Here is a 110865-nt window from a genome sequence, read left to right as displayed (position 1 = left end):
TAGACCAGCAGGCGTTCGAGCATCTGGCCCGCTACCCGGAGGTCGTCGACATTACGACCAATGCCGAGCGCGTCGAAAAATTATGGGAAGCCTGCGCGCTGCCGGACTATCGGCGCATCACGCCCGCCCAGCACGCCGATCTGATCTCGACGATCTACGCGGATCTCGTTCGCCGGGGTACGGTGAACGAGGACTTCATGGCCGAACAGGTCAGGCGTGCCGATCACACCGACGGTGAGATCGACACACTTTCGGCGCGAATCGCGCAGATCAGAACCTGGACCTATGTGTCGAACCGGCCGGGATGGCTGGCCGATCCGACACACTGGCAAGAAAAGACGCGGGAAATTGAAGATCGATTATCCGACGCACTACATGAACGGTTGACGAAACGCTTTGTTGATCGCAGGACATCTGTGCTCATGAAGCGCCTGAGAGAGAATGCTATGCTGGAAGCTGAAATCAGTGTGAATGGTGATGTCTTCGTCGAAGGACACCACGTAGGACAACTAACCGGTTTCCGGTTTACGCTGGCGACCGGCGGCGACGGCCCGGATGCCAAGGCCGTGCAGGGCGCTGCCCAGAAGGCGCTGGCGCTCGAGTTCGAGGCGCGGGCCGCACGTCTGCACGCCTCGGGCAACAACGACCTGGCGCTTTCGTCGGATGGTCTCGTGCGCTGGCTCGGCGATCCCGTCGCCCGTCTGGCAGCGAGCGACCATGTCATGCGTCCGCGCGTCATTCTGCTTGCTGACGATCAGCTGCAGGCGAACGCCCGCGAGCATGTCGTGGCCCGCATCGAGCGTTTCGTGAACCATCACATCGGTACGGTGCTGAAGCCGCTCGACGATATCTCGCGCGCTGAAGACCTCGAAGGCCTCGCCAAGGGCCTTGCCTTCCAGCTCGTCGAGAACCTCGGCGTGCTCTTCCGCCGCGATGTCGCCGACGACGTGAAGTCGCTGGACCAGGACGGTCGCGCGTCGATCCGCAAATACGGCGTTCGCTTCGGCGCCTACCACATCTTCCTTCCGGCGCTCTTGAAGCCGGCTCCGGCCGAGCTGATCACGCTGCTCTGGGCGCTGAAGAACGACGGCCTCGACAAGCCCGGCTATGGCGACCTCATCCCGATGCTCGCGGCCGGCCGTACGTCGGTCGTCACCGATCCGTCCTTCGAGCGCACCTTCTACAAGCTTGCCGGCTTCCGCTTCCTCGGAAAGCGCGCCGTGCGCATCGACATCCTCGAGCGCCTGGCCGATCTCATCCGGCCGCTGCTGCAGTGGAAGCCCGGCGCACAGCCGCGTCCTGAAGGCGCCTATGACGGCCGTCGTTTCACCGCCACCACCTCGATGCTTTCGATCCTCGGCGCAACGCCTGATGATATGGAAGAGATCCTGAAGGGCCTTGGCTATCGGGCCGACAGCGTCAAGGCCGAGGAGGCTGCGGCCTTCCTCGCCAGCCAGGACGGTGCGCCCGCCTCTGCTGCCGCCGCCTCCGAGCCGGTTGCCGCTGTCGATGACGCGGACGCTGCTGACAGCGCGACGGATGCCGAGACCGCAGCCGTTGAGGCACCTGCCGCCGAGGCCGAGAACGCTGAGGGCGAAGTCGCCACCAGCGAGGTGCAACCAGCCGAAGCTCAAGTCGCCGAGACCGGAGAACCGGTTGAAGCCAAGCCCGTGCTGCTGTGGCGTCCCGGCACTCGCCAGGATAACCAGCGCCAGGGCGGCGGTCGCCACCAGGGCGACCAGCGTCGCGGCGGCCAGCGCCATGGCCAAGGCCAAGGGCAGAGCGAGGGACGTGAGGGCGGACGTAAGGGCGGCCAGCCGGTGCGCGGCAAGCGCCATGACGGCGGCAAGTCGGAAGGCGGTCCGCGCCAGGACCGTGGTGATCGTCATGATCGTCACGACCGCGGCGGCAAGCCCGGCCAGGGCAAGTTCGAGGCGCGCCCGCCGCGTCGCGAGAAGCCGGTGGATCCGGATTCGCCCTTCGCCAAGCTCGCGGCGCTCAAGGAGCAGATGAAGAAGTAAGGCAGGTCATGGAAAAACAGCCCACGTCCAACCCGGCATCGCGCCAGCGTCTCGACAAGTGGCTGTTTTTCACGCGGCTGATCAAATCGCGCTCGCTTGCGCAAAAAGCGATCGAGGACGGCCGCGTGGCCGTCAACGAGCAGCGCGTGACGCAGTCGTCGTTTCAGGTCAAGACGGGGGATCTGCTTGAGCTCGTCCTCGACCGCCGCAGCGTGACCGTGCGCGTGCTTGCTCCAGGGGAACGACGTGGCCCCTACGAGGAAGCGCGGCTTCTTTATGATGATCTCACGCCGGAATTGCCTAAGGAGAAACTCTCGGCATTTGATCTCGCCACACGCGACCGTGGGGCGGGACGCCCGACCAAGAAAGAGCGGCGGGATACCGATCGGCTAAAACCCGATTTCGATCCGCGCGAGGATTAGAAAACTCTGCCTTTGCCGCGGCGTTTCGCGCATTGAATATTCTTGCAAAGGGTCCATAAAGCCTTTACCTGACAGACCCACGTTGGGTGCATCGGTCTTGCTTCGGCAGCTATGCGCGCCGGACATTCCTAGCATGCGCGGACGATGAGCATCACCATTGATTGCCGTCTGCCATCAAACGTGAGCATTGGCTGGAGTACCTCATGACGTATGTCGTGACCGACAATTGCATTCGCTGCAAGTATATGGACTGTGTCGAAGTCTGCCCCGTGGACTGCTTCTATGAGGGCGAGAATTTCCTCGTCATCCATCCCGACGAGTGCATCGATTGCGGCGTTTGCGAGCCGGAATGTCCTGCCGAGGCGATCAAGCCGGACACCGAGCCGGGCCTTGATATGTGGTTGAAAGTGAACGCTGATTTTGCCACGAAGTGGCCGAACGTCACGGTCAAGCGCGACCCGATGCCGGAAGCCAAGGAGATGGACGGCGTCGAAGGCAAGTACGAGAAGTTCTTCTCCGCCGAGCCGGGACAGGGCGACTGAGACGAACGATCTCTATCGTTCGTCGAGGCTGACGCAGCGAGCGCGACCCAGCGCGCCAAACCTGGGGAAAAACCCGCACTGCGCTCGCAGGTGCGAGAATGGTGGCTTGATGGCTGCCATGCAGCAAATTATTGATTTCGGCACTTTTTTGTGATAGGTTCCTTCTACTGATCCACAGAGGGTGTTTTTGCGCGCCCGAAAACCATCACGAAAGCAAACGATCTCCAAAAGGCGGTTTCTCCCTATTACGCAACATGGCTTTGCTCTGTTGCGACCGCATTTCATGAGGCTGTTTGCGTTCCGTGGACGGACCAGGATGTACCCACCCGGCGGTATCCCCGTCTATCCCGGGCCTCACTGACCCGGCCCCGGCCAGAATGGCCGGCGCGAAACAGGGAGTTTTTGAAACGAATGACGACCCAGCAGAAAAAATCTTCGACACGCCAGGGCTTCAAGACCGGTGAATCGATCGTCTATCCGGCCCACGGCGTTGGCCAGATCGTGGCGATCGAAGAGCAGGAAGTCGCGGGCATGAAGCTTGAGCTTTTTGTCATCGATTTCGAGAAGGACAAGATGCGGTTGAAGGTGCCGGTGGCCAAGGCTGTCAGCATCGGCATGCGCAAGCTGTCCGAAACCGATTTCGTCGATCGTGCGTTGAAGGTTGTGCAGGGCAAGGCTCGCGTGAAGCGCACCATGTGGTCGCGCCGCGCCCAGGAATACGATGCCAAGATCAACTCCGGCGACCTGATTTCCATCGCGGAAGTCGTTCGCGATCTCTATCGCGCCGAAAACCAGCCGGAACAGTCCTATTCCGAACGCCAGCTCTATGAGGCTGCCCTCGACCGCATGGCGCGCGAAATCGCTGCCGTGAACAAAATGTCGGAGACCGAAGCTGTGCGCCTCGTCGAGGCCAACCTCAGCAAGGGCCCGAAGCGCGGCAAGGCGATCGACGAAGACGACGCCCAGGACGAAGCAGCATAAGCTTCCAACCCGCAGTGAGACTGCAAAAAAGCCCGGCCATCGCGCCGGGCTTTTTCTTTGATCTGATGGAACTTTTGCCCGCCACGCGCATTTACATTAGCCGGCAGGAACGCGCCGCTTTCGCGCCGGGCGATCTTGGTTCTGTGATCCGTCACCGTTCAGGTTCGTGATTTTGAAGTTAGGGCGCCGCGTCGTTTCTTCAAGTTCGGCGCCGGGCTCTTGAGCGGGGAAGGAAAAGATCATGCGGTTTTCCGCGCCCATCCCGCTCTGACTTAAAAGAACCGATCACGATGATTTGGATCGATCCGATCCAAATCATCGTGATCTAGACGCCCCTGCTGCCGGACGCGCCATCTGTCCGGCCTTTTGGACTTCACACGCAATGGCGCCCGGGCGCCAGTCACGGAGTGATCGATGAAGACTCTCACTGCAGACCGGCGGATGATCAAGATCGCAATGGAGGCGCCTTATCTCGAGCGCGACGAGGAGCACGCGCTGGCACAGGCCTGGCGGAACGACCATGATCAGGAAGCCCGCAACAAGATCGCCATGTCGCATATGCGGCTCGTGATCTCGATGGCAGCGAAGTTCCGCAACTTCGGCCTGCCCATGGGCGACTTGGTGCAGGAAGGCCATATCGGCCTCCTGGAAGCGGCGGCCCGCTTCGAACCCAGCCGTGAGGTCAGGTTTTCGACCTATGCGACCTGGTGGATCCGGGCATCGATGCAGGACTATGTCCTGCGCAATTGGTCAATCGTCCGGGGCGGCACGAGTTCGGCTCAGAAGGCGCTGTTCTTCAATCTGCGGCGGTTGCGTGCACGTCTGGCGCAAGGCGACAGGCAACTTACATCGCAGGCTATGCATGAGGAAATTGCCGCGGCGCTCGGCGTCAGCATCGCCGATGTGCAGACCATGGATGCGCGGCTTTCCGGCAGCGACACTTCCTTGCAGGCCCCCGTTGGCGGCGCCGATTCCGATGGCGGCGAGCGGCTGGATTTCCTGGCCAGCGATGCGCCGCTTCCGGACGAACAGGTCAGCGACATGATCGACGGCGAGCGGGCCCGTGTGTGGCTCCGCGATGCGCTGGGTGCCTTGACCGAAAGGGAGATGCGGATCATCCGTGCACGACGACTGTCGGAGGACGGTGCGACGCTGGAAGAGCTCGGCCTCGATCTCGGCATTTCCAAGGAACGGGTGCGACAGATCGAAACTCGGGCGCTCGAAAAGCTCAGAGTGGCGCTCGCGACCAAAGCGCCGGCCCTGACTGCGGGCATTCACTAAAGCTTGTCGCGCAAAAGTGCGCAGCGGTTTTGTGATAACGACCTGCGAAATGTCGAGCGCTTAAAGCGCAAGGAGTGAATCTGAAAGATCGCGACGCGCTTTAGAGCAATTCCAGGAAAAGTGCGAAACGGTTTTCCGTCCGGAATTGCGCAATTTCAAACAGTTGGAGCAATTCGCTGTTTTAATGAAACAGTGAAATGCTTTAGCCGTGCATGTTTTCTTTGGCCGTAGCCGGTCAAAGGACAAAACCATGCAGCACTTCAAAGTGCCTTTGCGTGTCTGACAGGACGCGCGGCGCTGTAGGCCTCAGGGGTATAGTCGTACGGGCTTGGACCTCAATCCGAGGCACTGCCCTGTGTTCGAACATCGAGGTCTGGCGCAGCAGCGAAGGCCGGAGCCTTCAGCAGCATATGCGCCTTGGTGCCGTGCTTACTCGGAAACGATCTTGACCTTGTCGCCCGGCTTCACTGTCGAGGTGACCTGCATCGCATTGATCACCCGGAACAGGTCCAGCTTGCGATCCGTCCCCATCATGCGGGCGGAAAGCGTTGCGATCGTCTCGCCGGGCCTTACCGTTACGACGCGGATGCGCAGAGGCTTCAGCGATTGGGCCTCGCCCTGCGTCATGCGGCGGAACGAGCTGCGCAGCTGGTTCGCTGTCGGCTCGAGCGCGTTCGAACCCTTGGGAACGGCGGTCAGGAAGCGGTAGATGCGGGTGTCGATGCGGATGACCGTGACATCGAAATCCCAGCGATCGGCCGAGGCACGCGCGGTCGCGGCTTCCAGACCGTTGATGTTGATCGGCCTGATCGTGTCGGGCTGCAGGCCGGTGACCCAGCCGCTGGCGATATAGTCGGTCAGGCTGCGACCGCCCGTATCCGCCACGCCGTCGAAGCGCACAGCGATGTCACCGGGTCCGGTCGCAAGGACCGCTTCTGCCTTGTTGTCGATCTGGAAGCCGGTCGGCACGTCGAAACGGATTCCGAGCTGGCCGTGCAGGAAGGTCTGGCCGCGGACATAGCCTTCCTGGGGGCTGTCGCCGTAGAGCAGGCCGTCGATACCGGCGAGGTAATAGTCCCGGCCGCGATCGCCGCTGGTGCCTTCCGGCCCGAAGGCGCGGGCATGCCTGCGCGCAAGGTCCACACGCTGCGGTGCATTCGGGTGGCTCGACAGGAAGTCGAGGCTCTGGTCGGATTCCGGATCGACGGCGGTGAAGCGGCTATAGGCTGCCATCGAGTCCAGGAAGCGTGCGGCGGCGTAAGGATCGTAGCCGGCTTCGCCGAGCATGCGCACACCGATGACGTCGGCCTGGAGCTCCTGGTTGCGCGAGAAGGCCGCAAGCCGCAGTTTGCCGCGGGCGAGCGCCTGCTTGCCGGCGAGATCGGACGACAGCACCTCGGAGACCACGCGGCTGGCGATGACTTCCGCTTCCTCGCGTTGCTGACGTTCGATGCCGTGGTTGGCGGTGACGTGCGCCATCTCGTGCGAGAGCACGGCGGCGACTTCGGAGGCATCATTGGCAAGGGCCAGCAGGCCGCGGGTGACATAGAGATAGCCGCCCGGCAGCGCAAAGGCGTTGATCGCCGGCGAATTGAGGATGGTGATGCGGTAGGACTGTTGCGGGTTCTCCGAGACGGCGGTCAACGCTCCGGCGATGCGGGCGACCAGCCGTTCGGTCTTCGCGTCCTTGTATTCGCCGCCGTAGCTTGCGACGATGCGCGGATGTTCGCGTGCGCCCATCTTCGCGCGCGGATCGTTCTTCTGGACCTCGTCGACAATCTGCGGATTGGACGAGGGCGAAACTGTCGGCTCGTAGGATTGCTCGATCACCGACTGGCATGCGGAGAGAAGCGTGGTCGCGAGCAGCGCAACCACAACGCGTGCACGCAGCCGTCCGCGCTTCGGCGGGAACCGGTCGTGTGTGACTGTATGCCTCTCCATGCCTCAGCCCGTTTCCCGTCTGCCGCTCCACCCGCATGCAGCGGGGCGATGGAACGACAGCGTTGAAAGTCCTACTTTTTCAGTCCGGCAGCGTTGCTCCGCCGCGACTGTTCAGCCCTGGTCTTGCTGTATCTGATTTCAGCGCCACCTGCCTAGTTTGTCTCGGTAGAAATAGTTGCCCCGTGGTATCACGGCAACGGATGCGCGAATATTCGCGCGCCCGGCCAGATATTTCGCGCGTCGCACGGCGCCGCGGTCAAATTGTGGCAATCGCTGAGGGCGAGGAGAAACCGGCCCCACCTTCACGCGTTGCCAAGAAAGCGGTCGATTGCCGCATTGTCGCGCCGCTCCAGGAAGCGGTCGAGTGTATCGTGTGCAATGATACGCCCCTGGTCGAGAAAAAGCACGCTATCGGCCAGCGCCTTCACGTCTTCGGGATGGTGCGTGATCATGAGGATCGTGTTGTTTTCTTCCGCGTGCAGCTCGCCAAGAAGCGTGCGCATGCCGGTGCGCATGCCGGGATCGAGGGCAGCAAAAGGTTCATCCAGCAACAGGAGGGGGCGGTGCCGCACAAGTGCGCGGGCAAGCGCGACCCGCTGGCGTTCGCCGCCGGAAAGCGTAGGCGGCAGCCTTCGTCCGAAGCCTTCAAGTCCAACGCGGCGAAGCGCGTCCTCGATCCTCTTCCGATCTTCGTCCGTCAGGCGAAGTGCCGGGTCGATACCGAGGCCGACATTGGTAGCGACATCGAGATGGGCGAAGAGATTGTTGTCCTGGAAGATCATCGAGACCGGGCGCTCCGAAGGTGCCTGGTTGGCAGCGTTCTGGCCGAGGACACGGATCTCGCCGTGGTCGGCATCTTCAAAGCCTGCGATGAGGTGAAAGAGCGTCGACTTGCCGGAACCGGAGGCGCCGGCAACGGCGACGATGCCACCGGCAGCAATTGTGCAATCGAAGCGCAGCGTGGTCGTTTCGAAACGAACCTCGACATTGCGCAGTTCTATGGCAGCGTTGGGTTCGGTCATGCTTTGCGTCCTTCCCGCCGGCGGACGTCTTCCGCCGTGCCGAGGATGGTGAAGATCAGGCAGAGAAGCCCGAGGAAGAGGGCAAGGCCGGCCGCATCGGCGGTGCGGTAGCTGCCCATGCGGCTATAGAGCAGCCAGGGAAGCGTCACCATGTCCTGCGAGCCGAACAGGGCGACGGCGCCGAGATCGCCGAGCGATAGTGCCATGGCGAAGGAGAGCGCCATCAGCAGCGGCCTTCGGAGCGCGGGAAGGTCGATCCATCGCAGGCGATGAAAACCGCGGATGCCGAGGCTCGCGGTCAGCCGCTCGGAACGCGCCGCGTGCGTCGCCATGGCCGGCGCCAGGATACGGTGGACGAAAGGAAGCGCCATCAGGGCGTTGATCGCCACGACGATGACAGGCGCAAAGCGCGCGACATCGCCGAACGGACGAAGGAGCAGGAACCAGCCGGCGCCGAGCACGACAGGCGGCACCAGCAGGATCAGCGAGGTACTCGCGCCGATCGCACCGGCAAGGCCATGTGCCGGCGCGCCCGCATGGCGTGGCGCGGTGACCGTCGCCGCGGCGCGGATCATCACGGCCGCCATGGCGACGGAGGCGAGTGCCGAGGCGAGCGCGATCGCCGCACTCGTCATCAGTGCCCGGTGCACGCTCGGATCGCGCGCGAGCTTCAGAAGATCGGCCTGCAGGCCGGAGACGACCACCGCAATCAACGGGGCGATGAGGAAGAGCAATGCCAGGATGATCCAGGCGCCATCGTTGAACAGCGCCGCTGTCGTTGTGCCATCGAAGCGTCGAACGGTTCGGCCGCCGGTCATGCCCTCTTCCGGATCCGTTGCCAGACGTCTGAGGATGAGAAGCAGGACGCCGGTCATGGCGATCTGCAGGCCGGACAGCGCGATGGCGCGTGGCGGATCGAAATCGAAGCGCAGCGCCTGATAGATCGCGACCTCGATGGTGCTGGCAGCGGGCCCGCCGCCAAGCGTCAGCACGAGCGTGAAGCTGGTGGCGCAGAGCATGAAGACGAGGCCGGCCGCGCCCGGCAACAGGCCGCGCAGGACGGGCCATTCGATGAAGCGGAAGAGCGCTCGGGAGGGCATGCCGAGATTGGCAGCGCTGCGCCAGTATTCGGCGGGAATGCGCTCGAGGCCGGCCAGGAACAGGCGCGCCGCAAGCGGCATGTTGAAGAAGACATGGGCAAGCAGGATGCCGAACAGGCCATAGATGCTGATCGGTTGCTCGAGGCCGAGCCAGCGCAGGCCGGAATTGAGGAAGCCCTGGCGTCCCCAGATCTCGATCAGCCCGAGTGCGCCGACGAGAACGGGCAGGCCGAGCGGCAGCGCCATCAGCCGCAACAGCCAGATCCGGCCGAAGAAACGCGGCCGCCGCGCCAGCGCCCGCGCCACCGGTATCGCGAAGAGCACGGACAGCAGAGTGGAAAGGCTTGCCTGCAGCAGCGTGAAGCGGGTGACGCGCCAGATATAGGCGTCGAACAGAGTGCCTTCGTCCGTGCCGCCGGTTTGGGCGAGCAAGGCGGCGATCGCCAGGCCGACGAAGAGCAGGAAGGCGCCGAGGCAAATCGCCCCGGCGACAACAGTCATGCGGTTTTCGCGAAGTGCGAACAATCCGGCCTCAGTTCTTGCTCATGGCAGCAAGCCACTCGTCGATCCAGGCCTTGCGGTTCTTCGCGACCTCTTCCGATGGCAGCAGGAAGGTCTTCTCCGGGTTGACCAGCTTGTTGAAGGCGTCCGGCAGCGGCTCCTTGGTTGCTGCGACCGGCATCATCCAGTTGGTTGTCGGAATGATCGATTGGAATTCCGGACCGGTCATGAACGCGAGGAACTGCTTTGCCAGTTCCGGCTCCTTGGCACTCTTGGTCATGCCGGCGACTTCGATCTGGATGTAGTGACCTTCCGAGAAGGTGGCCGCCTGGTAGCGCTCGGTGTTCTCAGCGACCATGTGGTAGGCGGGCGAGGTGGTGTAGGAGAGCACCATCGGCGCTTCGCCCTTGGTGAAGAGGCCATAGGCTTCCGACCAGCCGGGGGTGACGGTCAGAACACGGTCCTTGAGCTTCGCCCAGGCAGCACCCGCCTCGTCGCCATAGACCGCCTTGACCCAAAGCAGCAATCCGAGGCCCGGCGTCGAGGTGCGCGGGTCCTCGATGACGATCTTCTGCGACGCGTCGCCTTCGACCAGTTCCTTGAGGCTCTTCGGCGGTGTCTTCAGCGTCTCGGTGTCGTAGACGACGGCGAAATGGCCGTAGTCATAGGGCAGGAAGGTGTCGTCGGAGAAGTTGCCGGGCACCTTCAGGTCCTTCGCTTCGATGCCATGCGGTGCGAAGAAGCCCGTTGCCTTTGCTTCCGCCACGAGGTTGGTGTCGAGACCGAGCACGATGTCGGCCTTCGAGGCAGCACCCTCGAGCTTTAGGCGCGTCAAGAGTTCGACGCCATCGGCAACACCGACATAGTTGACCTTGCATTCGCAGGTCTTTTCGAAGGCTTCCGCCACCTTGGCGCCCGGCCCCCATTCGGTGATGAAGCTTTCATAGGTGTAGACGGTCAGCGTCTTGTCGGCAGCGGCGGCATAACCGGTGAAAACAAGGCTTGCGCTTGCGGCCAGCGCTAGCCGGCTAAGTATTTTGAGCTGTGATGAATTGGACATGCGAAGCACCTCTCCCAAAGTTCGTTGTTGCACGGGAAAAGGGCGTATCGGTGCGATCGCGTCTAATCCCTCCGCCGGTATGAGCCGGATCAGGTTCCGCGGGTTGGCGTTTTGACGCCTCTCAGCCTCCGGCCGCCATGCGGTCGGGAGGCACCCCGTTAGAGCGGCAAGAGATTTACCGCTGCGGCGGCTCCATGGCAAGCGGTGTTTGGAATGGGCGACGCATGGGGCGAGCCCATTTTCTGTCGGGCGTTTTCGCCAACCGGCAACTGCGCTATGACACCATCACGCTTGGCCGCAAGGAGGAAATCCCATGCCAGATATGCTAGTTCGACTTTATGCCCTTCCGGCAGAGCCCCAGTCGCGGCTTGGTTCAGGCATCAGCATCCGTCGCGCCATGGCGCCGGAACGCCGTCTGGTGGTCTCCTGGATCGAAAAGACGTTTGGCGCCGGCTGGGCAGGCGAAGCGGAAGCTGCCTTCTCCTCGACCCCGACACGCATGCACGTCGCGGTGCGCGACGAAAAGATCGTCGGCTTTGCCTGCCACGACGTGACAGCGCTCGGCTTCTTCGGCCCAACCGGCGTCGATGAAGGTATGCGTGGGCAGGGCATCGGCGAGGCGCTGCTGCTTGCAAGCCTGACGGCGATGCGCGAGGCGGGCTACGGCTATGCGGTCATCGGTGGCGTCGGCCCGGCGAAGTTCTACGAGCGCGTGGCCGGCGCGATCGAAATTCCCGATTCAACACCCGGGATCTATGCCGGCATGCTATTCCCGGAACCGGTGCCGGAAGGACACTGACGGCTTCGGCAAATTGCTGCGATCGCAGCGGTTTGCGGTTTTCTTCGTTTTCCTTCCGCGATCCTTTGCGCTATGGGCATTGCCATGGCTCGATCGACCTTCACCATATTGCTTGGCGGCGCCCTCTCGGTGACCAGCCGGCTGACAGAGCAGCTCAGCGGCAGCCGCTTCGTTGCCGCTGACGGCGGCATGCGCCATGCCCGCTTGCTCGGCGTCGTGCCGGATGTCTGGGTCGGCGATTTCGATTCGACCGAAGACGCCCTGCTGTCCGAGTTCGCCTCCGTTCCACGCGAGCCCTACCCGGCGGCAAAGGCTGCGACGGATGGCGAGATCGCGGTCGAGGCTGCGTTGTCCCGCGGCGCTGATCGGCTGATCTTTGCCGGCGCGCTTGGCGGCAGCCGCAGCGACCATGCCTTCCTGCACCTGCTGCAGGCCGCAGCGCTTGCCGAGCGCGGGCTTTCGGTGCTGATGACCTCGGGCGAGGAAGAAGCCTACCCGCTGCTGGCAGGCACGCTCGATCTCGACCTGCCGAAAGGTTGTCTCTTTTCCGTGCTGGGATTGACCGAGCTGACCGGCCTTTCGATCGTCAATGCGCGCTATCCGCTTGACGATTTCACCCTGCCGTTCGGATCGTCCCGAACCGTTTCCAACGTTGCGGAGGGTCCCCTTCGCTTCAGCCTCAAGAGCGGACGCGCCATCGTGCTTGCCCGCCCCTATGATCTTTCCGGAGCCTGAGCCTTGGCGCCCCCAATTCTGAAACTCGACGATATCTTCTTGACCTTCGGCGGCGCGCCGCTGCTTGCCGGTGCCAATCTGCAAGTGGAACCGGGCGATCGCATCTGCCTTGTCGGGCGCAATGGCTCGGGCAAGTCGACCTTGATGAAGATCGCCGCGGGCCTTTCAGAGGCACAGTCGGGCGAGGTGTTCCGCCATCCCTCAGCGACCATCCGCTATCTGCACCAGGCGCCGGATTTCGACGGCTACGACACGGTGCAGGCCTATGCCGAAGCCGGTCTCGGCCCGAGCGACGATCCCTATCGCGTCGCCTACCTGCTGCAGCATCTGGGCCTGACCGGCGAAGAAGACCCGACGCGCCTTTCGGGCGGTGAGGCGCGCCGTGCGGCATTGGCGCGCGTCATGGCGCCGGAACCTGACATCCTGCTGCTTGACGAACCGACCAACCATCTCGACCTGCCGACGATCGAATGGCTGGAAGATGAGCTTACCCGCAGCCGTTCGGCGCTGGTGCTGATCTCGCACGACCGGCGCTTTCTGGAGAAGGTCTCGACGGCGACCGTCTGGCTCGATCGTGGCCAGTCGCGCCGGCTCGATCGCGGCTTTGCCCATTTCGAGGCCTGGCGCGACGAGGTGCTGGAGGCTGAGGAACTGGAGCAGCACAAGCTCGGCAAGGCGATCGAGCGCGAGGAGCATTGGCTGCGTTATGGCGTGACGGCCCGGCGCAAGCGCAACATGCGCCGTCTCGGCGAGCTGCAGAGCATGCGGGCGGTCTATCGTGGCCACAAGGGGCCGCAGGGGACCGTGCAGGCGACGGCAGCCGATGCCAAGGAATCCGGCAAGCTGGTGATCGAGGCGGAGAAGATCAGCAAGGCCTATGGTGACCGCACCATCGTCGCGCCCTTCTCGATCCGCGTGCATCGCGGCGACCGCATCGGTCTCGTCGGCCCGAACGGTGCGGGCAAGACGACGCTCCTCAAGATGCTGACCGGGCAGATCGAGCCGGACACAGGCACCGTCAAGCTCGGCACCAACCTCGAAATGGCGACGCTCGACCAGAAGCGCGAAGACCTCAACCTGGACGATACGCTGGCCCATTACCTGACCGACGGGCGCGGCGACAACCTGCTTGTCAACGGTGAGCAGCGCCACGTTACCGGCTACATGAAGGATTTCCTGTTCCAGCCGGAACAGGCGCGCACGCCGATCCGCGAGCTCTCGGGTGGCGAGCGCGCTCGGCTGATGCTGGCGCGCATCCTTTCGCGGGCGACCAATCTTCTGATCCTCGACGAGCCGACCAACGACCTCGACATCGAGACGCTGGACCTCTTGCAGGAGATCGTCGCCGGCTTTGCCGGAACGGTCATCCTCGTCAGCCACGACCGCGACTTTCTCGATCGTACGGTCACCTCGACGATCGCGCCGGCAAACCCGGAGGAGCCGGATGGCCGCTGGATCGAGTATGCCGGCGGCTATTCCGACATGATGGCGCAGCGCAAGGGCGCGATTGAAGAGAAGCGCAAGGCAGAGAAGGCGGAAAAGGCCAAAGCCGACGCCGCTGCACCCGCCGCCGATGCGCCGAAGGCCGCCAAGGGCAAGCTTTCCTACAAGCAGAAATTCGCGCTCGAAAACCTGCCGAAGGAGATCGCCAAGGCAGAGGCCGATGCCGCCAAGCGCGAAGAAAAGATGGCTGATCCCAAGCTTTTCACAAAAGATCCAAACGCCTTTGCGAAGCTCGCGCAGGAACTGGAGAAGCTTCGTGCGGATCTCGCCCGCATGGAGGAGGAATGGCTGGAGCTCGAAATGCTGCGCGAGGAGCTCGAAGGCTAGCCGCAACCAGGGGCGTGTTGAACGGCGTCAGGGGATATGATAAGAAAAGCTTATTATATCATTTGTGAACGATCCTGATGCCCTTCAAACTTGAATCCGAAACCATCGGAATGCTGCTCACGGATGTCTCGCGCCTTTTGCGCGGGGCTTTCGACCGCAAGGTCAATGCCATGGATCTGGGCATCACGCCCGGCGAAGCGCGCACATTGATCCAGGTGGTGCTGAAAGAGGGTATCAAACAGGCCGAAATCGCCACCCGCATGGGCATCGAGCCGATGACGCTTTCGGCCTATCTCGACCGGCTGGAGGCGATGGGCCTTGTTGCCCGCGTGCCGGATCCGGCGGATCGCCGCGCCAAGAACGTCGTCATCACCGAGAAGGCCGGTCCGCTGCTCACCGAGCTGATGACGGGGCTCAGGGAGATGATGAACGCCTATACTGCCGGGCTCGACAAGGCGACGCGCGAGGTTCTCTGCGCCAATCTGCGCATCCTGCGCGACAACTTGCGTGAGCTTGATCCGTGTCTCGCCGGCAAGGAAACTGGCGAGAAGTCCGAGGACAAGTCCGGAGCCTCGCAATGACGCGTCGCATGAGCGAGCGGCGCACCAGCATCATCGGGGCGTTCCTGGTGGCGCTCGGGCCTGTTTCCATGGCTCTGTATACGCCGGCCATGCCGGAGTTGGTGCGGGCGTTTTCGTCGAGCGACGCGGCGATCAAGATGACGCTGTCGCTCTATTTCGCCGGCTTCGCCTTTGCCCAGCTCGTTTCCGGCACGCTGTCCGACGTCATCGGGCGCCGCCGCGCGACGCTGAACTTCATGGCGATTTATCTCGTCGGCAGCCTGATGGCTGCCTTTGCGCCGTCGGTCGCGGTGCTGCTTGCCGGACGCCTGGTACAGGGCATCGGTGCTTCCGTCGGCATGACGGTGGCGCGCGCGATCGTGCGCGACCAGTTCACCGGCACCGAAGCGGCGCGCATCATGAACATGATCGGCATGATGCTGGCGCTCGGGCCCGCGGTGTCGCCGACCCTCGGCGGCCTGGCGCTCGGCCTTTTCGGCTGGCAGTCGATCTTTTTCCTGATGGTCGGCTTTGCCGCCATGGCCTGCCTCACCGTGCAGTTCTTCATGGCCGAGACCGTGACACCCGACCCGGCCAAGGGCCACCTGAAGCCGATCCTTGCGGCCTATCGGCGATTGGTGAGCGACAGCCGCTTCGTCACCTCGACGCTCGTCATCGGCGGAGCGGTCGGCGCGCTCTACGCCTGGGCGACGATGTTGCCTTTCGTGCTCATCAACGAAGTCGGCCTGACGCCCACCGAGTTCGGCGTCGGCATGCTGATGCAGTCAGGCCTGTTCTTCTCGGGAACGGTGGTTGTGCGGCTCTTGATGCGTCGTTTCACACCGCAGGCGCTGGTACCGGCCGGCCTCGTCTTCATCGGTCTCGCCAGCCTGATCCTTGCTTACAGCATGCATGCACTTGCGCCGAGTTTCCTCTCGGTCATGCTGCCGATTGGCATCTATGCCTTCGGCATCGCCTTCGTCATGCCCTACATGATGACGGCGGCGATGGCGCCCTTTCCCGATATCGCCGGCACGGCATCCGCGATGATGGGCTTCGTCCAGATGGGCTCAGGCCTGCTCGGTGGCGCGATCGCCGCTGCGGTGGGGGTCCCGGTGCTGGCACTCGGCACGATCATTCCGAGCTTCGGCCTCGTCTCTATCCTCAGCTATGTCTGGTATCGCCGGACGGTTCGGCTGAAGCCGCTGGCGGCGGCCGTTGACCGCGAGGATCCGCTGCTGGAGGCGGCGGAGTAGCGGAAACAAAAAAGCCTCCGCGAACGGATCGCGGAGGCTTTGTCTTTCAGCGCTTACCGACTTAGCGGTTGCGCGCAGCCAGCGTGCGCAGGCGCAGCGCGTTGAGCTTGATGAAGCCGGCGGCATCCTTTTGGTCGTAGGCGCCCTGGTCGTCCTCGAAGGTGACGAGTTTGTCGGAATAGAGCGACTTGTCGCTTTCGCGGCCGATGGTCATAACGTTGCCCTTGTAGAGCTTCAGCGTCACTTCGCCCTCGACATGCTCCTGGCTCTTGTCGATCGCTGCCTGCAGCATTTCGCGCTCCGGCGAGAACCAGAAGCCGTAGTAGATCAGCTCGGCGTAACGCGGCATCAGCTCGTCCTTGAGGTGTGCGGCACCCCGGTCGAGCGTGATCGATTCGATCGCGCGGTGCGCGGCGAGCAGGATCGTGCCGCCGGGGGTCTCATAGACGCCGCGCGACTTCATGCCGACGAAGCGGTTCTCGACGAGATCGAGACGGCCGATGCCGTTGTCGCGGCCGTACTCGTTAAGCTTGGCAAGCAGAGAGGCGGGCGACAGGCGCACGCCGTTGATCGAGACGGCGTCACCACGCTCGAAGCCGATCTTGATGACGGTCGCCTGGTCCGGAGCGGCTTCCGGCGAGATCGTGCGCATATGCACGTATTCCGGGGCTTCCTGGGCCGGATCTTCGAGAACCTTGCCCTCGGAGGAGGAGTGCAGCAGGTTGGCGTCGACGGAGAACGGCGCCTCGCCCTTCTTGTCCTTGGCAACCGGGATCTGGTGCTTCTCGGCGAATTCGAGCAGGTCGGTGCGGCTTTTGAACGACCAGTCGCGCCAGGGAGCGATGATCTTGATATCCGGGTTCAGAGCATAGGCCGAAAGCTCGAAGCGAACCTGGTCATTGCCCTTGCCGGTGGCGCCATGGGCGATGGCGTCGGCACCGGTCTTCTTGGCGATGTCGATCAGGTGCTTGGAAATCAGCGGGCGTGCGATCGAGGTGCCGAGCAGGTAGACGCCTTCATAGACGGCATTTGCGCGGAACATCGGGAAGACGAAATCCTTGACGAATTCCTCGCGGACGTCCTCGATGTAGATCTCCTTGATGCCGAGCATTTCGGCCTTCTTGCGCGCCGGCTCGAGCTCTTCGCCTTGGCCGAGGTCAGCGGTGAAGGTGACGACTTCCGCGCCGAGTTCGGTCTGCAGCCACTTCAGGATAATCGAGGTGTCGAGACCGCCCGAATAGGCGAGAACGACCTTTTTCACGTCTTTATGCGATGCCATGGTTTCCGTCCGTCTGGTCTTGGGGAGGGCGGCGATGCCGCGTGCAAATCTGCGGCACTTTAGCCAGAACCTGCGGCGATACAAGCGCTAGAACGCGCCATGGCGCGAATCCGCTGGCAAAAGCGAAGGCGTGGCGTTAGAGGGGGCGATCTTGCCCCGAGGTGACTGACGATGGACTTCATTCCTGGCCTGCCGACCCTCGCCACCTTCGCCGCCGCAACGCTGCTTCTGGCGGCGACGCCCGGCCCGGACATGACGCTTTCGATCAGCCGGGCTCTGGCTCAGGGCAAGAAGGCGGCACTCTTCGTGGTGCTCGGCACCAGCTTCGGCATCGTCGTGCATACGCTTCTCGTCGCCTTCGGCATTTCGGCGCTGATCACCGCTTCGCCCACCGCCTTCACCATCCTCAAGACCGGTGGTGCCGCCTATCTTCTGTGGCTTGCGGTGCAGGCGATCCGCTTTGGTTCGAGCATTTCCGTTCAGAAGGTCGAGGTCACGGAGGGCACCGCGCTTGCCAACATTTCGGCCGGCTTCTGGGTGAACCTGCTCAATCCCAAGGTCATCATCTTCTTCATGACCTTCCTGCCGCAGTTCGTCAGCGCCGACGATCCTTCGGTCACCGGCAAGCTTTTGTTCCTCGGCCTGCTGTTCATCCTGATCGGCATGCCGGTCAATATGCTGGTGGTGTTCACCGCCGATTGGCTGGCCTCCTGGCTGCAGCGCAACAGGGGCGTGATGCGAGCGCTCGATTACAGCTTCGCCGGGGTCTTTTCGGTGTTTGCGGTCAAGATCTTCATGACGACGGCGCGGTAAGCGGACAGTTTCGCCCCTCATCTGCCTGCCGGCATCTTCTCCCCGCTTGCGGGGAGAAGAACACGTGCCGCACTGTTCGGCGGAAACGGTGATTGTTGGGGGTGCTTTCAGGCGAAGTGTGAAGCGGTCATAGGTTGCAACCCACGCCATCTGCCGAAAAAGGACTGAGAGACTGCCACTTGTCTCTTCTCCCCGTGGCAACGGGGAGAAGATGCCGGCAGGCAGATGAGGGGCCGGCTGTGACCGCGAGACAGGCAGACCGGATCAGCCGATCAGCAGGGCGTCGTCGTCGAGCGTCTGGCCGCGGATGCGGCGGAACATGGCGATCAGATCCTCGACCTGCAATTCCTTGCGGCTGTCGCCGGCGACGTCGAGTACGATCTCGCCGCCGTGCAGCATGATGGTGCGGTGGCCGTAATCGAGCGCCTGGCGCATCGAATGGGTGACCATCATCGTCGTCAGCTTGCGCTCCGAGACGATCTTCTGGGTGAGGTTCATCACGAACTCGGCCATGCCCGGGTCGAGCGCTGCGGTGTGCTCATCGAGCAGCAGCACTTCGGAACCCGCGAGCGTCGCCATGACCAGCGAAACCGCCTGGCGCTGGCCGCCGGAGAGCAGATCCATGCGATCGCCCATGCGGTTTTCAAGGCCGAGGTTGAGTTCGGCGATGCGCTCGCGGAAATGCTCGCGGCGCTTGGGGCCGAGCGCGGCAGTCAGGCCGCGCGCCTCGCCGCGCTTGGCGGCGAGTGCCAGGTTCTCCTCGATGGAGAGCGCGCCGCAGCTGCCGGTCAGCGGATCCTGGAAGACACGGGCGACGAGGCCGGCGCGGGCGGCGGTGCCCTTGCGGCTGACATCGGTCTTGCCGATCATCACCTGGCCTTCGCTCGGCAGCACATCGCCGGCGAGCACGCCGAGAAGTGTCGATTTGCCGGCGCCATTGGAGCCGATGACGGTGACGAAGGAGCCTTGTTCGATCGTCAGGCTAACGCCATTCAGCGCCTGCTTCTGCAGCGGCGTACCCTTGCCGAAGACGACCTGGATGTTGTTGACGCTGATCATGCCGCACCTCCACGACGCAGGCGGGGAAGGACGAGGGCGAAGGTGACGAGCGCGGCGGTGACGAAGTTAAGGTCGGAGGCCTGCAGCCCGAGCATGTCGGTCGACAGCGCCAACTGAATGGCGATGCGGTAGAGGATCGAGCCGAGCACGCAGCCGATCAGTGCGATCAGGATGCCGCGCGCGCCGAGCAGCGTCTCGCCGATAATGACGGCGGCAAGGCCGACGACGATGGTTCCGACGCCCGAGGTGACATCGGCGAAACCGTTGGTCTGGGCAAAGAGCGCACCGCCGAAGGCGACGAGCGCATTGGAGATCGCCATGCCCAGGTAGATCTGGCGGTTGGTGTCGACGCCTTGTGCGCGAGCCATGCGGGCATTGGCGCCAGTGGCACGCATCGCAAGACCGGCATCGCTTTCAAGGAAACGCCAGACCACGATGACGGCGATGACGACGAGCACGCCGATGAACAGCGGCCGGACGTAGAAATCACGAAGACCGAGACCGTAGAAGGGCGACAGCATCGTGTCGGCATTGATCAGCGCGACGTTCGGCTTGCCCATGACGCGAAGGTTGACCGAGAACAGCGCGATCATCGTCAGGATCGAGGCGAGCAGGTTGAGGATCTTGAAGCGCACATTGAGCATCGCTGTGACGATGCCGGCGGCAGCCCCCGCGACCATCGCCACGCAGGCGGCAAGCCATGGGTTGACGCCTGCAATGATCAGCACGGCGGTGACGGCGGCGCCCAGCGGAAACGATCCGTCGACGGTCAGGTCGGGGAAATCGAGTACCCGGAATGCAAGAAAGACGCCGACGGCAACAAAGGCGTAGACCAGCCCCAGTTCCACGGCTCCCCAGAAAGCGATTAGACTCAACCCCAGACCCTCTTTTCTACGTGTCGCGCGTGGTTGTCCTTATGGGCGCGACGCTCCCGCCTGGCACATGGGGCCATCTGTGGCCGGGCGCATGTGCGGCTTAGAACTTCGGAGCGGCCCCTCAATCCCAAGGATGCAGGCCCCTCATAGCGAACCGCCCCCGTATGGAACGGAGGCGGGCAAAACGCAACAAACTTGAACCTGAAAAGGCCGAAAGCCTTATTCAACGACGCGCGTTGCGCGCTTTACGACACTTTCCGGAAGGGTGACGCCCATTTTCTCGGCGGCCTTCTTGTTGATCACCAGGTCGGAACCGGCGGCGACCTTCACGGCGATGTCGCCGGGGTTTTCGCCCTTGAGGATGCGCACGACGACTTCGCCGGTCTGCTTGCCGACGTCGTAGTAGTTGAAGCCGAGGGCTGCGAGCGAGCCGCGGGCAACCGAATCCGTGTCGGCGGTGAAGAGCGGCAGCTTGGCTTCTTCAGCGACAGCGACGGCGCCTTCCAGCGCGGAGATGATCGTGTTGTCGGTGGGCACGTAGATCGCATCGGCGCGACCGACGAGGGCGCGGGCCGCACCCTGGACTTCAGCCGACTTGGTGGCGGCGGATTCGACGACGGTCAGGCCGGCCTTTTCGGCTTCGGTCTTGAGAACTGCAAGCAGCGAAACGGAGTTGGCTTCACCGGAATTGTAGAGATAGCCGATCGACTTGGCGTTCGGCAGGATCTCCTTGATCAGCGCCACGTGTTCGGCAACCGGCGACATGTCCGAGAGGCCGGTGACGTTGCCGCCGGGCTTTTCCATGTCCTTGACGAGCTGCGCGCCGAGCGGGTCGGAAACGGCGGTGAAGACGACCGGGATGTCGCGGGTCGAGGAAACGACCGCCTGGGCTGACGGCGTCGAGATCGGCACGATCACGTTCGGTGCCTCGCCGGCGAACTGGCGGGCGATCTGCGCAGCGGTTGCCGGGTTGCCTTGGGCCGACTCGTAGATGAACTTGAGGTTCTCGCCTTCCTTGTAGCCGGCGGCGGCCAGCGCATCCTTCACGCCGTCGCGGGCGGCATCGAGCGCCGGATGCTCGACGATCGCGGTCACGGCGACGGTCACCTCATCGGCACGGGCGGGCAGGGTGAATGCCACCGTGGCGGCAAGGGCGATGAGAAGTGAGCGCATGGGTTGTCCTCCAATTGATTTCCCGCTTTCTTAGGAAACCGGTGACATGAAATCAATCGATAGGAACTGCATCACCCATCAAAGTTCTTCATCGATCCCGCCGAGCCGGGACCGGAAAACCGCCGCGGGGCGGTCCGTCTCAGTCCTCGCCGTGATTGGCGATCATCATCGCCTCGAAGGCGAGGCGGTCGACCTTGCGCATGCGTTCGGAGTCCGACTTCAGCTGACCGCAGGCGGCGAGAATGTCGCGGCCGCGCGGGGTGCGGATCGGTGAGGCGTAGCCGGCCTGGTTGATGAAGTCGGCAAACTTCTCGATGTGCTCCCAGTCGGAACACTGGTAGTTGGTGCCCGGCCAGGGGTTGAAGGGGATGAGGTTGATCTTTGCCGGCACGCCCTTCAAGAGCTTCACCAGTTGCTTGGCGTCTTCGAGGCTGTCGTTGACGTCCTTCAGCATCACATATTCGAAGGTGATGCGGCGGGCGTTGGAAAGCCCCGGATAGGCGCGGCAGGCGTCCATCAGTTCCTTCAACGGGTACTTCTTGTTGATCGGCACCAGCATGTCGCGCAGGTCGTCGCGCACCGCATGCAGCGAGATCGCCAGCATGACGCCGATTTCCTCACCGGTGCGATAGATCTCCGGCACGATACCGGAGGTCGAAAGAGTGATGCGGCGCTTGGAGAGCGACAGGCCCTCGCCATCAGAGGCGATCAGCAGCGCGGTTTTCACCTGCTCGAAATTATAGAGCGGCTCGCCCATGCCCATCATGACGATGTTGGTGATCTTGCGGCCTTCGGCCGGAACGATCGCACCCTGCGGCGTGTCGCGTTCCGGGAAGTCGCCGAGCCGGTCGCGGGCGAGCAGCAGCTGCGCGAGGATTTCCTCGGCGGTCAGGTTGCGCACCAGCTTCTGCGTGCCGGTATGACAGAAGGAACAGGTGAGCGTGCAGCCGACCTGGCTTGAAATGCAGAGCGTGCCGCGGCCTTCCTCGGGAATGTAGACGGTCTCGATCTCGACCGGGCGGCCGGCGCCGCGAGCCGGGAAGCGCAACAGCCACTTGCGGGTGCCGTCGCCGGAGATCTGTTCCTCGACGATTTCGGGCCGGGCAATGGTGAAATGCTGCTTCAGCATCTCGCGCATGTCCTTCGACACGTTCGTCATGTGGTCGAAGTCGGAGACGCCGCGCACATAGAGCCAGTGCCAGAGTTGGCTGACACGCATCTTGACCTGGCGCTCGGGGATGCCCTTCTCGACCAGCGCCTTGGCCATGTCCTCGCGCAGAAGGCCGATCAGCGACGGCTTCTCCGCCTGCGGTGCCGTGCGCACCTGCGGCGCCTTAGCGATCTCCACCCGGTTCAGAATTTCAGTGGCTGCCATGCTCGTGATGTCCTGTCGTACGGGCGTGAGGCCGTCCGGAGAGCGGGTCCGGAGTTGGTCCTGATGCGCGAATTGAAATCGGTCGAGCCATCGAAAGCGGCCAATCAGGGCGCGGAGGCTCTCAAGTTGGGCCGCGCTTTAGCATTGTTTTGGCCAGGAGTCACGAGGCAGACCCTTTGAACGCAAAAGGCCGGCTTCGCAGCCGGCCCAATGTCTGGTTCTTCGCCATGGCTTTCACGCCTGTTGTGCCGCAAGACCGCTGCACACTGCGTGACATGCCTGGACTACTTGCAGGCTTCGATCTGCTTGAGCGCAGCCGAGATGCCCGAGAGCGAATAGGAGTAGGAGGTGGCCGTGCCTTTGCGCGACTTGGCGTTGACCGACATCGCCTTGCCGGTCTTCATCGCGGCGACGAGCGCCGGTTCTTCGGCCGCGTTTTCCACCCAGGCGGAGTTGCCCTTGGTGAACATCACGAAGGTGCGGCCGTCGATGACGACGTTGACCTTGGAGTTTTCCTGAAGGGGGTAGCCCATCATCGCCTGCGGCTCATAGCTGATGTTCTGGCCCGGGCGCTGGGACACGAGGAAGAAGATGTCGCCGTGGTCGACGCCGGCCGGGCTCTTTTCCTTCGGAACCGAGAGGACGTAGCAGACCTTGCCGCCGCCGGCGTTGTAGGAATAGGCGCCCCAGGCGTTGAACTGCTGGATGCGCGTCGGAGACTGAGCGGCAGCCATGCTGGCGGTTGCCAGAACGAGTGCGATTGCGGTTGCGATCTTTCTTACAAACATGAGGTCCTGCCGCTTTTCTTGCTTTTCGATCACCCGAAACAGGTCAGACGGGCGACGCGTAGTCATGATTTGATTTGTTTTGACTTAATTCAGGTTACCAAACCGTCAACGAAGGCTGAAAACCGCTGGTTTAGCCCCGAAATGGGGCGGTTTGCCCCATCTGCCCCAGCGTCTTTCACCCGATGATTCGCGGTGAGCGAACCAAGGGTCGATGCCGGATGCGCGTCGCCTCGGAATGCTGTTCCAGAAGGTTTCCTGCCCCAAGCCATTACATGGCGCCAGCCGCGCCTAACCGTGCGACCAGCGTCATTTGCAAGTCTATGCCACAAAGATTCGGGCAAGAGTTTGACTTTCGGGCAGGAATGGGGCGCCACAACCTGGCGGCCGGCTTTCAACATCAGCCCTCGGGCGTGTCGGCCAGCGTCTCGTCGGCCTTGGTATAGTGCGTTTCCTTGATCTGTCCGCTGATGGCGGCGAAGGCCGCGGTCAGCACCGCCACGTCGTCGGAGAAACCGACCACTGCCAGCACGTCGGGCAGGAAGTCGAGCGGCAGCACGAAATAAGCGAGCGCTGCGAGCAGAATGCCGCGGGTGCGTGTCGGCGTCTTCGGATCGATCGCGCAGTAATAGGCGGCGACGAGATCGCGGCTGAACGGGATCTGCCGGGCAGCGCGCCGAAAGGTCGGCCAGAAGCGTCGCTTCACGCGCTTTTCCCGGCGCTCCTGCTCGGATTCTTCGCCTGGCAAGAGAATTTCACCGATCTTGATGTCGTCCATCGTCCCGCTTCCGGCGCTCTAGCATTTTGATTCCAGAGCATCTTATCCGCTTTCCGCTTGAAAGCGGGATGCTCTGGCGTTTCTCAATATGGGGATCGGCCGTGCTATTTCAAATGATCCGGCATCCGGCCGGCCGCCGCCTTGTCCATGCGCGCCGCCAATTTGAAGTCGAGTTCCGTCAGCCCACCGGCATCATGGGTGGTCAGGGTTACGTCGACGCGATTGTAGACGTTGAACCATTCGGGATGATGGTTGAATTTTTCGGCGACGATCGCGCACTCGGTCATGAAACCGAAGGCTTCGACGAAGTTCTTGAAGCGGAACGCCTTCCAGATCGAGTTGCCGTCTTCGGCTCGCACCCAGCCTTCCATCTTGTGCAGGTTTTCGGCAATCGTTGCCTCGTCGAGCTTTTCCGCAGTCATCGTCTCTCTCCCACACATCGACCTGTTCGAAGGCCGAGCTGCTGCGTATAAATGCGCATCAATCTCCAGTCCTGTCGAAATTGAATAGCATGAAACCGGTCAGAGTTCTTTTCGTTTGTCTCGGCAATATCTGCCGGTCGCCGCTGGCCGAGGGTGTGCTGCGCGCATTGGCCGAGCAAAAGGGATTGGCACCAGCGCTGCAGGTGGATTCGGCCGGAACCGGTGCCTGGCACATCGGCGATCCGCCCGACAACCGCTCGATCCAGGCGGCGCGGCGGCGCGGGATCGACATCTCTGCGCTGCGCGGGCGCCAGGTTCGGCCGGACGATTTCCGGGATTTCGACCTGATCCTCGGCATGGACGAAAACAATGTCCGCACGCTCAAGCGCTTGGCGCCCGCCGATGCGGCCGAGAAGGTGCATCTCTTCCTCGACTATGCGTCCGCCCGCAATCAGGATGTCCCGGACCCCTATTACGAAGGGCCAGAAGCCTTCGAGGCGCTCTACCAGATGCTCGAAGCCGGGTGCTCGTCGTTGCTCGAAAGGTTCGGTGACCGCGCCTCGTGAAGCGGGAAGACCTCTTCCGTGAGGTATGGCCCGCCACCGACCGAGTCGCGCGATGACAGAAGCACGAAGCGCGAGACGGTGAAGAGCGAAGTCATGAAATTACCGCGTCCGGAGAGGTACTCGACCACATCCTCGACGCGGCTTGAGCGCAGCCGGGCGAGCGTCACATGCGGCGTGAATTTTCGCGGATCCGGCCCGAGCCCGAGCCGCTGGCAGATGCGCTCGATCTCGGCCTGAAGGGCGTACATTTCCGGGTGGTTGCTGACGCCGGCCCAGACGGAATGCGGCTTCTTCGAGCCGAAAGCGCCGGTGCCGGTCAGCTGCAGTTGGAATTCAGGACGTTCGATCCGATCGAGCTTGTCGATGATCTCGTCGGCGGTGCGCCAGTCGACGTCACCGATGAAGCGCAAGGTGATGTGGTAGTTCTCCACATCTATCCAGCGAGCTCCGGGAAGTCCTCCGCGCAGCAACGAAAGACTCATTGCTGCATTGCGCGGAATTTCGAGGGCGGTGAATAGTCTCGGCATGGCGAGCTCCCCGAATCTCTTGCAGATGTCTCAGCGAATCACGCATCGAGTCTGCACGCAACTAGTATTTGACACTTACGAATATTAACGTTCCCTTAACTGTGGACGATGTCATCACTCCGTCTTATTCAAGGTTGCCAGAAAGCGTTCGACGATAGGCAGTGCCTTCTCGACCATTACGCCGACGCCGTCGCCATTGGGATGCATGCCGTCTTCCAGCTTGAGCTTCGCCTCGGTCACTACGCCGTCGAGGAAGAACGGGTAGAGTTCCAGCCCATATTTTTCGGCAAGCTCCGGAAAGATCGGGTTGAAGCGGGCGGCATAGTCGGCGCCCATGTTCGGCGGTGCCATCATGCCCGCGAGCAGCACCGGGATGCCGCGGTCCTTGAGACGTGTAATCATCGCCTCGATGTTCTTGCGGGTCTCTTCCGGCGGGATACCACGCAGCGCATCGTTGGCGCCAAGCTCGAGGATCACGCCCTTCGTGCCATCGGGCACGGACCAGTCGATGCGGGCAAGACCGCCGGATGAGGTGTCGCCGGAAACGCCGGCGTTCGCGATCGTCACGTCCAGGCCCTTTTCCTTGAGCGCCTTTTCGAGCCGAGCGGGGAAGGCGTCCTGCGGCGGGAGCTGATAGCCCGCCATCAGGCTGTCGCCGAACCCCACGAGGCTGATCGTCTCGGCGCGTGCTGCCGATGATAACGCAATTGTCATCGTCAGTGCCAAGAAAACCCGTTGAAATCCTTTTAATGCCATGGGCCTGTTCCTAAATCCCGAATGCCGTTTCTGTTCCCCATTTCGTTCATATAGGGTTGTTTCGCTTGGCCAGCACCATCATCGAACTCAAAAACGCGGATCTGACGCTCGGGGAGGCGGCGGCCTCGGTGCACGTGCTGAAGGGCATGAGCCTCACGATCGATGCCGGCGAGTCCGTCGGGATCGTTGGTCCGTCGGGTTCGGGGAAGTCGACGTTGCTGATGGTGCTTGCCGGGCTCGAGCGGCTGGATAGCGGTGAGATCGTCATCGACGGTACGCCGTTGCATCGGCTTGACGAGGACCGGGTGGCGGACTTCCGCGGGCGCAACATCGGCATCGTCTTCCAGTCCTTCCACCTCATCCCCAACATGACCGCGCTCGAAAACGTCGCGGTGCCGCTCGAACTCGCCAATGTGGCCGGCGCCTTCGAGATCGCGCGCAAGGAACTCGTCGCCGTCGGTCTCGGCGAGCGGCTCAGCCACTATCCCGGCCAGCTTTCCGGCGGCGAACAGCAGCGCGTGGCGATCGCTCGCGCCTTGGCGCCTTCGCCGAAACTGCTAATCGCCGACGAGCCGACGGGCAACCTCGACGCCGAAACCGGACGCCAGATCGCCGATCTGCTTTTCGCCGAACAGCGTGACCGCGGCATGACACTCGTTCTCGTGACGCATGATGCGGCTCTTGCCGCACGTTGCGTGCGGCAAGTCCGCGTCCGCTCCGGCGAGATTGTCGCCGGCGGCGAGGCGGGGCCGCTTGCGGTGACGCCGCGCCAGGAGGCGGCCTCGGCATGAGCGGCGCGTCATCGGTTCGGCTGCGGCCGCTGCTTGCCCTTCGCCTGGCACTGCGCGAAATGCGCGGCGGGCTTAGAGGTTTCTACATTTTCCTCGCCTGCATCGCGCTCGGGACCGCGGCGATTGCCGGCGTCAATTCGCTGTCGCAATCGATCACCGCGACGATCGCGACGCAGGGGCAGGAACTGCTCGCCGGCGACATCCGCTTCGAGCTCAACAATCGCGTGGCGACCGCGGACGAGCGCGCCTATCTCGACAGTCTCGGAACCGTCGCGGTTTCCGCCGGCTTGCGGTCGATGGCGCGGTTGCCCGACGGATCCAACCAGGCGCTGGTCGAACTGAAGGCGATCGATGCCGCCTACCCGCTCTACGGCGCGCTGGAAAGCGAGCCGAGCCGTCCGCTGCATGAGCTTTTGGCGCGCGATGGCGAGACCTTTGGCGCCGTCGTGGCGCCGCTGCTGCTCGACCGTCTTGGCGTGCAGGTGGGAGATGAGATCCTTCTCGGCAACGCCAGGATCCGGATCTCCGGCACGATCGTGCGCGAGCCGGACGCCTTGTCCGACGGCTTCGGCTTTGCCCCCCGCCTGATGGTCTCGGCCGAGGCGCTGGCCGTGAGCGGCCTGGTGCAGACAGGAAGCCTTGTCGAGCACAGCTACAAGGTAAAGGTCGCGGGCCCGGCGCAGCTCGCGGCCATTCGCACCGACGCCGAGAAGCGCTTTCCGGCGGCCGGCTGGTCGATCCGCACCAGCGCCAACGCCGCGCCGTCATTGACGGCGAACATCACCCGCTTTTCGCAGTTCCTGACGCTTGTCGGGCTGACGGCGCTGATCGTCGGCGGCGTCGGCGTCGCCAACGCGGTGCGCGCCTATCTCGACCAGAAGCGCAGCGTGATCGCGACCTTCAAATGCCTGGGCGCTCCTGCCTCGCTGGTGGCGATGATCTATCTTGCGCAGATCCTGATGATCGCCTTGATCGGCATCGTGATCGGCCTGTTGCTTGGCATGCTGATCCCCTTCATCGCCGCGCAGTTCCTGGCAGATCTATTGCCGATCTCGACGGAGTTTCATCTCTATCCGGGGGCGCTCGGTCTCGCCGCGCTCTTCGGCGTGCTGACGGCACTGACCTTCGCCATCCTGCCGCTCGGGCGGGCGCGGGCCATTCCGGCAACCGCGCTCTTCCGCCAGCAGGGTTTCGACCCCTCCGGCTTTCCGGCATGGCCCTATTTGCTCGGCGCCGTCGCTTGTCTTGCCGCGCTCGCGGGGCTCGCGATCTGGACGGCCTACGACCGCTATATTTCGCTGGTGTTCCTGGGCGCGATCGCCTTTGCCTTCATTGTCCTGCGCGTCGTCGCGCTCGCGATCGCCTGGCTTGCGCGCCGCAGCCCGCGGGTCAACTCGCCGGCCCTCAGGCTGGCGATCGGCAACATCCATCGCCCCGGCGCACTCACGTCCTCGGTCGTGTTGTCGCTGGGTCTTGGGCTGGCGCTGCTTGTAACGTTGGCTCTGATCGACGGCAATCTGCGCCGCGAGCTTACCGGCAGCATGGCGGAGCGGGCGCCGAACTTCTTCTTTGTCGATATCCAGGGCAACGAGATCGAAGGCTTCCGCTCGGTGCTCAACCGGACGATCCCGAAGGGCAAGGTCATCGAGGTGCCGATGCTGCGTGGCCGGATCATTGCCTTCAACGGTGAGGACGTGAACAGCCGCAACGTGCCGCCCGGCGGCCAATGGGTGCTGCGCGGCGACCGCGGCATCACCTATGCCAAGAACAAGCCGGAGAACGCGACGCTTTCCGCGGGCACGTGGTGGCCGGCCGACTATAGTAGCGAGCCCCTGGTTTCCTTCTCGGCGGAAGAGGCCGGCGAACTCGGCCTGAAGATCGGCGACACCGTGACCGTCAACGTGCTTGGCCGCAACATCACCGCCAAGATCGCCAATTTCCGCAACGTCGAGTGGGAATCGCTTTCGATCAACTTCGTCATGGTGTTTTCGCCGAACACCTTCGCCGGTGCGCCGCATGCGTGGTTGGCAACGGTCATCGATCCGGCAGCGACGCCGGAAGAGGAGGCGGCGGTGCTGAAGGCCGTCACCAACGCCTATCCGACGATCACAAGCGTGCGGGTGAAGGATGCTCTCGACATCGTGAACGGGCTGCTTGGACAGTTGGCAACCGCCATCCGGGCGGCGGCCGCAGTGGCGCTCGTCGCCTCCGTCCTGGTGCTTGCCGGTGCGCTCGCCGCTGGCAACCGGGCGCGCGTCCACGACGCCGTGGTGCTGAAAACGCTGGGTGCGACGCGCGCGACCCTTATCCGGGCGTTCAGCTACGAATATGCCATTCTCGGCCTCGCAACGGCGGTTTTCGCCCTGTTTGCCGGCGGAGTTGCCGCTTGGTTCGTCGTCAGCCGCATCATGAAGTTGCCGTCAGACTTCCTGCCGGATGTCGCGATCCTGACCGTCGTCGGGGCGCTGGTGATGACCGTCGGCATCGGTCTTGCCGGTACCTGGCGTATTCTCGGGCAGAAGGCGGCGCCGGTCCTGCGGGAGCTTTGAGCGGTGAAGTTAACCGTAAATCCCTGTCGTGCATGCCGGAAACGGCCGGATGCGTTCGAATCCAGGGGCTTCGGGTCTTGTACGCAACGGGTTTCGGCATCATATTTATCCACAGGCATGCTGGAGCTCCGCAGCGGCGCCTGGGCGTGGAAGCCAGCCTTCCAAAGCGAGACTGTTCGCCGCCCGACACCGTAACTTCCACCGGAGCTTAAATGAGGAAACAATGGCTGATCTGAGAAACTACCAAACCCGAATGTCGCCCGCCGGCGCTCAGGCGGGTGCCGTGATCGATGAGGGCCTTCGCGCGTACATGCTGAAGGTCTACAACCTGATGGCCCTGGGCCTGGCGATCACCGGCGTGGCAGCTTACGGAACCTATGCGCTTGCCGCCTCCAATCCGGCATTCGCCCAGCTCATCTACGCTTCGCCCCTGAAGTGGGTCGTGATGCTGGCGCCGCTGGCGATGGTCTTCTTCATGAGCTTCCGCATTAATTCGATGAGCGTCTCCGCAGCACAGACGACGTTCTGGATCTATGCCGCCCTGATGGGCCTGTCTCTGTCGTCGATCTTCCTGGTCTTCACCGGCCAGAGCATCGTGCAGACGTTCTTCGTCACGGCCGCTTCGTTCGGCGCTCTGTCGCTCTACGGCTACACGACCAAGAAGGACCTGTCGGGCTTCGGCACGTTCCTGATCATGGGCCTCTTCGGCCTGATCATCGCGTCGCTCGTCAACATCTTCCTTGCTTCGTCGGCCCTCGGCTTCGCGATCTCCGTGATCGGTGTTCTGATCTTCGCTGGCCTCACCGCCTACGACACGCAGAAGATCAAGGAAATGTACTACGAAGCCGATGACAGCACCGTTGCCGGCCGCAAGGCGATCATGGGCGCGCTGACGCTCTACCTCGACTTCATCAACCTGTTCATGTTCCTGCTGCAGTTCATGGGCAACCGGAACAACTAAGCTTGAAACGAATAGCGGAAAAGGCGGCCTCGGCCGCCTTTTTTGTTGCCGGAAATAGTTGATCGCGTCCCGGCCCCCATGGGAGTAAAGGACGACGAAACCTCGAGATGCAGTTTACCGCCATGTCCCTGAGTCTGCGTGACGCCACCTTGGCCGACCTTCCTGCCATCGCAGCGATCTATCGCGAATCCGTACTGAACGGCGTCGCCACCTATGAGATCGAACCTCCTTCCGAAGCGGAGATGCGAAACCGCTTCGAGACGATCATCGGCAACGGCTACCCCTATGTGGTCGCATGCGATGGCAGCGGATCGATCGTCGGCTATGCCTATGCGTCCGCCTTCCGGACGCGCACGGCCTATCGCTTTCTGGTCGAGGATTCGATCTACCTGGCGCCGGAAGCGCGCGGCAAGGGTGCTGGCAAGGCGCTGCTCGTCGAACTCATTCGTCGTTGCACCGAGCTCGGCTTCCGGCAGATGGTTGCGGTGATCGGCGGTGCCCACCCGGCATCGATCGCCGTACACAGTTCGCTCGGCTTCGAGCATCAGGGCACGATGAAAGCGACCGGCTTCAAGCATGGCCGTTGGCTCGACACGGCGATCATGCAGCTCGCGCTTGGCGAGGGCCAGAAGAGCGATCCGCCGGAAGACGTCTATCCAGACACGCTCTATCAGAACTGATCGTCGCCTCGCGGACGCCCGACATGCGCTGATTGCAGTCGGCCGTCCCGGGGCGGGTCAAAGCCCTGCGTCGGAAGAGGTCGCCGCGCATCTCACCGGGACGCCGGTGCGGATCAGGTCTTAAGGCGCGTCGCGATCTTGCAGGTCCGCTCCCAGCGCTTCAAGCTTCTGATATTTCGCATGTCGTTATCGCAAAACCGCTGCGCACCTTTGCGCGGCATGCTTCAGGTTTCCACCAGCTTCAGGACCTTGTCGAACACCTTGAGCACCTGGGCGAGCTCGTGGCCGCGTTTCAGGATCGTGCCGTGAATGTTCAGCACGCTATAGGCGCCCTGTTTCGTCGACAGCTTCGGGTTCTTCTCGATCCGGTAGAGCGGCATTTCTCCCGAACGCTTGAACACCGAGAAGACCGCGCGGTCCTTCAGGTGGTCGATGGCGTAGTCCCGCCATTCGCCTTCGCCGACCATTCGACCGTAGACCCAAAGGATTTGGTCCAACTCGCGGCGATGGAAAGTGATGGGGGGAGGGTTCTTGGCGTTCTTGTATTCGTGAAGATGGACGACCACTTCGGAAGTGATCTCGCGCTGATGGCGCGCCTCGCCTTGCGGCAAATCCGGCTCATCGGTCATCGGCAATCCGGCCTTCTGTTGTGACAGAACGATAACAGTGTGCCTGACGTGAGCCGAAAAGCAAGCCGGAAGCCGTTGGACGAAGAGGGCATTTCTTACCTCTGCCCCATTTCAGTCAAATCGCCGCCCCAATTCACCGCAAAACTCGCGAGCGCTGACGGACAGAGTCGTTGCCACCGTATGTCCGGTCAGGTCGTCATGCTGCGGGAGTTCACCGAACGCAGCCATGGCCGGTTCGGTCCGGTAACTTCGAACCCTCAGCCCCAGCCCCTCGATGCTGCCGGGCCGAACCACCCCCTTGCGCCGCGCCCGCTTACAATTTGCCTTGCGGGCCGGCGAGCACGGCCGTGGCGCCGATGATCGCGCCCGGCGTTTCCTTGTCCTTCATCGATTGCAAGAGAACGGCACAGCCGCTGTTGCCGGGCCGCTCGGTCAGAACCGTTGCGGGAAGGGTGAAGGTTGCCGGCTTTCCGTCCCACATGCCGATCGTCTGAATGTCGCGCACGGCATGCCAGTAGGGGATTTCCTTGCCGCTGTTCTCCCCCTTCTCCATCTTCACCACTTTCGCGCGGTCGAAATAGACGACGACGACGTTCGCCTTGCCGATGCCGCTACCGACGTTGATCTGGATTTCTTCGCCCTCAATCTTCGCCTCGACGGGAACGGCAAGCCCCTTGCCTTCGGCCTTCATCGTCTCCAGCCGCGTCTTGATCGCCTGAAGATTGCCGCCGTTGACATGGTCGCGCCCGTTCAGGATCGCCTGGGGCGTATAGACGCCATTGCGGCCGAGCATGCGCGCATAGGCGTATTGCCGTTCGGTATTTTCCTTGGAGGCCAGGGTGTCCGCCCAACCGAGATAGTTCCAGTAGTCGACATGGTAGGCGAGCGCCACGACGTCACCGCCATCGACAAGGGCCTTCAGTGCCGCATCGGCCGGCGGGCAGGAGGAACAGCCCTGGCTGGTGAACAGTTCCACGACGCCTTTGATCACCTGTCCGTCCTGTGCCCCGGCCGGTGCACCAGCGGCTGCGAACAGCCCGAAAGCCAGTGCAAAAGGGCGAATGAAAGAACGGTCTGCGGATGTCATGGCGTCACTTCGTTGGGGGCCGTCGGCCTACTCCTTATGGGGGAGTTCATTACATACGCCGGCCACGCATCAACGGGAAGTCACGTTGGAGTGAGGTGACGGGTGAGCACGGGCTTGTGTTGGGACGTTTTGGGATTTGACGACCAAAGAAAGAGCCGGGGCGCCTTTCGACGTCCCGGCTCCAATGCTTCGCGATGGTCTGGCGATCAGGCGGCGAGGTCGCGCAGAACCGTCTGCAGGATGCCGCCGTTGTTGACGTAGGTCACTTCGTCCAGCGTATCGATCCGGCAGATCAGCGGAATTTCCTTCACGCTGCCGTCGCCATAGGTGACCTTGGCAACGCGCTTTTCGCGCGGCTGGACATTGGCGAGGTTGTCGATGGTGACGATTTCATCGCCCTTGAGGCCCAGCGATTCCCAGGTCGTGCCCTCTTCGAAGACGAAGGGGATGACGCCCATGCCGACCAGGTTCGAGCGGTGGATACGCTCGAAGGACTGCGCGACGACGGCCTTGACGCCGAGCAGGTTGGTGCCCTTCGCAGCCCAGTCGCGCGACGAACCGTTGCCGTACTCGACGCCGGCGAAGATGACGAGCGGAACGCCCTCTTCCTTGTACTGCATGGCGGCGTCGTAGATCGACATCTCTTCCTTCGACGGATAGTGGATGGTGTAGCCACCTTCCTTGCCGTTCGGGCCGAGCATGTGGTTGCGGATGCGGATGTTGGCAAAGGTGCCGCGCATCATCACCTCATGGTTGCCGCGACGCGTACCGTACTGGTTGAAGTCGGCAACGCCGACGCCATGACCGATGAGGTAGGCACCAGCCGGCGAGGCTGCCTTGATCGAACCGGCCGGCGAGATGTGGTCGGTGGTGATCTTGTCGCCGAACAGGCCGAGGACGCGCGCGCCCTTGATGTCGGAGATGCCGGAGCCGGACTTGCCCATGCCGACGAAGTAGGGCGGGTTCTGCACGTAGGTCGAGCCATCGTCCCAGGCGTAGGTCTGGCCCGGAGGAACCTGAACGGCCTGCCAGTTTTCGTCGCCCTTGAAGACGTCCGCGTACTTGGTCGCGTAGAGTTCGCGGGTGACGTACTTGAAGATGAACTCCTGGATTTCCTTGGAGGTCGGCCAGATGTCCTTGAGGAAGACCGGGTTGCCGTCCTTGTCTTCGCCGAGCGGTTCGTTGGTCAGGTCCTTCTGGACCGTACCGGCGAGTGCATAGGCGACGACGAGCGGCGGCGAGGCGAGGTAGTTTGCCTGGACGTCCGGCGAGATACGGCCTTCGAAGTTGCGGTTGCCGGAGAGAACGCCGGCGGCGATCAGGCCCTTGTCGTTGATCGTCTTCGAGATCGGCGCCGGCAGCGGACCGGAGTTGCCGATGCAGGTGGTGCAGCCGAAGCCGACGAGGTTGAAGCCGAGCGCGTCGAGGTCCTTCTGCAGGCCGGACTTGGCCAGGTACTCACCGACGACCTGCGATCCCGGTGCGAGCGAGGTCTTGACCCAGGGCTTGGACTTCAGGCCCTTGGCAACGGCGTTGCGGGCGAGCAGGCCGGCGGCGATCAGAACCGACGGGTTGGAGGTGTTGGTGCACGACGTGATCGCAGCGATGGCAACGTCGCCATGGCCGAGATCGAAATCGGTGCCTTCTACGGCGTAGCGGTTCGAAAGCTGGCCCGGCTTCTTGTAGTCGCCTTCGAGTGCGGTTGCGAAGCCCGACGCGATGCTTTCGAGCGGGATGCGGCCTTCCGGACGCTTCGGGCCGGCCATGGCAGGTACGACGTCGCCGAGGTCGAGTTCCAGCGTGTCGGTAAAGACAAGCTCCGAGCCGTCACCGTCGCGCCACATGCCCTGGGCCTTGGAATAGGCTTCGACGAGCGAAATGCGCTGCTCTTCGCGGCCGGACATGGTGAGGTAGTTGATGGTTTCGCTGTCGACCGGGAAGAAGCCGCAGGTCGCGCCGTATTCCGGACCCATGTTGCCGATGGTGGCGCGGTCGGCGAGCGTCATGTTGTCGAGGCCCGGGCCGAAGAATTCGACGAACTTCGAAACCACGCCCTTCTTGCGCAGCATCTGAACGACCATGAGCACGAGGTCGGTCGCGGTGACGCCCTCTTTCAGCTTGCCCGTCAGCTTGAAGCCGATGACCTCAGGCAGAAGCATGGAGACCGGCTGGCCGAGCATCGCGGCTTCAGCTTCGATACCGCCAACGCCCCAGCCGAGAACGCCAAGGCCGTTGATCATGGTGGTGTGGCTGTCGGTGCCGACGCAGGTATCCGGGTAGGCGGTGATTTCGCCGTCTTCTTCACGGGTCCACACGGTCTGGCCCAGATATTCCAGATTGACCTGGTGACAGATGCCGGTGCCGGGCGGCACGACGCGGAAGTTCTTGAACGCCTGCTGGCCCCACTTCAGGAAGCGGTAGCGCTCGCCGTTGCGCTGGTATTCCAGCTCGACGTTGCGGGCAAAGGCGTTCGGCGTGCCGAATTCGTCGACGATGACGGAGTGGTCGATGACGAGGTCGACGGGAACGAGCGGGTTGATCTTTTCCGGGTCGCCGCCGAGCGAGACCATGGCGTCGCGCATTGCAGCGAGGTCGACCACGGCGGGAACGCCGGTGAAGTCCTGCATCAGCACGCGGGCCGGGCGGTAGGCGATTTCGTTTTCAGCCGTGCCCTTGTCGTTGAGCCAGGCGGCAACGTTCTCGATGTCCTTCTTGGTGACGGAGCGGCCGTCTTCATTGCGCAGCAGGTTCTCGAGCAGAACCTTCATCGAGTAGGGCAGCTTGGAAACGCCGGCGAGACCGTTCGCCTCCGCCTTCGGCAGGCTGTAATAGACGTAGTCCACACCGTTGACGGTGAGCGTGGAGCGACAATTGAAGCTGTCTAGGGATTTGGACACTGGATAATACCCCGTTCCGTCTGATCGCCAAAAACTGACGTACGAACGCCCGAGCGCAATGAAGCGCGAATTGGGATGCGGGTGCGGCCATTTCCGCTGTCCGTACGTGGAAATTCATTCCATGTTCGGCGCTAGGATGAAATTCACGCCGACCGCTGGCGTGTTGGCCGCCTTATAGATAATTTCTCCAAAACGTGCCAGAGCAACGAAGGTCCAATTGGAACTTTTTTTGCTCTGCGGAAGACACGCGAAGGGAAGTCTAATATTCATGCGCCTGCTGGCTGAAGGTTTGAGTGCGAAGCGCGGCGAGGATCTGATTTTTAACGATATTTCCTTTGCGCTCGATACCGGTGAGGCCCTTGTGGTGACGGGTCCGAACGGCTCGGGAAAGTCGACTTTGCTGCGGGTTCTGGCCGGGTTGCTGAGCCCCGAAAGCGGACATTTGAAACTTGAGAACGCCCCCCCAGAAATAGCTCACCCATCGGAGCTCAGCCACTATCTCGGGCATCGCAACGCGATGAAGCGCGAATTGACCGTCGCAGAAAATCTTTCCTTCTGGCAGCGTTTCATGGGCGATTCGCCCGGCGGCGTCGGAATCGCTCTTACCGAGGCGGTCGAAGCGGTCGGCCTGCCTGATATCGCGCATCTGCCCTTCGGATATCTCTCGGCCGGTCAGCAACGCCGCATGGCGATGGCGAAGCTGCTCGTCGCCCATCGCCCGATCTGGATTCTCGACGAGCCGACCGCGGCACTCGACGCCGGCGCCGATCGGCTGTTTGCCGACCTGGTAAAGGCGCATCTCGGGAAGGGCGGCATCGTGATCGCAGCGACGCATCAACCGCTGGGGCTCGATCAAACGAGGGAATTGCACATGAAGGGCTTCGAGCATTTCGCGGGAGGGCTCTGGCATGATGCGTAAAAGCGCGTCCGTGCTCGCTGCCGGGAGAGTGCCGGCATGATCGCGCTCTTCTTCCGCGATCTGAAGCTGTCGATACGCGCCGGCGGCGGCGCGATGATCGGCGTGCTCTTCTTCATGACCGTGGTCGCGGTCATTCCCTTCGGCGTCGGCCCGGATCTGAACCTGCTTTCGCGCATCGGCCCGGCGATCCTCTGGATCGGCGCGCTGCTCGCCTCGCTACTCGGTCTCGATCGCCTGTTCCAGGCGGAGCGGGACGACGGTTCGCTCGACCTGATGCTGATGCAGGAGACGCCGCTGCTTTTCACCGTCTTCGTCAAATGCGCGGCCCATTGGGCAGCGACCGGCCTGCCGCTGGTGATCGCCTCGCCCTTGCTCGGTCTCTTCATGAACATGAGCGAGATCGCGATCGGCGCCACCATGCTGACGCTTCTGATCGGCACGCCGGCGATCACCTTCATCGGTGCGGTCGGCGCTGCCGTCGCCGTGTCGCTGCCACGCGGCGGGCTGCTGGTGTCGATCCTGGTGCTGCCGCTTGCGATCCCGGTGCTGATCTTCGGCGTCAGCGCCGTCTATGCGGCGATCGAGGACCCGGCGCCGTTCCTGCCGCCCCTGATGATCCTCGCGGCGATCACCCTGTTCTTTGCCGTCATCGGGCCGGTTGCCGCCGCAGCAGCACTTCGGCACGCGTCCGATTGACGCAATAGGAGCGGAACGGCTGAAACAGTTTGCGGTTTTCCGTCGCAGCCGTCGCTAAGTCCTTCAGATCGATCACGTTTATGATTGAAGGCCCCAACTGATCGTGATCGGTCGATTGACGCGGATCAATTGCAGCAGGGGGACTTAAGCGTTAAAGAGCCATCATGAGCGAAAACAGCCTGGCCATCCGCAAATTCAGCGACCTCGCCAACCCGACACGGTTCCTGGCGCTGGCCGACCGTCTGCTGCCGTGGCTTGCCGGCCTGACCGCGCTGTTCTTCGCCGTCGGCCTCTGGCTGTCCTTCGCCACAGAAGGCGACTACCAGCAGGGCGAGACGGTGCGCATCATGTATGTGCATGTTCCGGCCGCCTGGCTGTCGATGATGTGCTATTCGGTGATGGCGCTGGCAGCGCTTGGCACGCTCGTTTGGCGCCATCCGCTGGCAGATGTTTCTTCGCGCGCGGCAGCACCGATCGGCGCCTGTTTCACCTTCCTGGCGCTCGTCACCGGCTCGCTCTGGGGCAAGCCGATGTGGGGCACCTGGTGGGTCTGGGACGCGCGGCTGACCTCGGTCTTTGTGCTGTTCCTCATGTATCTGGGACTGATGGCGCTCAACCGCGCGATCGACGATCCTGCGCGGTCTTCCAAGGTTTCCGCGGTGCTGGTGCTCGTCGGTTTCGTCAATATCCCGATCATCAAGTTCTCGGTCGAATGGTGGAACACGCTGCATCAGCCGGCGAGCGTCATGCGGCTCGATGGGCCGACGATCGATCCGGAGTTCCTGTGGCCGCTGATCGTGATGGCGGTTGCCTTCACGCTACTGTTCTTCACGCTGCACATCGCCGCCATGCGCAACGAAATCCTGCGCCGGCGCGTCATGGCGCTGCGCCGTCTGGCGGCGCGTAGCGCCGGCCGGGGAGGCCGCACGAAATGATGAGCCACGCCGCCTACGTCTTTACCAGCTATGGAATAGCGACGCTGACGGTTCTAGGCCTGATCGCCTGGGTGGTTCTGGATGGGCGCGCGCGTCGGCGTGAGCTTGCCGAACTCGAAGCCTCGGGCATTCGCAGGCGCTCCGCCGAACCGGCATCGGGAGAGACACGATGACCAGCACTCCTGCGCCCGGCAGCGACGAGCGCAAACCGGGGCCGATGCGTTTCGTGCTCGCGGCACTGCCGCTCATCATTTTCGCCGGGCTTGCGGCGATCTTCTGGAGCCAACTCAATTCCGGCAAGGACGTGAGCGAGATCCCGTCCGCACTGATCGGCACGAAGGCGCCGAAACTCGACCTTCCTGCACTCGAAGGGGCGACCCGCGATGGCCAGCCGATGCCGGCGCTGACCGACGTGGCGATCAAAGGCAAGCTGACGCTCGTCAACGTCTGGGCCTCCTGGTGCGTGCCCTGCCGTCAGGAGCATCCCTTCATTCTGGAACTGTCGAAGGACCCGCGGCTCACCGTCGTCGGCATCAATTACAAGGACCAGAACGAAAACGCGCTGCGTTTCCTCGGCGAGCTCGGCAATCCATTTTCCGCCGTCGGCGTCGATCCCCGCGGCAAGGCGGCGATCGATTGGGGTGTCTACGGTATTCCGGAATCCTATCTGGTCGGCGCCGATGGCACGATCCTCTACAAGCGTGTCGGCCCGTTCGACGAGAACAGCGTCAAGAATGGACTGCTGCCGGCCATCGAGAAGGCCGTTGCGGGCTCGTGAGTGGTAGTTTGGAAATGCTGCCAACGGCTTAGTGGTTTCCGGGCGGATCACCTACCTTGCCTCATTCCTGTGCTTGTCACAGGAAACCAGCCGCACCGCGTCGGCGGCGCGTGGGGCTTTCTCTTTCCGGTTACCGGAAGCTAGCGCGGTTAAGTCTTCCGCCGCGCGGACGCGCGGCTGCTGGATCCCTGTGATATCCGAGCAAAAGCTTGATGAGACTGCATTGCCCATATGCGCTGGGCAAGCTGTGCAAGCCGGATTCGACGGGCGCGCCGGAGATGAGCCCGACTAAATCCCAGCCTGCCAGTCCCTGACGGCATCGAGCGGCCAGACCAGCATCAGCACGTTCAAAGTGAGATTGTCGCGGATCAGCCAGCCGGTGAAAAGCTCGAAGACGATGGCGATCGTGACCGTCAGCCAGACGGGCATGCGGGCCGCGAACATAAAGCCCGCGACCATCGCCAGGGTGTCCATGGTCGAATTCAGGATGCTGTCGCCGAAATAGTCGAGCGAGATCGTCGCCGATCGGTAGCGGTTGATCACCATGGGGGTGTTTTCGGCGATTTCCCAGGCGGATTCGATCGCCATCGCCAGGAAGAGCTTTGCCGTCAGCGGCTTGCGGCGCAAAAGCAGGTGGCCGAGGCCGTAGAACAGGAAGCCGTGGATGATGTGGGAAGGTGTGTACCAGTCGGCGATGTGCTGCGAGTTGCCGCTGGATTTGACGACGGGTTCGAAGAGTTTGACGTAGCCGCAGTCGCAGATCCAGATGCGACCCATCAGATGCTGGGTGACGATCTGTATCAGCAGAACCGCGAAACAGGCGGCGAGCCAGAGGAGTGCGTGCCGGCTGCGGCTGTCATTCTCCTCAAGCGCGGTGCTCACTCGGCGTTCTCCTGGTCAAGCGAATGTTTCATGATCAAGGGCATCTGGGCGAGCGTGAAGAGGATGGTGATCGGCATCGTGCCCCAGACCTTGAAGGCGACCCAGAAATCGGTCGAGAACGAACGCCAGACCACTTCGTTGAGCACGGCCAGGAACAGGAAGAACAGGCCCCAGCGCAGCGTGAGCTTGCGCCAGCCGTCCTCGTCGAGCTTGAAGGCGGAGTGAAAGACGTAGCCGAGCAGCGACTTACCGAAGAGAAGACCGCCGAGCAGGATCGCGCCGAACAGCGTGTTGACGATCGTCGGCTTCATCTTGATGAAGGTGTCGTTCTGCAGCCACAGCGTCAGCGCACCGAAGACGAAGACGACGATGCCTGAGATCAGCGGCATCATCGGCAGGGTGCGGGTCAGCATCCAGGAGACGGCGAGCGCGATCGCGGTCGCGGCCATGAACAGGCCGGTGGCGATGAAGATCGGGCCGCCGAGCTCGGCGAGCGCCGGAAAATGCCCGGCCAGCCATTCGCCGCGCGAATTGGCGAAGAAGAAGACCATCAGCGGTCCAAGCTCCAGCACCATCTTGAGCAAGGGGCTGACTTCCTTCTGCGGCTTGGTAGCCTCGATCGACGACATTTCCGGGTCCTGTTTCTGCATGTGCCTGCTGCTCATAACACCAGCTTTGCGGCAAAACCATATCAAGGCAACGGGCTCGCGCAAATGCGCGGGCGCAGAACGGCCTCGTCAGGCGGCAACGCCGGCGATCGCCTCGGCGAAATCCTTGGCCTCGAAAGGCTCCAGATCGTCGATGCCTTCACCGACGCCGATGAAGTAGACCGGCAGCTTGTGCCTGGCGGAGATGGCAACGAGGATGCCGCCGCGCGCCGTGCCGTCGAGCTTGGTCATGATCAGACCGCTGACGCCGGCGATATTGCGGAAGATCTCCACCTGCTGCAGCGCGTTCTGTCCGGTCGTGGCATCGAGCGTTTGGAGCACCGTGTGCGGTGCATCCGGATCGAGCTTGCCGAGCACGCGCACGATCTTCTCAAGTTCGGCCATCAGCTCCGCCTTGTTCTGCAGGCGGCCGGCGGTGTCGATGATCAGCACGTCGGACTTCTTCTCGCGCGCCTGCTGGAACGCTTCATAGGCGAGACCGGCGGCATCGGCGCCGAGCTTGGAGGAAACGATGTCGGACTTGGTGCGCTCCGCCCAGATCTTCAGCTGCTCGATCGCCGCGGCGCGGAAGGTGTCGCCGGCGGCAAGCATGACCTTGAGGCCTGCGCCCGAAAGCTTGGCGGCGAGCTTGCCGATCGTCGTGGTCTTGCCGGTACCGTTGACGCCGACCACCAGAATGACATGCGGCTTGTGGCTGAGGTCGAGCTCCAGCGGCTTGGCGACGGGCGAAAGCACCTTGGTGATCTCGCCGGCCATGATGCGCGAGACGTCCTCGCCGGAGACATCCTTGCCATAGCGCTCGGAGGCGAGCGTATCGGTGATGCGCATCGCGGTTTCGACGCCGAGATCGGCCTGGATCAGCAGATCCTCGAGATCCTGGAGCGTCGCTTCGTCGAGCTTGCGTTTGGTGAAGAGGCTGGCGATCTGGCCGGTCAGTTGCGACGAGGTGCGGGCAAGGCCGCGGCGCAGGCGCTGGTACCAGGTGAGCTTTTCCTTCGGCGCGGCGAGGGGCTCGTCCTTGGGCTTGTTGTCGGTGGTTGCGAAGCCCTTGGGAAGGGCAGGGGCTGCGGCAGCTACATCCGCTTCGTAAGCCTCGATTTGTGAGATGTCGGCCGCTGCTTCTGTGGGGTCGGTCTCCGCGGTCTCGAGGTTTTCACGGAGGGCTGCGGTTGCGGCTTCACCCCCCTCTGCCCTGCCGGGCATCTCCCCCACAGGGGGGGAGATCGCGCTGGGGTCGCCCACGGCGTCAGCCACGGGCGTTTCGGCTGTCGTGATGTCGCGTGGTTCGGCTTCGGCATCGTCCGCAGTTGGCAAGGCTTCTGCGGTGCCCTCGATGGTCTCGGCCTCGTGGGAGGTTACGATGATCTCAATGGAATCCGCTGGGGAATCCGCTGGCTTCTCGTCGGCAACAGCTTCCGCGGTCTCGGTGGTTAGAGACGCATCGTCGATGGCTGCCTCAGCCTCCGTCTGATCTCCCTCCTCTTGGGGGAGATGTCCCGAGGGGACAGAGGGGGGCATCGCAACGCTGTCCTCAAACGGTGTGGCCCCGGCCTCGTCACGCGTCAGCTCTTCGGCATCGTCGGAAGCCGGACCGCCCGCAGTCTCGATCTCGGCTTCGAGCACCGGATCGTCCTCGGAGAGCGGCAGCGTCTCGATATCGACAGGCGGCTCGAAGGCGGCGTCCGGGGTCTCTTCGGCAATTTCAGCCGCGGCGACAGGCGCAGACGGTTCCACCGCCTTGGCACTTGGCTCCGCCTCGGGCGAAGAGACAATCGTCTCCTCGGGCACACCTTCCGGCGGCTTCGTCTCCTCCACCGCGCCCTTGCCGAAGGTGAAGATCCTCTTGATGAAACCCATTGCCATTCAGGAATTCCGCATAAATCAGGCCGCAGCCATCTGTTTTACCTGCATCGTCAGATGCTTGCCATTGTGGCCGGTGATTAAGACCGGGACAAGCGCGCGGGCTTTCAGGCCGGCGGCATCGACGAGCGTGAAGTTTTGTGTGTGGGCGAGCCCGTTGTTCTCGACCAGGATCGTCTGCTCGCTGCCGACCATGCCTTCGAGGTGGCGGGCGTAGAGTGTCGCGCCGACTGCCCGCAAGCGCGCGGCGCGATCCTTGACGAGCGCCCGGTCGAGCTGCGGCATGCGCGCCGCCGGCGTGCCGGGACGCGGGCTATAGGGGAAGACGTGCAGATGGGCGATGCCGCAGTCCTCGGCGAGCTTCGCGGCATTCTCGAACATCTCCTCGGTCTCCGTCGGGAAACCGGCGATCATGTCGGCGCCAAGACTGATCTCGGGCCGCAGCCGCCGGACTTCATCGGCGAAGGCGCGGGCGTCGGCGCTCAAGTGGCGGCGTTTCATGCGCTTCAGGATCAGGTCGTCGCCGTGCTGCAGCGACAGGTGCAGATGCGGCATGAAGCGCGCTTCATCGGCGATCAGGTCGAAGAGGTGTTTGTCGGCCTCGATGCCGTCGATCGAGGAAAGGCGCAGGCGGCGGATCTCCGGCACCTGCTTCAAAAGCGTCTTGGCAAGCAGGCCGAGCGTCGGGGCACCCGGCAGGTCGGCGCCGTAGCTGGTTGCGTCGACGCCGGTAAGCACGATCTCGCAGTAGCCTGTTTCAACGAGCTTGCGCGCCTGGTCGACCACTGCACCCATCGGCACGGAGCGGGAATTGCCGCGGCCATAGGGAATGATGCAGAAGGTGCAGCGATGATCGCAGCCGTTCTGGACCTGGATGAAGGCGCGCACGTGGCCGTCGATGTGCTTGACCATCTGCGGTGCCGTCGCACGCACGCTCATGATATCGTTGACGCGCAGCTTCTCTTCCGCCGAAACGCCGAAATCGGGCAGCGAGCGATAGGATGCGCTTTTCAGCTTCTCCTCGTTGCCGAGCACGGCGTCGACCTCGGCCATTTCGGCAAAGGTCTCTTTTTCCGTCTGCGCGGCGCAGCCGGTGACGATGATGCGCGCATGCGGATTGTCGCGACGGGCACGACGGATTGCCTGGCGCGCCTGGCGCACCGCCTCGCCGGTGACGGCGCAGGTGTTGACGAGGATGGCGTTGTTCAGCCCCGCCTTCTCGGCTTCGGCCCGCATCACTTCGGATTCGTAGGTATTGAGACGGCAGCCGAAGGTTATGACCTCGACGCCGCTCAAAGCGCCCGCGCTCCGCTGCCCGCGCTCTCCGCCTCGTCGCGCTGCCAGGTGCCGGTGGTCGGGTTCAGCGTGCCGGACCATTCCCATTCGGCCGGGCCGGTCATGATCACGTGATCGTCGCGCTCGCGCCATTCGATCGTCAGCGGCCCGCCGGGCACGTTGACGATGACATTGCGGTCGGTGCGTTCGGTACGGGCGGCGCTGACGGCGGCGGCGCAGGCGGCCGAGCCGCAGGCAAGCGTCAGCCCGGCGCCGCGCTCCCAGGTCCGAAGATCCAGTTCGCCGCGCGAAAGGACACGGGCAATCGAGATGTTGGCGCGCTCGGGGAAGATCGGATGGTTTTCGAGCAACGGGCCGAAGCGCTCGAGATCGTAGGACCAGACGTCGTTGTCGACCCAGAAGATCGCGTGCGGATTACCCATCGAGGCGACCGACGGCGAATGCAGCACGGGATTGTCGATCGGGCCGATCTGCAGCTCGATGCGGCGCGTGTCGTGGAATTCCTCGGAAAGCGGGATTTCGTTCCAGGCAAAGCGCGGGGTTCCCATGTCGACGGATATGGTGCCGTCGTCGTGTTCCTTGGCTTCGAGCAGGCCGGCGACCGTATGAAAGAGGAAGGCCTTCTTGCCGGTTTCGGCGGCGAGCGCCTGGACGACGCAGCGCGTGCCGTTGCCACAGGCCTGGGCCATGGAGCCATCGGAATTGACGATGTCGATCCAGGCATCGGTGCCGGTGGCCTTCGGGTCGTGGATCGCCATGATCTGGTCGAAGGCAGTTGCTGCGTCGGCATTGAGCGCGATCGCGGCTGCCGGCGTCACCCGGTCTTTCCGACCGCGCATGTCGACGACGAGGATCTTGTTTCCAAGCCCGTTCATTCTGGCGAATTGCACGTTGTCGGTCATGTGGCGATGGTCCAAACCGGCCCGCGTCAAGCAGGGCACCCTTCATTCGCGCTGTATATGGCGGAAAAGCCCGGAAATTACCAGTGCCGCCTTCATTCCGCGGCCGACGCAACGGCAGGCACGTCGAAGATCTCGCCGGGGCGCAGCGGCCGGAAGCGGGCGCGGGCGATGCCGGCCGCATCAAGCGCCCGTTCCAGCGCCAGCCGCGGCTCGTCGACGCCCTCGTCGGTCAGGCGGAACGTGCCCCAGTGGTGGCCGGCGACATGAGTGGCGGCGCAATCGATCATGCCGCGCACTGCCTCTTCCGGATTCTGGTGCTGGTCCTGCATGAACCAGCGCGGTTCGTAGGAACCGAACGGCAGGTTGGCGAGGCGGAACGACCCATGTTTTTCGCGGGCGGCCCGATAGTTTATGCCGTCATGAAAGCCGGTATCGCCGACATGGTAGATCTTGCCTGCCGGAGTCTCCAGAACGAAGGCGGCCCAGAGCGCCATGCGGCGGTCGCGCGAGCCGCGGGCCGACCAGTGATGGCACGGCTCCGCATGGATCACGATGTCATCACCGCAATCGACCCGGTCGTTCCAGTCGACCACGGTTATCTCGGCATCGGGAACGGCGTGGCGGATGATCGTGTCGTTACCGAGCGGGGTGATGATCCGGGGCGCGTGCTCCTCCTGCAGTGCGGCCAGCGTTTCGACATCGAGATGGTCGTAGTGGTTGTGGGTGACGAGCACGATGTCGATCGGCGGCAGATCGTCGAGCTCGATGCCGGGGGCGTTGTAGCGCTGCGGTCCGGCAAAGGCGAAAGGGCTGGCGCGACGCGCCCAGACGGGGTCGGTGAGAATGTTCACGCCGTGCACCTGGATGAGCAACGTCGCGTGACCGACCATCGTCACGCGCAGGCGTTCGCCTTCGACGCTGAGTTCGGGTTTCACTTGCTCGAACGGACTTGGATTGTGCGCCGGCCAGCGTGCCTTGCCACCAGCGAACTGCCAGCGCAGCAAATCAGCCATGCCCTTGGGCGGCCTGCCGCCGGGATTGAAGAAGCGCGTCCCGTCGAAATGGTCGGAGACGGGGCCTCGATAGTATGGATTGTGCGATTTCTTCATCCCGAGCCTTTCGGCATGTCTTGTGATTGCATGAGATGGTGCGCCGGCGCATCCGATGGAAGATCGGGCTTTAACAAATTCTTGAAAACAGCAACTGGATTGCTATCGTGCTTTCATGCTCGTTCGATTCGACCCGCATGAACGCCTCTACAAGACCCTTCGGCTGGTCCGCTCCGTCCATCTCAATATGCAGCGAGCGTCGGAGCATATGCTCGATGGCGCGGGTATATCCGTGGCGGAGCGCGCGGTTCTCGAACTTTTTTACGAAGTGCAGCTGACTGTGCCGGACGCGGCGCGACGCCTGTCGATGAAACGGCAGTTCGTGCTGCGCATCGTCACCGGGCTGATGGACAAGCAATTGCTGGAACGGCAGCCGAATCCGGAGCACCGACGCGCCTATCTTTGTGTCCCGACCGCCGCCGGACGCGATCTGTTCGAGGAAATCCATCGCCGCGAAGTCGAGATGCTGCACGCCTTGCTCGGCGATATCAATCAGACCGAAGTGGTGGCTACGCTCCGGGTGATGACGCGGGTGGCGACGGCCTTTGAGCAGCTGGCGGGCGAACTGGATGCAGCCGTCGAGGGCGAGGCGCTCTGAGCCAAAAAAGCCGTCATTGCCCTGCCGTCCTTGACTTTTGCCGCGCTTTCCTGTTTATCCGCCGCAATTCCTTCGCAAGCTCAAGTCTTCGAAGCCGCCGACCGGGTCCCGTAAAGGTGTAAAGAGAACCCGGAGGTCAACATCCGACAGCGCGTTGCGCCCTCGGGTGGTTTTTGGCTTTGCGCCTTGTTTTCTGCGCGAAGGAACCCACGTTTCCGGCGAGTTGATCGCCACCGGAAACCAGAAGGAAGTGAGAATGTTCGAGAGCCTCCAGGACCGCCTTGGTTCCATATTGAATGGACTGACCGGCCGCGGCGCATTGTCGGAAGCCGATGTTTCCGCTGCGCTTCGCGAGGTTCGCCGTGCGCTGCTCGAAGCCGACGTCGCGCTCGACGTCGTGCGCTCCTTCACTGAAAAGGTTCGCGAAAAGGCCGTCGGCGCCGAGATCCTGAAGTCGATCAAGCCTGGCCAGATGGTCGTCAAGATCGTCCATGATCAGCTGATCGAGATGCTCGGCTCCGAGGGCGTGACGATCGACCTCAATGCGCCGGCACCGGTCGTCATCATGATGGTCGGTCTGCAGGGCTCGGGTAAGACGACCACCACCGGCAAGATCGCCAGCCGGATGAAGACGCGGGACAAGAAAAAGGTCCTGATGGCTTCGCTGGACACGCGCCGACCGGCTGCCCAGGAGCAGCTGCGTCAGCTCGGTGTGCAGACCGGCGTCGATACGCTGCCTGTTATCACCGGCCAGTCGCCGACCGATATCGCCGCGCGCGCGGTCCAGGCCGCCAAGCTCGGCGGTCATGACGTCGTCATCCTCGATACCGCCGGCCGTACCCATATCGACGAGCCGCTGATGATCGAGATGGCGGAGATCAAGCGGAAGTCCAATCCGCACGAAATCCTGCTCGTCGCCGATGCGCTGACCGGTCAGGACGCCGTCAATCTTGCCCGCAGTTTCGACGAACGCGTCGGCATCACCGGCCTGGTGCTCACCCGTATGGACGGTGACGGCCGTGGCGGTGCAGCGCTGTCGATGCGCGCCGTCACCGGCAAGCCGATCAAGCTCATCGGCGTCGGCGAAAAGATGGGCGAACTCGAAGAGTTCCATCCGCGCCGCGTCGCCGACCGCATCCTGGGCATGGGCGACATTGTCTCGCTGGTCGAAAAGGCGGCCGAGAACATCGACGCCGAAAAAGCGGCCGCCATGGCCGCCAAGATGGCCAAGGGCAAGTTCGACCTGAACGACCTCGCGGACCAGCTTGGCCAGATGCAGAAGATGGGCGGCATGGGCGGTATCATGGGCCTGATGCCCGGCATGTCGGGCATGAAGGACAAGATGGCCGCCGCCGGCCTCGACGATAGCCTGTTCAAGCGCCAGCTCGCCATCATCTCCTCGATGACCAAGGCCGAGCGCGCCAACCCCGACCTGCTCAAGCATTCGCGCAAGAAGCGCATTGCCGCCGGTTCCGGCACCGATGCCGCCGACATCAACAAGCTTCTGAAGATGCACCGCCAGATGGCGGACATGATGAAGATGATGGGCGGCAAGGGCAAAGGCGGCATGATGAAGCAGATGATGGGCGGCCTTGCCAACAAGATGGGGCTTGGTGGCCTCGGTGGCGGCGGCATGCCCGACCTGTCGAAGCTCGACCCGAAGCAGCTCGAAGCGCTGCAGAAGCAGGCGGAAGCAGCCGGCCTCAAGCCGGGCGGCATGCCGGGTCTCGGCGGCGGTGGCCTGCCGGGTCTGGGCGGCGCCAAGCTTCCGGGCCTCGGTGGCGGTTTCCCCGGCCTTCCCGGCCTGCCGAAGAAGAAGTGAGGATCGGTGAGAGATGATTGATCCCGAAATCAAACAGGAATTGGCGGGTTACCGGCAGTCGATCGACAACATCGATGCCGCACTCGTCCACATGTTGGCCGAACGCTTCCGCTGCACTCAGGCAGTCGGCGTTCTCAAGGCCAAGCATGATCTGCCGCCGGCCGACCCGGCGCGCGAAGAATACCAGATCGAACGCCTGCGCCGTCTGGCCAAGGATGCCAATCTGGATCCGGATTTCGCCGAGAAGTTCCTGAACTTCATCATCAAGGAAGTCATCCGGCATCATGAAGCCATCGCCGCCGATCGCTCGCATTCCGCGGGCAACGCCGGCACAAACCATTCCGCTTGAACGAAGCGGTCAAGAAAGCCTGCAAGGAGTAACTGAAATGGCACTGAAAATTCGTCTCGCCCGTGGCGGTTCCAAGAAGCGTCCGTACTACCAGATCGTCGTTGCCGACGCCCGCAGCCCGCGCGACGGCCGCTTCCTCGAGAAGATCGGCTCCTGGAACCCGATGCTCGGCAAGGACGACGAAAAGCGCATCGAGCTCGACGCCGAGCGCATCGCTCACTGGATCGCCCAGGGCGCCCAGCCGACCGACCGCGTTCTGCGCTTCCTCGACCAGGCTGGCCTCGCAAAGCGTCCGGCTCGCAGCAACCCGACCAAGGCCGTTCCGGGCAAGAAGGCTCAGGAGCGCGCTGCTGAAGCCAAGCAGAAGGCTGAAGACGCCGCTGCTGCCGCTGCAGAAGCTGCCGCAGAATAATAGCCGGCAAATGGTTTGAAGCAGGATGCACGGGCTTCCGTCCGCGTCCACTTCCAACCTGTCGTGACTTTAAGGAAACGGGTGGCATTTCCATGCCGCCCGTTTTCCGTTATGTGCACCCTGAACTCCCGAAATGGACGCGGACGATGAGCAAACTCGAAAACCCGGTTCTGATGGCGACGATCGGCGCGGCGCAGGGCTTGCGCGGCGAGGTCAGGGTCAAATCCTTTACCGACGACCCGACGGCGCTCGGCGACTACGGCAATTTGCACAGCGCCGACGGACGCGTATTCGAGGTGCTGGAAATCCGCGAGGCGAAGAACGTCGTCATCGTGCGCTTCCGTGGCGTCAACGATCGCAACGCCGCCGAGGCGCTCAATGGTCTCGATCTGTTCATCGAGCGGGACAACCTGCCGGACGACGATCTCGATGAGGACGAGTTCTTCTATGCCGATCTCGAAGGGCTGGAAGCGATCGACGGCAATGGCACCAGCTATGGCAAGGTTAGCGGCGTTTTCGATTTCGGCGCCGGCGATCTTCTGGAGCTGAAAGGTCCGGGCCGGCGCCCGGTGCTGATCCCCTTCACCGAATGGTCGGTTCTGGAGATCGATCTGGAAGCGGGCAAGCTGCTGGTCGATCCGGTCGCGGCAGGCCTTTCCGAGGACAAGGACCAGGATTCGGGCAATCCGTTTTCCGCCAAGCGCAAGTGAGCGATGCGGCGATGACTTTTCGCGCGACTGTCCTGACGCTCTATCCCGAAATGTTTCCGGGCCATCTCGGCGCGTCCCTTTCGGGTAAGGCGCTGGAGCGCGGCCAATGGTCGATCGAGCCGGTGCAGATCCGCGATTTCGCCGAGGACAAGCACCGCACCGTCGACGACACGCCGGCCGGCGGCGGAGCCGGCATGGTGCTGAAGCCGGACGTGCTCGCCCGCGCGATCGACCATGTCTCTGAGGGCGACGACCGTCCACGCCTGTTGATGAGCCCGCGCGGTCGGCCGCTGACGCAAGAGCGGGTGCGTGAGCTCGCGGCCGGGCCTGGCGTCGTCATCGTCTGCGGACGCTTCGAAGGCGTCGACCAGCGGGTGATCGATGCCCGCGGCCTCGAAGAGGTTTCCATAGGCGACTATATTCTTTCGGGCGGTGAGCCGGCGGCGCTGACACTGCTCGATGCCGTGGTGCGCATCCTGCCGGGTGTCATGGGCAATGAGCTTTCAGGCGTGCATGAGAGCTTCGAAGGCGGCCTGCTCGAACATCCGCACTACACCCGCCCGCAGATCTTCGAGGGCCGCGAGATCCCGGCGGTGCTGACCTCGGGCAATCACGGCGCCATTGCCAAGTGGCGCGAGGCAGAGGCGCGGCGTCTGACGGCCGAGCGCAGGCCCGATCTTCTCGATCAGCCCGTGAAGAAATAATAGGCGGCAAGCAGCAGGCCGACGGCGACCACCAGCGCGCGGATGACGGCTTGGGGTACCCTCCGAGCCGCCCAGACGCCGCTGTAGCCGCCAAGTGCTGCCCCCGGCACCATGATTGCCGCATGCAGCCAGGAGACGACGCCGCCGGCGGCGAAGACGACGATGGCGATTGCCGCAATCACGATCGAGATGAAGTTCTTGAGCGCGTTCAGCCGGTGATAGCCGCCGCCGGTCGCCAGCCCCAACACCGCCAGCATCATGATGCCCATGCCGGCGCCGAAGAAGCCGCCATAGATGGACGTGACGAACTGGGCGCCGATGCCGGCCGGATTGATCGCATGCTCGTCGACGCGCGCCTTGGGCTTCAAGAGCGGCCCGGCGGCGAAGATCGCCGTCGCGGCGAGCAGCAGCCAGGGCACCAGAGCACGAAAGGAGGCGTTGGAAAGCGAGATGAGAAGCAGTGCGCCGGCAAGGCCGCCGAGCGCCGAGATCACGCCGAGCAGGACGGCGTATCGTCTGTCGGCGCGGATCTCCTTGGCATAGGCGAGTGCCGAGGTGATGTAGCCCGGGAACTGGATGATCGACGAGGTCGCGTTGGCGACGATCGGCGACAGGCCGCCAAGCGTCATCGCCCCGAAGGTCAGGAACGTTCCGCCGCCGGCGATGGCATTGACGACGCCGGACAGGAAGCCGGCCGCAAACAGCATGAGCACTTCAAAGATATGCATGGTCTCCCCCGACCCACCACGCTCGGGATAGCCGGTGGCAGGGATGGCCGCAAGCCCGTCCGCTCGGACAATCGAGCATGCATCCATCCGGGTTTTCTGATAGAAAGGCGTTTCTTGCCGCGGATCGGCGAGAAAATATGGCTTCCGGGGATGACAAGGCGGATCGATTGGTGTATGTGCCGGCCCGGTTCGGGTTCTGTGCCCGTCGACCAAAACAAAGAATGGCGAATCCGCTCCTGCCGGTTTCCGGCAAGACCTGAAGGCAAGCCCGACAGGTTCATCGAGAGCGCTCTGGCTGTTTCAGAAGAACTTGAAAGGTTAAACCGATGAACATCATCCAGCAGCTGGAAGCCGAACAGGCCGCCAAGATTGCCGCCAAGCGCACGCTCCCCGAATTCTCCGCCGGCGACACGCTGCGCGTCAACGTCCGCGTTGTCGAAGGCAGCCGTACCCGCGTTCAGGCCTATGAAGGCGTCTGCATCGCTCGTTCGGGCGGCGGCATCAACGAAAGCTTCACCGTTCGCAAGATCTCCTACGGCGAAGGCGTCGAGCGCGTATTCCCGGTTTACTCTCCGCTCGTCGAAAGCGTCGAAGTTGTTCGCCGCGGTAAGGTCCGTCGCGCCAAGCTCTACTACCTGCGCGATCGTCGCGGCAAGTCGGCTCGTATCGTCGAGAACACCGGCACGCGCGCCCGCAAGCTGAACGACGCCGAGCGCCAGGCCGTTGCCGAGGAAAAGGCACGCATCGAAGCTGAAAAGATCGCAGCAGCTCAGGCTCTCGCCGCCGAAAAGGCAGCAGCCGAAGCAGCAGAAGCCAAGGCCGCTGCAGAAGCCGCCGAAGCCAAGGCAGCAGAAGCTGCAGCGGAATAAGATTTCAATCCATTCGGATTGTAAGAAAGGCGGCCTCAGGCCGCCTTTCTTTTTTGGTACTATGCGCTTGTCTTTCCGACGGAATTTGTGACATTTTCCGCTGCCACACTTTTCGGGAGCCCTCCAATGACAATCCGTCGCCACGTGCTTGCGGGCATCGCAGCTGCACTTGCCGTTCCTTTCGCATTTTCTGCACCGGCTGTTGCCAGCGATCTGCCCGATCTCGGCGGCAAGACGGTTGTCGTCGTCACGGAGAACGCCTACCCGCCGCTGCAGTTCGTCGACCCCAAGACCGGCGAGGCCAAAGGCTGGGAATACGACGCCATGAACGAGATCGCCAAGCGGTTGAATTTCAAGGTCGAATACCAGAACACCAGCTGGGACGCGATGATCCAGGCAGTGCATGACGGCCAGTACCAGATCGGCATGACCGGCATCACCATCAAGGACGACCGCAAGGAGAAGGTCGACTTCTCGGACCCCTACATGCGCTCGCAGCAGTTCATGCTGGTGCGCAGCGATGAAAACCGTTTCAACGACGGCAAGAGCTTCGGCGCCTTTGCCGACGGTCTCGTCGGCGCACAGCCGGGCACCTCGCCGTTCTACACCGCCGTCTACGAAATGCTCGACGGCAACGAGCAGAACCCACGCATCAAGCTGTTCGAGACCTTCGGTGCGACTGTCCAGGCGCTGAAGGCCGGCGACGTCGACGTGGTTCTGACCGACAGCGTCGCCGCCAAGGGTTATGTCGATTCCTCCGAAGGCAAGCTCAAGGTCGTCGGCGGTCCGCTCGGCACCGAGGATTTCGGCTTCATCTTCCCGAAGGGCTCGGACCTCGTCGCTCCGGTCAACGCCGCGATCAAGGCGCTGAAGGAAGACGGCACCTTCGATGCCCTCGATAAGAAGTGGTTCCTCGAATACAAAATGGGCGGCTGATCCGAGGCTATGGCCGCTCCGCAATCTCCTGACATGTCCGGCAAGGGCGACTATCCCTGGTGGTTGGTCGCCCTTCTTGTGATCGCGGTGGCGCTTGCCGCCGTGATCGTCAGCAATGACATCTTCTCCGAGGTCTTCACCGTCGTCTTCAAAGGCCTTGGCGTCACCGTCTTCGTAACGCTCATGGGCTTTGTGCTGGCGACGACGCTTGGCCTCGGTATTGCGCTAATGGCGCTGTCCGAGCACTCGTCGCTCCGGCAGATCGCGCGCTTCTACACGGAGATCATTCGCGGTGTGCCGATCCTTGTGCTTCTCTTCTATATCGCCTTCGTCGGGGCGCCGGCGCTTGTCGTTGCCGCCAATTTCATCTGCGCGCCGTTGATCGGCGCCGGCTGGATCGAGCCCTTCGTCGTTCGCGATATATCGCTGATGTGGCGGGCGATCATCGCCTTGATGATCGGCTATTCCGCCTTCATTGCCGAAGTGTTCCGGGCCGGCATCCTCTCGGTCGACAAGGGACAGATCGAGGCGGCCAAGGCGCTCGGGCTCTCGCGTTACCAGCGCTTTCGCCTTGTCGTCTTTCCGCAGGCAATCCGGGTGATCCTGCCGCCTCTTGGTAACGACTTCATCGCCATGGTCAAGGATTCCTCGCTCGTCTCGGTGCTCGGCGTCGCCGACATAACGCAGATGGGCAAGGTCTATGCTTCCGGTTCCTTTCGCTTCTTCGAGACCTATTCGATCGTCGCCTATGTCTATCTGGTGCTGACCATCGGTCTGTCGCTGGGATTGCGGGGGCTGGAGCGGCGGCTGCGGCGCGCGGAGGCCCGCTGAGCGCGATCACGCCAATTGCCGACCTGTCAAAAAATTGATATGAACGCGCTCATGGAATCCAAATTCGGATGTCGCGAACAGAAAATCGTCGTGCTGCAGGATCACAAGCGCCTGCCGGCACGCTTCTTTGCGCGCGTCCACGGGGCGCTTACAAGCCGCCTATCCTGATCTCCTGATCAGTGTTTCCGGCCGCCTTGCCGCCGGCTATCCCTACCTTTTGAAAACTCGATGGATATACCGCCATGAGCGCACCGCGTACCCTCTATGACAAAATCTGGGACGACCACCTGGTCAACGAGCAGGAAGACGGCACCTGTCTTCTCTACATCGACCGTCACCTCGTTCACGAAGTGACGAGCCCGCAGGCCTTCGAAGGCCTGCGTATGGCCGGCCGCCAGGTCCGCGCGCCGGAAAAGACGCTCGCCGTCGTCGACCACAACGTTCCGACTTCGCCTGACCGCCATCTCGGCATCAAGAACGAGGAAAGCCGCATCCAGGTCGAGGCGCTGGCCAAGAACGCGGCCGAGTTCGGCGTCGAATACTACTCCGAGAACGACAAGCGCCAGGGCATCGTGCACATCGTCGGCCCGGAGCAGGGCTTCACCCTGCCGGGCATGACCATCGTCTGCGGTGACAGCCACACTTCGACGCACGGCGCCTTCGGTTCGCTGGCCCATGGCATCGGCACGTCCGAGGTCGAGCACGTGCTCGCCACCCAGACGCTGATCCAGAAGAAGGCGAAGAACATGCTGGTGCGCGTCGACGGCCAGCTGCCGCCCGGCGTCACCGCCAAGGACATCATCCTCGCCATCATCGGCGAGATCGGCACGGCCGGCGGTACCGGCCACGTCATCGAATTTGCCGGCGAGGCGATCCGCTCGCTGTCGATGGAAGGCCGCATGACCATCTGCAACATGACGATCGAAGGCGGCGCCCGCGCCGGCCTGATCGCGCCGGACGAGACGACGTTTGCCTATATCAAGGACAAGCCGCGCGCTCCGAAGGGCAAGGCCTGGGACATGGCGCTCGACTACTGGAAGACGCTGCACACGGACGAGGGCGCCCATTATGATCGCGTCGTCGTGCTCGACGCTGCCAACCTGCCGCCGATCGTTTCCTGGGGTTCCTCTCCGGAAGACGTGATTTCGGTTCAGGGTATCGTTCCCAACCCGGACGAGATCCAGGAAGAGACCAAGCGCGCCTCCAAGTGGCGTGCGCTCGACTATATGGGCCTGAAGCCGGGTACCAAGATCACCGACATCGGTATCGACCGCGTCTTCATCGGCTCCTGCACCAACGGCCGCATCGAGGACCTGCGTGAAGTTGCCAAGGTGGTGGAAGGCCGCAAGGTTGCTTCGACGGTTTCGGCAATGATCGTTCCGGGCTCGGGCCTCGTCAAGGAACAGGCGGAAGCCGAAGGCCTCGACAAGATCTTCAAGGAAGCCGGCTTCGACTGGCGCGAGCCGGGCTGCTCCATGTGTCTGGCGATGAACGACGACCGGCTGAAGCCGGGCGAGCGTTGCGCGTCCACGTCGAACCGCAACTTCGAGGGACGTCAGGGCTTCAAGGGGCGCACGCATCTGGTCTCGCCGGCAATGGCGGCGGCCGCTGCGGTTTCGGGTCACTTCGTCGACATCCGCGAATGGAAATAAGCCGGATTTGAGCTTTTCCGGCGCAAATGGCCGCCCTTCGGGGCGGCCTTTTTTGTTTGTCCGCACGTCAGCGCTCCGCGCGGATCGGCGAATTGCGCTAAGCTGCCTGCTCACAAGTCTACAGCGCCGGGCGTCTTATCAGACGCGCAAAGGTCGCTGTAGCACTTTGAATTGCTGCATGTTTTTGTCCTTAAATCGGCTACGATTAAAGGAAACATGCAGTAGGAACGGTTGGCCGAAGGGCGTTTGGGAGGACGACGGATGAGCGACGATCTGCCTGTACAAAGCTACTGCCTGATGCTGTTGCGCCATGCCAAGTCCGCCTGGCCGGATGGTGTTGCCGACATCAATCGTCCGCTCGGCGAGCGCGGCCGCAAGGCGGCGCCGCTGATGGGAAAGTACATAGCCCGGCATAAGCTCGTGCCGGATCTTGCACTGGTTTCGACCGCCAAGCGCGCGCAAGAGACCTGGCAATTGGTGGCGTCCGCCCTGTCGTCCGAGGTCGCGGTCGAGAATACCCGTGCGATCTACGAGGTGGGCGCCTCGCAGATCCTGAGCGTTCTGCGCGCGACGGATCCGGCTGTCAGGACTTTGCTGATCGTCGGCCATAATCCCGGCATGGAAGATCTGGCGCACGAACTCGTCGGCTCCGGCGATGCGGATCTGCGCATACGCATGGCGGACAAGTTTCCGACGGCCGCCCTTGCGGTGCTCGAGTTCGAAGCTGTGGGCTGGCGTGAGCTTATGCCCGGCGGCGCCAAACTCGCGCGTTTTGTGACCCCGCGCTCGCTCGACTGAGTTGTTTGCAGGCCTGGATCAAAGCACCCGCACGACGGTGCCGCGCCGCATATGAGGCATCAGCCGCGACATGGCGGGCAGGCTGACCGCGACGCAGCCCTGCGTCGGTTCATAACCCGGCCGGATCAGGTGGAAGAAGATCGCCGAACCGGCATTTCGACGGCGTGCGAGGAGGTTCCAGTCCATCACCAGGCAGATGTCGTAGAGCCCGTCTTCGCGCATCATCTCTTCGTGGCTCGGTGAGAAAGGTGCCATGACCGGACGGTTGTATTGGGCGTGACCTGGGGCGTCGCACCAGAGCATGTCCTTGCGCGTCGCTCGCGTCGGCAGTGGTGTCGGCGGCAGAAAGAGACGATCGCGCCTGACATAGCCGCCGATCAGCTTCATGGCGGCACGTGGCGTGGCGCCGTCGCCTTCACGCTTCAGGCTGGTAATGCCGCTTCGTCCGATCGCCGCCTGCTCGACGCGGCCATCGAAACACACCAGGGCCCGCTTTCGATCGCGCGGCGCCGGGCGGACTGTGATGATGGACTTGGCTGGTCTTTTTCCCGACGTTTTCTTGCGCATCATTCTCACGGATTTTTGCTTTGCCCGTGATTTGGGCGGCACCATAAGCACGGTTGCAGGTATAAGGACTTACCGACGCTGGCTCGCTTGCCAACACGGGCATTTGAGCTAGTTTGAAAACGGAAGCAAACAGGAATTGTCCCATGGCGACCCGTACCATTCTTCTTGTCGATGACGACAATGACCTGCGCGAGACATTGGTCGAGCAGCTCTCACTCTATGAAGAGTTCGATCTCATCCAGGAAGCGACCGCCGGCAAGGGCATCCAGACCGCGCGGGCGCAGCAGGTGGACCTCTTGATCATGGATGTCGGCTTGCCCGACATGGATGGCCGCGAGGCGGTGAAGCTTCTGCGCAAGGGCGGCTTCAAGGCGCCGATCATCATGCTGACCGGGCACGACACCGATTCGGATACGATCCTCGGTCTCGAGGCCGGCGCCAACGACTATGTCACGAAGCCGTTCCGCTTCGCCGTGCTGCTTGCCCGTATCCGTGCGCAGTTGCGCCAGCATGAACAGAGCGAGGATGCGACCTTCAGCGTCGGGCCCTATACGTTCAAGCCCAGCCAGAAGCTGCTGACGCTGGAAAACGGCCAGAAGATCCGCCTCACCGAGAAGGAAGCGGCGATCATCCGCTACCTCTACCGCGCCGACCAGAAAGTGGTGACGCGCGACGTGCTGCTCGAAGAGGTCTGGGGCTACAATTCCGGCGTCACGACACACACGCTCGAAACCCACGTCTACCGGCTGCGCCAGAAAATCGAACGGGACCCTTCCAATGCCGAGATTTTGGTGACAGAGAACGGCGGCTACAAGATCGTACCTTAGCCGGGGTGGGGAAGGTGCGAAGCGGTTTGCTGCCCGAATCCTGCTCCATGTCATCTAGACTGATCGTGCGCGATCCGGCTCGCTTGGGGTCGGGCGCGCCGTGATTTCGGGAGGTTAGCCGTTTGGCGCTCAACGACGATATCGTGCTTCTGTCCAACGTCCCGCTGTTTGCCGATATCAGCGAGGACAAGCTGCGGCTGATCGCCTTTGGAGCGGAGCGACGTCGCATCTTCAAGGGGCAGGAACTGTTTCGCGAAGGGGCGCCGGCGGATTGCGCCTTTGCCATTGCGAGCGGCAGCCTGTCCTTGTCGAAAGTCGGCGTCGATGGTTCCGAGGCGACGGTTTCGACGGTCGGCCGCGGGGCGCTGCTGTCGGAACTGGCGCTGATCTCGATGGTCGAACGCAAGTTCACGGCGACCGCCGAGGAAGACAGCGAGGTCATCCGCATCAACCGGCCGCTCTTCCGCCGCATGCTGGAAGAGTACCCGGAAGTGGCAGAGCTCGTCGAAGCCCGCATCCGCGAGAACCTGCAGGCGATGATCCGCCGGGCCGGCGCGCTCGCCGGCCGCTTTGCTTGAAGTAAGTTACGGCTTCCGGCTGCTACCACCGATATTTCAGCGAACCGAGTACCGTGCGGCCCTGGCCGAAATAGCAATAGCCATCGGTGCAGACCTCTTCGCGGCGATCGCCGAGATTGGTGGCGCTGACGGCGAGCGACAGCCCGTTAAGCTCCGGGTTCTTGACGCCGAAGTCGTAGGCGATCGAGGCGTCGAAATAGACGGCACCACCGTTCCTGGCGGTATTGGCATCGGATCTGTAGGAGCTTGATGCCAGGCGCACCCCGCCGCCGAGGCTCAAACCCGCAAGCTGCGTGTCGTCGGGCAGCAGATAGTTCACCCACAGCGATGCGACATGGCGCGGCTTCGTCGACGGCACGTTGCCGATCAGCGACGGGTCGACATTTCCGGTGATTTCGGCGTCGTTGTAGGTGTAGGCGGCGATGAAGCTCAGGCCGTTGTCGAACTCCCGGCGTCCTTCCACCTCGAAACCATTGGTCGTCACTTCGCCTGCCGATTTGTAGTAATAGCCGATGGGAAGCGATGCGTCCGATACGTATTGCGCAGCACCGGTTTCGACGATCCGGTAGTAGGCCGCACTCAGCGAATAGGCCTCGCCTTCCGGCTGGTATTTCACGCCAAGCTCGATCTGCTCGCCGGTCGTCGGATCAAGCACTCTGCCGTCGGCCGAGAGTTCGGTGCGCGGCACGAAGGAGGTGCTGTAGCTCGCATAGGGCGCGATGCCATTGTCGAAGAGATAGAGAAGGCCTGCCTGTCCGGTGAGCTCGCCGTCGTCCTTGCGGTCGACGACGCCGGTGTTCTTGTCGGTGCTCGTCTGGTCGACCCAGTCATAACGAAGGCCGCCGACGGCGCGCCAGTTGCCGAACTCCGCCTGGTCCTGGATGTAGATGCCGGTCTGCCGAAGATCCCGCCCGCTGAAGCTGGTGAGCGCAGGCGTCGGGCCGCTGATCCCAAAGGTGGGGTTGTTGAGGTCGAAGCGATAGGCCGGATCGACGGCGCCGAAGCCGAGGCCGAAGTCGGAGGTGATCCAGGTATAGTCGAGGCCGGTCAGGAGCGTGTGCGAGACTGCGCCGGTGTCGAAGATGGCCTGGAGCTGGTTGTCGATCTGGTAGGCGCGCTGGTCGTCCTTGATGGCGACGGGCGAGCGTTCGAAGACGTCGGGTGCCACCTCGGTCCCGAACTGCAGGTAACGGGCCTTCAGGTCGAGATCGCTGACGCGGCCGTGCTGGCGGAAGGTCAGGCCGTTGTCGAAGTCGTGCTCGAATTTGTAGCCGGCCTGATACTGCCGGACCTTCTGGTAGTCGTAGTCCGGGTCGCTATAGCGCAGCATCCGGCCATCATGTTCGAGCACCCGCGGGCTGGCATCGCTCTCACCCTTCTGCCCGAGTCCATAGACGGTCAGCGACGTGCCCTCGTCGGGCTTCCAGGTAAAGGAGGGCTGCACCAGGTAGCGGTCGTCGGCGACGTCGTAGTTGGTCTCGCCGTTCCTCAGGAGCCCGACGATGCGATAGAGAAAATCGCCATCGGCCGTTGCCGGTCCGCCGACGTCGAAGGCGCCCTGGGTGCGTCCGATCGTGCCATATTGCAGCTCGACCTCGCGGTGCGTCTCCTCCTCAGGCATCTTCGATATGCGATTGACGATGCCGCCGACGCCGGCGGCGCCGTACATGACCGAGACGGGACCCTTGACGATCTCTATTCGTTCGAGGCCGTAGACCTCCGTCGGGAAGGTGCCGTAGTTCATGTAGGGCTGGCGCAGGCCATCGCGGAAGTCGCCGGTCGTCGTCGTCTCGAAGCCGCGGATGTAGATCTGGTCGAAGCGCGGATCGAAGCCGAAGGCGCCGGTGGTGACGCCGGCGGCGTAACGCGTCGCCTGGATCATGTCCTGCACGCCGCGCTCTTCGAGTTCCTTGCGCGTGACCACCGAGACGGAGCGGGGCGTTTCAATCAGCGGCGTATCGGTCTTCAGCGCCGAGACGTTGCGCGTCGGCACGATTGTGTCGTTATCCTCAGCGATCGTCGCGGCTGTCTTGCCGGCCGTCACCTCGATCTTTTCCAGCCGTGTCGTCTTCTGGCTTTCGGCCGACTGCGCGTAGGCCGCAGTCGGCGAAAGGAATACGGCGGCAGTGCTCGCGGCCAGGACAGTGGTCGCGGAGAGCGCGCGGCGCGATGCGCGCGTGAAATGGATTGGCAAGGTCTTTCGCATGTCTGGCCCTCTTGCGGGCGCACGAAAGCCCTCCGGCAAACGCCAGAGCAAAGCGCCCCATATCCGAGCGAGATGAGGAAAAGTGCGTGCGGTTTTCCGCCCGCATCTCGCTCTCATTTCTGAGAATCGATCACGATGATTGTGGGTCGAACGACCCACAATCATCGTGATCTAGTGAAAACGACGGCCGATCTGCCGTCGGAGGCGGTGTCCCCGCCGCCCGAAAAGAGGGATAGTCCGTTTGGAAATGTGCATCAAGAAAAATATGATTATTTTAGTCATGTTTTTATTGATGCAGACATCAAGCGCGCAAGGCGCGTGCCGCCGCTTGGTGAGAAGCGGTTAGATATCGAAATGCGCGATGACGGGCACGTGGTCGGAGGGGCGTTCCCAGCCGCGCGCTTCGCGCAGGATATCGACGTGCTTCAGCGCCGGCGCCAGGTCCGCGGAGGACCAGATGTGGTCGAGCCGGCGGCCGCGGTCGGCCGCTTCCCAGTCCTTCGCCCGGTAGCTCCACCAGGTGTAGAGCTTGGTCGGGGACGGTGTGTGCTGGCGCATCAGGTCGACCCAGCCGCCGCCGTTCATCACCGTCGTCAGGCCTTCGGTTTCGATGGGCGTGTGGCTGACGATCTTCAGGAGCTGCTTGTGCGACCAGACGTCGTCTTCCAGCGGCGCAATGTTGAGGTCGCCGACGAGGATCGAGGAGATGCCAGCCTCGGTTTCCGCATGCAGCAGCTTCATCTCTTCGACGAAATCGAGCTTGTGGCCAAATTTCGGGTTGATGCTGCGGTCCGGCTCGTCGCCGCCTGCCGGGACATAGAAATTGTGCAGGCGGATCTTCTTGCCGCCGGCCTCGAAAACAACCGAGAGGTGGCGGGCATCGCCGACGCCGCAATAGTCGCGGCGGTCGCTGAGCTCATGCAGGGGCAGGCGCGAGATCGTCGCCACGCCGTGATAGCCCTTCTGGCCGTGCATCTCGATATGATTGTAGCCGAGTGCCTTCAGTGGCTTGGACGGGAACTGGTCATTCGGGCACTTGGTTTCCTGCAGGCAGAGGATGTCCGGCTGCCAAGTCTTCAGCAGGTGTTCGACGAGCGGCATGCGCAGGCGAACGGAGTTGATGTTCCAAGTGGCGACGGAAAGGGCCATGCGTCATTCCCTGATCGGCTGGGGCCGGACGCTCGCGAAGGGAAGGCCGGCTCGGGATGGATGTTGACCCGAGCTTTAAGCAGGTCCGGCGCGCCGGGACAAGGAATGCATGAAGAAGGCCGCACTAAACCGCGCGTCTTGTGGGCGCGTATAGGTTCGTAGCGTTTGGATCGCTCAGCCGCCCCGCTTGTTACGGACCTCGTCGTAGGGGATCTGGAAGACCTTGTCGTCCAGCGCCATCCCGGTCTGGACATTGAAGATCATGACCGATGTGTCCTTCTTCTGCGCATCGGTGATCGTCCACTGGCGCAGATCATAGGTCTTCGGGTCGAACATCATGGTGATGGTCGAATCGCCGAAGATCGAGCGGTCGCCAAGCACGATGGTGATGAGGTCGGACTCTTCCTTGACGTCGCGCACCATCTTGCCGGTCAGGTCGATCTTCTCGCTGAGCAGCAGATTGAGCGGTGTCTTCGACAGCGGATAGATGTCCCAGGTCTTGAGCTTCATATTGCCGATGACCACCGACTTGCCGTCGGCAATGACACGCATCGGCGAGGGGGCCTCGTAGTTGAAGCGGATGCGGCCGGGGCGGCGGATGTAGAACTTGCCGCCGGTCTGCTCGCCGCGCGGGCCGAACTGCACGAACTCGCCGGCCATCGTCTTTACCGAGGAGAAGTGATCGGCGATCTTCTGGGCGGCCCTCGGCGCCTGGGCGAAGGCCTCAGCGATGTCGAGACCGGTGCCGCCGATGCCGGCGAATGCCGCAAGCCCGCACACGAAGAGGCGGCGCGAAATTACCGGGTGGTTGCGCTCGCCGTTCTTGGTCTCTGTCATCTCAGTCTCCTTCATTTACGGATCATCTGGAGCGCAAGTGCGGCGCCTTCAAGGCGCTACTTTCGAGCTTTAAGGCTCGCGCTCTCACATGACCGTTACCAGTTCGGCCCCGCAATCCGGTGCGGGATTGCCGTGTTGATCTATCGGCGTAAGTCCGGACGAAAAACGCCCCGAGATCCTGCCGAAATTGCTTTATTCCTCGGTCGGAACCAGTATTTCGCGTTTTCCGGCGTGGTTCGCCGGGCCGATGATGCCTTCCTGCTCCATGCGCTCGATCAGCGAGGCGGCACGATTGTAACCGATCCCGAGGCGCCGTTGAACGTAGGATGTGGATGCCTTGCCGTCACGCAGGACGACGGCGACCGCCTGGTCGTAAGGGTCGTCCGAATCGGCGAGGTTGGAGGTACCGGCAGGGCCGCCGCCTTCGCCATCCTCGTCGTCATCCTCGGTGATCGCGTCGAGATATTGCGGCACGCCCTGGGTCTTGAGATAGGCGACGACCTCTTCGACCTCGGTGTCGGAGACGAAGGGACCGTGGACGCGCTGGATGCGACCGCCACCGGCCATGTAGAGCATGTCGCCCATGCCGAGCAGCTGTTCGGCACCCTGTTCGCCAAGGATCGTACGGCTGTCGATTTTCGAGGTGACCTGGAACGAGATGCGGGTCGGGAAGTTGGCCTTGATCGTGCCGGTGATGACGTCGACCGAGGGGCGCTGCGTTGCCATGATGACATGGATGCCGGCGGCGCGCGCCATCTGGGCGAGACGCTGCACCGCGCCTTCGATGTCCTTGCCGGCGACCATCATCAGGTCGGCCATTTCGTCGATGATGACGACAATGTAGGGCAGCGGCGTGAGATCGAATTCCTCGGTCTCGTACATGGCTTCGCCCGTCTGGCGGTCGAAGCCGGTCTGCACCGTGCGGGTGATCTGCTCGCCCTTGGCAAGCGCCTGCTCGACGCGGCTGTTGAAGCCGTCGATGTTGCGCACGCCGATTTTCGACATCTTCTTGTAGCGCTCTTCCATCTCGCGCACCGTCCACTTCAGCGCGACCACCGCCTTCTTCGGGTCAGTGACGACGGGCGAAAGCAGGTGCGGAATGCCGTCATAGACGGAGAGTTCGAGCATCTTCGGGTCGATCATGATCAGGCGGCACTGATCCGGGCGCAGGCGATAGAGCAGCGACAGGATCATGGTGTTGATCGCGACCGATTTACCCGAACCGGTGGTGCCGGCAACGAGCAGATGCGGCATCTTGGCGAGATCGGCGACCACGGGTTCGCCGCCGATCGTCTTGCCGAGCGCCATGGCAAGGCGCGCCTTGGAGGTCTCGAAGTCACGCGAGCCGATGAGCTCGCGCAGGTAGACGGTCTCGCGCCGCTGGTTCGGCAGTTCGATGCCGATGGCGTTGCGGCCGGGAACGACGGCGACGCGGGCAGCGATCGCGCTCATCGAGCGGGCGATGTCATCGGCAAGGCCGATGACGCGGGACGACTTGATGCCGGGTGCCGGTTCCAGTTCATAGAGGGTTACGACCGGGCCGGGGCGGACGTGGATGATCTCGCCCTTGACGCCGAAGTCCTCAAGCACACCCTCGAGCATGCGGGCATTCTGTTCGAGCGCGTCCGGTGAGAGCGATGCATCGCGGCCGACGTTCTTCGGTTCCGCAAGGAAATGCATCGGAGGCAGCGTGAAGTCGCCATCGTCCTCGACGAAGGAGCGTTGGGCTTCGCGCTCGATCCGCTGACCGGTCTTCGGACGCGGAGCCGGCGTTGCCACGCGCGAGCCCGACTTCAGCAGACCCTGCTTCGGCGGCGCTGCCCGCGGCGCCCAGTCGGCTGCCGGATCGTCGTCTTCGTCGTCGGGCAGGATGCCCGCAGGGCGACGCTCGTCGATGTCGAAGGGCATGTCGTCGTCCTCGTCATCGGCCATGATTGGCGGCGGCGTGACGATGCGGCGTTCGGAGCGATCGAGCGAGGGTTCGATGCGGTCACCGGCGGCCATCGGCTTCGGCCGAACCGGCTCGTTCAGCGTGCCGAACTCGTCGTTGTTGAAATCGTAAGGCTCGTCATACTGGCGCTTGGGCGAACTGCGCGTGCCGCTCATGCCGAAAATGCGGCGCACGCGTGCGTGCATGGTGTAGCGCATATGGGCGAAGGAGCCCATCAGCAGGGTGAAGGGGCCCTCGCTGTCGTCCTCGTCCAGCTCGTCGCGAACGGTGCGCGCCTTGCTCGGCGTCGGCTCGACAACCTCTTCGTCTTCCTCTTCATCGCTGACACCGATGAGGCCGGCGCTGTAGATCAGGCACCAGGCGGCCGGTGCGGCGAAGATGCAGGCGAGTACGGTTGCGAGCGTGCCGGTCGGGAAGGCGCCGGTGAAGAGTGCCGGGAAGCGGAGAATCATATCGCCGAAGACGCCGCCGAGGCCGTTGGGCAGCGGCCAGGTGATTGGGGCGGGGACGCAGCTCAGCGCCGCGCCGGCAAGCACGGAGCCGATGAACCAGACGCCAAGGCGCTTGAAGGTCTTGTCGAAGCGCTTGCCGCTGATCAGCACGAGCGCCCAGGCGACAGCCGGCAGAAGGGCGACGACGCTGGCAAGGCCGAAGAACTGCATGAAGATATCGGCAAAGGCCGCACCCGGATAACCAAGCACGTTGGTCGGTGCTTCCGATGTGGCGTAGGAGAAGCTCGGGTCGGCGACGTTCCATGTCGATAGCGCCGCGACGGCCAGCGCCAATGCGCCGAACAGCGCAAAGCCCGCCAGCGACGCGATCTGTCTCCAAACGAAGGTGGTTAGCACGAACCGGTTGGAACGGCTGTCAAGCGTTGCCGGATTGCTTCTGCTCATGTTGCCTGCTGCCCGTCTCGATCTCTAGGGCGCATTGCGCGCCATGGAATCAACCTAAGCGGAGTACGGTTAATGCGACATTAACCATGCGTAGTTGCCGCTAAAATAGCGGTGGTTGACCTGAAGATCGGCATGAAAAAGGCCCGGACCTTTCGATCCGGGCCAAGGGCGATCCGCGACGGATCGCGACGGGACTATGAGCGGCGCCAGATTCGACGCTGCAATCCGCTTAGATGTGGTAGGCGGCTTCGCCGTGGGACGAGAGGTCGAGGCCTTCGCGCTCGGCTTCGACGGAGACACGCAGGCCGACGATCGCGTCCACGATCTTGAAGATGATGAGCGAACCGATGCCGGACCAGACGACGGTGACGAGTACGCCCTTGAGCTGCGCCAGGACCTGGGTTGCCACGCCGGGATAGCCCGCCGCGAAATCCGCGGTCGAGTAGTCGACGATGCCGGCACCGCCGAGCGCCGGATTGACAAGAATGCCCGTGGCGATCGCGCCGAGGATGCCGCCGACGCCATGAACGCCGAAGACGTCAAGGCTGTCGTCGTAGTTGAACTTGTTCTTCACGACGTCGACGAAGAAGTAGCAGACGGGGGAGACGATGAGACCGAGCACAATCGCGCCCATCGGGCCGGCAAAGCCGGCGGCCGGCGTGATCGCGACGAGACCGGCGACGGCACCGGAGGCCGCACCAAGCATCGAAGCCTTGCTGCGGACGAGCGTTTCGACGACCGCCCAGGAGATGATGGCAGCGGCAGTTGCGAGGAATGTATTGATCATCGCGAGGCCGGCATAGGCGTTGGCTTCAAGGTTGGAGCCGGCGTTGAAGCCGAACCAGCCGACCCAGAGCAGCGATGCGCCGACCATCGTGAGCGTCATCGAATGCGGTGCCATGATTTCCCTCTTATAGCCCGTACGCTTGCCGAGCAGAATGGCGCCGACGAGGCCGGCAATACCGGCATTGATGTGGACCACGGTACCGCCGGCAAAGTCGATAGCGCCGAAGGAGAAAATCAGGCCGGTCGGAGCCGTGTAGGCGCTCGGGCCGCCCCAGAACCAGACCATGTGGGCGATCGGGAAGTAGACGAAGGTGACCCAGAGAATGACGAACAGGACGACGGCCGAAAACCGGATGCGCTCGGCAAAGGCGCCGACGATCAGCGCCGGCGTGATGCAGGCGAAGGTCATCTGGAACACCACGAAGACGTATTCGGGGATGAACACGCCCTTGGAGAAGCTCTCGGCGAGCGTTGTCGTATCAACGCCGGCAAGGAACATCTTCGAAAAGCCGCCGACGAACGGGTTGAGCGATCCGCCGTCAGTGAAGGCCAGCGAGTAGCCGTAGGTGACCCAGATAATCATGACGATCGCGGTGATCATCAGTACCTGCATCAGAACCGACAGCATGTTCTTGGCGCGCACCAGGCCGCCGTAGAAGAGCGCAAGGCCCGGAACGGTCATGAGGAGCACGAGGATGGTGGACAAGAGCATCCAAGTGGTATCGCCCTTGTCGGGAACCGGGACGGCGGCAACAGCCTCCGTTGCAGCCGGGGCTGTTTCCTGTGCGAAGGCGACAACCGGCGCAAGCAAGGCGGCCGTCAGCGCGCCGAGGCGTCCAAGAGAGGTGGAAAGTTTCGTAGATGACATCGAGTAGTGCTCCCTGAACGGCGTGATTTACAACGCTTCTGAATCGGTTTCGCCGGTGCGGATGCGCACGGCATGGTCAATGGCGTAGACGAAGATCTTGCCGTCGCCGATCTGGCCGGTCTTGGCGGCTGCGGCGATCGCTTCCACCGCCATGTCGACGAGCTCCGAGGGAACGGCGATTTCGATCTTCAGTTTCGGCAGGAAGCTGACGGCATATTCGGTGCCGCGGTAGATTTCGGTGTGTCCCTTCTGGCGGCCGTAGCCTTTGACTTCGGTCACGGTCAGGCCCTGGATGCCGACAGCAGTGAGGGCTTCGCGAACCTCATCGAGCTTGAACGGCTTGATAATGGCCATCACAATTTTCATCTGGTTTCATCCTTGTTCGCCTCCGGAGGAGGCCATCTCTCCTTGCTGCGGAGCGCCAGTGCGCCGTGCAACCGGACTATGACATTCAAGGGGCGTGCCAGATTCGGATGCCTGTTCTAAGCCTATGAAAAACAATGGGAAAAACGGACGCCGCAGCGACAATGCTGCGGCGCATCAAAAAATCGTCAATTTATAAGATTAAAAAATAGGCAGATTGAAAAAACTGCCCGTTTTCTATTCAGTTGCCTTTTTCCGGATCAGCCCTTCCTGGGCGACGGAGGCGATCAGCACGCCGGAACGCGTAAAAAGGCTGCCTCTGGTCATCCCGCGGGCACCATGTGCACTCGGACTGTCCTGGGTATAGAGCAGCCAGTCGTCCATCTTGCAGGGGCGGTGGAACCACATGGCGTGATCGAGGCTCGCGACCTGCAGGTTCCGATCGAAGACCGAGGTGCCGTGCGCATAGAGCGAGGTGTCGAGCAGGGTCATGTCGGAGAGATAGGCAAGGATGGCCGCCTGGATGTGGCGCTCGTCCGGGACCGTGCCGACCGCCTTGACCCAGACGTCCTGGATCGGCTTGCCGTCGTTACGGGTGAAATAGTGGTGCAGCGAGGCCGGGCGGATCTCGATCGGTCGCGGCCGCTCCCAGTAGCGCCGGATCGCTTCCGGCGCATGCACGAGGAATTTCTCCTTCAGCTCCTGTTCGCCCGGCAGGGTTTCCGGCATGGGGAGTTTCGGCATTTCGATCTGGTGGTCGAAACCGTCCTCGTCGTACTGGAAAGAGGCGGACATCGAGAAGATCGCCTTGCCGTGCTGGATGGCGACGACGCGCCTTGTGGCGAAGCTCGAACCGTCGCGGATACGGTCGACCTCGTAGATGATCGGCACGGATGGATCGCCCGGCCGCATGAAATAGGCATGCAGCGAATGGACGAAGCGGCCCGCGTCGACGGTGCGCTGGGCCGCCACCAGTGCTTGGCCGATGACCTGGCCGCCGAAGACGCGTTGCCAGCCGACCTGCGGGCTCAAGCCGCGGAACAGGTTTTCCTCCAGCTTCTCGAGATCGAGAATGGCGAGCAGCGCATCCATGGGCGTGGTGGTCTCGGTGGGGCGCGACATTTCGGCTGTCTCCGATGGTAGGAACGTCGATGGCATTGATCTATATAGACATAAAACGATGCTCAAGTGCGACGGAGAAAGCCGATGCTCGATGTCTTGATTGCCGGTGGCGGCTATGTCGGCCTTTCGCTCGCCTTATCCCTGAAAAAGGCGGCGCCGCATCTCAGCGTCATGGTGATCGACGGCGCGCCGGAAGGCGCCTGGAAGAAGGACCAGCGCGCCTCGGCGGTTGCGTCGGCTGCCGAACGCATGCTCGACGTGCTTGGCGTCTGGGATCAGATCGTGCCGGAGGCGGAGCCGATCCGCCGCATGGTGATTACCGATTCGAAGGCGGCCGATCCGGTGCGCCCTGTGTTTCTGACCTTCGATGGCGACGGCGGCGATGGCCGGCCCTTCGCCCATATGGTGCCGAACACGGCAATGGTCGGTGCGCTGCGCGGAGCGTGCGAGGACCTTGGCGTCGTCAATCGTCAGTCGACGATGGTCGAAACCTTTAAAAGCGGGGACCATGCGGTCGCCGTCACGCTCGCCGGCGGCGAACAACTGGAAGCGCGCCTGCTCGTCGCCTGTGACGGCGTACGCTCCAAGCTGCGCGATGCTGCCGGCATCAAGACGGTCGAATTCGACTACGGCCAGTCCGGCATCGTCACGACGGTCGAACACGAACGGCCGCACGAAGGCACGGCGGAGGAGCATTTCCTGCCGGCCGGTCCGTTTGCGACCCTGCCGCTCAAGAACAACCGCTCGTCGCTGGTCTGGACCGAGCGCACCGAGGACGCCGAACGCCTGGTCGCCGGCGACGATTTCCTGTTCGAGGAAGAGTTGGAGCGCCGCTTCGGCCACAAGCTCGGGCACCTGAAGGTGGTCGGCGGACGGCGGGCCTTTCCGCTGGGGCTGACGCTTGCGCGCGATTTTGTCAAACCACGTTTCGCGCTTGCCGGGGACGCGGCCCACGGCATTCATCCGATCTCGGGGCAGGGGCTCAATCTCGGCTTCAAGGACGTGGCAGCGTTGGCGGAAACGATCGTCGAGGCGGATCGCCTCGGGCTCGACATCGGCTCGCTCGCCGTGCTCGAGCGCTACCAGAGCTGGCGGCGCTTCGACACCTTCCGCATGGGGGTGACGACCGACGTGCTCAACCGGCTGTTTTCCAACGATATCACGCCGGTTCGCATCGCCCGCGACTTCGGCCTCGGTCTGGTCGACCGGCTGCCGTCTCTCAAGAATTTCTTCATTCGCCAGGCGGCCGGGATTGCCGGCGAGGCGGATCCGCGGCTCTTGTCGGGCGAGCCGATCTGAACATCGACCTGAGGATTGCCCCTCACCCTAGCCCTCTCCCCGCAAGCGGGGCGAGGGGACTCGGTCGAATGCGTGGCACTGTCTTGATGTCGAAGAGAAGAGGTTGGCGCCGAGTGCGCCACGAGGTTCCTTCTCCCCGCCTGCGGGGAGAAGGTGGCCGGCAGGCCGGATGAGGGGCAACTACCTCTCAACGAGGTGGCGGCCGCGCCCTCAATCCTCGATCTTGCGGGCTTCCGAGACCAGCATGATCGGCACGCCGTCGCGTATCGGATAGGCGAGGCGGGCCTTTTCCGAGATAAGTTCGTTGGCTTCGGCGTGGTAACTCAGCCGCCCCTTGGTCAGCGGGCAGACGAGCAGTTCAAGCAGTTTCGGATCGACCTTGCTGGCGTTGATATCCATTATCCGTCGCTCACTGCAGGATGCTGTCCATATCGCCGAAGTCGCGCGCGAGCACGATCTCGGTGATGGCGATCAGGGTTTCCGCGCGTGTCTTGAGATCGGGCGCTTCGAGCAGCGCCTGTTTTTCTGCCGGGCCGTAGGGCGACATCATCGCCATGGAATTGACCAGGGTGCGGTTGCTCGCCCGTTCGACGCTTTCCCAATCGGCCTTGAGCTTGTTGGCTTCGAGATAGGCCTTGAAGGCGGCAAGCAGAGCTGCCCGGTCGACGAGAGTTTCATCGTCACGGTTTTCGAGATCGGCGGCAAAGGGGCCGATGCGGAAACGGCGGTAACCGCGCGTCGCTGAAACTTCCGAAAACAGCCGGTAGCGGCAGACGCCGGTGAGCGAGGTGATGTAGCGGCCATCGCCGGTCTCGGCGAAGGAGGTGATGCGGCCGATGCAGCCGACCTCGCAGAGCGCCTGCATCGGGCCGGTGGCAGTCTCGCTGCGGCCTTCGCAGAAGGAGGGCTGCACGATGCCGATCAGGCGGTTGCCGGAGAGCGCGTCATCGAGCATGGCAAGGTAGCGCGGTTCGAAGATGTTGAGCGGAAGCTGGGCGCCGGGAAGCAGCAGGGCACCGGTCAGCGGAAACACCGGAATGATCTCCGGCAAGTCCTTCGGACCGAGATAGCGTGCATTTCCGACGTGCATTTTCCGATAGACCTTGCAGATGTCCGCTCTTGCCCCGCCAAGGAAGCGTGGTCAACCAGACCAAAAGATGGTGCATTCCTTGAAAATCTCAAGGGACGAGCACACCGATCTTCATGGGTGAATGTGGATCGTGATCAGACGCACTTACGAAAAAGGGGCGCAAACAGCGCCCCTCCTCGAAAAAAATGCCTGACGGCTCAGGAGAACAGGATCGACGAGAGCTTGCGCCGTGCGGCGATCGTTGCCGGATCCTTCGGTCCCCAGACCTCGAAGAAGGAGAGCAACTCGCGCCGCGCGCCGTCGTCGTCGAAAGTTCGATCGCGCTTCATGACCGTCAGCAGGTGATCGGCCGCAGCCGTCCGGTCGCCTTCGACATTGCGGATCTTGGCGAGCAGCACGCGCGCCTCATGATCATCGGGATTTGCGGCAAGGCGCCGCTCGAACTCGTTGGGATCGCCGAGCTTGCGGGCTTCCTCGATCTGGTCGAGCTTCTTGCCGATGGCCGCAATGCCTGCGTCCTTGGCAAGGTCTTCCGGCAGCCCGGAGAGCGCTTCGCGGGCTTCGGCGACCTGGCCGAGCGCGATCATGCAATCGACCATGCCGGCGATCGCCACGACGTTTTCGGGGTCGGCCTGAAGCACGGCGCCGTAGAGGCCGGCGGCGTTCTGGGCGTCACCGGCGTCGAGCAGCGCCTTGGCATCGGCGAGAACCGCTTCGATCTCGGCCTTGCTGTCGTCGACGGCCGGACCGGCGATCTTTTCGATGAATTGCTTGATCTGGCTTTCCGGCACCGCGCCCATGAAGCCATCGACCGGACGCCCGCCGACGAAGGCGATGACGGCGGGGATCGACTGGATGCCGAGCTGTCCGGCGATCGAGGGATGATCGTCGATGTTCATCTTCACGAGTTTGACGCGGCCTGCGGCTTCCGTGACCACCTTTTCGATGACGGGGGTCAGCTGCTTGCAGGGGCCGCACCAGGGCGCCCAGAAATCGACGAGAACCGGCTGCTGCCTGGAGGCGTCGAGCACGTCCTTGGTGAAGTTGGCAGTGGTGGTTTCCTTGATCAGGTCACCGTCCGACGCGGCCGCCGGCGCCGGCTGACCGAAAGAGGCCGAAGCCGTCATCTGAGTGCCGAAAGACCCTGCATAGGGATTGTCGCTGCCCGTCATTCTTCTCTCCTCGCCGGCTCGTCTGCCAGCTTACTGCATTCGCGCCAAAGATCGTATGTCAGGCCGTGACTTTCAAGACAAGCGGTTCGTGTCCGGTCGCTTCCATGAAGCGCAGCAGATCGCTGGATGCGATCGAGGTCGTCGCGTCATTGGAGAGCGGATGGCAGTTGACGACGTCGAACTTCATCAGCTCCTCGTCGAGGATCATCTTGACGTTGCCCTCGGTGTCATTGATCGCGCCGAAGGCGGTCACGGCACCTGGAATGACGCCCAGATATTCCATCAGCTTCTCCGGCTTGCCGAAGGACACCTTGCTTGCCGCACCGATCACCTGGTGAACGGTCTTCAGGTCCACCGTCGCGTGTTCCTCGACGGTGAGCAGGAAATAGTTGTCCTTCTTGTCCTTCACGAAAAGGTTTTTCGTGTGGCCGCCAGGGATCTCGTCACGCAGCGCCACCGATTCGGCGACGGTGAACACCGGCTCGTGGCTCTTGGTTTTATGCTCGATCCCAAGTCCGTCGAGAAAATGAAAGAGGTCTTCGGCGGTCTTCGGCTGTGATTCACTCATGATTCTCATCCCTTGGGCATTCGTTTCGCCTCTGCTTTAGGGGAGAAGCCGGTGGCCGCGCAATCTCACAGGCGGCGGCAGCGGCCGAAAACGCGGCATTTCCGGGCTTCGCGAGGGGTCTCCAAAAAAATATTCGATTTCTCGTCATTTCCCTGTTGCATTCCAAAATCGCTTAGGCCATATACCGCCCGTCGCCGCAAGACAGCGACGCCACGGTCCACCGACTACCCCCGGACCGCGGTTTATGAGCGGGTGTAGCTCAGGGGTAGAGCACAACCTTGCCAAGGTTGGGGTCGGGCGTTCGAATCGCCTCACCCGCTCCAATTTCTCCCAACCACTTCATTTCACTGTTATTTTGGAAATGAACGGCATCCGCCGTCAGGCGCCGGATGCTTCGCCATGCGAGCACCTGTGGCGATCGGACAGCACGACGGTCCTTTGGAACGTTCGCCGTCCCTCCCCTTGTCGCTAGAGATCGTCGACGCCCGCGCGCCACTCAGCTCTTCATGAAGACGTAGTCCGTTTCCTGCCGACGGATCTCGCCGGGGCGAAGCACTGCATTCGGGAAGCCGGCATGGTTGATGGCGTCCGGCCAGATTTGGGTTTCCAGGCAGAAGCCGGCAAATGGGCCGTAGCGGCGTCCCTCGAGGCCGGGCACGGGGATGTCGAGCTTTGCGCCGGTATAGAGCTGCACACCAGGCTCGGTCGTCAGCACTTCGAGCGTGACGCCGGAATTGATGCTGCGGGCAAGCGCCACCGAATGTTTCGCCATGGGCTCGTTCGAAAGGCAGAAATTGTGGTCGTAGCTGATGCGTTCACCTTCGGTCTGGCGACGCATCGACGTCATTTCGCGGAGATCGAAGGCGGTGCCCTCGACCGCACGGATCTCGCCCGTCGGCACCTGGCGTTCGTTGGTCGGCAGGTAGTGGTCGGCGGCGATCATGATGTCGTGTCCGAGCGCGTCGACAGTGCCGTCGAGATTGAAGTAGCTGTGCTGGCAGACATTGGCGAGCGTCGGCCGGTCGGTCTCGCTCTCGTAGACGACGCTCAAGACGCCGCCGGGCTTCAGCGCGTAGGTGCAAGTGACCTTGCAGTTGCCGGGATAGCCGGCGCGTCCATCCGGATCGGTAATGGTGAGCGTCACGCTATCAGGCGTCTGGCGGACGATCGTCCAGTTGCGCTTGCCGATATTGTCGCTGCCGCCGTGCAGGTGGGTGACACCCTTCTCGTTCAGTTCGAGCTGGTAGGTCTCACCGTCGAGCGTGAAGCGCCCGTCGGCGATCCGGTTGGCGCAGCGCCCCGGTGTCGCGCCGAGATAGGGCGAATGGGCGAGATAGCTTTCGAGATCGGCGAAACCGAGCACCAATGGCGGCTCATGGCCTTCCAGGCGCAGGTCCTGGATCACCGAGCCCCAGGTCAAGACATGGGCGGTGAGGCCGCCACCGGAGAGCACCATACGATGGACCGGCTCGCCGGACGGCAGATGGCCGAAGATTTCCGTGTTCTGATGCATGTTCACCGCTGGCTCCCTCTTCGCGACCGCAGCAACCTGCGTCATTTCCAAAGGCACGGCAACCGGAAAATCATACTAAATGGGGCCCTGCTTCGTCTCTGGCCTGAGGGCAAAAACGTCTAGCTATTCAAGGTGCTACAGCGACCTCTCTGCGGTCATGTCAGCGCGATAGCTGCTTGGTGGCATCCTGCAGGCCGGCGAGCGTCAAAGGGAACATCCGCCCCTCGAACAGGCTCTTCACCATGCCGATCGACTGGGTGTAGCCCCAGTGCTGTTCGGGCACGGGATTGATCCAGATCGAACGCGGAAAATGCGCTGTCATGCGCGAAAGCCAGAGTGCGCCTGCCTCGTCGTTCCAATGTTCGACCGAGCCGCCGGGATGGCTGATCTCATAGGGGCTCATCGACGCGTCGCCGACGAAGATGGCGCGATAGTCGCCGCCATAGGTGCGCAGCACTTCGGTGGTGCGGGTGATGTCGACGCGGCGGCGACGATTGTCCTTCCACAGACCCTCATAGACACAGTTGTGGAAATAGAAATGCTCCATATGGCGGAACTCGCCGCGGGCGGCTGAAAACAGTTCCTCGACGATGCGGATGTGATCGTCCATCGAGCCGCCGATATCGAAGAACATCAGCAGCTTGACCGCATTGCGGCGTTCGGGCCGCGTCACCACGTCGAGATAGCCGTGCTCGGCGGTGGCACGGATCGTGCCGGAAAGGTCGAGTTCGTCAGCCGCCCCCTGGCGCACCCAGCGCCTGAGCCTTTTCAGCGCCACCTTGATGTTGCGGGTGCCGAGTTCGACCGTGTCGTCATAATCCCTGAACTCGCGCCGGTCCCAGACCTTGACGGCGCGGCGGTGGCGCGACTGGTCCTGGCCGATCCTGACCCCTTCGGGATTGTAGCCATAGGCGCCGAAGGGGGAGGTGCCGGCGGTGCCGATCCATTTCGAGCCGCCCTGATGCCGGCCTTGCTGCTCCCGAAGCCGTTGGCGCAGGGTCTCCATCAGCTTGTCGAAGCCCCCGAGGGATTCGATCAGGCGCTTTTCTTCCTCGGTCAGGTGTTTTTCGGCGAGCTTGCGCAGCCAGTCCTCGGGGATGACGGCCTCTTCGCCCGTCTCCATGGGATTGACCGCCTCGAGCCCGGAGAAGCAGTGCTGGAACACCCGGTCGAAGCGGTCGATATGGCGCTCGTCCTTCACCAGCGCCGTGCGCGCCAGGAAGTAGAAGGCTTCGACATCGAATGTGGCGATGCCCGCCTCCATCCCCTCGATCAGCGACAGGAATTCCCGGAGCGTCACCGGAACTTTCGCCGCTTTGAGTTCGAGGAAGAAGGGGATGAACATCGGTCAGTCCTGGCTTTCTCCGGTGCCGATCTCTGCGAGATCATAGGGCGTCGTCTGGTACATCTCGTTGATCCAGTTGCCGAAGAAGAGGTGCGCATGGCTGCGCCAGCGGTTCTGCGGCGGCAGGGTCGAATCGTTGTGCGGGAAATAGTCGTGCGGCATCTTGATCGGCACGCCTGCGTCCACGTCGCGAAAATATTCGTCCGACAGCGAGGTCGAATCATACTCCACGTGGTTGAACATGTAGAGCCGGTTGCCCTTTTTCTCGTGCACGAGGCAGACGCCCATCTCCTTCGATTCCATCAGGATTTCGAGGCTGGGCACCTTGTCGATGTCGGCACGCCTGACCTCGGTCCAACGCGAGACGGGGACGGCGAAGTCGTCGGAGAAGCCGTTGAGATAGACCGACGAGCGATTGAGGTTCTGGTGGCGGTAGACGCCAAAGGCCTTCTCGTTCAGCGGATACTTCGGCACGTCGTGGAAATGGTAGATCGCCGCCATCGCCCCCCAGCAGACATTGAGCGTCGAATGCACGTTGGTCTCCGTCCAATCGAGGATGCGCTTCAATTCGTCCCAATAGGTGACGTCCTCGTATTCGAGCGTCTCGACCGGCGCGCCGGTGATGATGAAGCCGTCGAACTTGCGGCCCTTCACCTCGTCCCAGGTCTCGTAGAAAGAAAGCAGGTGATCTTCCGAGGTGTTCTTCGCCCGGTGGGCGCCGATGCGTACCAGCGACAATTCCACCTGCAGCGGCGAGGCGCCGATCAGGCGCGCCATCTGGATCTCGGTCTTGATCTTGTTCGGCATGAGGTTCAGGAGCCCGATCTGGAGCGGGCGGATATCCTGACGGATCGCCACGGTCTCGGTCATCACCCGCACACCCTCATGCACGAGGGTTTCGAAAGCGGGCAGCGTATCGGGAATCTTGATGGGCATGGGCTTCCACTCGATCAATACAAAAAAACCGGCGGCGATTGATCGCGACCGGTCCTCGGAAATCCAACTTTCCTCGGCCCTTTAGCGACTTGTTTAACGTGGCTGCAAGCCGGCCGGCCAAATCACCACGAGGAATTTGATAGCGCGACTGGGGCGCGGGGGTCAAGAAAAACGATTCGGGCGGTCGGGCGGCCCCTCATCCCGCTGCCGCGACCTTCTCCCCGCAGGCGGGGAGAAGGGAGCTTGTGGCACCCGCTCGCGCCTCCCAGGGGCCGATCATTTCCGTTCCAGAAAGAAGCCCGGACATCATTGTCTCGCGGCGACCGTCGCCATTTCCGTCCCCTCTCCCCGGCTGCGGGGAGAGGGCTAGGGTGAGGGGCAACTTCCGTGCGTGTGAAGATAATCTAGGCCGTCCTGCATGCCGTATCCGAGCCGACGGCTAGCCTCGTCTAAGCCGAGCCAGAAGAAGCGAAAGCGGATCGGCGCACCACCGCCAAAGGGCGTCATTTCATGGTGCAGCCAGGTTTTCTGTTGCTCGCCGGCAAGGGCGACATGAAAATAGTGCCGGCGATGGCAGATGGTCTGGCCTTCCTTCCGGAAGGAGTAGTCCTTCGTGACGAGATGGGTGAGGGCCCGCGATGGCGTCAGCCCGGTCTCTTCCACGAATTCCCGCAAGGCGGCAGCTTCAGGGCTTTCGCCCGGCTCCATCGTGCCGCCGGGTACCTGCAACTCGATTTCGGGAAAGTCCGGCTCGTCGAAGACCAGCAGGTGGTCCTGCCAGGTGGCGTAGATCAGGACCTTGTGGGCGTCCGGCCTCATCCGTCGCGGCGCGCCATGAAGGCCAGGCGCTCGAAGAGATGCACGTCCTGCTCGTTCTTCAACAGCGCCCCGTGCAGCTTCGGCAGCATGGTCTTGGCGTCGACGCGGAGGTCGGCCGGATCGACCTCGTCGGCGACAAGCAGGCGGATCCAGTCGAGCGCTTCGGAGGTGGACGGCTTCTTCTTGAGGCCCGGCACCTGGCGGATGTCGTAGAAGGCGGCAAGGGCCGCAGATAGCAGCGTTTTGCGGATGCCGGGATAGTGCACCTCGACGATGCGCGCGAGCGTTTCGGCATCGGGGAAGCGGATATAGTGGAAGAAGCAGCGACGCAGGAAGGCGTCCGGCAGTTCCTTCTCGTTGTTGGAGGTGATGATGACGATCGGCCGGTGACGGGCGCCGATCATCTCGCCGGTCTCGTAGACATGGAATTCCATGCGGTCGAGTTCCTGCAAGAGGTCGTTCGGAAACTCGATGTCGGCCTTGTCGATCTCGTCGATCAGAAGCACCACGCGACGGTCGGCCTCGAAGGCCTGCCAGAGCTTGCCCTTGCGGATATAGTTCCTGACCTCGTTGACGCGCTCGTCGCCGAGTTGGCTGTCGCGCAGGCGCGACACGGCATCATACTCGTAAAGGCCCTGCTGCGCCTTGGTCGTCGACTTGACGCTCCATTCGATCAGATCGAGGCCAAGGGCAGCGGCAATCTGGCGGGCAAGCTCGGTCTTGCCGGTGCCGGGTTCACCCTTGACGAGCAGCGGCCGCTCCAGCCGGATCGCAGCATTGACGGCGATCATCAGGTCCTTGTCGGCGATGTAATCTGCGGTGCCTTCGAATTGCATAATCGTCTTCCGGTTCAGCATAGGTCTAGCAGGCGGTGTCCATGGACTATCGCATATTGGCCAAAATCGGAATCGATTTGAGAAGAGATGGCGTGAGCAGAAAAGCTCGGTCTCAGCCGCGGAGGGCGGTGACTTCGATCTCGATCAGCATTTCCGGGCGGATCAGATCGCAGACGATCATGGTTGCGGCCGGACGGATCTCGCCGAAGACTTCGCCGAAGATCGGGAACACCCGGTCGGCGAAGCTGGCATCGGTGACGTAGTAGTGATTGCGCACCACGTCTTTAAGCGAGAAGCCCGCTTCCTTCAGTGCGCCCTCGATCGTCTTCAGGCAATTGCGCGCCTGCTCTTCCACCGTTTCGGGCATGGTCATGGTGGCATAGTCGTAGCCGGTCGTGCCGGAGACGAAGCACCAGTCGCCCATCGCGACGGCACGCGAATAGCCTGCCGTCTTTTCGAAGGGCGAACCCGAAGAGATGAGCTTGCGCGCCATGTCTCGCTTTAAGCCCAGGGGCGCGAGGCGCCGACCGTCTTCTCGAAGCTGTCGATCGCGGTTGCCTTTTCCAGCGTCAGGCCGATATCGTCGAGGCCGTTCAGCAGGCAGTGGCGCTTGAAGGCATCGACCTCGAACTTGACCGAGCCGCCGTCCGGGCCGGTGATTTCCTGGGATTCCAGGTCGACCGAGAGGATGGCGTTGGAGCCGCGCGAAGCGTCGTCCATCAGCTTGTCGAGGTCGGCCTGGCTGACGACGATCGGCAGAATGCCGTTCTTAAAACAGTTGTTGTAGAAGATGTCGGCAAAGGACGTGGAGATCACGCAGCGGATGCCGAAGTCGAGCAGCGCCCAGGGGGCATGCTCGCGCGAGGAGCCGCAGCCGAAGTTGTCGCCGGCAACCAGGATCTTGGCGTTCTGGTAGGCGGGTTTGTTGAGCACGAAGTCCGGGTTGACCGAGCCATCCTCATTGTAGCGGGCTTCGGCGAAAAGACCCTTGCCTAGGCCGGTGCGCTTGATCGTCTTCAGGTAATCCTTCGGAATGATCATGTCCGTGTCGATGTTGACGACGGGGAGGGGGGCGGCGACACCGGTGAGCTTGACGAATTTTTCCATAACTTCAGGCCTTCGATTTCAGAAGAATGTTGCGCTAGCGTTTAGATGAGTTTTGCGCCGAAATGAAGGAAAATCTATCCAAACACGCTTCGCCGGGCGGGTGAAAATGCCCGCCCGGTGAAAGCTTCGCCCGGATTTCGATTGTCGGGAAGCCTCAGCCTGCCTTCACCGGGCTGTTCATGGCCCAGAGAACGCCGAAGGGATCGCGGAGCTGGCCGTAGCGGTCGCCCCAGAACATCACCTCGATCGGCATCACCACCTCGGCGCCGGCGGCAACGGCGCGGTCCCACCAGGCATCGATGTCCTCGACGGTGAGCGTCAAGGTAAAGGCCTGCGGCTTTTCCAGCGGATGGCCATATTCCGGATAGGCATCCGCCAGCATCAGCGAGCTGCCGTTGACGTAGAGATGGATGTGCATCGTCCGGCCCTGCTCGTCGAGCGGATGCCGGTTGACCTCCTTGGCGCCGAAGGCGCGCTGGTAGAATTCGGATGCCTTGGCGGCGCCATCGACCTGAAGATAGGGCAGAAGCCCGTTCAGGACCGGTGCCGGCTGCTTCGTTTCGGTTTGCTGCGTCTCAGTGTCCATGTCGTTCTCCATCCTGTTCGAAGAGCCAGGACCGTGCTGGCCTGCCTCAAGGACGGACATGGAGCGATCGATCCGACACGGGGATGGAAAAATTTCGCAGCCGGCTGAATGGCAGCTCTCGAGAAACAGCAAAAGGCTTCGAGCCGATTACGGATCGGCCCGATTGCGGATCACTACGATCGCCGGGATCAGAGGTCGATGATCGTGCCGCGACCGTCGTTCCAGATGCGCATCTCGCGCTGGCTGTGGGCGGCAGCGGCGGCGGCCGGACGGGCGGTGGCGCGGGCCGGCCTGAGGTTCAGCCGGGCGGCAATCGCGCTGCCGATCACGACGACGGCGGCGATGCCGGCCAGTGCCAGCGCCAGCGAGGCGGTCAGAACGAAGGCCGCAAACGTGATGGTCAGGGCTGCGGCCGTGAAGAGAACAGAGCGAATGCTTTGCATAATCGTCACCTTTCTGATGGCGATGTGGGGGCTCCTCCCCGCACTTGCAAGAGGCGGCTTTGCGAAAGGGGTGCGGCGGTTCGCCTCGTCTTGCGGAACGAGGCAAAGGCGGGCACAACTGAAACATGAGCAAATCGATCGAACATCACCCGGTGCGCCTGCGTCGCTCGGTGCTATCGGTGCCGGCCGACAATGCCCGCGCGCTTGCCAAGGTCGCTGAACTCGCGACCGATGCCGCGATCTTCGATCTCGAGGATGCGGTTGCGCCTGAGCGCAAGATGGAAGCACGCGAGGCGCTGGTTCGGCATCTGACGACGAACCGGCCGGATTGTGAGATCGTCATCCGCATCAATGCGCTCGGTTCCGGCTTTGGCCAGGACGATCTCGCCGCGGTGCTTGCGGCGAAGCCCGACGCCATTCTTCTGCCGAAGGTCGAAAGCCCGGCGGATATCCAGGCGGCGGCCGACTGGCTGGCCGAAAACGATGCGCCGGAGACGCTGCGTCTCTGGGCGATGATCGAGACGCCGCGCGGTGTCATCAACGCGCCTCTTATCGCCGAGACCGGCCGCACCTTCGGCGGCCGGCTCGATTGTTTCGTCGTTGGTCTCAACGACCTGCGCAAGGACACCGGCGTTCCGGATCGCCCCGGCCGTCCCTATCTGATCCCCTGGCTGATGCAGATCCTGCTGGCGGCGCGCGGCGGCGGGCTCGACGTCATCGACGCCGTGTTCAACGATTTTCGCGACGCTGATGGATTCGACGAGGAATGCCGGCAGGGCCGCGACATGGGCTATGACGGCAAGATGCTGATCCACCCGGCCCAGATCGGCCCGGCGAACGAACGTTTCGGCGTCGAGCAGATCGCCGTCGACGAGGCGCGCGCGATCATCGCTGCCTTTGCGCTCTCGGAAAACGCCGGCAAGGGCGTCATCAATCTCAACGGACGGATGGTCGAGCGGCTGCACCTCGATCAGGCCGTGATGCTCGCCGCCAAGGCGGATCTCATCGAAAAACGAAAGACAAGATCTTGAAACTCTATCGCTTCCTGACCGGTCCCGACGACGCTTCCTTCTGTCACAAGGTGACGGCAGCGCTGAACCAGGGCTGGAGCCTGCACGGCTCGCCCACCTATGCCTTCAATGCCGATACGCAGCACATGCAGTGCGGCCAGGCGGTGTTCAAGGAGGTCGAGGGCAAGGATTACACCCCGGATATCAAGCTGTCGGAACAGTAGTCGAGGCTGTTTGCCGTCGTGCAAGTTTGCCCCTCACCCTAACCCTCTCCCCGCAGGCGGGGCGAGGGGACGCGGTTGATGCTCGCAATCGGCGTGTGAGGCCTGTTTTCTGGTATCGGTTAACCCGTGCTCCGATTGGGATGCGAACGGTACCGCGAGTCTCCTTCGCCCCGCTTGCGGGGAGAAGGTGCCGGCAGGCGGATGAGGGGCAGATAAAACGGGTTAGCCGCCGACGTGCTCGACGCTGGCTTCGATCCGCTCCATGTCGTCGTCGGAAAGGCCGAAGTGATGGCCGATCTCATGGATCAGGACATGGGTGATGATGTCACCCAGCGTCTCCTCGTTCTCAGCCCAATAGTCGATGATCGGGCGGCGATAGAGGGTGATGCGGTTTGGAAACTGGCCGGTTTCCATGGTGAAGCGCTCGCTGATGCCACGGCCCTCGAAAAGGCCCAGCAGATCGAAAGGCGTTTCCAGTGCCATGTCCTCGAAAATGTCGTCGCTCGGGAAGTCGGCAACTTCGATGATGAGGTCGGTCGTCAGCTGGCGGAATTCCTGCGGCAGGTGGCCGTAGGCTTCCAGTGCGAGCTGTTCAAAAGTGGTAAGCGTCGGTGCGTGGCGTTCCCGCCAATCATCGGTCTGGTCAATGCGGGCCATAGGCACTCCTTGTTGCCCTCCATATAGCGATTTTGCCAGTGTTTTTCGAGTGTTGAATTCCGCGGGCATGGGGACAGGAATAAATTCTTAGAATTGGCTGTTGACTCATTTAGGAAGCTCTGGAATCTAATAGAACATAACATGAACATTTATGATGGGAGTTGACCGTCATGGCCGACAAAGCCGTGGAGCGGGAGACGGTACTTTCGCTCCGAGAGACCATAGCCAGGATCGAAAACCGTCGGCTTCCGGGCGTCGTGCGCGCCGCCAAGGCGGCCGATCCCGGCGGCTTCCGTCAGCGCGAGGAAGATGAGCCTGGCCGTCGGGCGCTTGCGCTTGGCGTTACGGATCTGGACACGCTTCTCGAAGGCGGCCTACCGCTCGAAGGCATGACGGAAATCCGCAATGCCGAGACGCGCGATGCCGGCGCTGCCGCCGGTTTTGCCGCAGCGCTCAGTGTGCTCTGCCAGCAGGCGCGCCTGGAAAAAGGCGAGCCGGCAGCCCCCGTTCTCTGGATCAGCCAGTCGATGGCTTCCAACGAGGCGGGCCTGCCCTATGGGTTGGGTCTCAAGGCCTATGGGCTCGATATCCGCGGCCTCGTCTTCAGCCTGCCGCGCACGGTGAAGGACGCGCTCTGGATCGCCGAGGCGGCGCTTTCCGTTCCAAGCTTCTGTGCCGTCATCCTGGAAATTCGCGGCAATCCCGCAGCTCTTGCGCTCAGCGAGAGCCGGCGCCTGCATGTTCGCTCACGCGCGGGCCATGTTCCCCTTCTGCTCCTGCGCCAGTCCGGACACGAGGAGGCCAGCAGCGCCTTCTTCCGCTTCCTCGTCGAGCCGGCGCCGGCGCGCGAGCGTCCCCTACCGGATGGATCGATGCTTCGCGGCAGCATCGGCCATCCCGTCTTTCATGTCATCGCCGAGAAGAGCAGGGCTCCTGCGCCGCTCGGCTTCCTGCTGGAGTGGAACCCCCATGACCGCCGCCTTTACCCCATCGAGCCCCTACCAGCCGCTGCTGCGGCAGATCCAGAACCAGCGCATTCTGTCGCTCGCCTTTCCGCATCTCCCGGCCGATCGGGTCGCGCGCAAGCGCTGGGGGAACTCGTGGCTTTCCCGCGGGCGTCCTGAGCATCCGCCCGTCGTCTTTGCCGACAAGGTGAAGAGTGCGATGCGCCTCGTCGCGCTCGACGGTTACGCCGAAAAAGCGGGTTTTCACATCGGCCAGGGTGTTGCCGAAGCCCGGGCCATGTGTCCCGAGATCGACGTGCTGCCGGCCGATCCCGCCGCCGATCGGGCCCTGCTCGAAGGGCTTGCGGATTGGTGTTGCCGCTATACGCCGCTCGTCGCGCTTGATGGCGACAGCGGCCTCTTTCTCGACATCACCGGCTGCGCCCATCTTCTCGGTGGGGAAAAGGCGCTGCTCGACGATCTGCTTGCCCGCCTCTTCCATCTGGGGGTCGAGGCCCGGGCGGCGATCTCCTCGTCCGCCGGGCTCTCCTGGGCGGTGGCGCGCTTCGGCTCCGACGGCATTCTCGCCCCGGACGAGGCGGCGCGGGTGCTGGCGCCGTTGCCGATGGCGGCGCTCCGGCTGCCGCGGGAAACGATCGAAACGCTTGGCCGGGTCGGGCTCAAGCAGATCGGCGACATCATCGAGGCGCCGCGCGCGCCGCTTGCCCGCCGGTTCGGCGCGACCCTGCTTCTGCGCCTCGATCAGGCGCTCGGGCGGGAGGATGAGCCACTGTCGCCGCGGCTGCCCGTTGCTGCCCTCTCAGTGGAGCGCCGTCTCGGCGAACCGGTCCAGGGCGAAGACGATATTCTCGGCTTGACGGAAGAGCTGGCGATGCGGCTGAAACCGGAACTGGAAAAGCGTGGGCAGGGCGGGCGTCTGTTCGAGCTTCTGCTTTTCCGCGTCGATGGCGCGGTCTTCCGCATCGCCGCCGGCACGTCCTCGCCGCTCAACGAGCCGCGGCGCGTCGCCGGTCTCTTCCGCGAACGGCTGCAGGCGGTGCACGAGGATCTCGATGCCGGCTTCGGCTTCGAAATCCTCAGGCTCTCGGTGCCGAAGAGCGAAAAATACGAGGTGATGCAGGAGGATTTCTCCGGCACGCCGGACCGCGAGCGCCCGCTTGCGGCTTTCGCCGACCGGGTGATGGCAAGGTTCGGGGCGGAGAGCCTGCTGGTGCCGGCTCTTTCGGAAAGCCACGTGCCGGAGCGGGCGGCAAGCTTCCGCCCACTCACGGATCTGGGGCTCATGGGCAAGGCCGAGGCGCCTGCGCAAAACATTCCCGCGACCCTGCTTGCCGCGGCGGCTCGGCCGCAGCGGCTCTTTCCAAGCCCCGAACCGGTAGAGGCGGTGGCCGAGGTGCCGGAGGGGCCGCCGAGAAGCTTCCGCTGGCGGCGCACGCTGCACCGCATCGCACGGGCCGAAGGGCCGGAGCGGATCGCCGGCGAATGGTGGCTCGACGGCGAGCCGGCGATGGAGCGCGATTATTTCCGGGTGGAAGACGAGCGCGGCCGGCGGTTCTGGCTGTTTCGCGAGGGTCATTATGGTGCGAGCGCCCCGCCGCGCTGGTTCATGCATGGAGTCTTCGCATGAGCGACGCTGTCCCCTATTTCGAGATCGGCGCCTGGTCGAATTTCTCCTTCCTCGAAGGCGCGTCCCATCCGGGCGAGATGGTGGTTGCGGCGAGCCGTCTTAACATTGGCGGCCTTGGTATTGCCGACCGCAACACGGTTGCCGGTGTGGTGCGCGCCCATGCGCAGGCCAAGGTGGAAAAATACGCCTTCCAGCCCGGCGCGCGGCTCTCCTTTGCGGAGGACCTGCCCGACGTGCTCGCCTATCCCTGCAATCGCCACGGCTGGGGCAATCTCTGCCGGATGCTGAGTGCTGGAAACCTGCGCGCCAAGAAGGGCACCTGCACGCTCTATGAAGCCGATCTCGTCGAGTGGGGCGAGGACCTGTTGCTCGTCGTGCTGCCGGATCCTGTCATCGGCGCGCCGGAAGCAACCTTGCTTGCCGACTTTCTCAAGCGCCTGAAGCCGCATTTTGCCGACCGGCTCTATCTGGCGCTGGTGCCGCGCTATGACGGCTTCGACCAGCTTGCCTTCGCCGGACTTGCGACCATTGCCCGCCATGCCGCGATCAAGCTCGTCGCCACCAACAGTCCGCTGTTTCATGTCGCCGCGCGACGGCCGCTTGCCGATGTCGTCACCGCCATCCGCGAGCATGTGACGATCGCCACCGCAGGCTACCGGTTGCATGCCAATGCCGAGCGGCATCTGAAGACGCCCGCCGAAATGGCGCGCATCTTCCGCGACTATCCGGAAGCGATCGCCAATACCGGGCATTTCTTCGGGAGGCTGAAGTTCTCGCTGTCGGATCTCGAATATCAGTATCCGGATGAAAGCATTCCGGGCGAGACGCCGACGCAGACCCTTAGGCGGCTGACGATGCAAGGCGCACACGAGCGCTATCCCGACGGCATTTCGCAGAAGGTTTCCAAGCAGATCGAATACGAGCTCGAGTTGATCGCCAGCAAGCGCTACGAGCCCTACTTCCTGACGGTGCGCAATATCATGCAGTTTGCGCGCGGCGCCAAAATCCTCTGCCAGGGGCGCGGTTCGGCGGCGAACTCCACCGTCTGCTATTGCCTGCGCATTACCGAGGTCGACCCGCTTTCGACCACCCTGCTCTTCGATCGCTTCCTCTCGACCGAGCGGGACGAGCCGCCGGATATCGACGTCGATTTCGAGCACGAGAAGCGGGAAGAGGTGATCCAGCATATCTACCGCACCTACGGCAGGGAGCATGCGGGGCTGACGGCGGCCGTCATCAGCTACCGGGCGCGCTCGGCCGGCCGCGAGACCGCCAAGGCCTTCGGCTTTTCCGAGGACGTGCAATCGGCGCTCGCCGGCTCGGTCTGGGGCTGGTCGGTGGCCGATCTTTCCGAGCGCGAGGCGCAGGCTGCCGGTCTCGATACGAAGGACCCGACGACTGTCCGGGTGCTCGATTATGCCACGGAGCTGATGAGCTTCCCGCGCCACCTCTCCCAACATGTCGGCGGTTTCGTCATCACCCGCGACCGGCTCGACGAGGTCGTGCCGATCATGAACACGGCGATGCCAGACCGCTACATGATCGAGTGGGACAAGGACGATCTCGACACGCTGAAGATCCTGAAGATCGACGTGCTGGCGCTCGGCATGCTCACCTGCATCGCCCGGGCCTTCGAGCTGCTCGACCGGCATTACGGCGAGCGGAAAACCCTGCATCAGCTCTTCAAGGATGACCAGAAGGACGTTTACGACATGATCTGCCGCGCCGATACGATCGGCGTCTTCCAGATCGAGAGCCGGGCGCAGATGAGCATGCTGCCAAGGCTGAAGCCGCGCATCTTCTACGACCTCGTCATCGAGGTGGCGATCGTCCGGCCAGGGCCGATCCAGGGCAACATGGTGCATCCCTATCTGAAACGGCGGGAGCAGCGAGATCTCAGGATACCCATCGAATATCCGAGCCCCGAACTAAAGGTGGTCCTGGAGCGAACGCTCGGCGTACCGCTCTTCCAGGAGCAGGCGATGCAGATCGCCATTACTGCCGCCGGGTTCTCGCCCAGCGAGGCTGATCGGCTACGGCGTGCCATGGCGACCTTCAAGCGCACCGGCACGATCCATACCTTCCACGAGAAGATGATCGAAGGCATGGTCAAGAATAACTATGACAGGGACTTTGCCGAGCGTTGTTTCAAGCAGATCGAAGGTTTCGGCGAATATGGCTTTCCCGAGAGTCATGCCGCGTCCTTTGCGCTCTTGGTCTATGTCTCCTCCTGGCTGAAGACCTATTACCCGGATGTCTTCTGTGCCGCGCTTCTGAACTCGCAGCCGATGGGCTTTTACGCGCCCGGGCAACTGGTGCGCGACGCGCGCGAGCATGGGGTCCGGGTGCGGCCCGTCGACATCAACCATTCGGTCTGGGATGCCGATCTCGAAGACGGCGGCCTCGATAAGGGTGCCATCGAGCCGCGTCATCGCGAAATGGAGGACGTGATCAAGACTGACAAGGCGATGCGCCTCGGCCTCAATTCTATCAAAGGGCTGAACCAAGAAGAGATCGAGAAGAAACTCGTCGCCAACCGGGGTACCGGTTACGGGACGGTCCGTGACCTCTGGCTGCGCTCGGGTCTCTCCCGCTCCGCGCTCGAAAGGCTCGCCGATGCGGACGCTTTCCGTTCGATCGGGCTCGATCGCCGCAAGGCGCTCTGGGCGGTAAAGGCGCTGGACGAAAAGAGTGCTGCCGAAAGGCTGCCGCTCTTCGAAGGCGCAGCGAGGGAGGAATTGCGGCCGGAGCCAGCCATGATCCTGCCGGAGATGCTGCCGGGCGAGCAGGTGATCAACGACTATCGTTATCTCTCCTTCTCGCTCAAGGCGCATCCGGTCTCCTTCCTGCGAGAGGCGCTTTCCGAGAAGGGCATCGTCACCAGCCGCACGCTTGCGACCGCCCCGGTCGGGCGGCGGATAACGGTCGCCGGGTTGGTGCTCGTTCGCCAGCGTCCGGGCTCCGCCAAGGGGGTGATCTTCATGACGATCGAGGACGAAACCGGCGTTGCCAATGCGATCGTCTGGCCGAAGGTGTTTGCGACCTATCGGTCGGTGGTCATGGGCGCGCGGCTGGTCAAGATCCGCGGCCGGCTGCAGCGCGAAAGCAGCGTCATCCATGTGGTTGCCGAACACATCGAAGACATCACGCCGATGCTGGGACTGTTGCGCACAGAGACGCGGCGGTTCGGCGCAAGCGACCGTGCCGATGAAGCGCTGAGGCCGACCGGCGATGCGCGCGAGAGGAAGGTGCAGGGCGATCTGCGCCTGGCCACGGTGCGGCGTTCCGGTGGCAGCCCGGAACAGACGACGGCCGAGGTGGCGGACGTAATGCCGAAGGGGCGCAATTTCCATTGAAGGCAGGGTCCGACCCGCGCTGCTTCAACGGGCAGCCGGGTGGGGTTTTCGTGGAAAGAAGCAGATCATCTTACCGAGGTCCGGAACGGTCCGGATCATCATGTGTGGAGGCCACAGTCGGGCTCTTCATAGTAGGGTAGCGCCTGCGGTGTGTAAAAATGTCGCAGGAAACGCGCGGCATGATCGACCTCTGGTTTACAAGAATAGTCGTTCATGTTTCTCTAAAATTCTGAAAAGACGAAGTTTTTTGTCAAGTTTAGAGTCGTTCTAATCGACCTGCAACTTCCGCTCGCGGAGTTTTTAGTTGACACTAAATGTCCTGTTTTGCTTTATGCGCTGATACAGGGCGTTGCGTACGACAGGCGAGACGACATGCTGGTTTGCAGCTGCAATTTCATCACGGAAAAAGAGATCGAGGACACGATCGTCGGCCTCCTCGACGAGGACTGTTGGCAGCTGATCGTGCCGGCAAAAGTCTATCACGCGATGGAAAAGCGCGGCCGTTGCTGCGGTTGCTTCCCCAATGTCGTCGACATCATCATCCGCACCACCGAGCAATATCACGCGCACCGCGACTCGACGGACGCTGAGATATTTGATTTCATGACCCGCCTCAAACAATTCCATGAGGATAATCGGAGGGCGGATCTTGAAAGGCGACAAAAAAGTCATCGAGCAGCTTAACGAAGCGCTCTATCTCGAACTCGGTGCCGTCAACCAGTATTGGCTGCATTACCGCCTCCTCGAAGACTGGGGTTACACGCTTCTCGCCAAGAAGGAGCGCGCCGAATCCATCGAGGAGATGCAGCATGCCGACAAGCTCGTTGCGCGCATCATCTTCCTTGAAGGTCACCCCAACCTGCAGACGGTTGCGCCGTTGCGCATCGGCCAGAACGTCAAGGAAGTGCTGAAGGCCGACCTCGCCGGCGAATACGACGCCCGCACCGCCTACAAGAAATCACGCGACATCTGTCATGCCGCCGGAGACTATGTCTCCATGAAGCTCTTCGAAGAACTGCTCGCCGACGAAGAGGGCCACATCGACTTCCTGGAAACCCAGCTCGAGCTGCTCGACAAGATCGGCGAAGAGAAATACGGCCAGCTCAACGCTGCCCCGGCCAACGAGGCCGAAGCCGACTGAGTTCGGCGCAATATTTGAAAGAAAGGCCGGCGATCTCGCCGGCTTTTTTTGTCAGTGAGAAGTGCTGCGCACTTTTGCGCCACACGCCTTACGGCGCGAGATGCGCGAAGGCCGTGACGACCTCCTCGTAGACCTTGCGCTTGAACGGCACGATCAGTTCCGGCAGTTCGCGCATCGGTTTCCACTCCCAGGCGTCGAACTCCGGCTCATGCCCGCCCGGCGGCGGGTTGATGGCGATTTCGTTCTCCTCGCCCTCGAAGCGGAAGGCATACCAGCGTTGTGTCTGGCCGCGATACTTGCCCTTGAGACCGATGCCGATCAGGTGCTCGGGCAGATCGTAGTTGATCCAGCCCGGCGCTTCCGCGAGCAGCGACACCGTGCTCATGCCGGTTTCTTCGTAGAGTTCGCGATAGGCGGCCTTCAGCGGATCCTCACCCTTGTCGATGCCACCCTGCGGCATCTGCCATTGCTGCGGCGAGCCATCATATTCGGAATTGCCGACGGCGATGCGATGTCCAGCCCAGACGAGACCCGCGCGGTTCAGCACCATGACCCCTACGCAAGGACGATAGGGAAGGTCCTCCGCTCTGAGTTGTTTGTCCTTGTCTTTGCTCATCGGTTGCCTCTTCTTTCCAATCGTCAAATCATCCTGTCGGGATGGCTGTAAGCTAGTTCTGTTGCGGATCCTTGACGAGCGCGGAAACGCCGACGATCTCGATGCCGCGCCCCTGTGCTTCGCCGATCCAGGAGGCAATCGCGCCGACGCTTTCGTCGAAGGCGGAGGCGACACCGATGGCGGTGCCATTGCGGCGCGCAATGCGCTCGAGCTCGTCGAGCTTCTTCAGGATCGCGCTGCGGCTGAGCTCGGTGTCGAGTGTCAGGTCGGCAAAGCCATGCGGCACATCGAAGGCATCGGCGAGCTTGCCCGAGAGCGATTGCGCCGAGGTACCGTCGTCGAGGAACAACAGGCCGCGCTTGCCGAGATCGCGCATGACCGGCTCCAGCGCATCGGCATCCGACAGGAAGCGGCCGCCGAGATAATTCATGATGCCGGTATAATTGGTGATCTCGGCGAGGTTCTGATGCAGCTCCGCAAGGTTCTTCTTGGCGCCGAGACCGATGCGCAAGGCGTTGGGGCCGGGATCATTGGCCGGATAGTCGAACGGCTCCATCGGCAGCTGCAGCAGGATCTCATGGCCGCTTCGGCGTGCCTCCTGCATCCAGCGCTGCAGGCTGTTTCCGGCGGTAGCAAAGCCCAGCGTCACTTCGCCCGGCAGGTCGCGGATCGCCTTCTGCGTTCCGGTCTGGCTGAGGCCGAGACCGCCGACGACCAGCGCGATGCGGGTGCCGCGCGCGCCGGACCAGGGCCGCGCATATTGATCCATGGGGCGCAGCCCGTCCGGACCGGTGATCGGCAGGCGCCCGGCGGGGCTCTCTTCCAGGAGATCGTCATTGGGCATGGCCGCCATGCGCGGATCTTGGCCGCGGATCGGACCGACATTGATGAGGGCAGGGCCCTTGCCGTCGCGGCCGCGCGGCGAAAACGTGGTAACGGTGGAACCGTCATCGGTGAGCGTATGTTCGACGTCGGCGCCGGAATAGGCGGTCCCCGGCTTCATCGTTCCGCCCGCGCCCGATTGGCCATTTTCTGCCTTCGCTGGTTTCTCGTCGGTGCCCTTGGCGCTCTCGCTCGCCGCTGTTTCGGTCTGACCGCGCTTCAGCCCGTCCGGCGCAAGGGTGCCCCACAGCGACAGTCCGACCACCGACGCAATACAGAGGCCGAGAAAAGAGAACCCGAGCATACGTCGGGGATTGCGCTTCGCCGCTGGCTTTACCCGCCGGTTCTGGCCCAGGGGGGCATTGAGATCAGTTCCCAAACGGAGCCTCGGTCGATCTGTGCGATGTTGCCGCTTCTGCACGCCTGCCTATGATCATAGTCGATCAAAGGACAAAACACGCAGCAATTCAAAGTGCTGCAGCGACCTTTGCGCATCGAGCAGGACGCGCGGCGCTGCAGTGCGAGGCGGCGCTGAGACGCTTCGCCTGTTCTTCCCTTAGCGCGCCGGTGGCCTGAGAATCAGTGGCCGCGACAGCGCCTGTACCCCTATAATTTAGCGGTGTCGCGTTGACCAGTGCATCTGCCTTGGGCGGAGGATGCGCCTTGCTGAAATGCAGAGCGCCGCGTGTTCTTTCGAACACGCGGCGCTCTCAATTGCATACCCTGCAGGCTTACTTCTTGAGCTGCGCCTGTTCCGGGTTGGCCGGGAAGGTCGGATCCGTCTTCTTGCCACGCAACAGGTCGAGTGCGTAGTTGAGCTGCAGGTCGTCCTTCGTTTCCGGCGGCACATAGGCGACCGAGCCAGAACCTTCGTCGGTCTCGCTCTGACCCTGGATGTGACCGCGCAGGTCGGATTCGCCCTGAGCCTCGACCTTGCCGAGCAGTTCCGGCGGCAGCGGCTGTTCGACCTTGATGTCGGGCGAGATGCCCGTGCCCTGGATCGATTTGCCCGACGGCGTGTAGTAGAGCGCCGTCGTCAGACGCAGCGCACCGGCTTCGCCGAGCGGGATGATCGTCTGGACCGAACCCTTGCCGAAGGAGCGCGTGCCGAGAACGGTTGCGCGCTTCAGATCCTGCAGGGCGCCGGCGACGATTTCCGAAGCGGAAGCCGAGCCGCCGTTGACGAGCACGATCACCGGCTTGCCATCGGTCAGGTCGCCCGGCGTCGCGTTGAAGCGGCGGGTTTCGTCCGGGTTGCGGCCGCGGGTCGAAACGACCTCGCCACGCTCCAGGAAGGCGTCGGAGACGTTGATCGCCTGGTCGAGCAGGCCACCCGGATTGAGGCGCAGGTCGAGCACATAGCCCTTGAGCTTGTCGGCCGGCACTTCCGCCTTGATCTTCTCGATGCCCTTCTTCAGGTCGTCATAGGTCTTCTCGGTGAAGGAGATGACGCGCAGGTAGCCGACGTCGCCTTCGGTGCGAACCTTGACGGCGCGAACGGCGATGACGTCGCGAACGATCGTCAGTTCGATCGGCTTGTCCGCGCCCTTACGCAGGATCGTCAGCTTGATCGGGGTGCCGACGGCGCCGCGCATCTTTTCAACGGCGTCTTCGAGCTTCAGGCCACGAACGTCCGCACCGTCAATCTTCGAAATGAAGTCGCCGGCAAGCACACCGGCGCGTGCCGCAGGCGTGTCGTCGATCGGGCTCGTCACCTTGACGAGGTCGTCTTCCATCGTGACTTCGATGCCGAGACCGCCGAATTCGCCGCGGGTCTGGGTGCGCATGTCCTCGGCGTCGGCCGAGTTCATGTAGCTCGAATGCGGATCAAGCGAGGAGAGCATGCCATTGATGGCGTTCTCGATCAGCTTGTCGTCCTGCGGCGGCGTCACATATTGCGCGCGCACGCGTTCGAATACGTCGCCGAAAATTGCCAGTTCGCGATAGGTCGAGGTGTTGGCAGCGACGGCCGGAACGACAGCCGAATAAACCACGCCCATCGCGGTCGCGCCCATGAGCGCTCCGACCAGAACAAGTGAAGCCCTACGTATCATTTCGCGCCTTTCCAACCTCTGCTGCGGTCCACCACGGTCGGGAATCAACCGGTTTTCCGTCTTTTCGGAATTCAATGTAAAGCGTCGGCCGGTCCGTTTCCAGCGCCAAGGCCGCAGCACTTGCGACTCTTTTTGCGCCCATCGTCGCCAGCGGTTCACCCGCCACGACAAATTGTCCGGTCTGCACGCTCACCGTCTCCATGCCCGACAGCACCACATGGTAGCCGTCACCAGGATTGAGAATGATCATCTGCCCATAACTGCGGAAATTGCCTGCATAGACGATCCAGCCATCTGACGGCGCAGTCACCAGCGCGCCGGGATTGGTTTCCAGCATGATCCCTTGCAGGGAGTGCCCCGTGCCATCGGCATCACCGAACTTTCGCAAAAGCGATCCCGCGGCCGGATAGGCAAGCTTATTCCTCAGCTCCGAAAACACGTATGCTGGCGCAATGCGGTTTTTGTCGGGCACGGCATTGCGGGCCAACTCGCGTGCCGCTTCGCGCTCGGCCTCGCTCATGCGCAGGCGCTCTTGCTCCTGGGCGCGGGCTGCTTCTGCGGCCTCTCGAACAGAGGCGATCTGGCTTTCGAGCGAGCCGATCAGGCCCTGGAGATTGGTGGCCTGGCTGGCAAGTTCCTGCGCCTTGCGCTGCTCGGCGGCGAGTTCGCTGGCGCTCGACTGGCGCAGCTTCTCCTTTTCGGCGACGAGCATGGACATGCGGCGCTCTTCTTCGACATTGGCCGTCATCGTCGCGGTCAGTTCTTCACGCTGCCGGTCGATGCCGGCGCGAATGTCGGCCAATGCCTTGAGGTCGGCCACCAGGTTTTCGGTTTCCTTGCGAAGACCGGGTACGACGGCGCCGAGCAGAATGGCGCTTCGCACCGAGGACAGCGCATCCTCCGGCGTCACCAGGATCGCTGGCGGCGGGTTGCGTCCCATCCGCTGCAGCGCGGCGAGAACTTCGGCAAGTACCCCGCGGCGCGAATGCAGGGACTTTCGGACGGCGTCCTCCTTGGTTCGCAGATCGCTCAGTTTCTTTTCGCCGTCGACGATCTGTTGCTCAAGGCCCTGGCGCTTCTTGGCGGAATCGACGATCGCAGCGCGCAGCGTCTCGTTGGTCTTGTCGATCTCGGCGATGGTCTCGGTCAGCGCGTTGGCGCGTTCCTGCGACAGCGTGATGGTCTTCGAAAGCGCGTCGAGTTCGCTGCGCGTGCTGTTGCGGCGAAGGGTGAGGTCGGCGGCAGGATCGGGCGGCCCCTGTTCCTGGCCGGCCATCGAGGCGCCGGGCGGCGTGACCTCCTGGGCGCCCGCCGGCAGGCCGATCGCCAGCGCAAGCGCAAAGGCCGCCGCTTTACGGGCAAGCCGCCCTGCGTCGTCTCTTCCCATGCTGAAAGCGCTGGTCCTGCCTCGGCGCGTCATCGGTTTGCGTGCGTCCATCCGAAAATATGAAGAAAAAACCTAATCTGATTTGTCGCGCACGACCAAGCATATTCTCGTTATCGGTGCGTGTTGCCGGGTGAAGGATCTCGCGGAAAACGGCCCACCTGGCCTAGACCCGATGATAGGGGTGGCCGGAGAGAATGGTGACGGCGCGGTAAAGCTGCTCGGCGATCAGGATGCGCACGAGCTGGTGCGGCCAGGTCATCTTTCCAAGGTTGAGCACCGCATCGGCGCGGGCGTGAAGGCTCGGGTCGAGGCCATCGGCGCCGCCGATCGCGATCATCAGGTCACGCTTGCCACTGTCGCGGAAGTTACCGAGGAGGGATGCGAAGCCTTCGGAATCGAGCGCCTTGCCACGTTCGTCGAGAAGCACGAGCAGGCTGCCTTCGGCAAGCGCCTTCTCAAGCTGGGAGGCTTCTTCCCGCTTGCGCGTGTCGGCATTCGACGCACGGCTTTCGTTGACTTCGACGACGCGGGAAAGTTCCAGACCGATCGCCGGACCGGCCTTGGAAAAGCGATCGAGATAACGGGCCGCGAGATCCTTTTCCGGCCCCGCCTTGAGGCGGCCGACTGCGAAAAGTCCGATACGCATGACCTTATCCGTCCTCGCTTGCGCTGCAACGCACACTGCATAGTTCCTGAAATCGGATCGATTCAAGGAGAATCTTATGCCGCGTCCATGGAGCCTTGCAGCGTCGTTCGCGCCTGGTCCGGATAACGAGCTCAAAAGGTTACGATCAGTCGCAACAAACTTCCGGCTGACAACGCCGCGAGCGGCGCCAGCCCTTCAAATTCATGCATGACCGCATCTCGGCTCGTCCGGCACTCAGCTGCGCGGCGACCCGGTCGGTCTCAATGCAAGGTGCCGTCCTCGATCTCAGGAGCCGCCCACATCCTCTCGATGTTGTAGAACTCCCGGATCTCCGGCCGGAAGATGTGAACGATCACATCGCCGGTGTCGATCAGCACCCAGTCACCGCCTTCCAGACCTTCGACACGGGCATTGCCAAAGCCCCCGTCTTTCAGGTCGGTCGTCAGGTGATCGGCAATGGCCATCACATGCCTCGTCGATCGCCCGGAGACAACGACCATGAAGTCTCCCAGCGCCGATTTTCCGGCAATGTTGATGCTGACGATATCTTCTGCCTTCGAGTCCTCTAGGCTTTCGAGGACCAGTTGAAGCGCACGGACAGCGGCTTCGTCGCTAGATCCCGTGCTGCGCGGGAACGCGGAGACCGCATATCCCTTGGCGTGTGCTGTTGTCAGGGTCTTTCCTTTCCACATGAACAGAACAGGCACTATCGATTCGAACAAAGATCGAACCGTTAGTGAATGTAGGCATCAAACCGTAGCGGTTTCAAGACAGGAGAAGTGAATCATGGGAATTCACGTAGGCTTCACCGCCCGAAGCGCGGTCGAGCTCATCGATGAGCGAGGCCCATGGATGAAGGTCCAGGCGGGGGCTGCGTGATAGGCCAGACGGCGGGCGTCGTCCTCGTCGATGCGGGCATAGTCGAAGGTCCTGGCCATGCGCGAGGAGAGATAGGCGAGCGTCGAGCCCGGCCGATCGATGACGGCGATCGGGAAGGTGCGGGCGATCTTCTGCCAGTTCTGCCAGCGGTGAAAGCTCTTCAGGTTGTCGGCGCCCATGATCCAGACGAAGTGGATATCGCGGTTGCGGGCGCGCACCGTCTCCAGCGTGCGAGCGGTGTAGCTTTGGCCGAGCGCCTGTTCGAAGGCGGTCACCTTGATGCGCGGGTTGGGTGCGATCTTCTCGCTCATGGCGATGCGGTCTGCGAGCGGCGCCAGGTTGTTGTGGTCTTTCAGCGGATTGCCGGGCGTCACCATCCACCAGAGCTGGTCGAGCCCCAACCGCTGGATCGCCGTGTCGGCGACCAGCACATGGCCCTCGTGCGGCGGATTGAAGGATCCGCCGAAGAGGCCGACCACCATGCCGCTCTCGACATGGGGCATGCGCAGGTAGCGGGCGTTCACCTTGCCCGCGGTCACTTCAGGGCCTGACCTGTCCAGCACCACGCACCCGATACTTGAAGGAGGTCAGTTGCTCGACACCGACTGGTCCGCGCGCGTGCATCTTGCCCGTCGCGATGCCGATCTCGCCGCCCATGCCGAACTCACCGCCATCGGCAAACTGGGTCGAGGCGTTGTGCAGGAGGATCGCGGAATCGATCTCCGCAAAGAAACGCTCGACCACCGCAGCATCCTCGGCGATGACGGCCTCCGTATGGGCCGACGACCAGGTGGCGATGTGCTCGATGGCGCCCGAGATGCCGTCCACTAGCTTCACCGAGATGATGGCGTCGAGGTATTCCGTTGCCCAGTCTTCGTCGGTCGCGGCCTTCAGTCCGTCGACTGAGCCTGCGAGCTCATCCGACACACGCACTTCGCAGCCGGTCGCAAGTAGGGCGCTCAACAGTGGCTTGACCAGCCGCTCGGCGTCGTTGCGGTCGATCAGCAGCGTTTCGGCCGCGCCACAGATGCCGGTACGCCGCATCTTGGCGTTGACGACGATCTTTTCCGCCATGGCAAGGTCGGCCGAAGCGTCGACATAGATGTGGCAGAGACCTTCGAGATGAGCAAAGACCGGCACGCGCGCTTCATTCTGGACGCGGGCAACCAGGCTCTTGCCGCCACGCGGCACGATGACGTCGATCGTGCCTGCGAGACCCGAGAGCATGGCGCCGACCGCGGCGCGGTCGGCAACCGGCACTATCTGGATGGCATGCTCGGGCAGGCCGGCGGCCTTGAGGCCTTCGACGAGGCAGGCGTGGATGGCGCCTGAGGAATGGAAGCTGTCGGAGCCGCCGCGCAGGATCACGGCATTGCCGGCCTTGAGGCAGAGCGCGCCGGCGTCTGCCGTCACGTTGGGCCGGCTTTCATAGATCACGCCGATGACGCCGAGCGGGGTGCGCACGCGCTCGATATGCAGGCCGTTCGGCCGGTCCCATTCGGCAATCACGTCGCCGACCGGGTCCTTGATCTCGGCGATGGCGCGGATGCCGTTCGCCATGTCGCGGATGCGGCCTTCGGTGAGCGTCAGGCGGTCGATGAAGGCGCTGGCGACGCCGGTCTCGCGGGCATTTTCCAGGTCGATGGCATTGGCCGCCAGAATCTCGCCCATGCGCGCGACGATCGCGTCGGCCATGGCGATCAAGGCGGCATGCTTGCGCTCGGCGCCGGCGACGGCAAGCGGTCGGCTGGCGGCCTTGGCCCTGCGGCCGATTTCCAGCATGACGCTCTCGACGTCGTCCTTGTTCTTCACCTCGTCAAGCATGGACCTCATCCTTCCGGCTGCCCCCTTCTTGGGCGCGTTTTCCGGTCATCACCATATCGTCGCGATGCACCATGGCGGCGCGGCCGGCATAGCCGAGGATCGCGGCGATCTCGGCCGATTTCTTGCCGGCGATCTGGCGCGCTTCGTCGGCGTCGTAGCCGGCGAGACCGCGGGCGATCTCGCGGCCCGATGTGCCGAGAATAGCGATGGTATCGCCGCGGCTGAAGCTGCCGGTGACGTCGCGAACGCCGGCCGGCAGCAGGCTCTTGCCAGAGCGCAGCGCCTCTTCGGCGCCGGCGTCGACGCTGAGCGTTCCGGCGGGCAGCAATTGCCCGGCAATCCAGGTCTTGCGCGCGGTCACCGGTGAACCCGAGGGGGCAAACCAGGAGGAGCGGGCGCCTTCTTCGATTGCTGCAAGCGGATGGTTGGGCTTGCCGGAGGCGATGATCATGGCGCAGCCGGCGGTCGTCGCGATCTTGCCGGCATCGATCTTGGTGCGCATGCCGCCGCGCGAAAGCTCGGACGCGGCACCACCGGCCATGGCCTCGATTTCCGGCGTGATCTCGGCAATCGTTTCGAGGAAGCGGGCATTCGGGTCGAGATGCGGCGGGGCGGTATAGAGCCCGTCGATATCGGAGAGCAGCACCAGGAGGTCGGCGCCGACCATGGTGGCGACGCGGGCGGCGAGGCGATCATTGTCGCCATAGCGGATTTCGGTCGTTGCGACCGTGTCGTTCTCGTTGATGATCGGCACGGCACCGAGCTTCAGCAGCTGGTTGATGGTGGCGCGGGCATTGAGATAACGGCGGCGCTCCTCGGTGTCGCCGAGCGTCAGCAGGACCTGGCCAGCGACGATCGCATCGGTCGAGAGGCTCTCCGACCAGGCGCGCGCCAGCGCGATCTGGCCGACGGCGGCGGCCGCCTGGCTTTCTTCCAGTTTGAGCGCGCCCGCCGGCACGTTGAGCACCGTGCGGCCGAGCGCGATCGCGCCCGAGGAGACGACCAGCACTTCGACGCCCTTGGCCTTGAGATTGGCGATATCGGTGCACATCGCGTCGAGCCAGGCTTTCTTCAGCCCGGTGGCGCGGTCGACCAGCAATGCCGACCCGATCTTGATGACGACCCGGCGATACTTCAAAAGCGGCTTGCGGGTCTTGGTCATCTTAGAGGTTCTCCTCGCCGAAGCCTTCGCCGGCCTTGGCGGCGACGATGACGCTGCGCAGCGCCCTCAGCGCCTCGGTCATGCCCTTGCCGACTGCGGCGGAAAGCAGAAGGGGCTGTTCGCCACAGGCCTTTGCCAGCGCCTTGGCCTTCACCTTCAATTCGTCCTCGTCGAGCACGTCGATCTGCGACAGCGCGACGATCTGCGGCTTGTCCTCGAGGCCGCCGCCATAGGCTTCGAGCTCGTACTTCACCGTCTTATAGGCCTTGGCGACATCTTCTTCCTGGGCGGAAACCAGATGCAGCAGCACGCGGGTGCGCTCGACATGGCCGAGGAAGCGGTCGCCGATGCCCACACCCTCATGCGCGCCTTCGATCAGACCCGGGATATCGGCGATGATGAATTCGTTGCCGTCGATGGTCGCGACGCCGAGATTGGGATGGAGCGTCGTGAACGGGTAGTTGGCGATCTTCGGACGCGCACGGGTGCAGGCGGCGAGGAAGGTCGACTTGCCGGCATTCGGCAGGCCGACCAGACCGGCGTCGGCGATCAGCTTCAGCCGCAGCCAGAGGGTCTTCTCATCGCCTTCGAGGCCTGGATTGGCCCAGTTCGGCGCCTGGTTGGTGGACGACTTGAAGCGGGCGTTGCCGAAGCCGCCATTGCCGCCGGCGGCCAGCCGGTAGCGCTGGCCTTCGGCCACCATGTCGACGATCAGCGTCTCGTTGTCTTCCTCGAAGATCTGGGTGCCGACCGGCACCTTCAGCGTCACGTCGTCGCCGCCGGCGCCGGTGCGGTTGCGACCCATGCCGTGCTGGCCGGTCTTGGCCTTGAAGTGCTGCTGGTAGCGGAAGTCGATCAGGGTGTTGAGACCGTTGACGGCCTCCACCCAGACATCGCCGCCGCGGCCGCCATCGCCGCCGTCCGGTCCGCCGAACTCGATGAACTTCTCGCGCCGGAACGAGACGGCGCCTGCGCCGCCGTCGCCGGAGCGGATATAGACTTTCGTTTCGTCGAGAAATTTCATTGGGCTGCCATCTGTTCGGTGTAGGTGCGCGGTCTTAATTTGCCGCCATCGATATAGGCGGTTTATTCGGAGGTCAAAGAATATCGTGCGGTTCGTCAGCTACAACATCTAATACGGTATCGGTCTCGACGGCCGCTTCGACCCCGAACGCATCGCGGCCTCGGTCGGGGACGCCGACATCATTGCGTTGCAGGAAGTAACGCGCGGTTTTCATCGCAACGATCACGTCGATCTCGTCGCCCGCTTCGAAAAGTTGTTCCCGGGTCATTTCGCGGCCTTTCACGCGCCCTGCGATATCGACGTCGGCTCGACGATCGAAGATGGCCGCGCCGTCAGCCGCCGCTTCCAGTTCGGCAATCGGCAACATGATCCTGTCGCGCTGGCCGATCCTTGCGACGCGGCTGATCCCCCTGCCGCGCACCCGCACGATCAGCCCGATGAACCTGCAGCGCGGTGCGACCGAGGCGTTGATCGCGACGCCCGGCGGTCCGCTCCGGGTCTATTCCGTGCATCTCGATCATGTGCTTCCCGCCGAGCGCATCACCCAGATCCGCTACCTGAAGGACCGGTTGCTCGGCTATCCGCTCGAAGGTGGCGCGATCACCGGGGCGGTCGATTTCGGCCTTGCCGAGCCGCCGCATCCGGAGGACTTCGTCGTCATGGGCGATTTCAACATGGAGCCGGAGACGCCGGAATATAACACCATGGTGGGTGCGCGCGATGCCTACTATGGCCGTTCGCTGCGGCTTGAGAATCCGGTTGACGTGCTTGCCCATCTCGGTCGACTGACGCCGGAAAGCTATAGCTGGCTTCATCCCGAAAACCCCGAAAAACGCATGCACCTCGACTATTGTTTCTTAAGCGCCGGCCTCGTTCCGCGGTTGACGGACGCCTGGACGGAATATGACGCCAAGGGCTCCGATCACCTGCCAGTCGGCTTCACGCTTTCATGAAAAATCCCCCGCAAAGGCGAGCTTCGCGGGGGATGTCGTTCAATGCGGTCGGTGCAGATCGGCAGCGGTCAGCCGGGTTTCGATATGCGCGACCATGGCGTTGCGGGCGAGCGCATAGACCTGGGTGCAGCCGGTGATCTGAAAGCCGATCTTTTCCTGCACCTTCAGCGAGCCCGGATTGTCGGCAAAGACGCCGGAATGCAGCATCGTTTCCGGCATGCGGCGGAAGAAGCGCTCGACCGCGGCATAGACCGCCTCGGAGGCAATACCCTTGCCCCAGTAGAAGCGGTTCAGCCAGTAGCCGACATGCCATTGGCCGTGCCTGAGCTCGATGCCGACACAGCCGATATGCACGTCGTCGCCAGTGGTGACGGCGAATGTCCAGTCGGGCGTGAGGCCTGAGGTCTGCGCCGTCAGCCAGTCGAGCGCGTCCTGCAGGTCGTAGGGTGCCGGAACGCGCGCAAGCATGCGCGCCACCTGGAAATCGCCGAGCGACTGGGCGATCGCCTCGGCGTCATTTCGCCGATGCGGGCGCAGCACAAGACGCTTCGTCTCGATGACCGGGCAGGGCCCGGGACCGGGGCGGGCGATGACCCGCTGGCGTTCGGAAACGAGCGCGTTCATCGCATGCCTCCCCAGCTTCTCAAGGACACCCATGTCTTGCGGTCGAGCCGGTACCATTCGACGGCGATCGAGCCGCCGAGCGCCAGGCTGCCGACCATGCCGCTTCCCTGGAACTGGAAGCCGCACTTCTGGATGACCCGGCGGGATGCCAAGTTCATGACCCGGCAGCGCGCATCGATCTGGTCGATGTCGCGGGTGCGGAAGGCCATGTCGGTCAGGACCTGGGCCGCCTCGGTGGCATATCCCTGGTTCCAGTAAGGTTCGCCCAGCCAATAGCCGAGTTCCGCCGTCTTGCCGTCGGGATGCGGTTCGATACCGCAGCAACCGAGAAATGCGCCATTGTCCGCCTTGGTAATCGCGTAGACGCACTTGCCAATCGTGCCGGCTTTCGCGCGTCGCACGAAGTCGGCGGCATCGGCCGTCGTATACGGGTGCGGCATGCGCGAGACCATGGTCGCGACATTGGCATTGTTGGCAAGATGGGCAAGGGCGTCGATATCGTCTTCATGGGGGGCGCGCAGAACGAGCCGGGGTGACAACAATATCGGGCAATCGGTCCTTGACCGTTGGGGCCGCAGCCTCTGCTCGGGAGACCGGGATTGGTCTTCCCTCAACAATTCGGTTTGCATGGTTTCCTCCAGAAACGAAAAAGGGGAGTTGGGTATTGCCCCATCTCCCCTTTGAAGTCTGGCTTGGAACCATCAGGTGCGTCAGCCGGGTCGATGAGACGCCGGCTGTTTTAGAGCGCTACCGGCTTATTCCGCTGCTTCGGCTTTCGGCATTACAGACACGTACACGCGGCCATTGGCCTTCGTACGGAAGTCCACGTTGCCGGCCGTAAGTGCAAAAATCGTGTGGTCCTTACCGAGGCCGACATTGGCGCCCGGATGCCACTTCGTGCCGCGCTGGCGCACGATGATGTTGCCTGCAACGACGTTTTCGCCGCCGAACTTCTTCACGCCAAGGCGCTTGGACTCAGAATCGCGACCGTTACGCGACGAACCGCCAGCTTTTTTGTGTGCCATTGGTGTTCTCCTTTAAACCTTAGATCCCTGAACTCAGTTTGCAGCGGCTTCAGCGGCGGCTTCGGTCTTCTTCGAAGCCTTCTTCGCCTTGCCACCGGCAGCAGCGATGTCCAGGATGCGGACGGTCGTCTGGTGCTGGCGGTGACCGCGCGAGCGCTTGGAGTTCTGGCGGCGACGCTTCTTGAAGGCGATAACCTTCTTGGCGCGGCCCTGTTCCACAACTTCAGCGCTGACAACGGCGCCTTCGACAAACGGAGCACCGATGGTTGCATCGGCGCCAACGCCGACCATCAGGATCTCGGTGAATTCGATCTTGTCGCCTGCAACGCCTTCCAGCTTTTCGATGGTGAGGACGTCGTTGGCGGCCACGCGGTACTGCTTACCGCCGGTCTTGATGACTGCGAACATTTTTTATCCTTTCATGTTCGATCCGGCTCTCTGCCCGAGGACAAGGCCGTCTTTTTGTCAGTCGACAGTTGAGTGGAATGCCCAAAAGGATATCCACCGGTGAAAGGGCGCAAATCACACCCGATGCGGAATGGCCAGGCCACACCACTTCATTGCGCGGATTACAAGGAATCGCGCGTGTGTGTCAAGGCGAAAGCAACAGAGCCGTTACATATTCTTCAAACAGGCACTTGCCAGCACCCGAATCTGCCGCTATGAACCCGACCGCGCTAACCAAGCGCCGACCAGCAAAGCGGAGAGGTGGCTGAGTGGTCGAAAGCACCGCACTCGAAATGCGGCGTACGGGCAACCGTACCGTGGGTTCGAATCCCACCCTCTCCGCCATATTTTCTTCGACTCAATCGTCGCAATCATGCCGCAGTTCGTCAAACGGCCAGAGATGGCGGCGCGAATCTCGTAGTTCCGTCAAAGGCCCGTTGCACGACGTGACCTGCTCCGGCAGGGCCTGCGTCAGGCGACTTTCAGAGCTACCGATATTTCCGACAAGGTAGCTTTCTCCGCGTCGCTCACCGCAACGCCGCCAAAGCCCATGAAGCCACCTTCCTTGGCGGCCTCTGCCACCCGTTGGCTGATCTGGTACAGCCATGCGGCGAATGCCCCGGCGTCGCCGGGCGCCTTGGTCTCGACGGTGGTTCGGGCCTGCCGCAGCGTTTCAATGCAACGAGTCTTCATTTCTTGGGGCTTGGTACCTTTGAGTTTTGCCTGCAGGCCGTCGCGGGCGGCGGTCCGTCCTTCCGAGGTTTCGAAGTCGGCGACAAGCGCTTTGACAAGAGGATTTGCGGCATCCGATTTTGCCTGCAGAAGCGCGCTGCTATTGGCGATGCCCTCCTTCAGCATACCCCAGAGGCCGCTCGGCTCTGCCGCCGTCACGGCAATGCCGGCCATCATTACGCTCTCCAAGAGCAGCGTCCATTCGTCCGAGGTGAATGTCGATTTGTCGGCCATGGCTGATCCTCCTTCGTTCGATTTTGTTGATGACAATTGCCGCCGGTCCGCGCAGCGCGCAAAAGGCCGGCTCTCTCTCTCTCTCTCTCTCTCTCTCTCTCTCTCTCTCTCTCGCGCGCGCGCCGATCTGTCAGGCCGACAGGCCGGCGGCTTGGCCTTCAATGCGTCGATCGTCGGCTTCAGGATGTCCGAAACGCCGGGGATGGCCAGCACTTTGTCGAACGGCCCGTCGAGCGTCGGCATCATCGGCCCGACCAGTGCCGAAAGGGCTGCCTTTTGCTCGGTAGACAGCTGCCCGGCCGTGCTGCTTACCTTGTCGAACCCGCCTGAGATCTCCTCCAGGCCATTGGCTTTTCCTCCACGTTGATGTCGTCGGACATCGACAGCACTCATGGAGCGGTCGCCCGACGGCGCGGCAATTGGCTGCAAACAATTCGCGTTTATCTGATTATCGTCTGCGAGACCGGTTCGTCTGGAACCCTCGGCGCGAAAATATTAGCACTTGTGGGTGTATTTGCCCAGTTCACGGCAACTTACGGAAACGGCGGCGCTCGGGGCAAGCAACACGCGCCACGGTGCGCCCGCATTTTGACCGACCCATGGCCTGTCGCCAAAAAGGGAGCGAGGCGGGCGGACGTTCTCCAGCTCGTAGGCCGGATTTCCCGGTCGGAGCGGCAGCGTCGGTGACTGTGCTCACTGTCTGATCCCCGGCCCCAAAAAAGCGGCCAGGGGATCCCGTCAGTCGTACCTTACTTCTTTGGCGATTTCTCCGCAGGTGCCGGGGCCTGCAGGTCGCCGAGCAGCGAGGAAATGGCGTTCTCGCCGTTGAAGCCGGCTTCCTTCAGCAGTTGGTCGAGGACCGGTTTGTTGGCCTGGTAGGCGAGCAGCTGGCCCGCAAGGCCGTCGCCGAGGCCGATGCCGTTCTTGGCGCCTTCGCCGCCTGCACCGCGGCCGAGCATGCCGCCGGTGTCGAAGATGCGGATATCCGAGATCTTCTCGATCGGCTTGACCGCTTCAGCCAGCGCTTCCGGAATGATGCGGATGCGTTCGCGCAGGATCTCGAACTCGATGATGGCGGAGCTCAGCTTGTTGCGGGCTTCGTTGAGCAGGGCCTCGCTTTCGGCCGCCGCCTTGCCGGTTTCGAGAACGCCCTTTGCCTTGATGATGGCCGCTTCGGCTTCGGCGGTCGCGAGGGTCTTGATCGCGTCCGCCTGATCGAGGGCCGCCTGCTTTTCGGCTTCGGCGCCAACGGTCACAGCCGTTGCTTCGGTTTCGGCGTTCTTGCGGGCGTCGATGACGGCGATCTGGCGTTCGCGTTCGGCGATTTCCACGGCCTTTGCGGTTTCAACCTTTTCTTCTGCGGCAATCGCCAGGGCTCGGGCGTTTTCGGCCTTGGCCTTGGCTTCCGATTCCTCGCGGCTCTTGTTGGCGACGGCGATGGCGCTTTCCTGAGAGACTATCTGCAGGTCGCGCTTGGCTTCTGTGTCGCGCTGCTGGACAGACCGGGTCGCGTCGATGTTGGCGCTTTCACGAACCTGCTTGGCGGTCGCCTCGCGCTCGGCAATCGCCTGTTCGGTGGCAATGCGGGCTTCTTCTTCCGCGCGCTTGGCGGCCTGCTCCTGCTGCGCGGTTTCGGCCCGGGTGGCGGCCGACTTGTTGGCGATGTCGCGCTCCTGGTTCAGTTCCGCCTCGCGCTTGGTGCGCTCGATCGCCAGCGACTGCTGGCGCGCTTCCAGGTCCTTCTGGGCGATGGCGACTTCCGTGTCGCGGACGATCTCGTTGCGCTCCTTCTTGCGGCCCTCGGTGATGCGGGTCAGCGCCGCAAGGCCATGGGCGTCGAAGAAGTTGTTGGCGTTGAAATGCTTGATATCCGTCTGGTCGAGGCGGGTCAGCGAAACGGATTCGAGCTCGAGACCGTTCGACTGCAGGTCGGCGCCGACCGCCTCCTGCACCGCCTTGACGAAATCCATGCGCTGCTCCTGCAGCGCGTCGAGGCTCATGGTGGCGGCAACCGAGCGCAGGCCGTCGACGAACTTCGCCTCGATCAGCACGCGCAGTTGCTCCGCGTCATTGGTGCGGTCGCCGAGCGTCTGGGCCGCAAGCGCGATCGAGGAGGCATCGGGTTTCACGCGGACATAGAATTCCGCGCCGATATCGACGCGCATGCGGTCCTTGGTGATCAGCGCGTCGCCTTCGCCGCGGCGAACCTCGAGGCGGAGAGTCTTCAGGTTGACGCGGGCGATCGAGTGAAAGATCGGCAGCACAATGGAGCCGCCGTCGAGGACCACCTTCTGGCCGCCAAGGCCGGTGCGCACATAGGCCTCGTCGCGGCTCGAGCGGGTATAGAGCGATGCAAGTACAAAACCGATGCCGAGGATCAGGACAATGCCGATGCCGGCCGGCACCAAGAGGTCGTAAAACATGGTTGCTCCGATGGGAAGGATTAAGGGTTTGGCGGCGTCAGCAGGTCCGACGGCGCGGATATCGCAATAAAAATGTCTGATGCGCGATCAACGATCAGTACCTGTGCGCCGATGGCGATCGGTTGCTCGTTGCGGGCGGCCCGTGCGCGCAGTACGTGCCAGTTGCCGTGGCGATCCTTGAGGCGGATGCGTCCCGGCAGGCCCTGGTCCAGCGGACCGACGGTGACCTCGCCGCTGCGGCCGACGAAATCGCCGAGGTCGACGACATAGCTTTCGTCACGCGGGACGATCTTCGCCACCCACCGGCTCGACGCGCGAACTGCGGGTAGCGAGAAGGCGAGCGCCGGCAGGGCCGCGGCAAGCGTCGGCAGCGGCGCCCACAGGGCTCCTGCCACCGCCTGAATGACAAACCCGGTCATGGCGAAGAGGCCGAGGAAAAGCATCAGCAGAACAAGCAGCGGCACGCCGCCGACATTTAACCAGGACATCAGTCCGCCCAGCGCGTTGTGGTTGTCCAGCCAGGCCTTGTCGATCGCCTCGCCCAGCGAAAAGCCGAGCAGCAGGCAGAGGATCTCGATGCCGGTGAAGGCGGCCAGCATCACCGCCGCAATCGCGAATGGCAGGGATTCCGGGGCGAGGAAGAACAGCATGGGCGTTAGTGCTGCTTTGCCTTGAACTCGGCCAGCCTTGCCTCGATCGCCCTGTCGCGATGCAGGCGGTCGAGTTCGTCCAGTTCTACACTGTCGCTGTGATTTCCGCCCGGAACCCCGGTGGCGCGGGAGACGGCGGCGGCGGCACGGGCTGCACCATCAACGGGGCTGGCCTTTGCCAGGCCTGAAGCCTTGCTCTCGGGGAACTGGGCGATGCTGCGCTTGAGATCGGCGAGCCGCGCTTCGGCTTCGCGGCGGGTGGCGAGGACCGCCTGCAGCGCTTGCTGGCCCTCTTCGAGATCGGTGCGGGCGCCGGCCAGCGCCTTGTCCAGAGCGGCAAGCTGCGATTCCAGATCGATCTGGCGTGCGACGCCGGCTTTGGCGAGGTCCTCTCGGGCGGCGGAGATCGCGGTCCGGATCTTTTCCTCCAGTTTCGTGAGATCGTCGCCGATTTCGTCGCGGCGGCTGAGGATGCGGTATTCCTCGGCACGCGCCTGTCCGATATCGACCCGGGCCTCCTCGGCGGCGGCGTCGATTTCGCGGAGCGCCTGTTCGACGATCACGATCTTGTTGCTGCCTTCCGCCCTGTCGACGGCGGCATTGGCGAGACCGGCGATCAAGCGGCCCATGCGCGATAGGATGCCTTCATTCGTCATCATTTTCTTCTCCGTTCGGTCGGAATGCGTGGTGACGCCGATGTGGATCTGATAGCCGCCGTCTTGTGCAGCGAGCTGGGCGGCGAAGATATTCAAGGTGCCGGGCGAATAGCCGGCGACGTCGTAGGGGATGGCAACGCGACCGCGCACGGTGGCGACGGTCAGATCCGACGGTCCCTTGATTGCAAAAAGCTTGTCGTCCAGCGGCAGCCTTTCGCCGTTGGCCACCTGTCCCCGGTTCGCCGCGAAGTCACGCAGTCCGAGCGTGACCATCCGCGCCGGAAGCCCCGTGCGCTCGCGGACCGCTTCGTAGGCAAGCTCGTGCAGTGTTACGAGGTTGGCCCCCGCCTTTTCTCCGGCGAGTTCATCGAGCATTGCGAGCATATTGGCGTAGGCGACGAAAGTTTCCTCCAGCGCGTGTCTGGCCTCCTCGTCAGGCGCGAGGTCGTAGCACAAGATCGACGTGTGGTTGCTCTGAGCCATAATCAATTACATAAAGCACCGCTTTTGTGCTTTCAAGGATCGGCTCAGTTTTAGGTTGCAATTTTCTTACATTGAACGCGGCCACGACCGCCGCGCTCGAAAAGCGGGTCGGGACCGGCGGAGGTGCGAAATCGCCCGGCGGACTCAATCCACCGCGTTGTTGCGGAGCCAGGTTTCCAGCGCGGCGATGACCGACAGTCGCAGGCTTGCGCCCTTGGACAAAGCGCGGGTGAGAGACATGTCGTCGCCTGCAAAACCCATCTCGGCCATGATGTCGTTCGCGCGCATACGACGGCGGTTCATGATGGTGCGGATTTCGGCGATCGTTTCAGGAAGCAGATAGCGACCGCTGGCAATCGCGGCGGCTTGGTGCGCGACGAGCGGCGGATCGATTTCAGTTTGTGTGGAGGCCATTTCCACGGCGCCATTGCTTCTTAGCCATTTCAGGAAAGTCTCACGCTCGGCGGGGCTTGCCTTGGTCCAGGAATTCTTGAGTTTGTCGAGGCGGGTGCGCTCGTCCTTGAGCCCTGCCGCAACAAGCGCCTTGCGCAGAGACGGAATGCGGCCGGCCATGAGATCGGCGTGGATATCGGGAAAATCGAGCTTCAGGCGCTGCACGTCAGCGGTTTCGTCGCTCTTGGTTTTCTTCGACATGCTCATTCCCGCGCCGTTCGTCCGCGCCATGCTCTAGCGTGCCCGCGCGCCCGGCGCGAGCGAAATAGGTCGCTATCCTCTATCCTTTGTCGGTCGATCCCGTTAGGGAGCACATGGAGAATAACGCGAGGCTGCATGCTGTGCCCTTCGCCGGACGTCATGCATCCAGCTTTACGCAAGTCCCTTCGCCTATCGTCACCGCAATGGCCGGGATGTGACACGGCGAATGAAGGACAAATGATATGTCAAACGATATCGAGCATTACCGCGACCCATCCGATTCGATGGTTGCCCTCTATCTCGCGAACAATGACGGCGACGAACTGACCGATGTCCTGGTCGCCGCGCTTGAAGATGCCTTCCGCATCCTCCGCGACGAGATTTCCGGCGAAACGATGCATTGAGCGGAGCGTGTCTCCTCCACGAAGTATTCTTGGAACGTAATCCAGCATCGGTTGCGAATCGAATCATGGATATCCTATTCTGGCCGGGTTCCAATCGGCGACGCGTCGGATTTCGGGAGAGTTCGCGGCCGCTTATCGCCAGCGCTAGGGGAGGCGTATGAGCATGACATTTTCTATCTGGCATATGGTCATGGCGCTGCTGATCATCGGCGTACCCGTCTGGCTGATCCTTCGGGCCTTGAAGCGCTCACGCTAAAGCGCGCCGCGATCAATTCTGCTTCATCGCATATCGCTGTCGCAAAATCGGCGCGCACTTCACTCGGCATGCTTGGCGCATCAAGGCGCGAGCGATCGGCCGTAGAGAACAGGGCGTTGCGGGGTCCGATTTCGACGGGATTCGTGCCCGCTCGATGTCCTTATCGACAGCGACTGCTGAACCGGCCCGTTTACAGGCCGGTGTTTCATTCGATGACCATCGGGCGACGCTCAATTTTCCTGAAGCAGCGCCTCGGCCGAAAGGGCTGAGGCCAGTACGGTCGCATCGGTTCCGTTTCGCCCAACCAGCATCAGTCCGGCCGGCCGCACGAGACCCGGCATCGGCAGGGTGATGGCGTTGAGATCGAACTGGTTGGCAACCTGGCAATTGCGTAGGAGCAGTCCCTCGACGCGGTTGTATTCCGCCACGTCCGTTTCGACGCTGGCGATCGGCACGGCGGCGATCGGTGTCGTCGGCAGTGCGATGAGATCGAAGGGCGAAAGCCGCTCGTCCATGGCGGCGGCGAGTGCGCGCCGAGTTTCCAACAGGGCCGAGATGGCTGCATCCGGTACGGTGAGGCGGCGGCGAAGCGGGAGCTTGACCCTGTCATCGACGGGAGCACCATCGTCATTTAGCCAGCCGGCATGGATGCGGCTTGCTTCCAGGCCGGCGATCGAGCCGATTCGCGTTGCTTCGGCAAGCCGCTCAATCAAGTCATCGAGTGTACAGTCGACGATCTCGGCGCCCGCCTTGGCCAGCCGGTCGAGGCTTGCGGCAAAGGCATTGGCGATTTCGGGCGAGAGCTCTTCGAGCAGCCTTCCCCGGGGAATACCGATGCGAAGTCCTGCAATCGGGCGGGCGACAGGCGGTATCGGTTGCTCACCGGCCATCACGGCGTCTGTTATCGCGCAATCGGCAACGGTTCGGGCGAGCGGCCCGAGCGAATCGAGGCTCGGCGACAGCGGAAAGGAACCATCGAGCGGAACGCGGCTGGCCGTCGGTTTGAAGCCGACGATGCCGTTGAGCGCTGCGGGGATTCGTATCGAGCCGCCGGTGTCGGAACCGATGGCGATGTCGCAGGTGCCTTCGGCCGCCGAAACCCCGGCACCGGAAGACGAGCCGCCGGGGATGAGCCGCTGGTCGGTGGCGTTTCCGGGCACCGGATAGTGCGGGTTGAGGCCGACCGCGGTGAAGGCGAACTCGGTCATGTGGGTCTTGCCGATGATGACGGCACCCGCGGCACGCAGCCGCTGGACAACGAGCGCGTCTCTTTGGGCCGGTGCCGCATCGCGACGGATGATGGAACCGGCAAGCGTCTGTTCGCCCGCAACGTCGAAGAGATCCTTGATCGAAACGATCTTGCCGTCGAGCGCACCAAGGCTCGTGCCGCCTTGCCGCCGGCGGTCGGCGGCATCGGCTTCCGCGCGGGCACGTTCCGCATAGAGGCGCACGAAGGCTTTTTCTTCGTGCTGGCGATCGTTGAGCCGGCTCAGGATCTG

The 110865-nt window shown here is 62.9% G+C and carries 110 protein-coding genes, 2 tRNA genes, 1 pseudogene and 2 riboswitches (2 of these 115 running past the window's edge); of the genes and pseudogenes, 46 read left to right on the top strand and 67 right to left on the bottom strand.

From position 1 onward, the window contains the following. From AC3WWH_RS11700 to AC3WWH_RS11685, 4 genes are all read left to right on the top strand, one after another. A protein-coding gene (locus AC3WWH_RS11700; RefSeq protein ID WP_058321792.1) for a helicase-related protein crosses the window boundary here: on the top strand, positions 1 to 2021 show its 3' portion. Its footprint begins 1018 nt before the window's first position; 2021 of the gene's 3039 nt are visible here — the last part of the coding sequence; the start codon falls outside the window, past its left edge; it ends in the stop codon at positions 2019 to 2021. A gap of 8 nt (positions 2022 to 2029) precedes the next feature. Beyond that, entirely contained in the window at positions 2030 to 2443 is a 414-nt protein-coding gene (locus AC3WWH_RS11695) for an RNA-binding S4 domain-containing protein (RefSeq protein ID WP_057254887.1), read from the top strand. Positions 2444 to 2646: 203 nt separating this feature from the next. Beyond that, on the top strand, positions 2647 to 2985 hold the full coding sequence (gene fdxA / locus AC3WWH_RS11690; protein WP_057254888.1) for a ferredoxin FdxA: 339 nt from the start codon (positions 2647 to 2649) through the stop codon (positions 2983 to 2985). 411 nt (positions 2986 to 3396) lie between these two features. Further along, entirely contained in the window at positions 3397 to 3966 is a 570-nt protein-coding gene (locus AC3WWH_RS11685) for a CarD family transcriptional regulator (RefSeq protein ID WP_034802893.1), read from the top strand. A 96-nt stretch (positions 3967 to 4062) separates the two neighbouring features. Here AC3WWH_RS11685 and AC3WWH_RS11680 read toward each other — a convergent pair whose 3' ends face one another. After that, on the bottom strand, positions 4063 to 4209 hold the full coding sequence (locus AC3WWH_RS11680; RefSeq protein ID WP_156433050.1) for a hypothetical protein: 147 nt from the start codon (positions 4207 to 4209) through the stop codon (positions 4063 to 4065). A gap of 171 nt (positions 4210 to 4380) precedes the next feature. On the opposite strand from AC3WWH_RS11680, the gene AC3WWH_RS11675 reads away from it, so the two are divergent. Continuing rightward, positions 4381 to 5247 carry an RNA polymerase factor sigma-32 gene (locus AC3WWH_RS11675; protein ID WP_057254889.1) on the top strand — a complete coding sequence of 289 codons (867 nt, stop codon included), beginning with the start codon at positions 4381 to 4383 and terminating at the stop codon, positions 5245 to 5247. Between the two features lie 429 nt (positions 5248 to 5676). Here the strand turns inward: AC3WWH_RS11675 and AC3WWH_RS11670 are convergent, their stop codons facing one another. From AC3WWH_RS11670 to thiB, 4 genes are all read right to left on the bottom strand, one after another. Beyond that, the gene (locus AC3WWH_RS11670) at positions 5677 to 7188 is read right to left on the bottom strand and encodes a M48 family metalloprotease (RefSeq protein WP_058321670.1); all 1512 of its coding nucleotides are present in this window, start codon (positions 7186 to 7188) and stop codon (positions 5677 to 5679) included. Positions 7189 to 7490: 302 nt separating this feature from the next. Further along, positions 7491 to 8210, bottom strand: coding sequence for a thiamine ABC transporter ATP-binding protein (thiQ, locus tag AC3WWH_RS11665; protein ID WP_058321671.1), 720 nt, complete (start codon positions 8208 to 8210; stop codon positions 7491 to 7493). Further along, entirely contained in the window at positions 8207 to 9811 is a 1605-nt protein-coding gene (thiP, locus tag AC3WWH_RS11660; protein WP_113398399.1) for a thiamine/thiamine pyrophosphate ABC transporter permease ThiP, read from the bottom strand. Before thiP ends, thiQ begins: the two co-directional genes overlap by 4 nt. Before the next feature lie 31 nt (positions 9812 to 9842). Further along, the gene (gene thiB, locus AC3WWH_RS11655) at positions 9843 to 10871 is read right to left on the bottom strand and encodes a thiamine ABC transporter substrate binding subunit (protein WP_058321672.1); all 1029 of its coding nucleotides are present in this window, start codon (positions 10869 to 10871) and stop codon (positions 9843 to 9845) included. Positions 10872 to 10920: 49 nt separating this feature from the next. Beyond that, positions 10921 to 11039: riboswitch (TPP riboswitch) on the bottom strand. A gap of 145 nt (positions 11040 to 11184) precedes the next feature. Here thiB and AC3WWH_RS11650 point away from each other — a divergent pair. The 5 genes from AC3WWH_RS11650 to AC3WWH_RS11630 all read left to right on the top strand — a co-directional run bounded on the left by AC3WWH_RS11650 (position 11185) and on the right by AC3WWH_RS11630 (position 16051). Next, on the top strand, positions 11185 to 11670 hold the full coding sequence (locus tag AC3WWH_RS11650; RefSeq protein ID WP_058321673.1) for a GNAT family N-acetyltransferase: 486 nt from the start codon (positions 11185 to 11187) through the stop codon (positions 11668 to 11670). 84 nt (positions 11671 to 11754) lie between these two features. Then, a complete protein-coding gene (locus AC3WWH_RS11645; RefSeq protein WP_057255087.1) occupies positions 11755 to 12405 on the top strand; it encodes a thiamine diphosphokinase in 651 nt (216 codons plus the stop codon). Between the two features lie 3 nt (positions 12406 to 12408). Further along, positions 12409 to 14235: an ABC-F family ATP-binding cassette domain-containing protein gene (locus AC3WWH_RS11640; RefSeq protein WP_058321674.1), complete on the top strand. Its 1827-nt coding sequence runs from the start codon at positions 12409 to 12411 to the stop codon at positions 14233 to 14235. Between the two features lie 77 nt (positions 14236 to 14312). After that, positions 14313 to 14816, top strand: a complete 504-nt coding sequence (locus AC3WWH_RS11635) for a MarR family winged helix-turn-helix transcriptional regulator (RefSeq protein ID WP_058321675.1) — start codon at positions 14313 to 14315, stop codon at positions 14814 to 14816. After that, positions 14813 to 16051, top strand: a complete 1239-nt coding sequence (locus tag AC3WWH_RS11630; RefSeq protein WP_058321676.1) for a multidrug effflux MFS transporter — start codon at positions 14813 to 14815, stop codon at positions 16049 to 16051. Before AC3WWH_RS11635 ends, AC3WWH_RS11630 begins: the two co-directional genes overlap by 4 nt. Positions 16052 to 16112: 61 nt before the next feature. Here the strand turns inward: AC3WWH_RS11630 and AC3WWH_RS11625 are convergent, their stop codons facing one another. Further along, positions 16113 to 17330 carry an argininosuccinate synthase gene (locus tag AC3WWH_RS11625; protein ID WP_057254897.1) on the bottom strand — a complete coding sequence of 406 codons (1218 nt, stop codon included), beginning with the start codon at positions 17328 to 17330 and terminating at the stop codon, positions 16113 to 16115. Positions 17331 to 17501: 171 nt separating this feature from the next. Between AC3WWH_RS11625 and AC3WWH_RS11620 the strand changes: the two genes are divergently transcribed. After that, complete coding sequence (locus AC3WWH_RS11620) at positions 17502 to 18143, top strand: LysE family translocator (RefSeq protein ID WP_058321677.1); 642 nt, start codon at positions 17502 to 17504, stop codon at positions 18141 to 18143. A 264-nt stretch (positions 18144 to 18407) separates the two neighbouring features. Here the strand turns inward: AC3WWH_RS11620 and AC3WWH_RS11615 are convergent, their stop codons facing one another. From AC3WWH_RS11615 to AC3WWH_RS11585, 7 genes are all read right to left on the bottom strand, one after another. Next, the gene (locus AC3WWH_RS11615) at positions 18408 to 19202 is read right to left on the bottom strand and encodes an ABC transporter ATP-binding protein (protein ID WP_058321678.1); all 795 of its coding nucleotides are present in this window, start codon (positions 19200 to 19202) and stop codon (positions 18408 to 18410) included. After that, on the bottom strand, positions 19199 to 20077 hold the full coding sequence (locus AC3WWH_RS11610) for an ABC transporter permease (RefSeq protein WP_057254900.1): 879 nt from the start codon (positions 20075 to 20077) through the stop codon (positions 19199 to 19201). The genes AC3WWH_RS11615 and AC3WWH_RS11610 overlap by 4 nt, the downstream gene beginning before the upstream one ends. Before the next feature lie 219 nt (positions 20078 to 20296). Beyond that, the gene (locus AC3WWH_RS11605) at positions 20297 to 21250 is read right to left on the bottom strand and encodes an ABC transporter substrate-binding protein (protein WP_058321679.1); all 954 of its coding nucleotides are present in this window, start codon (positions 21248 to 21250) and stop codon (positions 20297 to 20299) included. Positions 21251 to 21389: 139 nt separating this feature from the next. Then, complete coding sequence (gene rlmN / locus AC3WWH_RS11600) at positions 21390 to 22625, bottom strand: dual-specificity RNA methyltransferase RlmN (RefSeq protein WP_058321680.1); 1236 nt, start codon at positions 22623 to 22625, stop codon at positions 21390 to 21392. A 284-nt stretch (positions 22626 to 22909) separates the two neighbouring features. Continuing rightward, entirely contained in the window at positions 22910 to 23413 is a 504-nt protein-coding gene (locus tag AC3WWH_RS11595) for an invasion associated locus B family protein (protein ID WP_057255088.1), read from the bottom strand. Positions 23414 to 23810: 397 nt separating this feature from the next. Next, entirely contained in the window at positions 23811 to 24188 is a 378-nt protein-coding gene (locus tag AC3WWH_RS11590; protein ID WP_057254903.1) for a YkvA family protein, read from the bottom strand. A 104-nt stretch (positions 24189 to 24292) separates the two neighbouring features. Continuing rightward, the gene (locus AC3WWH_RS11585; RefSeq protein ID WP_057254904.1) at positions 24293 to 24610 is read right to left on the bottom strand and encodes a 4a-hydroxytetrahydrobiopterin dehydratase; all 318 of its coding nucleotides are present in this window, start codon (positions 24608 to 24610) and stop codon (positions 24293 to 24295) included. An 89-nt stretch (positions 24611 to 24699) separates the two neighbouring features. Between AC3WWH_RS11585 and AC3WWH_RS11580 the strand changes: the two genes are divergently transcribed. Then, a complete protein-coding gene (locus tag AC3WWH_RS11580) occupies positions 24700 to 25176 on the top strand; it encodes a low molecular weight protein-tyrosine-phosphatase (RefSeq protein ID WP_057254905.1) in 477 nt (158 codons plus the stop codon). Here AC3WWH_RS11580 and thpR read toward each other — a convergent pair. Together thpR and AC3WWH_RS11570 are read right to left on the bottom strand one after the other, a co-directional pair. Further along, entirely contained in the window at positions 25113 to 25703 is a 591-nt protein-coding gene (thpR, locus tag AC3WWH_RS11575; protein WP_057254906.1) for an RNA 2',3'-cyclic phosphodiesterase, read from the bottom strand. The genes AC3WWH_RS11580 and thpR overlap by 64 nt on opposite strands. Positions 25704 to 25817: 114 nt before the next feature. Continuing rightward, positions 25818 to 26459 carry an arylesterase gene (locus tag AC3WWH_RS11570; RefSeq protein ID WP_057254907.1) on the bottom strand — a complete coding sequence of 214 codons (642 nt, stop codon included), beginning with the start codon at positions 26457 to 26459 and terminating at the stop codon, positions 25818 to 25820. 65 nt (positions 26460 to 26524) lie between these two features. Here AC3WWH_RS11570 and AC3WWH_RS11565 point away from each other — a divergent pair, with 65 nt between their 5' ends. From AC3WWH_RS11565 to AC3WWH_RS11550, 4 genes are all read left to right on the top strand, one after another. Then, positions 26525 to 27250, top strand: a complete 726-nt coding sequence (locus AC3WWH_RS11565; RefSeq protein WP_057255089.1) for an ABC transporter ATP-binding protein — start codon at positions 26525 to 26527, stop codon at positions 27248 to 27250. Further along, entirely contained in the window at positions 27247 to 29799 is a 2553-nt protein-coding gene (locus AC3WWH_RS11560) for an ABC transporter permease (protein WP_058321681.1), read from the top strand. The genes AC3WWH_RS11565 and AC3WWH_RS11560 overlap by 4 nt, the downstream gene beginning before the upstream one ends. 223 nt (positions 29800 to 30022) lie before the next feature. Then, positions 30023 to 30760, top strand: a complete 738-nt coding sequence (locus tag AC3WWH_RS11555) for a Bax inhibitor-1/YccA family protein (RefSeq protein ID WP_058321682.1) — start codon at positions 30023 to 30025, stop codon at positions 30758 to 30760. A gap of 122 nt (positions 30761 to 30882) precedes the next feature. Further along, on the top strand, positions 30883 to 31440 hold the full coding sequence (locus AC3WWH_RS11550; RefSeq protein ID WP_058321793.1) for a GNAT family N-acetyltransferase: 558 nt from the start codon (positions 30883 to 30885) through the stop codon (positions 31438 to 31440). Between the two features lie 224 nt (positions 31441 to 31664). On the opposite strand, the gene AC3WWH_RS11545 is transcribed toward AC3WWH_RS11550, so the two are convergent. From AC3WWH_RS11545 to acnA, 3 genes are all read right to left on the bottom strand, one after another. Further along, entirely contained in the window at positions 31665 to 32069 is a 405-nt protein-coding gene (locus tag AC3WWH_RS11545) for a DUF2794 domain-containing protein (protein WP_057254910.1), read from the bottom strand. 313 nt (positions 32070 to 32382) lie between these two features. Beyond that, entirely contained in the window at positions 32383 to 33156 is a 774-nt protein-coding gene (locus AC3WWH_RS11540) for a DUF1223 domain-containing protein (RefSeq protein ID WP_082616169.1), read from the bottom strand. Positions 33157 to 33362: 206 nt separating this feature from the next. Beyond that, the gene (gene acnA / locus AC3WWH_RS11535) at positions 33363 to 36053 is read right to left on the bottom strand and encodes an aconitate hydratase AcnA (protein WP_058321683.1); all 2691 of its coding nucleotides are present in this window, start codon (positions 36051 to 36053) and stop codon (positions 33363 to 33365) included. 268 nt (positions 36054 to 36321) lie between these two features. Here acnA and ccmA point away from each other — a divergent pair, with 268 nt between their 5' ends. From ccmA to AC3WWH_RS11510, 5 genes are all read left to right on the top strand, one after another. After that, positions 36322 to 36972, top strand: a complete 651-nt coding sequence (gene ccmA, locus AC3WWH_RS11530; protein WP_057254912.1) for a heme ABC exporter ATP-binding protein CcmA — start codon at positions 36322 to 36324, stop codon at positions 36970 to 36972. A gap of 36 nt (positions 36973 to 37008) precedes the next feature. Next, complete coding sequence (gene ccmB / locus AC3WWH_RS11525) at positions 37009 to 37668, top strand: heme exporter protein CcmB (RefSeq protein ID WP_034802831.1); 660 nt, start codon at positions 37009 to 37011, stop codon at positions 37666 to 37668. Positions 37669 to 37832: 164 nt separating this feature from the next. Further along, positions 37833 to 38603 (top strand): heme ABC transporter permease, encoded by a 771-nt coding sequence (locus AC3WWH_RS11520; RefSeq protein ID WP_058321684.1) that lies wholly within the window; start codon positions 37833 to 37835, stop codon positions 38601 to 38603. Then, positions 38600 to 38776, top strand: a complete 177-nt coding sequence (ccmD, locus tag AC3WWH_RS11515; RefSeq protein WP_082640735.1) for a heme exporter protein CcmD — start codon at positions 38600 to 38602, stop codon at positions 38774 to 38776. Before AC3WWH_RS11520 ends, ccmD begins: the two co-directional genes overlap by 4 nt. Beyond that, on the top strand, positions 38773 to 39381 hold the full coding sequence (locus AC3WWH_RS11510; protein WP_058321685.1) for a DsbE family thiol:disulfide interchange protein: 609 nt from the start codon (positions 38773 to 38775) through the stop codon (positions 39379 to 39381). Before ccmD ends, AC3WWH_RS11510 begins: the two co-directional genes overlap by 4 nt. Positions 39382 to 39669: 288 nt before the next feature. Here AC3WWH_RS11510 and AC3WWH_RS11505 read toward each other — a convergent pair whose 3' ends face one another. The 6 genes from AC3WWH_RS11505 to AC3WWH_RS11480 form a co-directional block, all read right to left on the bottom strand. Beyond that, complete coding sequence (locus AC3WWH_RS11505) at positions 39670 to 40263, bottom strand: DUF2585 domain-containing protein (RefSeq protein ID WP_058321686.1); 594 nt, start codon at positions 40261 to 40263, stop codon at positions 39670 to 39672. Next, the gene (locus AC3WWH_RS11500) at positions 40260 to 40892 is read right to left on the bottom strand and encodes a septation protein A (protein ID WP_093233170.1); all 633 of its coding nucleotides are present in this window, start codon (positions 40890 to 40892) and stop codon (positions 40260 to 40262) included. The genes AC3WWH_RS11505 and AC3WWH_RS11500 overlap by 4 nt, the downstream gene beginning before the upstream one ends. Before the next feature lie 108 nt (positions 40893 to 41000). Continuing rightward, a complete protein-coding gene (gene ftsY / locus AC3WWH_RS11495; protein ID WP_113398393.1) occupies positions 41001 to 42794 on the bottom strand; it encodes a signal recognition particle-docking protein FtsY in 1794 nt (597 codons plus the stop codon). 18 nt (positions 42795 to 42812) lie between these two features. Further along, entirely contained in the window at positions 42813 to 44087 is a 1275-nt protein-coding gene (gene mtaB, locus AC3WWH_RS11490; RefSeq protein WP_058321687.1) for a tRNA (N(6)-L-threonylcarbamoyladenosine(37)-C(2))-methylthiotransferase MtaB, read from the bottom strand. Further along, complete coding sequence (gene dapF / locus AC3WWH_RS11485) at positions 44084 to 44989, bottom strand: diaminopimelate epimerase (RefSeq protein ID WP_058321794.1); 906 nt, start codon at positions 44987 to 44989, stop codon at positions 44084 to 44086. Before dapF ends, mtaB begins: the two co-directional genes overlap by 4 nt. Positions 44990 to 45081: 92 nt before the next feature. Further along, the gene (locus AC3WWH_RS11480) at positions 45082 to 46098 is read right to left on the bottom strand and encodes an MBL fold metallo-hydrolase (RefSeq protein WP_058321688.1); all 1017 of its coding nucleotides are present in this window, start codon (positions 46096 to 46098) and stop codon (positions 45082 to 45084) included. A 208-nt stretch (positions 46099 to 46306) separates the two neighbouring features. Between AC3WWH_RS11480 and AC3WWH_RS11475 the strand changes: the two genes are divergently transcribed. From AC3WWH_RS11475 to trmD, 6 genes are all read left to right on the top strand, one after another. Further along, a complete protein-coding gene (locus AC3WWH_RS11475; RefSeq protein WP_245295995.1) occupies positions 46307 to 46696 on the top strand; it encodes a MarR family winged helix-turn-helix transcriptional regulator in 390 nt (129 codons plus the stop codon). A 256-nt stretch (positions 46697 to 46952) separates the two neighbouring features. After that, the gene (gene ffh / locus AC3WWH_RS11470) at positions 46953 to 48518 is read left to right on the top strand and encodes a signal recognition particle protein (RefSeq protein ID WP_058321795.1); all 1566 of its coding nucleotides are present in this window, start codon (positions 46953 to 46955) and stop codon (positions 48516 to 48518) included. Between the two features lie 13 nt (positions 48519 to 48531). Further along, the gene (locus AC3WWH_RS11465; RefSeq protein WP_057254921.1) at positions 48532 to 48867 is read left to right on the top strand and encodes a chorismate mutase; all 336 of its coding nucleotides are present in this window, start codon (positions 48532 to 48534) and stop codon (positions 48865 to 48867) included. Positions 48868 to 48904: 37 nt separating this feature from the next. After that, complete coding sequence (gene rpsP / locus AC3WWH_RS11460) at positions 48905 to 49279, top strand: 30S ribosomal protein S16 (RefSeq protein WP_058321690.1); 375 nt, start codon at positions 48905 to 48907, stop codon at positions 49277 to 49279. Positions 49280 to 49425: 146 nt separating this feature from the next. Beyond that, the gene (gene rimM / locus AC3WWH_RS11455; RefSeq protein WP_058321796.1) at positions 49426 to 49989 is read left to right on the top strand and encodes a ribosome maturation factor RimM; all 564 of its coding nucleotides are present in this window, start codon (positions 49426 to 49428) and stop codon (positions 49987 to 49989) included. An 11-nt stretch (positions 49990 to 50000) separates the two neighbouring features. Beyond that, positions 50001 to 50693 carry a tRNA (guanosine(37)-N1)-methyltransferase TrmD gene (gene trmD / locus AC3WWH_RS11450; protein ID WP_058321797.1) on the top strand — a complete coding sequence of 231 codons (693 nt, stop codon included), beginning with the start codon at positions 50001 to 50003 and terminating at the stop codon, positions 50691 to 50693. Here the strand turns inward: trmD and AC3WWH_RS11445 are convergent. Beyond that, the gene (locus tag AC3WWH_RS11445; RefSeq protein ID WP_058321798.1) at positions 50675 to 51421 is read right to left on the bottom strand and encodes a sulfite exporter TauE/SafE family protein; all 747 of its coding nucleotides are present in this window, start codon (positions 51419 to 51421) and stop codon (positions 50675 to 50677) included. The genes trmD and AC3WWH_RS11445 overlap by 19 nt on opposite strands. 326 nt (positions 51422 to 51747) lie before the next feature. On the opposite strand from AC3WWH_RS11445, the gene rplS reads away from it, so the two are divergent. The 5 genes from rplS to AC3WWH_RS11420 all read left to right on the top strand — a co-directional run bounded on the left by rplS (position 51748) and on the right by AC3WWH_RS11420 (position 56507). Further along, positions 51748 to 52290, top strand: coding sequence for a 50S ribosomal protein L19 (rplS, locus tag AC3WWH_RS11440; protein ID WP_057254924.1), 543 nt, complete (start codon positions 51748 to 51750; stop codon positions 52288 to 52290). A gap of 126 nt (positions 52291 to 52416) precedes the next feature. Beyond that, the gene (locus AC3WWH_RS11435) at positions 52417 to 53226 is read left to right on the top strand and encodes a basic amino acid ABC transporter substrate-binding protein (RefSeq protein WP_057254925.1); all 810 of its coding nucleotides are present in this window, start codon (positions 52417 to 52419) and stop codon (positions 53224 to 53226) included. A 9-nt stretch (positions 53227 to 53235) separates the two neighbouring features. Continuing rightward, on the top strand, positions 53236 to 54057 hold the full coding sequence (locus tag AC3WWH_RS11430; protein WP_057254926.1) for an amino acid ABC transporter permease: 822 nt from the start codon (positions 53236 to 53238) through the stop codon (positions 54055 to 54057). A gap of 242 nt (positions 54058 to 54299) precedes the next feature. Continuing rightward, positions 54300 to 55709, top strand: a complete 1410-nt coding sequence (leuC, locus tag AC3WWH_RS11425) for a 3-isopropylmalate dehydratase large subunit (protein ID WP_057254927.1) — start codon at positions 54300 to 54302, stop codon at positions 55707 to 55709. 261 nt (positions 55710 to 55970) lie between these two features. Beyond that, positions 55971 to 56507: a SixA phosphatase family protein gene (locus AC3WWH_RS11420; RefSeq protein ID WP_057254928.1), complete on the top strand. Its 537-nt coding sequence runs from the start codon at positions 55971 to 55973 to the stop codon at positions 56505 to 56507. 18 nt (positions 56508 to 56525) lie between these two features. Here AC3WWH_RS11420 and AC3WWH_RS11415 read toward each other — a convergent pair whose 3' ends face one another. After that, positions 56526 to 57074 carry a L,D-transpeptidase family protein gene (locus AC3WWH_RS11415; protein WP_082640740.1) on the bottom strand — a complete coding sequence of 183 codons (549 nt, stop codon included), beginning with the start codon at positions 57072 to 57074 and terminating at the stop codon, positions 56526 to 56528. Between the two features lie 143 nt (positions 57075 to 57217). Between AC3WWH_RS11415 and AC3WWH_RS11410 the strand changes: the two genes are divergently transcribed. Further along, positions 57218 to 57901, top strand: coding sequence for a response regulator transcription factor (locus AC3WWH_RS11410; RefSeq protein ID WP_034802783.1), 684 nt, complete (start codon positions 57218 to 57220; stop codon positions 57899 to 57901). A 122-nt stretch (positions 57902 to 58023) separates the two neighbouring features. Further along, positions 58024 to 58479 carry a cyclic nucleotide-binding domain-containing protein gene (locus AC3WWH_RS11405; RefSeq protein ID WP_057254930.1) on the top strand — a complete coding sequence of 152 codons (456 nt, stop codon included), beginning with the start codon at positions 58024 to 58026 and terminating at the stop codon, positions 58477 to 58479. 22 nt (positions 58480 to 58501) lie between these two features. Here the strand turns inward: AC3WWH_RS11405 and AC3WWH_RS11400 are convergent, their stop codons facing one another. The 7 genes from AC3WWH_RS11400 to tesB form a co-directional block, all read right to left on the bottom strand. Continuing rightward, positions 58502 to 60685 (bottom strand): TonB-dependent siderophore receptor, encoded by a 2184-nt coding sequence (locus AC3WWH_RS11400; RefSeq protein WP_058321692.1) that lies wholly within the window; start codon positions 60683 to 60685, stop codon positions 58502 to 58504. A 342-nt stretch (positions 60686 to 61027) separates the two neighbouring features. Further along, positions 61028 to 61834 (bottom strand): exodeoxyribonuclease III, encoded by an 807-nt coding sequence (locus AC3WWH_RS11395; RefSeq protein ID WP_058321693.1) that lies wholly within the window; start codon positions 61832 to 61834, stop codon positions 61028 to 61030. A 174-nt stretch (positions 61835 to 62008) separates the two neighbouring features. Continuing rightward, complete coding sequence (locus AC3WWH_RS11390) at positions 62009 to 62671, bottom strand: outer membrane lipoprotein carrier protein LolA (RefSeq protein WP_057254933.1); 663 nt, start codon at positions 62669 to 62671, stop codon at positions 62009 to 62011. A 192-nt stretch (positions 62672 to 62863) separates the two neighbouring features. Continuing rightward, positions 62864 to 65518: an FtsK/SpoIIIE family DNA translocase gene (locus AC3WWH_RS11385; RefSeq protein ID WP_057254934.1), complete on the bottom strand. Its 2655-nt coding sequence runs from the start codon at positions 65516 to 65518 to the stop codon at positions 62864 to 62866. Between the two features lie 229 nt (positions 65519 to 65747). After that, the gene (locus AC3WWH_RS11380; protein ID WP_058321694.1) at positions 65748 to 67172 is read right to left on the bottom strand and encodes an ammonium transporter; all 1425 of its coding nucleotides are present in this window, start codon (positions 67170 to 67172) and stop codon (positions 65748 to 65750) included. Positions 67173 to 67199: 27 nt separating this feature from the next. Beyond that, positions 67200 to 67538, bottom strand: coding sequence for a P-II family nitrogen regulator (locus AC3WWH_RS11375; protein WP_057254936.1), 339 nt, complete (start codon positions 67536 to 67538; stop codon positions 67200 to 67202). A gap of 234 nt (positions 67539 to 67772) precedes the next feature. Next, the gene (gene tesB, locus AC3WWH_RS11370) at positions 67773 to 68657 is read right to left on the bottom strand and encodes an acyl-CoA thioesterase II (protein WP_058321695.1); all 885 of its coding nucleotides are present in this window, start codon (positions 68655 to 68657) and stop codon (positions 67773 to 67775) included. 84 nt (positions 68658 to 68741) lie between these two features. On the opposite strand from tesB, the gene AC3WWH_RS11365 reads away from it, so the two are divergent. After that, positions 68742 to 69956 (top strand): ubiquinone biosynthesis hydroxylase, encoded by a 1215-nt coding sequence (locus AC3WWH_RS11365; protein ID WP_058321696.1) that lies wholly within the window; start codon positions 68742 to 68744, stop codon positions 69954 to 69956. A gap of 210 nt (positions 69957 to 70166) precedes the next feature. Here AC3WWH_RS11365 and AC3WWH_RS11360 read toward each other — a convergent pair whose 3' ends face one another. The 4 genes from AC3WWH_RS11360 to AC3WWH_RS11345 form a co-directional block, all read right to left on the bottom strand. Further along, the gene (locus AC3WWH_RS11360) at positions 70167 to 70355 is read right to left on the bottom strand and encodes a Trm112 family protein (protein ID WP_057254939.1); all 189 of its coding nucleotides are present in this window, start codon (positions 70353 to 70355) and stop codon (positions 70167 to 70169) included. A gap of 10 nt (positions 70356 to 70365) precedes the next feature. Beyond that, positions 70366 to 71046: an LON peptidase substrate-binding domain-containing protein gene (locus AC3WWH_RS11355; protein WP_057254940.1), complete on the bottom strand. Its 681-nt coding sequence runs from the start codon at positions 71044 to 71046 to the stop codon at positions 70366 to 70368. A gap of 197 nt (positions 71047 to 71243) precedes the next feature. Next, on the bottom strand, positions 71244 to 72218 hold the full coding sequence (gene trxA / locus AC3WWH_RS11350) for a thioredoxin (RefSeq protein WP_057254941.1): 975 nt from the start codon (positions 72216 to 72218) through the stop codon (positions 71244 to 71246). A gap of 58 nt (positions 72219 to 72276) precedes the next feature. After that, entirely contained in the window at positions 72277 to 72786 is a 510-nt protein-coding gene (locus tag AC3WWH_RS11345; protein WP_082616175.1) for a prolyl-tRNA synthetase associated domain-containing protein, read from the bottom strand. 248 nt (positions 72787 to 73034) lie between these two features. Here AC3WWH_RS11345 and AC3WWH_RS11340 point away from each other — a divergent pair. After that, a tRNA-Gly gene (locus AC3WWH_RS11340) sits at positions 73035 to 73109 on the top strand. A gap of 173 nt (positions 73110 to 73282) precedes the next feature. Here AC3WWH_RS11340 and AC3WWH_RS11335 read toward each other — a convergent pair. The 9 genes from AC3WWH_RS11335 to AC3WWH_RS11295 all read right to left on the bottom strand — a co-directional run bounded on the left by AC3WWH_RS11335 (position 73283) and on the right by AC3WWH_RS11295 (position 80371). Continuing rightward, on the bottom strand, positions 73283 to 74299 hold the full coding sequence (locus AC3WWH_RS11335) for an aldose epimerase family protein (protein ID WP_058321697.1): 1017 nt from the start codon (positions 74297 to 74299) through the stop codon (positions 73283 to 73285). Between the two features lie 160 nt (positions 74300 to 74459). After that, the gene (locus AC3WWH_RS11330; RefSeq protein ID WP_057254944.1) at positions 74460 to 75644 is read right to left on the bottom strand and encodes a vWA domain-containing protein; all 1185 of its coding nucleotides are present in this window, start codon (positions 75642 to 75644) and stop codon (positions 74460 to 74462) included. A 3-nt stretch (positions 75645 to 75647) separates the two neighbouring features. Then, positions 75648 to 76580: a homoserine O-acetyltransferase MetA gene (gene metA, locus AC3WWH_RS11325; RefSeq protein ID WP_057254945.1), complete on the bottom strand. Its 933-nt coding sequence runs from the start codon at positions 76578 to 76580 to the stop codon at positions 75648 to 75650. Positions 76581 to 76641: 61 nt separating this feature from the next. Then, positions 76642 to 76719, bottom strand: a riboswitch (SAM riboswitch). Positions 76720 to 76946: 227 nt separating this feature from the next. Further along, positions 76947 to 77399, bottom strand: coding sequence for an NUDIX hydrolase (locus AC3WWH_RS11320; protein WP_058321699.1), 453 nt, complete (start codon positions 77397 to 77399; stop codon positions 76947 to 76949). Continuing rightward, positions 77396 to 78235 (bottom strand): AAA family ATPase, encoded by an 840-nt coding sequence (locus AC3WWH_RS11315; protein ID WP_057254947.1) that lies wholly within the window; start codon positions 78233 to 78235, stop codon positions 77396 to 77398. Before AC3WWH_RS11315 ends, AC3WWH_RS11320 begins: the two co-directional genes overlap by 4 nt. Before the next feature lie 112 nt (positions 78236 to 78347). Next, positions 78348 to 78728 carry a RidA family protein gene (locus AC3WWH_RS11310; RefSeq protein WP_057254948.1) on the bottom strand — a complete coding sequence of 127 codons (381 nt, stop codon included), beginning with the start codon at positions 78726 to 78728 and terminating at the stop codon, positions 78348 to 78350. An 8-nt stretch (positions 78729 to 78736) separates the two neighbouring features. Beyond that, positions 78737 to 79342: a 3-isopropylmalate dehydratase small subunit gene (gene leuD, locus AC3WWH_RS11305; protein WP_057254949.1), complete on the bottom strand. Its 606-nt coding sequence runs from the start codon at positions 79340 to 79342 to the stop codon at positions 78737 to 78739. Positions 79343 to 79496: 154 nt separating this feature from the next. Then, positions 79497 to 79928, bottom strand: coding sequence for a VOC family protein (locus AC3WWH_RS11300; protein ID WP_057254950.1), 432 nt, complete (start codon positions 79926 to 79928; stop codon positions 79497 to 79499). Positions 79929 to 80116: 188 nt separating this feature from the next. Continuing rightward, the gene (locus AC3WWH_RS11295) at positions 80117 to 80371 is read right to left on the bottom strand and encodes a hypothetical protein (protein WP_058321700.1); all 255 of its coding nucleotides are present in this window, start codon (positions 80369 to 80371) and stop codon (positions 80117 to 80119) included. Between the two features lie 125 nt (positions 80372 to 80496). Between AC3WWH_RS11295 and AC3WWH_RS11290 the strand changes: the two genes are divergently transcribed. Both AC3WWH_RS11290 and AC3WWH_RS11285 read left to right on the top strand, forming a co-directional pair. Further along, positions 80497 to 81402 carry an HpcH/HpaI aldolase/citrate lyase family protein gene (locus AC3WWH_RS11290; protein ID WP_057254952.1) on the top strand — a complete coding sequence of 302 codons (906 nt, stop codon included), beginning with the start codon at positions 80497 to 80499 and terminating at the stop codon, positions 81400 to 81402. Beyond that, positions 81399 to 81605 carry a DUF1737 domain-containing protein gene (locus tag AC3WWH_RS11285; protein ID WP_057254953.1) on the top strand — a complete coding sequence of 69 codons (207 nt, stop codon included), beginning with the start codon at positions 81399 to 81401 and terminating at the stop codon, positions 81603 to 81605. Before AC3WWH_RS11290 ends, AC3WWH_RS11285 begins: the two co-directional genes overlap by 4 nt. A gap of 222 nt (positions 81606 to 81827) precedes the next feature. On the opposite strand, the gene AC3WWH_RS11280 is transcribed toward AC3WWH_RS11285, so the two are convergent. Next, a complete protein-coding gene (locus AC3WWH_RS11280) occupies positions 81828 to 82262 on the bottom strand; it encodes a metallopeptidase family protein (protein WP_057254954.1) in 435 nt (144 codons plus the stop codon). A gap of 170 nt (positions 82263 to 82432) precedes the next feature. Between AC3WWH_RS11280 and AC3WWH_RS11275 the strand changes: the two genes are divergently transcribed. The 5 genes from AC3WWH_RS11275 (at position 82433) to bfr (ending at position 89351) form a co-directional block, all read left to right on the top strand. Further along, the gene (locus AC3WWH_RS11275; RefSeq protein WP_058321701.1) at positions 82433 to 83386 is read left to right on the top strand and encodes an ImuA family protein; all 954 of its coding nucleotides are present in this window, start codon (positions 82433 to 82435) and stop codon (positions 83384 to 83386) included. Beyond that, a complete protein-coding gene (locus AC3WWH_RS11270; RefSeq protein ID WP_492376988.1) occupies positions 83271 to 84854 on the top strand; it encodes a Y-family DNA polymerase in 1584 nt (527 codons plus the stop codon). The genes AC3WWH_RS11275 and AC3WWH_RS11270 overlap by 116 nt, the downstream gene beginning before the upstream one ends. Further along, positions 84851 to 88210 (top strand): error-prone DNA polymerase, encoded by a 3360-nt coding sequence (locus AC3WWH_RS11265; protein WP_058321703.1) that lies wholly within the window; start codon positions 84851 to 84853, stop codon positions 88208 to 88210. Before AC3WWH_RS11270 ends, AC3WWH_RS11265 begins: the two co-directional genes overlap by 4 nt. Positions 88211 to 88582: 372 nt before the next feature. Next, positions 88583 to 88894: a (2Fe-2S)-binding protein gene (locus AC3WWH_RS11260; protein ID WP_065374130.1), complete on the top strand. Its 312-nt coding sequence runs from the start codon at positions 88583 to 88585 to the stop codon at positions 88892 to 88894. Beyond that, positions 88860 to 89351, top strand: coding sequence for a bacterioferritin (gene bfr, locus AC3WWH_RS11255; protein ID WP_034802698.1), 492 nt, complete (start codon positions 88860 to 88862; stop codon positions 89349 to 89351). Before AC3WWH_RS11260 ends, bfr begins: the two co-directional genes overlap by 35 nt. Positions 89352 to 89439: 88 nt before the next feature. Here the strand turns inward: bfr and AC3WWH_RS11250 are convergent, their stop codons facing one another. The 10 genes from AC3WWH_RS11250 to obgE all read right to left on the bottom strand — a co-directional run bounded on the left by AC3WWH_RS11250 (position 89440) and on the right by obgE (position 99825). Continuing rightward, positions 89440 to 89967, bottom strand: coding sequence for an RNA pyrophosphohydrolase (locus AC3WWH_RS11250; protein ID WP_057254959.1), 528 nt, complete (start codon positions 89965 to 89967; stop codon positions 89440 to 89442). Between the two features lie 52 nt (positions 89968 to 90019). Then, complete coding sequence (locus AC3WWH_RS11245) at positions 90020 to 91228, bottom strand: divergent polysaccharide deacetylase family protein (RefSeq protein ID WP_058321705.1); 1209 nt, start codon at positions 91226 to 91228, stop codon at positions 90020 to 90022. Between the two features lie 352 nt (positions 91229 to 91580). Then, entirely contained in the window at positions 91581 to 92903 is a 1323-nt protein-coding gene (locus AC3WWH_RS11240; RefSeq protein ID WP_057254961.1) for a S41 family peptidase, read from the bottom strand. Next, positions 92893 to 94290, bottom strand: coding sequence for a murein hydrolase activator EnvC family protein (locus AC3WWH_RS11235; RefSeq protein ID WP_058321706.1), 1398 nt, complete (start codon positions 94288 to 94290; stop codon positions 92893 to 92895). Before AC3WWH_RS11235 ends, AC3WWH_RS11240 begins: the two co-directional genes overlap by 11 nt. Positions 94291 to 94453: 163 nt before the next feature. Continuing rightward, positions 94454 to 94936 carry a 23S rRNA (pseudouridine(1915)-N(3))-methyltransferase RlmH gene (rlmH, locus tag AC3WWH_RS11230; RefSeq protein ID WP_058321707.1) on the bottom strand — a complete coding sequence of 161 codons (483 nt, stop codon included), beginning with the start codon at positions 94934 to 94936 and terminating at the stop codon, positions 94454 to 94456. Positions 94937 to 95196: 260 nt separating this feature from the next. Beyond that, positions 95197 to 95628, bottom strand: a complete 432-nt coding sequence (gene rsfS, locus AC3WWH_RS11225) for a ribosome silencing factor (protein ID WP_057254963.1) — start codon at positions 95626 to 95628, stop codon at positions 95197 to 95199. Positions 95629 to 95730: 102 nt separating this feature from the next. Further along, positions 95731 to 96339, bottom strand: a complete 609-nt coding sequence (locus AC3WWH_RS11220) for a nicotinate-nucleotide adenylyltransferase (protein WP_082616199.1) — start codon at positions 96337 to 96339, stop codon at positions 95731 to 95733. A 16-nt stretch (positions 96340 to 96355) separates the two neighbouring features. Then, positions 96356 to 97639, bottom strand: coding sequence for a glutamate-5-semialdehyde dehydrogenase (locus tag AC3WWH_RS11215; protein WP_058321708.1), 1284 nt, complete (start codon positions 97637 to 97639; stop codon positions 96356 to 96358). Next, positions 97632 to 98801, bottom strand: coding sequence for a glutamate 5-kinase (proB, locus tag AC3WWH_RS11210; protein WP_058321709.1), 1170 nt, complete (start codon positions 98799 to 98801; stop codon positions 97632 to 97634). The genes AC3WWH_RS11215 and proB overlap by 8 nt, the downstream gene beginning before the upstream one ends. Position 98802: 1 nt before the next feature. Further along, positions 98803 to 99825, bottom strand: coding sequence for a GTPase ObgE (gene obgE, locus AC3WWH_RS11205; RefSeq protein WP_057254966.1), 1023 nt, complete (start codon positions 99823 to 99825; stop codon positions 98803 to 98805). Between the two features lie 118 nt (positions 99826 to 99943). Between obgE and AC3WWH_RS11200 the strand changes: the two are divergent. Further along, positions 99944 to 100778 (top strand): annotated as a pseudogene (locus AC3WWH_RS11200) (endonuclease/exonuclease/phosphatase family protein). A gap of 39 nt (positions 100779 to 100817) precedes the next feature. Here the strand turns inward: AC3WWH_RS11200 and AC3WWH_RS11195 are convergent. The 4 genes from AC3WWH_RS11195 to rplU form a co-directional block, all read right to left on the bottom strand. Then, complete coding sequence (locus tag AC3WWH_RS11195) at positions 100818 to 101402, bottom strand: GNAT family N-acetyltransferase (protein WP_058321710.1); 585 nt, start codon at positions 101400 to 101402, stop codon at positions 100818 to 100820. Beyond that, the gene (locus tag AC3WWH_RS11190) at positions 101399 to 102031 is read right to left on the bottom strand and encodes a GNAT family N-acetyltransferase (protein ID WP_034802649.1); all 633 of its coding nucleotides are present in this window, start codon (positions 102029 to 102031) and stop codon (positions 101399 to 101401) included. The genes AC3WWH_RS11195 and AC3WWH_RS11190 overlap by 4 nt, the downstream gene beginning before the upstream one ends. 126 nt (positions 102032 to 102157) lie before the next feature. Further along, positions 102158 to 102427 (bottom strand): 50S ribosomal protein L27, encoded by a 270-nt coding sequence (gene rpmA, locus AC3WWH_RS11185; RefSeq protein ID WP_037470908.1) that lies wholly within the window; start codon positions 102425 to 102427, stop codon positions 102158 to 102160. Between the two features lie 33 nt (positions 102428 to 102460). After that, positions 102461 to 102835 (bottom strand): 50S ribosomal protein L21, encoded by a 375-nt coding sequence (gene rplU, locus AC3WWH_RS11180; protein ID WP_057254969.1) that lies wholly within the window; start codon positions 102833 to 102835, stop codon positions 102461 to 102463. A gap of 294 nt (positions 102836 to 103129) precedes the next feature. Between rplU and AC3WWH_RS11175 the strand changes: the two genes are divergently transcribed. After that, positions 103130 to 103219 (top strand) — tRNA-Ser (locus AC3WWH_RS11175). Positions 103220 to 103345: 126 nt separating this feature from the next. Here AC3WWH_RS11175 and AC3WWH_RS11170 read toward each other — a convergent pair. The 5 genes from AC3WWH_RS11170 to AC3WWH_RS11150 all read right to left on the bottom strand — a co-directional run bounded on the left by AC3WWH_RS11170 (position 103346) and on the right by AC3WWH_RS11150 (position 108706). Then, entirely contained in the window at positions 103346 to 104233 is an 888-nt protein-coding gene (locus tag AC3WWH_RS11170) for a hypothetical protein (protein ID WP_492376983.1), read from the bottom strand. Between the two features lie 356 nt (positions 104234 to 104589). Beyond that, positions 104590 to 106263, bottom strand: a complete 1674-nt coding sequence (locus AC3WWH_RS11165; RefSeq protein WP_063891455.1) for a flotillin family protein — start codon at positions 106261 to 106263, stop codon at positions 104590 to 104592. Between the two features lie 20 nt (positions 106264 to 106283). Continuing rightward, a complete protein-coding gene (locus AC3WWH_RS11160; protein ID WP_058321712.1) occupies positions 106284 to 106913 on the bottom strand; it encodes an OB-fold-containig protein in 630 nt (209 codons plus the stop codon). 5 nt (positions 106914 to 106918) lie between these two features. Continuing rightward, the gene (locus AC3WWH_RS11155) at positions 106919 to 108052 is read right to left on the bottom strand and encodes a PspA/IM30 family protein (RefSeq protein WP_113398396.1); all 1134 of its coding nucleotides are present in this window, start codon (positions 108050 to 108052) and stop codon (positions 106919 to 106921) included. A 144-nt stretch (positions 108053 to 108196) separates the two neighbouring features. Beyond that, entirely contained in the window at positions 108197 to 108706 is a 510-nt protein-coding gene (locus tag AC3WWH_RS11150) for a hypothetical protein (protein ID WP_058321799.1), read from the bottom strand. 242 nt (positions 108707 to 108948) lie between these two features. On the opposite strand from AC3WWH_RS11150, the gene AC3WWH_RS11145 reads away from it, so the two are divergent. Then, positions 108949 to 109110 carry a hypothetical protein gene (locus AC3WWH_RS11145; RefSeq protein ID WP_192495158.1) on the top strand — a complete coding sequence of 54 codons (162 nt, stop codon included), beginning with the start codon at positions 108949 to 108951 and terminating at the stop codon, positions 109108 to 109110. 486 nt (positions 109111 to 109596) lie between these two features. Here the strand turns inward: AC3WWH_RS11145 and AC3WWH_RS11140 are convergent, their stop codons facing one another. Further along, positions 109597 to 110865: the 3' portion of an amidase gene (locus AC3WWH_RS11140; RefSeq protein ID WP_058321800.1), read on the bottom strand. The gene runs 42 nt beyond the window's last position; the window shows 1269 of its 1311 coding nt (coding positions 43–1311); the start codon falls outside the window, past its right edge — the gene reads right to left on this strand; it ends in the stop codon at positions 109597 to 109599.

This window comes from Ensifer sp. EB106-03-01-XG145, assembly GCF_058792075.1.
This window is presented reverse-complemented; position numbering and strand designations above follow the sequence as displayed.

Excerpts from the sequence above, each read along its gene's own strand:
- AC3WWH_RS11545 (WP_057254910.1), bottom strand. The coding sequence starts at position 32,069 with ATGACCGATGAGCCGGATTTGCCGCAAGGCGAGGCGCGCCATCAGCGC.
- AC3WWH_RS11435 (WP_057254925.1), top strand. The coding sequence starts at position 52,417 with ATGACAATCCGTCGCCACGTGCTTGCGGGCATCGCAGCTGCACTTGCC.
- AC3WWH_RS11540 (WP_082616169.1), bottom strand. The coding sequence starts at position 33,156 with ATGACATCCGCAGACCGTTCTTTCATTCGCCCTTTTGCACTGGCTTTC.
- AC3WWH_RS11415 (WP_082640740.1), bottom strand. The coding sequence starts at position 57,074 with ATGCGCAAGAAAACGTCGGGAAAAAGACCAGCCAAGTCCATCATCACA.
- AC3WWH_RS11445 (WP_058321798.1), bottom strand. The coding sequence starts at position 51,421 with ATGCATATCTTTGAAGTGCTCATGCTGTTTGCGGCCGGCTTCCTGTCC.
- AC3WWH_RS11165 (WP_063891455.1), bottom strand. The coding sequence starts at position 106,263 with ATGTTTTACGACCTCTTGGTGCCGGCCGGCATCGGCATTGTCCTGATC.
- AC3WWH_RS11155 (WP_113398396.1), bottom strand. The coding sequence starts at position 108,052 with ATGGCTCAGAGCAACCACACGTCGATCTTGTGCTACGACCTCGCGCCT.
- AC3WWH_RS11465 (WP_057254921.1), top strand. The coding sequence starts at position 48,532 with ATGATTGATCCCGAAATCAAACAGGAATTGGCGGGTTACCGGCAGTCG.
- AC3WWH_RS11685 (WP_034802893.1), top strand. The coding sequence starts at position 3,397 with ATGACGACCCAGCAGAAAAAATCTTCGACACGCCAGGGCTTCAAGACC.
- AC3WWH_RS11620 (WP_058321677.1), top strand. The coding sequence starts at position 17,502 with ATGGACTTCATTCCTGGCCTGCCGACCCTCGCCACCTTCGCCGCCGCA.
- rlmH (WP_058321707.1), bottom strand. The coding sequence starts at position 94,936 with ATGCGTATCGGACTTTTCGCAGTCGGCCGCCTCAAGGCGGGGCCGGAA.
- AC3WWH_RS11265 (WP_058321703.1), top strand. The coding sequence starts at position 84,851 with ATGAGCGACGCTGTCCCCTATTTCGAGATCGGCGCCTGGTCGAATTTC.
- AC3WWH_RS11625 (WP_057254897.1), bottom strand. The coding sequence starts at position 17,330 with ATGGCATCGCATAAAGACGTGAAAAAGGTCGTTCTCGCCTATTCGGGC.
- AC3WWH_RS11290 (WP_057254952.1), top strand. The coding sequence starts at position 80,497 with ATGAGCAAATCGATCGAACATCACCCGGTGCGCCTGCGTCGCTCGGTG.
- AC3WWH_RS11360 (WP_057254939.1), bottom strand. The coding sequence starts at position 70,355 with ATGGATATCAACGCCAGCAAGGTCGATCCGAAACTGCTTGAACTGCTC.
- trxA (WP_057254941.1), bottom strand. The coding sequence starts at position 72,218 with ATGACGGGCAGCGACAATCCCTATGCAGGGTCTTTCGGCACTCAGATG.
- AC3WWH_RS11410 (WP_034802783.1), top strand. The coding sequence starts at position 57,218 with ATGGCGACCCGTACCATTCTTCTTGTCGATGACGACAATGACCTGCGC.
- AC3WWH_RS11280 (WP_057254954.1), bottom strand. The coding sequence starts at position 82,262 with ATGGCCCGCATTGACCAGACCGATGATTGGCGGGAACGCCACGCACCG.
- AC3WWH_RS11190 (WP_034802649.1), bottom strand. The coding sequence starts at position 102,031 with ATGCAAACCGAATTGTTGAGGGAAGACCAATCCCGGTCTCCCGAGCAG.
- trmD (WP_058321797.1), top strand. The coding sequence starts at position 50,001 with ATGACTTTTCGCGCGACTGTCCTGACGCTCTATCCCGAAATGTTTCCG.
- AC3WWH_RS11645 (WP_057255087.1), top strand. The coding sequence starts at position 11,755 with ATGGCTCGATCGACCTTCACCATATTGCTTGGCGGCGCCCTCTCGGTG.
- AC3WWH_RS11395 (WP_058321693.1), bottom strand. The coding sequence starts at position 61,834 with ATGGCCCTTTCCGTCGCCACTTGGAACATCAACTCCGTTCGCCTGCGC.
- AC3WWH_RS11595 (WP_057255088.1), bottom strand. The coding sequence starts at position 23,413 with ATGTTTGTAAGAAAGATCGCAACCGCAATCGCACTCGTTCTGGCAACC.
- rlmN (WP_058321680.1), bottom strand. The coding sequence starts at position 22,625 with ATGGCAGCCACTGAAATTCTGAACCGGGTGGAGATCGCTAAGGCGCCG.
- rsfS (WP_057254963.1), bottom strand. The coding sequence starts at position 95,628 with ATGTGGAAAGGAAAGACCCTGACAACAGCACACGCCAAGGGATATGCG.
- AC3WWH_RS11345 (WP_082616175.1), bottom strand. The coding sequence starts at position 72,786 with ATGAGTGAATCACAGCCGAAGACCGCCGAAGACCTCTTTCATTTTCTC.
- AC3WWH_RS11160 (WP_058321712.1), bottom strand. The coding sequence starts at position 106,913 with ATGCTGTTCTTCCTCGCCCCGGAATCCCTGCCATTCGCGATTGCGGCG.
- AC3WWH_RS11680 (WP_156433050.1), bottom strand. The coding sequence starts at position 4,209 with ATGATCTTTTCCTTCCCCGCTCAAGAGCCCGGCGCCGAACTTGAAGAA.
- AC3WWH_RS11170 (WP_492376983.1), bottom strand. The coding sequence starts at position 104,233 with ATGAGTGCTGTCGATGTCCGACGACATCAACGTGGAGGAAAAGCCAAT.
- tesB (WP_058321695.1), bottom strand. The coding sequence starts at position 68,657 with ATGTCGCGCCCCACCGAGACCACCACGCCCATGGATGCGCTGCTCGCC.
- ffh (WP_058321795.1), top strand. The coding sequence starts at position 46,953 with ATGTTCGAGAGCCTCCAGGACCGCCTTGGTTCCATATTGAATGGACTG.
- AC3WWH_RS11675 (WP_057254889.1), top strand. The coding sequence starts at position 4,381 with ATGAAGACTCTCACTGCAGACCGGCGGATGATCAAGATCGCAATGGAG.
- AC3WWH_RS11145 (WP_192495158.1), top strand. The coding sequence starts at position 108,949 with ATGTCAAACGATATCGAGCATTACCGCGACCCATCCGATTCGATGGTT.
- AC3WWH_RS11250 (WP_057254959.1), bottom strand. The coding sequence starts at position 89,967 with ATGAGCAAAGACAAGGACAAACAACTCAGAGCGGAGGACCTTCCCTAT.
- AC3WWH_RS11315 (WP_057254947.1), bottom strand. The coding sequence starts at position 78,235 with ATGCAATTCGAAGGCACCGCAGATTACATCGCCGACAAGGACCTGATG.
- AC3WWH_RS11400 (WP_058321692.1), bottom strand. The coding sequence starts at position 60,685 with ATGCGAAAGACCTTGCCAATCCATTTCACGCGCGCATCGCGCCGCGCG.
- AC3WWH_RS11580 (WP_057254905.1), top strand. The coding sequence starts at position 24,700 with ATGAAACCGGTCAGAGTTCTTTTCGTTTGTCTCGGCAATATCTGCCGG.
- rpmA (WP_037470908.1), bottom strand. The coding sequence starts at position 102,427 with ATGGCACACAAAAAAGCTGGCGGTTCGTCGCGTAACGGTCGCGATTCT.
- AC3WWH_RS11390 (WP_057254933.1), bottom strand. The coding sequence starts at position 62,671 with ATGACAGAGACCAAGAACGGCGAGCGCAACCACCCGGTAATTTCGCGC.
- AC3WWH_RS11420 (WP_057254928.1), top strand. The coding sequence starts at position 55,971 with ATGAGCGACGATCTGCCTGTACAAAGCTACTGCCTGATGCTGTTGCGC.
- AC3WWH_RS11275 (WP_058321701.1), top strand. The coding sequence starts at position 82,433 with ATGGCCGACAAAGCCGTGGAGCGGGAGACGGTACTTTCGCTCCGAGAG.
- AC3WWH_RS11500 (WP_093233170.1), bottom strand. The coding sequence starts at position 40,892 with ATGTCGTCGATCGAGGCTACCAAGCCGCAGAAGGAAGTCAGCCCCTTG.
- ccmB (WP_034802831.1), top strand. The coding sequence starts at position 37,009 with ATGATCGCGCTCTTCTTCCGCGATCTGAAGCTGTCGATACGCGCCGGC.
- AC3WWH_RS11375 (WP_057254936.1), bottom strand. The coding sequence starts at position 67,538 with ATGAAAATTGTGATGGCCATTATCAAGCCGTTCAAGCTCGATGAGGTT.
- fdxA (WP_057254888.1), top strand. The coding sequence starts at position 2,647 with ATGACGTATGTCGTGACCGACAATTGCATTCGCTGCAAGTATATGGAC.
- AC3WWH_RS11550 (WP_058321793.1), top strand. The coding sequence starts at position 30,883 with ATGTCCCTGAGTCTGCGTGACGCCACCTTGGCCGACCTTCCTGCCATC.
- AC3WWH_RS11215 (WP_058321708.1), bottom strand. The coding sequence starts at position 97,639 with ATGCTTGACGAGGTGAAGAACAAGGACGACGTCGAGAGCGTCATGCTG.
- ccmD (WP_082640735.1), top strand. The coding sequence starts at position 38,600 with ATGATGAGCCACGCCGCCTACGTCTTTACCAGCTATGGAATAGCGACG.
- AC3WWH_RS11475 (WP_245295995.1), top strand. The coding sequence starts at position 46,307 with ATGCTCGATGGCGCGGGTATATCCGTGGCGGAGCGCGCGGTTCTCGAA.
- thiQ (WP_058321671.1), bottom strand. The coding sequence starts at position 8,210 with ATGACCGAACCCAACGCTGCCATAGAACTGCGCAATGTCGAGGTTCGT.
- AC3WWH_RS11670 (WP_058321670.1), bottom strand. The coding sequence starts at position 7,188 with ATGGAGAGGCATACAGTCACACACGACCGGTTCCCGCCGAAGCGCGGA.
- leuD (WP_057254949.1), bottom strand. The coding sequence starts at position 79,342 with ATGGAAAAATTCGTCAAGCTCACCGGTGTCGCCGCCCCCCTCCCCGTC.
- AC3WWH_RS11695 (WP_057254887.1), top strand. The coding sequence starts at position 2,030 with ATGGAAAAACAGCCCACGTCCAACCCGGCATCGCGCCAGCGTCTCGAC.
- AC3WWH_RS11335 (WP_058321697.1), bottom strand. The coding sequence starts at position 74,299 with ATGCATCAGAACACGGAAATCTTCGGCCATCTGCCGTCCGGCGAGCCG.
- thpR (WP_057254906.1), bottom strand. The coding sequence starts at position 25,703 with ATGCCGAGACTATTCACCGCCCTCGAAATTCCGCGCAATGCAGCAATG.
- AC3WWH_RS11585 (WP_057254904.1), bottom strand. The coding sequence starts at position 24,610 with ATGACTGCGGAAAAGCTCGACGAGGCAACGATTGCCGAAAACCTGCAC.
- AC3WWH_RS11385 (WP_057254934.1), bottom strand. The coding sequence starts at position 65,518 with ATGAGCAGAAGCAATCCGGCAACGCTTGACAGCCGTTCCAACCGGTTC.
- AC3WWH_RS11365 (WP_058321696.1), top strand. The coding sequence starts at position 68,742 with ATGCTCGATGTCTTGATTGCCGGTGGCGGCTATGTCGGCCTTTCGCTC.
- AC3WWH_RS11510 (WP_058321685.1), top strand. The coding sequence starts at position 38,773 with ATGACCAGCACTCCTGCGCCCGGCAGCGACGAGCGCAAACCGGGGCCG.
- proB (WP_058321709.1), bottom strand. The coding sequence starts at position 98,801 with ATGACCAAGACCCGCAAGCCGCTTTTGAAGTATCGCCGGGTCGTCATC.
- rplS (WP_057254924.1), top strand. The coding sequence starts at position 51,748 with ATGAACATCATCCAGCAGCTGGAAGCCGAACAGGCCGCCAAGATTGCC.
- AC3WWH_RS11380 (WP_058321694.1), bottom strand. The coding sequence starts at position 67,172 with ATGTCATCTACGAAACTTTCCACCTCTCTTGGACGCCTCGGCGCGCTG.
- AC3WWH_RS11615 (WP_058321678.1), bottom strand. The coding sequence starts at position 19,202 with ATGATCAGCGTCAACAACATCCAGGTCGTCTTCGGCAAGGGTACGCCG.
- dapF (WP_058321794.1), bottom strand. The coding sequence starts at position 44,989 with ATGACCGACAACGTGCAATTCGCCAGAATGAACGGGCTTGGAAACAAG.
- AC3WWH_RS11150 (WP_058321799.1), bottom strand. The coding sequence starts at position 108,706 with ATGTCGAAGAAAACCAAGAGCGACGAAACCGCTGACGTGCAGCGCCTG.
- AC3WWH_RS11295 (WP_058321700.1), bottom strand. The coding sequence starts at position 80,371 with ATGCAAAGCATTCGCTCTGTTCTCTTCACGGCCGCAGCCCTGACCATC.
- AC3WWH_RS11240 (WP_057254961.1), bottom strand. The coding sequence starts at position 92,903 with ATGATACGTAGGGCTTCACTTGTTCTGGTCGGAGCGCTCATGGGCGCG.
- AC3WWH_RS11235 (WP_058321706.1), bottom strand. The coding sequence starts at position 94,290 with ATGGGAAGAGACGACGCAGGGCGGCTTGCCCGTAAAGCGGCGGCCTTT.
- ftsY (WP_113398393.1), bottom strand. The coding sequence starts at position 42,794 with ATGGCAATGGGTTTCATCAAGAGGATCTTCACCTTCGGCAAGGGCGCG.
- AC3WWH_RS11260 (WP_065374130.1), top strand. The coding sequence starts at position 88,583 with ATGCTGGTTTGCAGCTGCAATTTCATCACGGAAAAAGAGATCGAGGAC.
- AC3WWH_RS11195 (WP_058321710.1), bottom strand. The coding sequence starts at position 101,402 with ATGAACGCGCTCGTTTCCGAACGCCAGCGGGTCATCGCCCGCCCCGGT.
- AC3WWH_RS11570 (WP_057254907.1), bottom strand. The coding sequence starts at position 26,459 with ATGGCATTAAAAGGATTTCAACGGGTTTTCTTGGCACTGACGATGACA.
- leuC (WP_057254927.1), top strand. The coding sequence starts at position 54,300 with ATGAGCGCACCGCGTACCCTCTATGACAAAATCTGGGACGACCACCTG.
- metA (WP_057254945.1), bottom strand. The coding sequence starts at position 76,580 with ATGCCCATCAAGATTCCCGATACGCTGCCCGCTTTCGAAACCCTCGTG.
- thiB (WP_058321672.1), bottom strand. The coding sequence starts at position 10,871 with ATGTCCAATTCATCACAGCTCAAAATACTTAGCCGGCTAGCGCTGGCC.
- obgE (WP_057254966.1), bottom strand. The coding sequence starts at position 99,825 with ATGAAATTTCTCGACGAAACGAAAGTCTATATCCGCTCCGGCGACGGC.
- AC3WWH_RS11635 (WP_058321675.1), top strand. The coding sequence starts at position 14,313 with ATGCCCTTCAAACTTGAATCCGAAACCATCGGAATGCTGCTCACGGAT.
- AC3WWH_RS11630 (WP_058321676.1), top strand. The coding sequence starts at position 14,813 with ATGACGCGTCGCATGAGCGAGCGGCGCACCAGCATCATCGGGGCGTTC.
- AC3WWH_RS11300 (WP_057254950.1), bottom strand. The coding sequence starts at position 79,928 with ATGGACACTGAGACGCAGCAAACCGAAACGAAGCAGCCGGCACCGGTC.
- AC3WWH_RS11310 (WP_057254948.1), bottom strand. The coding sequence starts at position 78,728 with ATGGCGCGCAAGCTCATCTCTTCGGGTTCGCCCTTCGAAAAGACGGCA.
- AC3WWH_RS11520 (WP_058321684.1), top strand. The coding sequence starts at position 37,833 with ATGAGCGAAAACAGCCTGGCCATCCGCAAATTCAGCGACCTCGCCAAC.
- AC3WWH_RS11590 (WP_057254903.1), bottom strand. The coding sequence starts at position 24,188 with ATGGACGACATCAAGATCGGTGAAATTCTCTTGCCAGGCGAAGAATCC.
- thiP (WP_113398399.1), bottom strand. The coding sequence starts at position 9,811 with ATGACTGTTGTCGCCGGGGCGATTTGCCTCGGCGCCTTCCTGCTCTTC.
- rpsP (WP_058321690.1), top strand. The coding sequence starts at position 48,905 with ATGGCACTGAAAATTCGTCTCGCCCGTGGCGGTTCCAAGAAGCGTCCG.
- rimM (WP_058321796.1), top strand. The coding sequence starts at position 49,426 with ATGAGCAAACTCGAAAACCCGGTTCTGATGGCGACGATCGGCGCGGCG.
- AC3WWH_RS11355 (WP_057254940.1), bottom strand. The coding sequence starts at position 71,046 with ATGCACGTCGGAAATGCACGCTATCTCGGTCCGAAGGACTTGCCGGAG.
- ccmA (WP_057254912.1), top strand. The coding sequence starts at position 36,322 with ATGCGCCTGCTGGCTGAAGGTTTGAGTGCGAAGCGCGGCGAGGATCTG.
- AC3WWH_RS11480 (WP_058321688.1), bottom strand. The coding sequence starts at position 46,098 with ATGAAGAAATCGCACAATCCATACTATCGAGGCCCCGTCTCCGACCAT.
- AC3WWH_RS11430 (WP_057254926.1), top strand. The coding sequence starts at position 53,236 with ATGGCCGCTCCGCAATCTCCTGACATGTCCGGCAAGGGCGACTATCCC.
- AC3WWH_RS11650 (WP_058321673.1), top strand. The coding sequence starts at position 11,185 with ATGCCAGATATGCTAGTTCGACTTTATGCCCTTCCGGCAGAGCCCCAG.
- AC3WWH_RS11330 (WP_057254944.1), bottom strand. The coding sequence starts at position 75,644 with ATGTTCATCCCCTTCTTCCTCGAACTCAAAGCGGCGAAAGTTCCGGTG.
- AC3WWH_RS11555 (WP_058321682.1), top strand. The coding sequence starts at position 30,023 with ATGGCTGATCTGAGAAACTACCAAACCCGAATGTCGCCCGCCGGCGCT.
- AC3WWH_RS11320 (WP_058321699.1), bottom strand. The coding sequence starts at position 77,399 with ATGAGGCCGGACGCCCACAAGGTCCTGATCTACGCCACCTGGCAGGAC.
- rplU (WP_057254969.1), bottom strand. The coding sequence starts at position 102,835 with ATGTTCGCAGTCATCAAGACCGGCGGTAAGCAGTACCGCGTGGCCGCC.
- AC3WWH_RS11605 (WP_058321679.1), bottom strand. The coding sequence starts at position 21,250 with ATGCGCTCACTTCTCATCGCCCTTGCCGCCACGGTGGCATTCACCCTG.
- AC3WWH_RS11560 (WP_058321681.1), top strand. The coding sequence starts at position 27,247 with ATGAGCGGCGCGTCATCGGTTCGGCTGCGGCCGCTGCTTGCCCTTCGC.